The 115,343-nt window shown below is 67.0% G+C and carries 94 protein-coding genes and 1 riboswitch (2 of these 95 only partly in view); of the genes, 58 read left to right on the top strand and 36 right to left on the bottom strand.

Annotation, left to right across the window (positions count from 1 at the left end; genetic code table 11):
- On the bottom strand, positions 1–3,561 hold the 5' portion of the coding sequence (locus SMAL_RS00475; RefSeq protein ID WP_012509673.1) for an indolepyruvate ferredoxin oxidoreductase family protein. The gene continues 126 nt to the left of window position 1, outside the view; the window shows 3,561 of its 3,687 coding nt (coding positions 1–3,561); its start codon is at positions 3,559–3,561; the stop codon falls past the left edge of the window.
- 169 nt (positions 3,562–3,730) lie between these two features.
- On the opposite strand from SMAL_RS00475, the gene SMAL_RS00480 reads away from it, so the two are divergent.
- Positions 3,731–4,366 carry a tetratricopeptide repeat protein gene (locus tag SMAL_RS00480; protein WP_012509674.1) on the top strand — a complete coding sequence of 212 codons (636 nt, stop codon included), beginning with the start codon at positions 3,731–3,733 and terminating at the stop codon, positions 4,364–4,366.
- A gap of 592 nt (positions 4,367–4,958) precedes the next feature.
- Here the strand turns inward: SMAL_RS00480 and SMAL_RS00485 are convergent.
- On the bottom strand, positions 4,959–6,443 hold the full coding sequence (locus SMAL_RS00485) for an AAA family ATPase (RefSeq protein ID WP_012509675.1): 1,485 nt from the start codon (positions 6,441–6,443) through the stop codon (positions 4,959–4,961).
- Positions 6,444–6,566: 123 nt separating this feature from the next.
- Here SMAL_RS00485 and SMAL_RS00490 point away from each other — a divergent pair, with 123 nt between their 5' ends.
- The 9 genes from SMAL_RS00490 to SMAL_RS00530 all read left to right on the top strand — a co-directional run bounded on the left by SMAL_RS00490 (position 6,567) and on the right by SMAL_RS00530 (position 15,526).
- Positions 6,567–7,196 carry a ParA family protein gene (locus SMAL_RS00490; protein WP_012509676.1) on the top strand — a complete coding sequence of 210 codons (630 nt, stop codon included), beginning with the start codon at positions 6,567–6,569 and terminating at the stop codon, positions 7,194–7,196.
- Positions 7,197–7,233: 37 nt separating this feature from the next.
- Positions 7,234–7,710 carry a SixA phosphatase family protein gene (locus SMAL_RS00495; RefSeq protein ID WP_004134282.1) on the top strand — a complete coding sequence of 159 codons (477 nt, stop codon included), beginning with the start codon at positions 7,234–7,236 and terminating at the stop codon, positions 7,708–7,710.
- Positions 7,711–7,714: 4 nt separating this feature from the next.
- A complete protein-coding gene (locus SMAL_RS00500) occupies positions 7,715–8,332 on the top strand; it encodes a YceI family protein (protein WP_004134285.1) in 618 nt (205 codons plus the stop codon).
- A complete protein-coding gene (locus SMAL_RS00505) occupies positions 8,329–10,380 on the top strand; it encodes a phospholipase D family protein (RefSeq protein WP_012509677.1) in 2,052 nt (683 codons plus the stop codon). The genes SMAL_RS00500 and SMAL_RS00505 overlap by 4 nt, the downstream gene beginning before the upstream one ends.
- Positions 10,381–10,389: 9 nt before the next feature.
- Positions 10,390–10,824, top strand: a complete 435-nt coding sequence (locus SMAL_RS00510; RefSeq protein WP_012509678.1) for a hotdog fold thioesterase — start codon at positions 10,390–10,392, stop codon at positions 10,822–10,824.
- Between the two features lie 120 nt (positions 10,825–10,944).
- Positions 10,945–11,736, top strand: a complete 792-nt coding sequence (locus SMAL_RS00515) for a lysophospholipid acyltransferase family protein (protein WP_004134294.1) — start codon at positions 10,945–10,947, stop codon at positions 11,734–11,736.
- A 52-nt stretch (positions 11,737–11,788) separates the two neighbouring features.
- Positions 11,789–12,778: a YheT family hydrolase gene (locus SMAL_RS00520; protein ID WP_050559843.1), complete on the top strand. Its 990-nt coding sequence runs from the start codon at positions 11,789–11,791 to the stop codon at positions 12,776–12,778.
- A 56-nt stretch (positions 12,779–12,834) separates the two neighbouring features.
- Entirely contained in the window at positions 12,835–14,904 is a 2,070-nt protein-coding gene (locus SMAL_RS00525; RefSeq protein ID WP_012509679.1) for a tetratricopeptide repeat protein, read from the top strand.
- A gap of 10 nt (positions 14,905–14,914) precedes the next feature.
- Entirely contained in the window at positions 14,915–15,526 is a 612-nt protein-coding gene (locus tag SMAL_RS00530; RefSeq protein ID WP_012509680.1) for a YbhB/YbcL family Raf kinase inhibitor-like protein, read from the top strand.
- 132 nt (positions 15,527–15,658) lie between these two features.
- Here SMAL_RS00530 and SMAL_RS00535 read toward each other — a convergent pair whose 3' ends face one another.
- Positions 15,659–16,486 (bottom strand): META and DUF4377 domain-containing protein, encoded by an 828-nt coding sequence (locus SMAL_RS00535; RefSeq protein WP_012509681.1) that lies wholly within the window; start codon positions 16,484–16,486, stop codon positions 15,659–15,661.
- 73 nt (positions 16,487–16,559) lie between these two features.
- Positions 16,560–17,354: an undecaprenyl-diphosphate phosphatase gene (locus SMAL_RS00540; RefSeq protein ID WP_012509682.1), complete on the bottom strand. Its 795-nt coding sequence runs from the start codon at positions 17,352–17,354 to the stop codon at positions 16,560–16,562.
- A gap of 224 nt (positions 17,355–17,578) precedes the next feature.
- Here SMAL_RS00540 and glnA point away from each other — a divergent pair, with 224 nt between their 5' ends.
- The 7 genes from glnA to SMAL_RS00575 all read left to right on the top strand — a co-directional run bounded on the left by glnA (position 17,579) and on the right by SMAL_RS00575 (position 39,302).
- Positions 17,579–18,988 carry a type I glutamate--ammonia ligase gene (gene glnA / locus SMAL_RS00545; protein ID WP_004153533.1) on the top strand — a complete coding sequence of 470 codons (1,410 nt, stop codon included), beginning with the start codon at positions 17,579–17,581 and terminating at the stop codon, positions 18,986–18,988.
- Between the two features lie 269 nt (positions 18,989–19,257).
- A complete protein-coding gene (locus SMAL_RS00550; protein WP_004134334.1) occupies positions 19,258–19,596 on the top strand; it encodes a P-II family nitrogen regulator in 339 nt (112 codons plus the stop codon).
- Positions 19,597–19,617: 21 nt separating this feature from the next.
- On the top strand, positions 19,618–21,048 hold the full coding sequence (locus SMAL_RS00555) for an ammonium transporter (RefSeq protein ID WP_004134339.1): 1,431 nt from the start codon (positions 19,618–19,620) through the stop codon (positions 21,046–21,048).
- Positions 21,049–21,343: 295 nt separating this feature from the next.
- Positions 21,344–23,068 carry a ShlB/FhaC/HecB family hemolysin secretion/activation protein gene (locus SMAL_RS00560; RefSeq protein WP_012509683.1) on the top strand — a complete coding sequence of 575 codons (1,725 nt, stop codon included), beginning with the start codon at positions 21,344–21,346 and terminating at the stop codon, positions 23,066–23,068.
- A 106-nt stretch (positions 23,069–23,174) separates the two neighbouring features.
- Positions 23,175–38,075: a hemagglutinin repeat-containing protein gene (locus SMAL_RS20960; RefSeq protein ID WP_012509684.1), complete on the top strand. Its 14,901-nt coding sequence runs from the start codon at positions 23,175–23,177 to the stop codon at positions 38,073–38,075.
- 38 nt (positions 38,076–38,113) lie between these two features.
- Entirely contained in the window at positions 38,114–38,419 is a 306-nt protein-coding gene (locus SMAL_RS00570; protein ID WP_229298236.1) for a hypothetical protein, read from the top strand.
- Positions 38,420–38,561: 142 nt separating this feature from the next.
- A complete protein-coding gene (locus SMAL_RS00575; RefSeq protein WP_032968073.1) occupies positions 38,562–39,302 on the top strand; it encodes an N-acetylmuramoyl-L-alanine amidase in 741 nt (246 codons plus the stop codon).
- 130 nt (positions 39,303–39,432) lie between these two features.
- Here SMAL_RS00575 and SMAL_RS00580 read toward each other — a convergent pair whose 3' ends face one another.
- Both SMAL_RS00580 and SMAL_RS00585 read right to left on the bottom strand, forming a co-directional pair.
- A complete protein-coding gene (locus SMAL_RS00580; protein ID WP_012509685.1) occupies positions 39,433–40,134 on the bottom strand; it encodes a LytR/AlgR family response regulator transcription factor in 702 nt (233 codons plus the stop codon).
- Entirely contained in the window at positions 40,122–41,831 is a 1,710-nt protein-coding gene (locus SMAL_RS00585; protein ID WP_012509686.1) for a histidine kinase, read from the bottom strand. Before SMAL_RS00585 ends, SMAL_RS00580 begins: the two co-directional genes overlap by 13 nt.
- A 127-nt stretch (positions 41,832–41,958) precedes the next feature.
- On the opposite strand from SMAL_RS00585, the gene SMAL_RS00590 reads away from it, so the two are divergent.
- From SMAL_RS00590 to SMAL_RS00625, 8 genes are all read left to right on the top strand, one after another.
- Complete coding sequence (locus SMAL_RS00590) at positions 41,959–43,470, top strand: alpha/beta hydrolase (protein WP_004134498.1); 1,512 nt, start codon at positions 41,959–41,961, stop codon at positions 43,468–43,470.
- 65 nt (positions 43,471–43,535) lie between these two features.
- Positions 43,536–44,696, top strand: a complete 1,161-nt coding sequence (gene mltA / locus SMAL_RS00595) for a murein transglycosylase A (protein WP_004134500.1) — start codon at positions 43,536–43,538, stop codon at positions 44,694–44,696.
- A gap of 108 nt (positions 44,697–44,804) precedes the next feature.
- Positions 44,805–45,107 carry a hypothetical protein gene (locus tag SMAL_RS00600; protein ID WP_012509687.1) on the top strand — a complete coding sequence of 101 codons (303 nt, stop codon included), beginning with the start codon at positions 44,805–44,807 and terminating at the stop codon, positions 45,105–45,107.
- Between the two features lie 79 nt (positions 45,108–45,186).
- Positions 45,187–47,232 (top strand): TonB-dependent receptor, encoded by a 2,046-nt coding sequence (locus tag SMAL_RS00605; protein ID WP_012509688.1) that lies wholly within the window; start codon positions 45,187–45,189, stop codon positions 47,230–47,232.
- Between the two features lie 115 nt (positions 47,233–47,347).
- Positions 47,348–48,409 (top strand): two-component system sensor histidine kinase NtrB, encoded by a 1,062-nt coding sequence (locus tag SMAL_RS00610; RefSeq protein ID WP_012509689.1) that lies wholly within the window; start codon positions 47,348–47,350, stop codon positions 48,407–48,409.
- On the top strand, positions 48,402–49,850 hold the full coding sequence (ntrC, locus tag SMAL_RS00615) for a nitrogen regulation protein NR(I) (RefSeq protein WP_012509690.1): 1,449 nt from the start codon (positions 48,402–48,404) through the stop codon (positions 49,848–49,850). The genes SMAL_RS00610 and ntrC overlap by 8 nt, the downstream gene beginning before the upstream one ends.
- Positions 49,851–49,943: 93 nt before the next feature.
- A complete protein-coding gene (locus SMAL_RS00620; RefSeq protein ID WP_012509691.1) occupies positions 49,944–50,513 on the top strand; it encodes a superoxide dismutase family protein in 570 nt (189 codons plus the stop codon).
- A gap of 31 nt (positions 50,514–50,544) precedes the next feature.
- Complete coding sequence (locus SMAL_RS00625) at positions 50,545–51,165, top strand: superoxide dismutase family protein (protein WP_012509692.1); 621 nt, start codon at positions 50,545–50,547, stop codon at positions 51,163–51,165.
- Positions 51,166–51,249: 84 nt separating this feature from the next.
- On the opposite strand, the gene SMAL_RS00630 is transcribed toward SMAL_RS00625, so the two are convergent.
- Together SMAL_RS00630 and SMAL_RS00635 are read right to left on the bottom strand one after the other, a co-directional pair.
- Positions 51,250–52,317, bottom strand: a complete 1,068-nt coding sequence (locus SMAL_RS00630) for a TonB family protein (protein ID WP_012509693.1) — start codon at positions 52,315–52,317, stop codon at positions 51,250–51,252.
- A gap of 96 nt (positions 52,318–52,413) precedes the next feature.
- On the bottom strand, positions 52,414–53,301 hold the full coding sequence (locus tag SMAL_RS00635) for a hypothetical protein (RefSeq protein WP_012509694.1): 888 nt from the start codon (positions 53,299–53,301) through the stop codon (positions 52,414–52,416).
- A 93-nt stretch (positions 53,302–53,394) separates the two neighbouring features.
- On the opposite strand from SMAL_RS00635, the gene SMAL_RS00640 reads away from it, so the two are divergent.
- Positions 53,395–54,690 (top strand): acetyl-CoA C-acetyltransferase, encoded by a 1,296-nt coding sequence (locus tag SMAL_RS00640; protein ID WP_012509695.1) that lies wholly within the window; start codon positions 53,395–53,397, stop codon positions 54,688–54,690.
- Between the two features lie 128 nt (positions 54,691–54,818).
- Here the strand turns inward: SMAL_RS00640 and SMAL_RS00645 are convergent, their stop codons facing one another.
- The 3 genes from SMAL_RS00645 to SMAL_RS00655 all read right to left on the bottom strand — a co-directional run bounded on the left by SMAL_RS00645 (position 54,819) and on the right by SMAL_RS00655 (position 58,008).
- The gene (locus SMAL_RS00645) at positions 54,819–56,114 is read right to left on the bottom strand and encodes a heme biosynthesis protein HemY (protein WP_012509696.1); all 1,296 of its coding nucleotides are present in this window, start codon (positions 56,112–56,114) and stop codon (positions 54,819–54,821) included.
- Positions 56,115–56,120: 6 nt separating this feature from the next.
- Complete coding sequence (locus SMAL_RS00650; protein WP_012509697.1) at positions 56,121–57,095, bottom strand: uroporphyrinogen-III C-methyltransferase; 975 nt, start codon at positions 57,093–57,095, stop codon at positions 56,121–56,123.
- Between the two features lie 103 nt (positions 57,096–57,198).
- A complete protein-coding gene (locus tag SMAL_RS00655) occupies positions 57,199–58,008 on the bottom strand; it encodes a uroporphyrinogen-III synthase (RefSeq protein WP_012509698.1) in 810 nt (269 codons plus the stop codon).
- A gap of 35 nt (positions 58,009–58,043) precedes the next feature.
- Between SMAL_RS00655 and SMAL_RS00660 the strand changes: the two genes are divergently transcribed.
- From SMAL_RS00660 to SMAL_RS00680, 5 genes are all read left to right on the top strand, one after another.
- Positions 58,044–58,511: a YiiD C-terminal domain-containing protein gene (locus SMAL_RS00660; protein WP_004134669.1), complete on the top strand. Its 468-nt coding sequence runs from the start codon at positions 58,044–58,046 to the stop codon at positions 58,509–58,511.
- A 32-nt stretch (positions 58,512–58,543) separates the two neighbouring features.
- Positions 58,544–58,969, top strand: coding sequence for a hypothetical protein (locus tag SMAL_RS00665; protein WP_004134670.1), 426 nt, complete (start codon positions 58,544–58,546; stop codon positions 58,967–58,969).
- Positions 58,970–59,026: 57 nt separating this feature from the next.
- Positions 59,027–59,464, top strand: a complete 438-nt coding sequence (locus tag SMAL_RS00670) for a rhodanese-like domain-containing protein (RefSeq protein WP_004134671.1) — start codon at positions 59,027–59,029, stop codon at positions 59,462–59,464.
- A gap of 100 nt (positions 59,465–59,564) precedes the next feature.
- Complete coding sequence (gene secB, locus SMAL_RS00675) at positions 59,565–60,083, top strand: protein-export chaperone SecB (RefSeq protein WP_004134674.1); 519 nt, start codon at positions 59,565–59,567, stop codon at positions 60,081–60,083.
- A 20-nt stretch (positions 60,084–60,103) separates the two neighbouring features.
- Positions 60,104–61,129 carry an NAD(P)H-dependent glycerol-3-phosphate dehydrogenase gene (locus SMAL_RS00680; protein ID WP_004134677.1) on the top strand — a complete coding sequence of 342 codons (1,026 nt, stop codon included), beginning with the start codon at positions 60,104–60,106 and terminating at the stop codon, positions 61,127–61,129.
- A gap of 139 nt (positions 61,130–61,268) precedes the next feature.
- On the opposite strand, the gene SMAL_RS00685 is transcribed toward SMAL_RS00680, so the two are convergent.
- A complete protein-coding gene (locus SMAL_RS00685; RefSeq protein ID WP_012509699.1) occupies positions 61,269–61,745 on the bottom strand; it encodes a YybH family protein in 477 nt (158 codons plus the stop codon).
- A 116-nt stretch (positions 61,746–61,861) separates the two neighbouring features.
- Here SMAL_RS00685 and SMAL_RS00690 point away from each other — a divergent pair, with 116 nt between their 5' ends.
- The gene (locus SMAL_RS00690) at positions 61,862–62,530 is read left to right on the top strand and encodes an Ivy family c-type lysozyme inhibitor (protein WP_012509700.1); all 669 of its coding nucleotides are present in this window, start codon (positions 61,862–61,864) and stop codon (positions 62,528–62,530) included.
- A 36-nt stretch (positions 62,531–62,566) separates the two neighbouring features.
- On the opposite strand, the gene SMAL_RS00695 is transcribed toward SMAL_RS00690, so the two are convergent.
- The 5 genes from SMAL_RS00695 to SMAL_RS00715 all read right to left on the bottom strand — a co-directional run bounded on the left by SMAL_RS00695 (position 62,567) and on the right by SMAL_RS00715 (position 66,921).
- The gene (locus SMAL_RS00695) at positions 62,567–63,949 is read right to left on the bottom strand and encodes a HipA domain-containing protein (RefSeq protein WP_012509701.1); all 1,383 of its coding nucleotides are present in this window, start codon (positions 63,947–63,949) and stop codon (positions 62,567–62,569) included.
- Positions 63,946–64,209: a helix-turn-helix domain-containing protein gene (locus SMAL_RS00700; protein ID WP_012509702.1), complete on the bottom strand. Its 264-nt coding sequence runs from the start codon at positions 64,207–64,209 to the stop codon at positions 63,946–63,948. The genes SMAL_RS00695 and SMAL_RS00700 overlap by 4 nt, the downstream gene beginning before the upstream one ends.
- Positions 64,210–64,642: 433 nt before the next feature.
- Complete coding sequence (locus SMAL_RS00705) at positions 64,643–65,329, bottom strand: L,D-transpeptidase family protein (protein ID WP_004134734.1); 687 nt, start codon at positions 65,327–65,329, stop codon at positions 64,643–64,645.
- A 156-nt stretch (positions 65,330–65,485) separates the two neighbouring features.
- Positions 65,486–65,758: a hypothetical protein gene (locus SMAL_RS00710; protein ID WP_012509703.1), complete on the bottom strand. Its 273-nt coding sequence runs from the start codon at positions 65,756–65,758 to the stop codon at positions 65,486–65,488.
- A gap of 212 nt (positions 65,759–65,970) precedes the next feature.
- Positions 65,971–66,921, bottom strand: a complete 951-nt coding sequence (locus SMAL_RS00715; protein WP_041864453.1) for a DUF2268 domain-containing putative Zn-dependent protease — start codon at positions 66,919–66,921, stop codon at positions 65,971–65,973.
- 206 nt (positions 66,922–67,127) lie between these two features.
- Between SMAL_RS00715 and SMAL_RS00720 the strand changes: the two genes are divergently transcribed.
- The 5 genes from SMAL_RS00720 (at position 67,128) to SMAL_RS00740 (ending at position 70,629) form a co-directional block, all read left to right on the top strand.
- Positions 67,128–67,703, top strand: coding sequence for an OmpO family porin (locus SMAL_RS00720; protein ID WP_004134798.1), 576 nt, complete (start codon positions 67,128–67,130; stop codon positions 67,701–67,703).
- Positions 67,704–67,824: 121 nt separating this feature from the next.
- The gene (locus SMAL_RS00725) at positions 67,825–68,592 is read left to right on the top strand and encodes a helix-turn-helix transcriptional regulator (protein ID WP_012509705.1); all 768 of its coding nucleotides are present in this window, start codon (positions 67,825–67,827) and stop codon (positions 68,590–68,592) included.
- 68 nt (positions 68,593–68,660) lie between these two features.
- Positions 68,661–69,029 (top strand): VOC family protein, encoded by a 369-nt coding sequence (locus tag SMAL_RS00730; RefSeq protein ID WP_012509706.1) that lies wholly within the window; start codon positions 68,661–68,663, stop codon positions 69,027–69,029.
- Between the two features lie 123 nt (positions 69,030–69,152).
- On the top strand, positions 69,153–70,127 hold the full coding sequence (locus tag SMAL_RS00735; protein ID WP_012509707.1) for a Dyp-type peroxidase: 975 nt from the start codon (positions 69,153–69,155) through the stop codon (positions 70,125–70,127).
- Positions 70,128–70,212: 85 nt separating this feature from the next.
- Complete coding sequence (locus SMAL_RS00740) at positions 70,213–70,629, top strand: hypothetical protein (RefSeq protein WP_012509708.1); 417 nt, start codon at positions 70,213–70,215, stop codon at positions 70,627–70,629.
- Positions 70,630–70,737: 108 nt separating this feature from the next.
- Here SMAL_RS00740 and pnuC read toward each other — a convergent pair whose 3' ends face one another.
- From pnuC to SMAL_RS00780, 7 genes are all read right to left on the bottom strand, one after another.
- Entirely contained in the window at positions 70,738–71,307 is a 570-nt protein-coding gene (gene pnuC, locus SMAL_RS00745; protein ID WP_012509709.1) for a nicotinamide riboside transporter PnuC, read from the bottom strand.
- Between the two features lie 8 nt (positions 71,308–71,315).
- Complete coding sequence (locus tag SMAL_RS00750; protein WP_012509710.1) at positions 71,316–73,505, bottom strand: TonB-dependent siderophore receptor; 2,190 nt, start codon at positions 73,503–73,505, stop codon at positions 71,316–71,318.
- A gap of 70 nt (positions 73,506–73,575) precedes the next feature.
- A riboswitch (TPP riboswitch) is annotated at positions 73,576–73,671 on the bottom strand.
- Positions 73,672–73,780: 109 nt separating this feature from the next.
- On the bottom strand, positions 73,781–74,905 hold the full coding sequence (locus SMAL_RS00760; protein ID WP_012509711.1) for a phosphotransferase enzyme family protein: 1,125 nt from the start codon (positions 74,903–74,905) through the stop codon (positions 73,781–73,783).
- Positions 74,906–75,034: 129 nt separating this feature from the next.
- The gene (locus SMAL_RS00765) at positions 75,035–75,442 is read right to left on the bottom strand and encodes a glycine zipper 2TM domain-containing protein (protein WP_005411889.1); all 408 of its coding nucleotides are present in this window, start codon (positions 75,440–75,442) and stop codon (positions 75,035–75,037) included.
- 248 nt (positions 75,443–75,690) lie between these two features.
- Positions 75,691–77,688 carry a peptidoglycan-binding domain-containing protein gene (locus SMAL_RS00770; protein ID WP_012509712.1) on the bottom strand — a complete coding sequence of 666 codons (1,998 nt, stop codon included), beginning with the start codon at positions 77,686–77,688 and terminating at the stop codon, positions 75,691–75,693.
- Positions 77,689–77,799: 111 nt separating this feature from the next.
- Positions 77,800–78,570: a hypothetical protein gene (locus tag SMAL_RS00775; protein WP_041864454.1), complete on the bottom strand. Its 771-nt coding sequence runs from the start codon at positions 78,568–78,570 to the stop codon at positions 77,800–77,802.
- Positions 78,571–78,948: 378 nt separating this feature from the next.
- Complete coding sequence (locus SMAL_RS00780; RefSeq protein ID WP_004135047.1) at positions 78,949–79,587, bottom strand: response regulator; 639 nt, start codon at positions 79,585–79,587, stop codon at positions 78,949–78,951.
- 75 nt (positions 79,588–79,662) lie between these two features.
- Here SMAL_RS00780 and SMAL_RS00785 point away from each other — a divergent pair, with 75 nt between their 5' ends.
- On the top strand, positions 79,663–83,262 hold the full coding sequence (locus SMAL_RS00785; protein ID WP_012509714.1) for an ATP-binding protein: 3,600 nt from the start codon (positions 79,663–79,665) through the stop codon (positions 83,260–83,262).
- Here SMAL_RS00785 and SMAL_RS00790 read toward each other — a convergent pair.
- Positions 83,256–83,657: a c-type cytochrome gene (locus SMAL_RS00790; RefSeq protein ID WP_012509715.1), complete on the bottom strand. Its 402-nt coding sequence runs from the start codon at positions 83,655–83,657 to the stop codon at positions 83,256–83,258. The genes SMAL_RS00785 and SMAL_RS00790 overlap by 7 nt on opposite strands.
- A gap of 65 nt (positions 83,658–83,722) precedes the next feature.
- Positions 83,723–85,399 (bottom strand): electron transfer flavoprotein-ubiquinone oxidoreductase, encoded by a 1,677-nt coding sequence (locus SMAL_RS00795; RefSeq protein ID WP_012509716.1) that lies wholly within the window; start codon positions 85,397–85,399, stop codon positions 83,723–83,725.
- A 316-nt stretch (positions 85,400–85,715) separates the two neighbouring features.
- On the opposite strand from SMAL_RS00795, the gene SMAL_RS00800 reads away from it, so the two are divergent.
- A complete protein-coding gene (locus tag SMAL_RS00800) occupies positions 85,716–86,879 on the top strand; it encodes an acyl-CoA dehydrogenase family protein (protein ID WP_041864455.1) in 1,164 nt (387 codons plus the stop codon).
- A 132-nt stretch (positions 86,880–87,011) separates the two neighbouring features.
- Here the strand turns inward: SMAL_RS00800 and SMAL_RS00805 are convergent, their stop codons facing one another.
- Positions 87,012–87,923 carry a LysR substrate-binding domain-containing protein gene (locus SMAL_RS00805; protein WP_332250384.1) on the bottom strand — a complete coding sequence of 304 codons (912 nt, stop codon included), beginning with the start codon at positions 87,921–87,923 and terminating at the stop codon, positions 87,012–87,014.
- A 67-nt stretch (positions 87,924–87,990) separates the two neighbouring features.
- Here SMAL_RS00805 and SMAL_RS00810 point away from each other — a divergent pair, with 67 nt between their 5' ends.
- Complete coding sequence (locus SMAL_RS00810) at positions 87,991–88,308, top strand: carboxymuconolactone decarboxylase family protein (protein ID WP_004135210.1); 318 nt, start codon at positions 87,991–87,993, stop codon at positions 88,306–88,308.
- A gap of 11 nt (positions 88,309–88,319) precedes the next feature.
- Complete coding sequence (locus SMAL_RS00815; protein ID WP_012509718.1) at positions 88,320–88,712, top strand: tautomerase family protein; 393 nt, start codon at positions 88,320–88,322, stop codon at positions 88,710–88,712.
- 46 nt (positions 88,713–88,758) lie between these two features.
- On the opposite strand, the gene SMAL_RS00820 is transcribed toward SMAL_RS00815, so the two are convergent.
- Together SMAL_RS00820 and SMAL_RS00825 are read right to left on the bottom strand one after the other, a co-directional pair.
- Complete coding sequence (locus SMAL_RS00820; protein ID WP_012509719.1) at positions 88,759–89,238, bottom strand: tRNA (cytidine(34)-2'-O)-methyltransferase; 480 nt, start codon at positions 89,236–89,238, stop codon at positions 88,759–88,761.
- A gap of 69 nt (positions 89,239–89,307) precedes the next feature.
- Positions 89,308–89,784 carry an XAC0231 family protein gene (locus SMAL_RS00825; RefSeq protein ID WP_012509720.1) on the bottom strand — a complete coding sequence of 159 codons (477 nt, stop codon included), beginning with the start codon at positions 89,782–89,784 and terminating at the stop codon, positions 89,308–89,310.
- A gap of 415 nt (positions 89,785–90,199) precedes the next feature.
- On the opposite strand from SMAL_RS00825, the gene SMAL_RS00830 reads away from it, so the two are divergent.
- The 4 genes from SMAL_RS00830 (at position 90,200) to SMAL_RS00845 (ending at position 95,698) form a co-directional block, all read left to right on the top strand.
- Entirely contained in the window at positions 90,200–93,049 is a 2,850-nt protein-coding gene (locus SMAL_RS00830) for a M16 family metallopeptidase (protein ID WP_012509721.1), read from the top strand.
- A 204-nt stretch (positions 93,050–93,253) separates the two neighbouring features.
- Positions 93,254–93,571 carry a DUF4156 domain-containing protein gene (locus SMAL_RS00835; protein WP_012509722.1) on the top strand — a complete coding sequence of 106 codons (318 nt, stop codon included), beginning with the start codon at positions 93,254–93,256 and terminating at the stop codon, positions 93,569–93,571.
- Positions 93,572–93,674: 103 nt separating this feature from the next.
- Positions 93,675–94,691 carry a 3-oxoacyl-ACP synthase III gene (locus SMAL_RS00840; protein ID WP_004135358.1) on the top strand — a complete coding sequence of 339 codons (1,017 nt, stop codon included), beginning with the start codon at positions 93,675–93,677 and terminating at the stop codon, positions 94,689–94,691.
- Positions 94,692–94,807: 116 nt separating this feature from the next.
- Entirely contained in the window at positions 94,808–95,698 is an 891-nt protein-coding gene (locus SMAL_RS00845) for an alpha/beta fold hydrolase (protein WP_012509723.1), read from the top strand.
- A 115-nt stretch (positions 95,699–95,813) separates the two neighbouring features.
- On the opposite strand, the gene SMAL_RS00850 is transcribed toward SMAL_RS00845, so the two are convergent.
- A complete protein-coding gene (locus SMAL_RS00850; protein ID WP_004135417.1) occupies positions 95,814–96,239 on the bottom strand; it encodes a YkgJ family cysteine cluster protein in 426 nt (141 codons plus the stop codon).
- Between the two features lie 104 nt (positions 96,240–96,343).
- On the opposite strand from SMAL_RS00850, the gene oleC reads away from it, so the two are divergent.
- The 3 genes from oleC (at position 96,344) to SMAL_RS20690 (ending at position 99,229) form a co-directional block, all read left to right on the top strand.
- Positions 96,344–98,002, top strand: a complete 1,659-nt coding sequence (oleC, locus tag SMAL_RS00855; protein ID WP_012509724.1) for an olefin beta-lactone synthetase — start codon at positions 96,344–96,346, stop codon at positions 98,000–98,002.
- A complete protein-coding gene (gene oleD / locus SMAL_RS00860; RefSeq protein ID WP_012509725.1) occupies positions 97,999–98,991 on the top strand; it encodes a 2-alkyl-3-oxoalkanoate reductase in 993 nt (330 codons plus the stop codon). Before oleC ends, oleD begins: the two co-directional genes overlap by 4 nt.
- 82 nt (positions 98,992–99,073) lie before the next feature.
- Entirely contained in the window at positions 99,074–99,229 is a 156-nt protein-coding gene (locus SMAL_RS20690) for a DUF1328 domain-containing protein (protein WP_004153593.1), read from the top strand.
- A gap of 186 nt (positions 99,230–99,415) precedes the next feature.
- On the opposite strand, the gene ddlA is transcribed toward SMAL_RS20690, so the two are convergent.
- A complete protein-coding gene (ddlA, locus tag SMAL_RS00870; RefSeq protein ID WP_012509726.1) occupies positions 99,416–100,510 on the bottom strand; it encodes a D-alanine--D-alanine ligase in 1,095 nt (364 codons plus the stop codon).
- Positions 100,511–101,060: 550 nt separating this feature from the next.
- Between ddlA and SMAL_RS00875 the strand changes: the two genes are divergently transcribed.
- The 4 genes from SMAL_RS00875 (at position 101,061) to SMAL_RS00890 (ending at position 104,801) form a co-directional block, all read left to right on the top strand.
- Positions 101,061–101,696, top strand: a complete 636-nt coding sequence (locus tag SMAL_RS00875) for a ubiquinone biosynthesis accessory factor UbiJ (RefSeq protein ID WP_012509727.1) — start codon at positions 101,061–101,063, stop codon at positions 101,694–101,696.
- The gene (gene ubiB, locus SMAL_RS00880; RefSeq protein ID WP_012509728.1) at positions 101,693–103,348 is read left to right on the top strand and encodes a ubiquinone biosynthesis regulatory protein kinase UbiB; all 1,656 of its coding nucleotides are present in this window, start codon (positions 101,693–101,695) and stop codon (positions 103,346–103,348) included. The genes SMAL_RS00875 and ubiB overlap by 4 nt, the downstream gene beginning before the upstream one ends.
- Positions 103,349–103,353: 5 nt before the next feature.
- Positions 103,354–103,932, top strand: coding sequence for an O-methyltransferase (locus tag SMAL_RS00885; RefSeq protein ID WP_012509729.1), 579 nt, complete (start codon positions 103,354–103,356; stop codon positions 103,930–103,932).
- A 107-nt stretch (positions 103,933–104,039) separates the two neighbouring features.
- Positions 104,040–104,801: a pseudouridine synthase gene (locus SMAL_RS00890; RefSeq protein ID WP_012509730.1), complete on the top strand. Its 762-nt coding sequence runs from the start codon at positions 104,040–104,042 to the stop codon at positions 104,799–104,801.
- Positions 104,802–104,885: 84 nt separating this feature from the next.
- Here the strand turns inward: SMAL_RS00890 and SMAL_RS00895 are convergent, their stop codons facing one another.
- On the bottom strand, positions 104,886–105,413 hold the full coding sequence (locus SMAL_RS00895; protein WP_004135613.1) for a DUF2059 domain-containing protein: 528 nt from the start codon (positions 105,411–105,413) through the stop codon (positions 104,886–104,888).
- Positions 105,414–105,547: 134 nt separating this feature from the next.
- Between SMAL_RS00895 and arfB the strand changes: the two genes are divergently transcribed.
- From arfB to dcp, 3 genes are all read left to right on the top strand, one after another.
- Positions 105,548–105,979: an alternative ribosome rescue aminoacyl-tRNA hydrolase ArfB gene (gene arfB / locus SMAL_RS00900; protein ID WP_004135621.1), complete on the top strand. Its 432-nt coding sequence runs from the start codon at positions 105,548–105,550 to the stop codon at positions 105,977–105,979.
- A 4-nt stretch (positions 105,980–105,983) separates the two neighbouring features.
- Positions 105,984–106,586, top strand: a complete 603-nt coding sequence (locus tag SMAL_RS00905; protein ID WP_012509731.1) for a lysophospholipid acyltransferase family protein — start codon at positions 105,984–105,986, stop codon at positions 106,584–106,586.
- Positions 106,587–106,697: 111 nt separating this feature from the next.
- Entirely contained in the window at positions 106,698–108,854 is a 2,157-nt protein-coding gene (dcp, locus tag SMAL_RS00910; protein ID WP_012509732.1) for a peptidyl-dipeptidase Dcp, read from the top strand.
- Positions 108,855–109,002: 148 nt separating this feature from the next.
- On the opposite strand, the gene SMAL_RS00915 is transcribed toward dcp, so the two are convergent.
- Both SMAL_RS00915 and SMAL_RS00920 read right to left on the bottom strand, forming a co-directional pair.
- Positions 109,003–109,449: a 3-dehydroquinate dehydratase gene (locus tag SMAL_RS00915; RefSeq protein ID WP_004153636.1), complete on the bottom strand. Its 447-nt coding sequence runs from the start codon at positions 109,447–109,449 to the stop codon at positions 109,003–109,005.
- Positions 109,450–109,452: 3 nt separating this feature from the next.
- Positions 109,453–109,854: a hypothetical protein gene (locus SMAL_RS00920; protein WP_012509733.1), complete on the bottom strand. Its 402-nt coding sequence runs from the start codon at positions 109,852–109,854 to the stop codon at positions 109,453–109,455.
- A 250-nt stretch (positions 109,855–110,104) separates the two neighbouring features.
- Here SMAL_RS00920 and lepB point away from each other — a divergent pair, with 250 nt between their 5' ends.
- Complete coding sequence (gene lepB / locus SMAL_RS00925; RefSeq protein ID WP_012509734.1) at positions 110,105–110,731, top strand: signal peptidase I; 627 nt, start codon at positions 110,105–110,107, stop codon at positions 110,729–110,731.
- 123 nt (positions 110,732–110,854) lie between these two features.
- A complete protein-coding gene (locus SMAL_RS00930; protein WP_041864457.1) occupies positions 110,855–112,111 on the top strand; it encodes an MFS transporter in 1,257 nt (418 codons plus the stop codon).
- Between the two features lie 83 nt (positions 112,112–112,194).
- Here the strand turns inward: SMAL_RS00930 and SMAL_RS00935 are convergent, their stop codons facing one another.
- Both SMAL_RS00935 and SMAL_RS00940 read right to left on the bottom strand, forming a co-directional pair.
- A complete protein-coding gene (locus tag SMAL_RS00935; protein ID WP_012509736.1) occupies positions 112,195–113,103 on the bottom strand; it encodes a LysR family transcriptional regulator in 909 nt (302 codons plus the stop codon).
- 276 nt (positions 113,104–113,379) lie between these two features.
- Complete coding sequence (locus SMAL_RS00940) at positions 113,380–114,348, bottom strand: LysR family transcriptional regulator (RefSeq protein ID WP_012509737.1); 969 nt, start codon at positions 114,346–114,348, stop codon at positions 113,380–113,382.
- A gap of 110 nt (positions 114,349–114,458) precedes the next feature.
- On the opposite strand from SMAL_RS00940, the gene aceB reads away from it, so the two are divergent.
- Positions 114,459–115,343, top strand: the 5' portion of a protein-coding gene (gene aceB, locus SMAL_RS00945) for a malate synthase A (RefSeq protein WP_012509738.1). The gene runs 753 nt beyond the window's last position; the window shows 885 of its 1,638 coding nt (coding positions 1–885); it begins with the start codon at positions 114,459–114,461; the stop codon falls past the right edge of the window.

Here is a 115,343-nt window from a genome sequence, read left to right on the forward strand (position 1 = left end):
CACGCTGGCGATTTCCACCGCCAGTGCCAGGCGGCCGTCTTCCAGGCCGTCCAGCAGCAGCTGCACGGTGGCCTCGTAGTCACCGATCAGCTTGCGCTCCATGCGGCGTTCCTCGGTGCGGCCGAACACATCAAGTCGGCCGCCACGCAGGAACTTCAGCTTGGCCAGCAGGCCGAAGGCCTTGAACATCCAAGGGCCATATTCCTTCTTCAGCAACCGGCCCTGCTCGTCCTTCTTGGCGAACAGCGGCGGTGCCAGGTGGAAGCGCAGCTGGTAATCGCCCTCGAACTGCTGCTGCAGGCGGCGCTGGAAGTCACCGCTGGTGTACAGGCGGGCCACTTCGTACTCGTCCTTGTAGGCCATCAGCTTGAACAGGTAGCGGGCCACGGTCTCGGTCAGTGCAGTGGAACCGCCGATGCGGTCGGCTTCGGCGGCGCGCACGCGCTCGACCAGGCTGCGATAGCGGTTGGCGTAGGCGTCGTCCTGGTACTCGACCAGGAAGGCCGCGCGGCGCTCGATCATTTCGTCCAGCGAGCGCGACAGGCGGGCGTCGTCCAGCGGCAGGAACGCCACGTCGCCACCGTGCGAGGGCAGGCCACGCAGTTCGCGCTCGTCGCCGGTATTGCGCGGTGCCGCGGTGGCACCCCATTCGTTGCCTTCCCACTCACCCGGCGGCAGCGGATGCAGCGGCCCCGGGGTGGTTTCGGTATCGGTGTGGCGGTTGCGCACCAGGCCAGCAGCCTGCTGCACGGCCTGCGGATCGACCACGGCCAGGCGGCCCCAGGCGAAGGCCTGCTGGTTCATCGCTACGGCCGCGCCGTTGAGTTCGATGGCGCGCATCAGCGACTCGAACGACAGCGGCACCAGGCCCTGCTGCCACGCATAGCCGAGGATGAACAGGTTGGCGGCGATCGCATCGCCGAGCAGCGCGGTGGCCAGCTGGGTGGCATCCAGCAGCAGCGGTTCCTCGCCACCCAGCGCCACGCGCACACCGGCCACGATGTCGGCGGCGGGGAACTGCATGTCCGGGCGGGTGGTGAAGGTGCCGGGCATCGCTTCGTAGGTATTGAGCACCACCTGCGAACGGCCGGCGCGCACCTTCGACAGCGCCCAGTAATCGTTCACCACCACCATGTCACAGCCCACCACCAGGTCGGCTTCGCCGGCGGCGATGCGCACGGCGTGGATGTCTTCGGGACGACGGGCGATGCGGATGTGGGTGGTCACCGCGCCGCCCTTCTGTGCCAGGCCGGTCTGGTCGAGCACGGTCGCACCCTTGCCTTCCAGGTGGCCGGCCATGCCCAACAGCGCGCCGATGGTCACCACGCCGGTACCGCCGACGCCGGTGATCAGGATGTTCCAGGGTTGTTCCAGTGTGCTGCGGATGGTCGGTGCCGGCAGGTTGTCCAGCAGGGTGGAGGCATCGCGCTTGCTGCCCTTGCGCGGCTGGCCACCGTGCACGGTGACGAAGCTCGGGCAGAAACCATTCACGCAGGAATAGTCCTTGTTGCAGTTGGACTGATCGATCTCGCGCTTGCGCCCGAACTCGGTTTCCTTCGGCAGCACCGACACGCAGAAGCTCTTCTTGCCGCAGTCACCGCAGCCTTCGCAGACCAGCGAATTGATCAGCACGCGCTTCTGCGGATCTTCCAGCTTGCCGCGCTTGCGGCGACGGCGCTTTTCGGTGGCACAGGTCTGTTCGTAGATCAGGATCGAAACGCCCTTCACTTCGCGCAGGCGTTTCTGCACCGCATCCAGTTCGCTGCGATCATGGAACTCGACGTCGCTGGGGAAGTGCTCGCGCTGGCCGGTCCACTTGCCGATGTTGTCCGACAGCACCACGATGGTGTGGATGCCCTCGGCACGCATCTGCTTTGCGATGTCCGGCACGCTCAGCGGGCCGTCCACCGGCTGCCCGCCGGTCATCGCCACCGCATCGTTGTAGAGGATCTTGTAGGTGATGTTGACGCCGGCCGCGACCGCCTGGCGGATCGCCAGCGAGCCGCTGTGGAAATAGGTGCCGTCGCCCAGGTTCTGGAACACGTGGGGCGTATCGGTGAACGGCGCCTGCCCGGCCCAGGTCACACCTTCGCCGCCCATGTGGGTGAAGGTATCGGTGCTGCGGTCCATCCAGGTCACCATGTAATGGCAACCGATGCCGGCCAGCGCCCGCGAGCCTTCCGGCACCTGGGTGGAGGTGTTGTGCGGGCAGCCCGAGCAGTAGTGCGGTACGCGTGGGAAGCTGGCGCGAGGCAGCGCAAGCTCGGCTTCCTTTTCCTGCATCCACTGCAGGCGCTGCTCGATCGACTCGTTGTTGAAGAACTTCTGGATGCGGCGGCCGATCACGCCGGCGATGGTGGCCGGCGTCAGCTCACCGGTGGACGGCAGGATCCACTCACCGCTCTCGTCGTACTTGCCGACAATGGACGGGCGCTGGCCCCAGCTGGCCGGCCAGTTGAAGAACTGTTCCTTCATCTGGCGCTCGATGAAGGCACGCTTCTCCTCCACCACGATGATGTCTTCCAGGCCCTGCGCGAAGCGCGCGATGCCCTGCGGTTCCAGCGGCCAGGTCATGCCGACCTTGTACACGCGGATGCCGATGTCGGCGCACGCGGCTTCGTCCAGGCCCAGGTACTCCAGCGCCTGCAGCACGTCCAGGTAGCTCTTGCCGGTGGTGACGATGCCCAGCCGCGCGCGCGGCGCATCCATCACCACCTTGTCGATGCCGTTGGCGCGGGCAAAGGCCTGTGCGGCCTTCACCGCATAGCGGTGCAGGCGCATTTCCTGGTCCAGCGGCGGGTCTGGCCAGCGGATGTTGAGGCCACCCGACGGCATCTCGAAGTCTTCCGGCAGCACGATGCGGCGCGCCATCGGATCGACCTGCACCGACGCCGACGATTCCACCGTCTCGGCGATCGTCTTGAAGCCGACCCAGCGGCCGGTATAGCGGCTCATTGCCCAGCCGAGCAGGCCCATGTCGAGGATGTCCTGCACGCCGGCCGGGTTCAGCACCGGCATCATCGCGCTGACGAACTCGTCTTCGCTGCCGTGCGGCAGGGTCGAGCTGCGGCAGGCATGGTCGTCGGCCGCCAGTGCCAGCACGCCACCATAACGCGAGGTGCCGGCTGCATTGGCGTGCTTGAACACGTCGCCGCAACGGTCCACACCCGGGCCCTTGCCGTACCACATGCCGAACACGCCCTGCACGTTGGCACCGGGGAACAGGTTGGTCTGCTGCGTGCCCCACACCATGGTCGCGCCCAGGTCCTCGTTCAGGCCGGGGGTGAACTTCACCTTGGCTGCGTCCAGATGCTTGCGCGCGCGCCACAGTTCCAGGTCGAAACCACCCAGTGGGCTGCCGCGGTAGCCGCTGACGAAACCGGCGCTGTCGATGCCTTCGGCGGCATCGCGCAGGCGCTGCATCAACGGCAGCCGTACCAGCGCCTGCACGCCACTCAGGTAGATCCGCCCCTCGTTGCGTGTGTACTTGTGGTCGAGCGTGTAATCACGGTCGAGCAGGTCGGCGGAAGAGGGCGAAGTGAGTTGCGCGGTACTGGTCATGGCTGGCCCGGTGAGGATCGGCTGGCACCGGCCGCGTGCAGGCACGCGGCGGGAAAGGCGCGAATTGTAGCAGCGGGGCCGCGAGGCCCCGGCACTCGCGCCAGTGGCGGCGCCGGGGTTAGGATCGGGGGGAGAGAGGGAGGCTGCGCTTGCGGCCTGGGGAGAAGGGATGTCAGTTTCAGGAAAGATCCTGGCCAGCGTGCTGCTGGCTTCGGGAGCGGCCACTGCGTGGGCCGCGCCGGCCCTGCCGGCACCACAGGAGTTCTACTTCGACAGCGACCTGGCCGCCACGCCGATGGTGGCGATACAGGGCGAGGGCGATGAGCTGGTCACCCAGCTGGTCAAGCTGCGTGAACGCGGCCGGCGCGCGGTTGAGGCGACGGTGCAGCTGGCGTCAGTGGCTGGCGCCCAGGGCCGCAGCGAGCTGGCCGAGCAGCTGTATGGCGAAGCCTTGAAGGAGGCATCGGCACAGAGCAGCAGTGGCCGCAGCGTGCGCTGGAACTACGGATGGGATCTGTTGCGCCAGGGCAGGGTGGAGGCGGCACTGGAACAGTGGCTTTCATCGGCCGGCAACGCCCGTACCAAGCCCAGCTGGGTGCCACCGACCTACGCGCTGGCGCTGTGGCGGCTGGGGCAGAAGCAGGAGGCAGTGCAGTGGTACGCCGCTGCGGTGCGTACCGAGCCGTCGCAGTGGAATACCACGGCCAACTATGGGCAGCTGCTGCCGCAGTGGCGTGAGGATGAGCGCGCGACGCTGGCTGAGGTGCAGCAGGCCTGGGCGGCCGCACCACCTGTCTGGCCCTGAGGGAAGGGGTTCGGCCGGGTTGCACCCGGCACCCGCAGAGGCAACAGCCAAAGCAACAGCAACAGCAACAGCAACAGCGGGCAATCTGTGGGATGGCGGGGCGGTGTGGGTTGGCAGGACACGCCGTAAACCCGTCCATGGGGGCTCGATGGCGCCATCCATGGCGCCAACGGTCCTGCCAACCCACACCGCCCTGCCTCCGACAGTTCCCTGCTGCTGGTAGGTGTCGACCTTGGTCGACACGGTAGATCCACGCCATGCGTGGATGAATCTGTAACGGAATCGACTATTCGATATCTGATCGAAGAGCAGCCGAGCGTGGTCTCGGCTCTACAGAAGGCGGCCAACCAACCGGCTTTTGCTTTTGCTTCTGCTTTTCTTTTTTCTTTTACGTGGCGGACGCACTCGGAAATTGTCAGAGGCCGGGCGGGATGGGTTCGCGGGGGTGTCCGCGGCATGGATGCCGCGGCCAAGCCCCCATGGACGGGTTGACGGCGTCCCCCGCGAATCCATCCCGCCCGGCCAAGCGCGGCTTTTGATGTTCACAGTCAACCAACCGCCACGAGGGGCTGCGCCGTTCGCTGGAAACCCCTCAGTCGTCCGCGGAAACCGTCCGCCCCGACGCCCACGCCCGCAGTGCTTCCACCTGCTCGGCCATCAGCACCGACAGCGGGCGCGTGGCGCGGATCTCGTTCATCAGCAGCTCGGTGTCCAGCGGCCGGCCCTCGGCATGTGCCGCATACAGGCCGGCCACGATCGCCTGCTCGATCTCGGCGCCGGAAAAACCATTGGCGGCCGCCGCCAGCGCGGGCAGTGCGAAATCATCGGCGTTGAGCTGGCGCCGGCCCAGGTGCAGCCGCAGCAGTTCCACGCGGACCTCCGGCGAGGGCAGGTCGACGAAGAAGATCTCGTCGAAGCGCCCCTTGCGCAGCAGCTCGGCCGGCAGTTCGTGTACCTGGTTGGCGGTGGCGACGATGAACACCGGCGCTTTGCGTTCGGCCATCCAGGTCAGCAGGTAACCGAGCACGCGGCGTGACACGCCGCCGTCCTCGCCTCCGCTGGCCAGGCCCTTTTCGATCTCGTCCATCCACAGCACGCAGGGCGCCAGCTGCTCGGCTGAGGCCAGTGCCTGACGCAGGTTGGCTTCGGTCTCGCCGTGGTACTTGTTGTACAGCGCGCCTACGTCCAGGCGCAGCAACGGCACGCCGAAGCCGGCGGCGGTTGCCTTGGCCAGCATCGACTTGCCGCAGCCCTGCACGCCCAGCAACAGCATGCCGCGCGGCGGGTCCAGCCCGGCCGGCGCCGAGCCGGCGATGAATGCGACCCGGCGCTGGTTGATCCAGCGCTTGAGCCGGTTCGCTCCGGCCACGTCGCCGAAGCGCGCGCTGTCATGTTCGAAGAACAGGTGGCCGCTGCGGTTGAGCAGCTCGAACTTCAGCCGCGCCAGCTGCGGCAGGTCGTCGTCGCGCAGTGCGCCGTCGGCGTAGATCAGCTGGCGCGCGATGCGCCGGGCATCGACCAGGCTCAGGCCCTGCAGGTTCTTCAGGATCTTCTTGACCGCTTCGCTGTCGACTTCAACCCGACGACCACCATGCTCGCGTGCATAGGCATCGGCCTCCTCGCGCAGCATCTTCAACAGGGCGTTGGCATCGGGCAGGCGCGGGTTGAAGCGTACCGCCAGCGCTTCCAGCTCGGCCGGCAGTTCGACCTTGGCACCGATCAGCACCAGCACGTGCGGCTCGCTGTGGCGGCGCTGGATCAGGTCGCGCAGGGCGCGCTGGTGGCTGGCATAGCCCAGGTAGGGGTGGAAATCGAGCAGCAGGTAGACCCCGCGCTGGTCGGCCTGGCGGATCATCTGCAGGGCCGCACTGGCATCGGGCGGCCCGACCGCCGGGTCCTCGCTGTCCAGGTCGATGCGGCGCAGGCCCTCGGTGATCGACCAGCGGTGCAGGGCCCGCCAGACGTGCATCAGCGTCTGCCGGAACAGTTCGACGATGCGACCCTCATCCTGGGTCTCGATCACGATCAGGGGGGTATTGGCGCGGATCAGTGCGCTCAGGTCCTGCAGTTCGCTCATGCCGGTTCGATCCTTCGGGGGCGCCACGATAGCAAAGGCGATGGCCGCAGGTTCAGCGCGGTGCTACCTCCCGTCACCACCGCCGGTGTACGCTCGGGGCACGTACCCGGAAGCGAGGCTGGCATGAAGACGATCCTGGTGGCCGGTTCCAAGGGCGGGGTGGGCAAGACCACCGTCGCCACCCACCTGGCCGCGTACGCGGCATTGCAGGGCAAGGCCACGGTGATCGCCGATGCCGACCCGCAGGGCTCCAGCACCCGCTGGGCGCAACGGCGTGCCGGGCTGGAAAGCGCGGTGCTCCCCATCGACGTGTATCGGAAGAAGCAGTGGGCGCAGAAACTGCCCGACGGCACCGAAACCGTCATCATCGATGCCCCGGCCGGGGCGTTGGCCGACGATATCCCCCATTTCCTTGACGCTGCCGACGCGGTGGTGGTGCCGGTGCTGCCCTCGGCGCTGGACATCGAAGCCATCGTCGGCTTCCTCAACAGCCTGGCCCAGAACCCGCGCGTGCACAGCCGCAAGCTGCCGGTGGGGCTGGTGCTGAACCGCACCAAGCCCTGGACTCAGACCTCGCAGCAGGCGCTGCAGATGCTGTCCGAATGGCCGTACCCGGTGGTCGCGCAGCTGCGCGACAGCCAGAGCTACGTGGTCATGACCGGCCTGGGCCGCAGTCTGTTCGATTACCGCTCCGCCCAGGTGCGCGAGCACCAGGCCGACTGGGAACCCCTGTTGTCCTGGTTGAAGCTGTAAGAGTCGTAGGTACCCACCCCTTTATTGGAATCCCGCAATGCGCGAACTGATCCTGCTCCGTCACGCCCATGCCGAACCGGCCGTTTCCGGCCAGGCTGATCTCGACCGGCCGTTGTCGCCGGTGGGGCTCGCCGAAGCCGAAGCCGCCGGCAAGTGGCTGAAGGAGAACAAGCTGCTGCCGGACTGCGTGCTGTGTTCCCCTTCGCGACGGACCCGCGAGACCCTGGAAGCGGTGATGGCGGCCATCGGCTATGTCGAAAAGCGCCTGGAAGACCGTATCTACGAAGCGACCCCGGGCACCCTGGCCGCGCTGGTGGATGAGCGGCGTGACCTGGACAGGGTGCTGATCGTCGGCCACAACCCGGGCCTGGAGCAGCTGGTGGCGCTGATGACCGACGGCACCAGCAGTGACTACCGTGGCATGCCGCCGGGTGGCGTGGCTGTGCTCGGTTTCCCACGCGAGGCCTCGATCGAGCCGGGCGTGGCCAGCCTGAATGCGTTCTGGTGGCCGTGATCCGATGAGCCTGGCGCGGCGCAGCCGCTTCCTGCTGCCCGTGCTGCTGGTATCCGGCCCGGCCTGGGCTGCCGCACCACCGCCCACGACATTGCCACCGGTGGTCGCCGAGGCGCACCGCGTGTTGCGCCTGGACACGCAGCGTTCGCAGATCGGTTTCGAGGTGCGCACCCGCTTCGGGCAGCGCATCGAGGGCGTGTTTCCGCACTTCGAGGGACGCATCGAGATCCTCTCCGACGGCCGCCACCAGGTGCACCTGAAGATGTTCACGCGCTCGGTCGAGATTCCCGGCAAGCCGCGCTACACCGGTTGGATGCGCGGTGAGGAGTTCTTCGATGCCGGCCGCCATCCGGTGGTCGAATTCGACTCCCTGCCGTACTGGCCGGAGACCGTGGAGGACGGGGGCGACATCAACGGCAGGTTGACCCTGCGTGGGATCAGCCACCCGGAGTCGCTCAAGGTCGAGAAGGCGGACTGCGCCCGACCCGGCTATGATTGCGACGTCGTCAGCCGCGGTACCGTGCAACGAGGCCGGTATGGCATGGAAAGCTGGCAGCTTGCCTTGAGTGACCGAGTGACTTTCGTATTGCGTGCGCGCCTGAGCGAGGCGCCTAAACCGTGAACCACCTGCTGCGTGTACTGGCGCTGGCAACCGTGTTGCTGGGCAGTGGTTGTGCATCGCTGTCGCATGCCGAGCGCGACCGGGCCGAGGCCATCGCCGTGCAGGCGCGCTCGACCCAGGTCGATTGCCAGCGTGCCGACCGTTGTGCGCTGGATTCGCCACTGCGGGCCCTGGCCGGCCGGGCGTTCACCGAATCCACCCCGGAACGGCCGCAGCATTACGCCACCCTGCTGGATGAGGGCGAGGGCGCCCTGGTCGCGCGGCTCAACCTGCTGCGCAGCGCCACCCGCAGCATCGACCTGCAGACCTACATCTTCGACAAGGACGACAGCGCCCGCCTGGTCATCGACGAGCTGCTGGCCGCATCCCGGCGCGGGGTCAAGGTGCGGGTGCTGATCGACCAGCTCTCGGCGATCTCCGACCTGGAGATCCTCGGCGCGCTGTCCGGTGCCCACCAGAATTTCCAGCTGAGGGTCTACAACCCGACCTTCGGCAAGGCGCGCCTGAACTATTTCGACTACGCCGGCAGCGTGCTGTGCTGCTTCCGTCGCTTCAACCAGCGCATGCACAACAAGCTGCTGGTGATCGACGATGCGATCGGCGTGGTCGGTGGCCGCAACTACCAGGATGACTATTACGACTGGGACCGCGAGTACAACTTCCGCGACCGCGATGTGCTGATCGCCGGGCCGGAAGCGCGGACGATGGCGGCCAACTTCGATGCGTTCTGGCGCGCGCAGCGCAGCGTGCCGGCCGAACGCCTGAACGACGTGGGCCGTACCCTGCTGCGCCAGGGGGTGCCCACATTGCCCCCGGCCACCTTCCGCCGTCCCGAGCGGGTGCAGCGGGTCAGCGCCGAAGCCAATGACATGGACTTCGTCACCCGTTCCTTCGTGGATACCGCGCTGCCGGTGGCCTCGGTGCGCTACGTCGCCGACCTGCCGCGCAAGCACCGCCGGGAGAAGGCCGATGCCCCGCTGGCAGGCCAGCACGTGACCGAGCCGCAGCTGGACGCACTCATTGCCGGTGCGCAGAAGGAAGTGATCCTGCAGACGCCGTACCTGGTGCTGTCCAAGCCGGCGCAGAAGCTGTTCCGCGAGCTGCGCAAGCGCCCGCAGCCGCCGCGCGTGGTGGTGTCCAGCAACAGCCTGGCCGCCACTGACAATCCGATCGTTTATGCGCTGTCGTACAAGTACAAGCGGCGCAACATGCGCGAACTGGGCTTCAACATCTTCGAATACAAGCCGTTCCCGCTGGACGCACCGGTCGACTACCGCAATCTGCTGCCCGACCCGATCGCCGCGCCTGATGGCGTGGATGACAGTGGCCGCAATCCGTTGATCGGTGGCAGCGCGGCGGGCAGCAATGCGGGTGGTGGCCGCGATGGCGGCTCCAGCGGGACCGGCAAGCAGGGTCCGGTGAACCACCGCCACAGCGACGGTGCCTATGACAACGCGCGCGCGCGCCGCCGTGCCGCGGGCAGCGAGGTCGAAACGCGGCTGTTGCGCACCGAGACGCGGCCGTCATTCCTTGGCAGCAAGGCAGTCAACAAGCCACTGCCGGTCACCCGCAAGGGCGCGCGCATGGGGTTGCACGCCAAGTCGCTGGTGGTCGATCGCCGCATCGGCGTGGTCGGCACCCATAACTTCGATCCGCGCAGCGAGAACTACAACACCGAAGGCGCGGTGATCATCGACGACCCGGCCTTTGCCGAGGAACTCGCCCAGAGCATCCTGCGCGACATCCACCCGCAGAACTCGTGGACGGTGGCGCCGCGGGCGAAGCCGCCAGTGCTGTCGGGGCTGAACTACAGCGTCGGCAAGGCCTCCGAAGCGCTGCCGATCCTCGACTTCTGGCCGTGGCGTTACGCCACCGACTATGAATTCAAGCCCGGCCCGGACTGCCCACGGCCGCTGCCGAGGCAGGACCCGGATTTCCATCGCTGCTACAGCGCCGTCGGTGACTTCCCCGAAGTCAACGTGGGGCCGAAGTGGCTGCTGGTGCGCATGCTGACCGCATTCGGTGCCGGCCTCGTTCCCATTCTCTGAAGGTGCCGCATGACCCAGGTATTCCGCGAAGCCGTTTCCATCGAGCAGCTCAACGCGCTCAGTCGCAACACGGCCATTGAATCGCTGGGCATCGTCTTCAGTGCGGTCGGCGACGACTGGCTGCAGGCCACCATGCCGGTGGACGAGCGCACCCGCCAGCCCTACGGCATCCTGCATGGCGGTGCCTCGGTGGTGCTGGCCGAAACCCTGGGCAGCAGCGCCGGCAACCTGTGCGTGGATACCGCAAAGCAGATCTGCGTGGGCCTGGAGATCAATGCCAACCACGTGCGTGCCGTGCGTTCGGGTACGGTCACCGGCACCGCCCGCGCGCTGCACGTGGGCCGCAGCACCCAGCTGTGGGAGATCCGCATCGAGGATGAGCAGGGGCGGCTGGTGTGCATCTCGCGGTTGACCCTGGCAGTGGTGGCCGCCGGTCACGGTTGAGCCCCCGGAGGGCGCGTTGACGGCAGCGGAACCCAGCGTTCCCCGCCGATTGCCCCGGTCAATGGCGGTTATGGCCTAAATCGGCTGGCAGCTGCTGCGGCGCTCCGGTATCGTGCGCGGATGACTTCCCCCACTCCGGCCCCCCGTGGCGGCGTGGCGCGTGTGTGCCGTTACCTGTACCGCGTACCGCTGCTGTTGGTCCACATCACCGTGTTCCTGCCGCTGATCCTGATCGGCATGCTGCCGCCGTGGGGCGAGCTGCGCGTGGGCGAGGATACGTTCGGGGCCAAAGTGGTGAACTGGTGGCAGGGCGGGTTGATGTGGATCTTCGGCTTCCGCCTGTCGCAGGTCGGCAGGCCGCTGCCGGGCGCGGTGCTGTTCGTCGCCAACCACGTCAGCTGGGTCGACATCTCCATCCTGCACAGCCAGCGCATGATGGGCTTCGTTGCCAAGCGCGAGATCGCCAGCTGGCCGCTGGTCGGTTGGCTGGCCGCGCGCGGGCAGACCATCTTCCACCAGCGGGGCAACACCGAATCGCTCGGTGGGGTGATGCAGGTGATGGCCGACCGGTTGCGTGCCGGCAAGGCGGTGGGCGTGTTCCCGGAAGGGCGCACCCGTGGCGGCCACGAAGTGGGTCCGTTCCATGCCCGCATCTTCCAGGCCGCAGTTGAAACCGGCGTGCCGGTGCAGCCGGTTGCGCTGGTGTACGGGGCGAAGGGCGACGCACAGACCATCGTCGCGTTTGGTCCAGGCGAGAGTTTCGCCGCCAATTTCCTGCGCCTGCTCGGTGAGCCGGCGCGGCATACCGAAGTGCATTTCCTGGAGCCGATCGGTACCCAGGACCTGGAAGGCCGTCGGCGCATCGCGGAAACCTCGCGCGCGCGCATCGTGGCGGCCATGAGCACGCAGTGAGGATGCGGTGGCCCTGATCCCGCCACCCGTCCTGGACGCCGGTACGCCGACGCTGCATGCGTCCGACTACCAGCCGCCACGCTGGCTGCGCAATCCGCACCTGCAGTCGATGCTCAGCTCCAGCCGCATGCGCCTGCAGCGCGGCCTGCTGCTGCTGGCGGCCACCGGCGCGGTCAGCGAAGAGCTGATCCTGGATGGCGGCGACGGCGTGCGCCTGCAGGGCTGGCACAGCCATGTCGAAGGTCGCGAGCCCAAGGGCATCGCCCTGCTGCTGCACGGCTGGGAGGGCAGTGCCGAATCCAGCTACATGCGCATGGCGGCCGCGCGCATGATCGAACAGGGCTTCGATGTGGTGCGCCTGAACTTCCGCGACCACGGCAACACCCATCATCTGAACCCCGGCATCTTCCACTCCAACCTGATCGACGAAGTGGTACATGCCGCGGGTGACATCGCCCAGCGCTGGCCGCAGCTGCCGCTGGTGGCCGCCGGGTACTCGCTGGGTGGCAACTTCGTGCTGCGCCTGGCCCTGCGTGCGCCGGCGGCCGGCGTGCCGCTGCTGCGCGTGGCCTCGGTGTGCCCGGTGCTGGACCCTGCGCTGACCATGGACAGCATCGAGAACGGCCCGGCAATGTACGACTGGTACTTCCGGCGCAAATGGGCCGGTTCGCTGCGGCGCAAGCGTGACCTGTTCCCCGAGCTGAGCGACTGCGACGACCGCGTGCTGAAGCTGGACATCCGCGCGCTGACCGCATGGCTGGTCGAACGGCACACCAGCTTCGGCTCGCTGCAGGCCTATTTCGACGGCTACTCGATTGCCGGTGACCGCTTGTCCACCCTGCAGGTGCCGGCCGACATCCTGATGGCCCAGGATGACCCGGTGATCCCGTATGTGACCTTCAGCGACTGGCAGCTGCCGCGCCAGGCACACCTGGAAACGGCCTGCTGGGGAGGCCACTGCGGCTTCCTCGAAAACTGGCGGGGTGATGGCTTCTCCGAGCGCTGGGTGGCACAGCGCCTGCAGCGGGTGCTGCAGGGCTGAACCGGCACCGGCGTGCGGGCCGCTACAATGCGGGTTTGCACTTGAAGCGGACTGCCATGCAAGACCAGATCATCCAAGCGCTGCGCCAGAACCAGGCCGACCAGGCCGTGCAGCTGGCCCAGGCGTGGACCCGTGATGAACCCGGCCTGGCCGAAGCCCACCGCTGGCTGGCGCTTGCGCTGCAGCAGCAGGGCAACGCCGAGCACGCGATGGACGCCCTGCAGGAGGCGCTGCGCCTGGCCCCGGACGATGCCCAGCTGCACCTGCAGCAGGCCGGCCTGCTGCTGGCCCTGCGCCAGTTCGAAGGTGCTGACGAGGCGTTGGCGCGCACCACCGGCCTCGATCCGAATTCCTTCTCCGCCTACCTGATGCAGGCGCACCTGGCGATCGGCCGCAACGACTTCGACGAAGCGGCGCGCGTGTCGACGTTGGCGTCGCGCGTCGAGCCGGATCACCCGGAGCTGCTGACCATCGACGGCATGGTTGCCCTGCGCCGCGGCGATGCGGATCGCGCGCTGTCGCTGCTGTCGGCCGCCAGCAAGGCGTTGCCGGACGATCCCCGCGTGTTGTATGCACTGGGTTTTGCCTATCTGGGCAAGGACATGCTGGCGTTCGCCGAGCAGTCGTTCCGTCGCGTGCTGGAACTGAACCCGTCGCTTTCCTCGTTGCACGGCCTGGTGGTGCAGCTGGCGCTGCGCCAGGGCAATGTGCCGGCTGCGGCCGAAGCGATGCAGGTGGCCCTGCAGCAGCCGCAGATGGACGTGCCGGCGATGCGTCGCCTGGCCGGCGAGCTGTCGCTGCGCAGCGGCCAGCCGCTGCAGGCGCTGGAGTACCTGCTGCCGCTGCTGGAAACGCAGCCGGATGACCGCCAGATGCTGCAGCTGCTGCTGATGTCATGGCAGCGCCTGGGGCGTGAGGATGAAGCACGTGCTCGACTGGACGCGGTGCTGGAAAACAATGACCAGCTGCACGACGTGTGGCTGGCGCGGCTGGCGATCGAGCAGGTGGGCAGCGAAAGTGCGGTGACCGCTGTCGAGCGCTGGATGGCAGCGATGCCCGAGCATCTGCCGGCACTTGAGGCACGCCTGCGCCTGCACGACATGGCCGGTGAACATGCGCAGGCCGAAGCGATTGCCGAGCGTATCGTCAGCCAGGAGCCGGGTCGTGTCAGTGGCGAAACCCGCCTGGTTGAAGGCCTGCTGCAACGGGATCCGGCCGCTGCCGTGGCTCGCGTGCAGGCACTGATCGACCTGGCGCCGGAAGGCCATCGCGCCGATCTGCGGACGTGGATGGGCGAGATCCAGGACCGTGCCGCGCAGCCGCAGGAAGCGCTGCGTACGTGGATGGCGCTGCAGGCCGACCAGGCGCCGCAGCGCCTGCCGCTGCCGCCGCAGGCCAAGGCCCCGCCGAGCTGGCCGGACAAGGGCGATATCGACGGTGATGCCACCTCCGCGCCGATCTTCCTGTGGGGCGCACCGGGTTCGGGCGTGGAGCGCGTGGCGACCGGCCTGGCCGCCGCCAGCCCGGTGCTGCGCAGTGACCGCTACACCAACACGCCGCCCGATGATGCGTTCCAGAACTACCACACGCTGCAGGATCTGGCCTCGGGCGTGCTGACCCCGGAGCGGCTGGTGGAACGCTGGCGCGAACAGCTGCCGGCACGTGGCCTGCAGAACGACACCGTGATCGACTGGTTGCTGTGGTGGGACAACGCCCTGCTGTGGGCGCTGCGCCCGCAGCTGCCGCAGGGCCGCCTGCTGCTGGTGCTGCGTGACCCGCGCGACATGCTGCTGGACTGGGTGGCCTACGGCGCCGCCGCGCCGCTGGCGATGACCTCGCTGGCCGAAGCCGGTGAGTGGCTGGCGCGTGCGTTGACCCAGGTCGCCACGTTGCATGAGGAAGACCTGTACCCACATGTACTGCTGCGCATCGACCATATCGGCAACGATCCGCAGGCAATGGCTGAACTGCTCGGCCGCCTGTTCGAGCGGCCGATGCCGCCGGCGGCGCAGCTGGGTGCACCGCGCCTGCCGCCTGGCCATTGGCGCAACTACCGCGACGTGATGAGCGCCGCTTTCGCCCTGCTCACCCCGATTGCGGTGCGCCTGGGTTACCCGGAAGAGTGAGGAGCGTCCGATGCAATTGAGCAGTCACAGCCTGACCAACGGTGCACCGATCGACCGCGAGTTCGCCGCCGGCGATGCCGCCGGCTTCGCCCCGGACCGCAATCCGCACCTGGCCTGGAACGGCGCGCCGGAAGGCACGCGTTCGTTCCTGCTGGTGTGCGTGGACCCGGACGTGCCGACCGTGCCTGAAACGGTCGGCCGTACGGACATGACCGTGCCGCGCGATCAGCCGCGCTGCGATTTCGTGCATTGGGTGATGGCTGATATCCCGGCCTCGGTGCAGGAGATCGCAGCAGGCAGCTGCAGCGACGGCTTCGTGGTCAAGGGCAGGACCGCACCGGCTGGCCCGGCGGGCAGCCGCCAGGGCCTGAACGACTTCACCGGCTGGTTCGCCGGCAACCCGGACATGGCCGGCGATTACCTGGGCTATGACGGCCCGTATCCGCCGTTCAACGACGAACGCGTGCACCGCTATTTCTTCCGCGTATTTGCGCTGGACGTGGCCTCGCTCGATCTGCCGGCGCGCTTCACCGCCGCCGATGCCTACCGCGCCATGCACGGCCACGTGCTGGCCGAAGCCGCACTGCATGGCACCTACACGTTGAACCCGGCGCTGGGCTGAGGCTGTATATCGGGTAGTGCCGGCCGCTGGCCGGCATGTCCCATGTCCGCCGGAGGTGCCTGTGGCAGCCGGCCAGCGGCCGGCTCTACCGCCAACGAAGAAGGGCGGCCTTTCGGCCGCCCTTCCATCGTTTTACTTCTTCTCGATGGCCGACTCGACCACCATGTCCAGCACGTACGCCTGCGACGGCGCATCGGCCGGCGGGTTCTTCACTTCGTAGCGCTTCACGCGCACCACGTTGCGCACGCCGTCCTCGTGGGTGTAACCCTCGATGTTGCCGTAGAAGTTCTCGAACTTGCCCGGCTCACCCTGCTTCAGGCCCTTGTCGTCGAACTTCACTTCACGCACCTGCAGGCACTGGTAGTCCGGGATCAGCGGGTGCGAGCACTTCTCGGTCTTGGCGGCCACTTCCAGGAACACGGTTTCGCCGGCGCCGCCGTAGCGGGTTTCAGCGGTCGGTTCCGGGTTGAACACCAGCACGTCGCCCTTCGCGTTGGTCAGGGTCAGCTTGCCATCGGCATCCTGCTCGGCCTTCAGCTCGCCCTGCAGGCGGCTCGACACGGCCTCGTCCAGCGCCATCAGCGCCTTGTCGGTGCAGGCCATCATGGTCGAGGCCATCGCACTGACCGTCAGCTTGCCGTCGGCCAGGGTGTAGCCGCCACCCATGTGGTTGCAGGCGTTGCTGACCGACAGGCGGCCATCAGCGAAGTCCAGGGTGACCGGCTTGTCTTCGCGGGCGAACAGCGCGTCGATGCGCTTGCCGTCGGCGGCGGTGGCCTGCTGCAGCAGCCAGTGCTGGCTCTGCAGGCGCTGCGCGTCCAGGTGCGCCAGCGTCTGCTGGTCTGCTGCCTTGGCCGCGGCTGGGGCCACGTCGTCGCCGCCGGTGCCGGCCGGGGCCGGGGTCTGGCTGCAGGCGGCCAGCAGGGCCAGCGGGAGGAGCAGGGTGAGCTTGCGGTTCATGGTGATTCTCCTTGGGGAACCGTGTGGGAAACGGGGTGGGGCCGGCAACGGGGTTTCCGTGCCCCGGCGCTGTTCAGCTGCCGGACGGCAACCACAGCAGCAGCGCGGCGCCCAGCGCGATGCGGTAAAGCGCGAACGCGGTGAATTTGTGCGATTTGATGTAGCCCATCAGCCACTTCACTACGACGAAGCCGGTGACGGCCGCGGCAAGGAAGGCCACGCCCACCTCGGTCCAGTTCTCGCTGCCCAGCTGTCCGGCCTTGGCCATTTCCAGGAAGGTGTAGGCGCTGGCGGCGAACATGGTGGGAATGCCGACCAGGAACACGAACTCGGCGGCGGCCGCGCGGCGGCTCAGGCCCAGCAGCATGGCCAGGAAGATCGCCGAGGCCGAACGCGAGGTGCCGGGGAACACGCCGGCCACCACCTGTGCCAGGCCGACGCCGATCGCCACGGTCCAGGTCACCTGGTCGCGGTCGGGCAGGCGCGCGGTGTAGGCCTCCACCAGCAGCATCCAGATGCCACCGATGATCAGTGCCCAGGCCACCGGGCTGACCGTCTCGGGCAGCGACCAGCCGGCTTTGCGCACCACCAGGCCGACCACGGCGGTGACCAGGAAGGCCGCGCCCAGCTTGAATACGTACTCGCGGTTCTCGCGCTGCCCGAAGCCGGTGGCCAGCTGCAGCAGGCGCTGGCGGAACACCAGTACCACCGCCACGATCGCGCCGGCCTGGATGACGATGTTGAAGAAGTCCGAACGGGCACCCAGCCAGTGCTGGGCGATGAGCAGGTGGCCGGTGCTGGAGATCGGCAGGAACTCGGTCAAGCCTTCGAGGATGCCCAGCAGCAGGGCGGAGAGCAGGTCGGACATGGACGGTGCGGGCACGCGCGGCAGGAAGGAAGAAGGTCGAGAGGATAGACGATCACTGCCGCACCAAACGGGTGCGTCCGCTGTCGGCTGCACCCATTTGGTGCGCACGGTTCTGCACCGCTGCGGGGCGGCCTTTTTGAAATCAATGACTTGCAGCCTGCGAAAAGTTGGCACGGTCGTTGCTGTACCTCAGCAGGCATTCATCCCCATCCGAGGTCGTACCGATGTCCGTGGAAAACGTTGAGAAGCTGATCAAGGACAACCAGATCGAGTTCGTCGACCTGCGCTTTGTCGACATGCGTGGTGTCGAGCAGCACGTGACCTTCCCGGTCAGCATCGTCGAGCCGTCGCTGTTCGAAGAAGGCAAGATGTTCGATGGCAGCTCGATCGCCGGCTGGAAGGGCATCGCCGAATCGGACATGGTGCTGCTGCCGGATACCGCCAGCGCCTACGTCGACCCGTTCTACGCCGATCCGACCATCGTGATCAGCTGCGACATCCTCGATCCGGCCACCATGCAGCCGTATGGCCGTTGCCCGCGCGGCATCGCCAAGCGGGCCGAGGCCTACCTGAAGTCCTCCGGCATCGCCGAAACCGCGTTCTTCGGCCCGGAGCCGGAATTCTTCATCTTCGATTCGGTCCGCTTCGCCAATGAAATGGGCCACACCTTCTTCCAGGTCGATTCGGAAGAAGCGGCGTGGAACAGCGGCGCCAAGTACGACGGCGCCAACAGCGGCTACCGTCCGGGCGTGAAGGGCGGTTACTTCCCGGTGCCGCCGACCGACACCCTGCACGACCTGCGCGCCGAGATGTGCAAGACCCTGGAACAGGTCGGCATCGAAGTGGAAGTGCAGCACCACGAAGTGGCCACCGCCGGCCAGTGCGAGATTGGCACCAAGTTCAGCACCCTGGTGCAGAAGGCCGACGAACTGCTGCGCATGAAGTACGTGATCAAGAACGTCGCGCACCGCAACGGCAAGACCGTCACCTTCATGCCCAAGCCGATCGTCGGCGACAACGGCAGCGGCATGCACGTGCACCAGTCGCTGTCCAAGGGCGGCACCAACCTGTTCTCCGGCGACGGCTACGGCGGCCTGAGCCAGCTGGCGCTGTGGTACATCGGCGGCATCTTCAAGCATGCCAAGGCCATCAATGCCTTCGCCAACTCGGGCACCAACAGCTACAAGCGCCTGGTGCCGGGCTACGAAGCACCGGTGATGCTGGCCTACTCGGCCCGCAACCGTTCGGCTTCGTGCCGCATTCCGTGGGTGTCCAACCCGAAGGCACGCCGCATCGAAATGCGCTTCCCGGATCCGATCCAGTCCGGCTACCTCACCTTCACCGCGCTGATGATGGCCGGCCTGGACGGCATCAAGAACCAGATCGACCCGGGCGCACCGAGCGACAAGGACCTGTACGACCTGCCGCCGGAAGAAGAGAAGCTGATCCCGCAGGTCTGCTCCTCGCTGGACCAGGCGCTGGAAGCGCTGGACAAGGACCGTGAGTTCCTGAAGGCCGGCGGCGTGATGAGCGATGACTTCATCGACGGCTACATCGCGCTGAAGATGCAGGAAGTGACCAAGTTCCGCGCGGCCACCCACCCGCTGGAATATCAGCTGTACTACGCCAGCTGATCGGGCGGCTGGGGAGCCGTCGTTGCACGGGGTCGGATCCTTTTCGCACCGCGAAAGGGTTCTGACCCCAACCCAGGGGCAAGAGAGAGACCGGATACGCGACCAGGGCCGCCCTCCCTCCCGCGTCGGTCGTGCAAGGAGAGAGGCACGGCCGTCCCGGCCCAGTACGTGTCCGGTGCAACAGCCACGGCCGTCGCCACGATGGCCCGTGGTTGCCTGATGCCATCGCGCGCTGGCGCGCTGGCCCCATCCACCATCGGGACATGCGCATGAAACTGATCTCCGCCATCATCCGACCGTTCAAGCTCGACGAGGTCCGCGAGGCCTTGTCCGATGCCGGCGTGTCGGGCATCACCGTGACCGAAGTGAAAGGCTTCGGTCGCCAGAAGGGCCACACCGAGCTGTATCGCGGTGCCGAGTACGTGGTCGATTTCCTGCCCAAGATCAAGATCGAAACCGTGGTCACCGACGAGCGTGCCGATGCGGTGATCGAAGCGATCCAGTCGTCGGCAGGCACCGGCAAGATCGGTGACGGCAAGATTTTCGTCACCGCCGTCGAACAGGTCATCCGCATCCGCACCGGCGAAATCGGTGCCGACGCGCTGTAACCCCCTTCCGGAGACTCCCCCATGAAGATGCGCCTTCTCACCGGGTGGCAAGCCCGGTTCCATCTGGTGTGCCTGTTGATGCTGCTCAGTGCGCTGGCTGCTGGCGCCTGGCCGGGAACTGCCCATGCGCAGGCCCAGGTGTCGCCGCTGCCGAGCGAAAGCGTGGCGGTTGAACCGCTGCAGGAACCGGTCGCCGCGGCGGCCGCACCTGCCGTCGCCGAAGCCGCCGCTGCCTACGACCATGGCGACGTGGCCTGGATGCTGACCTCTACCCTGCTGGTACTGCTGATGGTGGTGCCGGGCCTGGCGTTGTTCTATGGCGGCCTGGTGCGTTCGAAGAACGTGCTGTCGGTGCTCAGCCAGATCCTGGTGGTGTTCTCGCTGGTACTGCTGCTGTGGGTGGCCTATGGCTACAGCGCGGTGTTCAGCGCCGGCAATCCGTTCTTCGGTTCGTTCACCGAGTTCGCCTTCCTCAAGGGGTTCACGCCGGAATCGGTGGGCAACACCCCGATCAAGGGCCTGCCGGACTACCTGTTCGTCGCCTTCCAGTCGACCTTCGCCGGCATCACTACCGCACTGATCGTCGGCGCCTTTGCCGAACGCATCAAGTTCCGCGCGGTGCTGCTGTTCTCGGCGCTGTGGTTCACCCTCAGCTACATCCCGATGGCGCACATCGTGTGGGGTGGCGGTTACCTCGGTGAAATGGGCGCGATCGACTTCGCCGGCGGCACCGTGGTCCACATCAATGCCGGTGTTGCCGGCCTGGTCGCCGCGTGGTTCGTCGGCAAGCGGCTGGGCTACGGGCAGACCGCGCTGAAGCCGCACAACGTGCCGTTCACCTACATCGGCGCGATGTTGCTGTGGGTCGGCTGGTTCGGCTTCAATGCCGGCTCCGCTGCTGCGGCCGATACCGTCGCCTCGCTGGCCTTCCTCAACACCGTGCTGGCCACCGCCGCTGCGGTGCTTGGCTGGACGCTGGTGGAAGCGATCAGCAAGGGCAAGCCGTCGGCACTGGGCGCCGCCTCGGGTGCGGTGGCCGGTCTGGTCGGCATCACCCCGGCCTGCGGCACCGTCGGCCCGCTCGGCGCGATCATCATCGGCTTCGTCGCCGGCGTGGTCTGCGTGTGGGGCGTGACCGGTTTGAAGCGCCTGCTGAAGGTGGACGACACCGCCGACGTGTTCGGTGTGCATGGTGTCGGCGGCATCGTCGGCGCGATTCTCACCGGCGTGTTCAGTGCACAGTCGCTGGGCGGCACCAAAGCCGATCTGGATATCGCGCATCAGGTGTGGGTGCAGGTGGTCAGTGTTGGCCTGACGGTGGTCTGGTCGGCAGTGGTGACCACGCTGATCCTGCTGGTGGTGCGCAGCGTGGTCGGCCTGCGCGTGACCGAGGAAGCCGAGCGCACCGGCCTGGATGTGACTTCGCACGGCGAGTCCGCGTACGAGGCCTGATCGGGTTCACGGTTTCGCGGACGTCCCGCCACTGCTGCGCCGCACGCAGTGGCGGGCGGCCACCACCGGCGGCCCCAGTGCTGCCAGCGTTGGCCGGCACGCTGGCAGACCCGGGACAGATTCCGGGCGCTGCCAGCCAGCGGAAGGCTCTCCGTCGGACATCACACTTTGCCTGGGAAGCCCTGGCCCGCGCGGCGTGCCGGCCCTGTCGCCTGCCATGCGATTCCCTTAAAGTGCTGCCTCTTCCAGCCGAATATTGGTCGGACTGGCAGCCATCCGCAGGGAAGAAAGCATCGTGGAACAGGGACGTAATGTACGCAGCCGCGCGTTGCAGTGGCGGTTGTCCGTGGCTGTGGCACTGGCCATGGCCGGTTTCCAGGCACCGGCCTGGGCGCAGGTGGTGTCACCGGAGCAGGAGTTGCTGCGGCAGCAGGAGCGCGAGCGCGCGCTGCGGGAACAACAGGAATCCACGCCGGATGTCCGGCTGCAGCCGGCCACCGAAGACCTCGGCCATCTGCCGGCTGACGAATCACCCTGCTTCACCATCAACAGCATCGTGCTGCAGGGCGATCTGGCCGAACGCTTCCGTTGGGCACTGGCGGCAGCCGATCCGCGCAGCGACCCCGCAACCGGGCGCTGTCTGGGTACTGCCGGCGTGGACATCGTGATGAAGCGCGTGCAGAACGCGATCATCGAACGCGGTTACGTCACCACGCGCATTCTCGCCGCGCCCCAGGACCTGAAGACCGGCATCCTGACGCTCACGGTCGTGCCGGGACGCGTCAATGCCATCCGTTTCGCCGACGGCGAAGGCCGTACCCCCGCCCTCTGGAACGCGGTGCGGGTGGCACGCGGCGAAGTACTGAACCTGCGTGACATCGAGCAGGCGCTGGAAAACCTGCAGCGCGTGCCGACCGCGACAGTGGACATCCAGATCGCGCCCCCGGCCGACGGCGCGGCAGCCAAGCCGGGCGAGAGCGACCTGGTGATCAGCTGGCAGCAGGCGCGCCTGGTACGGGTCAACCTGACACTGGACGATGCCGGGAGCCAGTCCACCGGCAAGATGCAGGCGGGTACCACAGTGTCGGTGGACAACGCGGCCGGTCTCAGCGATCTGTTCTACATCAACGTGGGCAAATCGGTACTCAACGGCAGTGAGCGTGGCACCGACAGCTGGGCGGTGCATTACAGCGTGCCGCTGGGCGGATGGTTGCTGGGCGCCAACGCCAGCAACTTCGACTATGAGCAGACCGTTGCCGGCGCATTCGAGAACTACGTCTACAGTGGCTCCAGCCGCAACGCCGAGCTGCGCCTGACGCGCATGCTGTTCCGCAACGCGCGCGCCAAGACCAGCATGTACGCGCGCGGCTGGTACCGCGAATCGGACAACTTCATCAACGATACCGAGATCGAAGTGCAGCGCCGCCGCATGGCGGGCTGGGAGCTGGGCCTGGGCCACCGTCACTTCATCGGCAAGGCGACCCTGGATGTGAACCTGGCGTACCGCAAGGGTACCGGCGCCTTCAACGCGCTGCGTGCGCCGGAAGAGGCCTTTGGCGAAGGTACGGCGCATGGCCGCATCTATACCGCGGACGCGCAGTTGCTGCTGCCCTTGCAGTGGGGCAAGCAGAGCCTGCGCTACGTCGGCAGCTGGCGCGCGCAGTGGAACCGCTCGCCGCTGGTGCCGCAGGATCGGTTCTCGATTGGTGGCCGCTACACCGTGCGGGGCTTTGATGGCGAAATGTCGCTGACCGGTGAACGTGGCTGGTTGCTGCGCAATGAAGTGGGCGTGCCCCTGGGCAGTGGCGTGGAAGCCTACGTCGCCGTTGATCACGGGCGTGTCGCCGGCCCGTCCACGGCCCGGCTGCTGGGCGACCGGCTTACCGGTACCGCACTCGGACTTCGCGGCGGCACCCGCCATGTCAACTGGGACGCCTTTGTCGGCAGCCCGTTGTCCAGGCCGCGCGGTTTCCAGACCGCCTACACCACGTTTGGAATGAACCTGGGCATCTCGTTCTGACGCCTGCATACAGCTGGCCCGCGCTGTTCCCGGCGCGGCCAGCACGATGCGGTAACGCGCAGACCGCTGCGCGCACAACCCAACAGCACCGAAAGGAATCAGCGCCGTGAACAAAGTCTACCGTCTGGTCTTCAACCGTACGCTCGGGGTCATGCAGGTGGCGTCCGAGCTGGTCAACGCCGCCCGCGGTGGTGCCGACAGTCGAGAGGGCCATGCGGTCGGCACCCTGCGTCCGATCAGTTTCGCGCTGTGGCTGGTGCTGGGATGGGTGGGGCTGGTGCAGCCGTTGTCGGCGCAGCAGGCGCCGGCCGACCCGGGCCGTATTGCCGCCGATCCCGGCGCACCGGCAAACCAGCGCCCGACGGTGATCACCTCGGCCAATGGCACGCCGCAGGTGAATATCACCACGCCCAGCGCTGGCGGCGTGTCGCGCAATTCCTACCAGCAGTTCGATGTCGGCCAGCAGGGCGTCATCCTCAACAACTCGCGCGGCGACGTGCAGACCCAGCTGGGCGGCTGGGTACAGGGCAATCCGTGGCTGGCCACCGGCACCGCCCGGGTCATCCTCAACGAGGTCAACAGCAGCAATCCCAGCCATCTCAATGGCTACGTGGAAGTTGCCGGTACCCGCGCGCAGGTGGTCATCGCCAACCCGGCCGGGATCCAGGTCAATGGCGCGGGCTTCCTCAACGCCAGCCGGGTGACCCTGACCACCGGCACGCCGATCGTCAGCAATGGCGTGCTGGAAGGCTATCGCGTGGAAGGCGGCAGCATCGGCGTCGGTGGCACGGGCCTGGATACCAGCCGCGCCGACTACACCGACATCATCACCCGCTCGCTGCAGGTCAATGCCGGCATCTGGGCCAACCAGCTGCAGGCCAGCCTGGGCAGCAACGTGGTCAGTGCCGACCACAGCAGCGTGCAGCAGCAGAAGCCCACGTCCGCCGCGCCCACCTTCGCGCTGGATGTGGGCGCGCTGGGCGGCATGTATGCCAACCGCATCTGGCTGGTCGGCAACGAACATGGCGTGGGCGTAAGCAATGCCGGCAAGATCGGTGCCCAGGCCGGCGAGCTGGTGGTCACCGCCGACGGCCGGCTGCAGAACACCGGCGCGATGCATGCGCAGCAGGACCTGCGTATCGACGCCAGCGCGGGCATCGCCAATGCCGGCACGCTCAGTGCCGAGCGCGAGCTGCGCGTGCAGACCCCGGCAGATGTCGACAATAGTGGCGGCACGCTCAATGCGCGACGCATCGAAGTGAATGCCGATGCGCTGCGCAACCGCGGCGGCAGCATCGAACAGCTTGGAACGCAGGCGCTGCAGCTGCAGGCCGCCGACCTCAGCAACCTGCAGGGCCGTATCGGCACCGTGTCCAGTGTTTCGCCAGGCACCGGCACCGGCGGCACCGGCACCCCGCCGGGTACGGGTACGCCAGGCACGGGTACGCCAGGTACCGGCACTCCGGGCACGGGTACCCCGGGCACTGGCACTCCCGGCACCGGCGGCGGCACCCTGCCGGTCACACCACTTCCGCCGCTGGCGGCCGGCGTGCTCAACATCGTAGGAACGCTGGGCAACGATGGCGGCCGCATCGAAGCCAGTGGCGACCTGCAGCTCAGCGCCCGCAACAGCCTGGACAACAGCGACGGCACGCTGGGGGTAAGCACCCTGCTGGTGCAGGGACAGGCGCTGCGCAACATGCGCGGCACCTTGCAGGTCCAGGGCGCGGCCAGCGCACAGGTGCAGCAGCTGGACAACAGTGGCGGCCGCATGACCTTCGCCCGTGGCTTCGAGCTGCAGGCGCAATCGGCAATCAATCGTGGCGGCAGCCTCGCCCACGGTGGCAGTGCCGGCACGATCTGGACGATCGGCCAGCTCGACAACAGCGAGGGCAGCATCTCCAGCAATGCCACGCGGCTCGGCCTCGACATCGGCACCCTGGTCAACACCCGGGGCAGCATCAACCACGCCGGCAGCGAGGGCCTGCTGCTGCGTGCGGAGGTACTGGATGGCGTGCAGGGCAGCATTGCCACCGCCGGCGCGGCAGACCTGCTGCTGGGCCGCGCCGACCACCGCGGTGCGCAGCTGATCGCCCGCCAGCTCGGCCTGAGCGCACAGGACTTCGACAACCGCGGCGGCCGCGTGCTGTCCACGGGGCTGCAGGCCAGCACGCTCAACGTCCGCAATCACCTGGACAACAGCGACGGTGGCCTGCTGGCCAGCAATGCCGACCTGCAGATCGATGCAGCGTCCTTCGGCAATGCCGGCGGCACCGTGCAGCAGGCGGGCACCGGCAACCTGCGCGTCACCACCGCCAACCTGCAGGGCCAGGGCGGCACCGTTCTCAGCAACGGCACGCTGCAGCTGCACGGCGACACCCTGAATCTGCGCAATGGCACCACCGCCGCGCAGCGCATCGATGTGCGCGCCGGAGACCTGACCACCGCCGGCGGCACGCTGACCTCGACCGGCGGCGATGCGCTGCAGCTGCAGGTATCGCGCACCCTGGACAACAGCGGCGGCACCGTGGGCGCCAATGGTGCGCTGGACATCAACAGCGGCATCCTCATCAACGACGGCGGCAAGCTGATCGCCGCAGGCACCGGCACCAGCCGCATCCACGCCAGCCAGCGGCTGCAGAACCAGCGCGGCCTGCTGTCCGGCAATGGCGATCTGGATATCAAGACCGATGGCCTGCTGAACGAGAGCGGCAGCATCGACCATGCCGGCACCGGCACGCTGCAGATCGACGCGACCACCGTGCAGGGAGCTGCTGGCAGCATCGCCAGCAATGGCCTGCTGCAGTTGAGCGGGCAGCAGCTGGACCTGCAGAAGGGCACCACCCGCGCCCGCGAGGTGCAGATCACGGCCACCGGCCTGGACACCAGCGGCGGCAGCCTGTTGTCACTGGGCAACAACGCGATGCAGCTGCAGGTGCAGGGCCGGCTGCGCAACGACGGCGGCAGCATCAGCGCCAATGGCGCGCAGCAGATCCAGGCGGGTGCGCTGTCCAACCGCGGCGGTGCGCTCAATTCGGCGGGAACGGCGGCTTCGCAGATCCGGGTCGACGGCACGCTCGACAACAGTGGCGGCAGCATCGCCAGCAATGCCGCCCACCTGCAGCTGAAGAGCGGCGCGCTGGTCAATGCCGGCGGTACGCTCAGCCATGCGGGCAGCGACGGCCTGATCATCGACAGCGGGCGTCTGGACGGAGCAAAGGGGCAGATCGCCACTGCCGGCGCCCTGCAGCTCACTGCGGCCGAGGTCGATCACCAGGGAGCGTCGCTGGCTGCCGCGCAGCTGGACATCACGGCGACCGGGTTCGACAACCGCGGCGGGCGCATCATCGCCACCGGTACCGGCGGCAATACGCTGCGCGTGCAGGGCACGCTGGACAACGGCAATGGCGGCACCCTCGCCAGCAATGGCAACCTGGATATCCACGCGCGTACCTTCGGCAATGCCGGCGGAACCGTGCAGCAGGCCGGGTCCGGCAGCCTGGTCATCACCACGCAGGACCTGACCGGCGCCGGTGGCACCCTGCTCAGCAACGGTTCGCTGGAGCTGCAGGGCGACACCCTCGATCTGCGCAACGGCACCACCACCGCGCAGCGCATCAGCATTGACGGCGACACCGTGACCACCGCCGGTGGCCAGCTGAGTGCGCTTGGCACCCAAGCGCTCCAGCTGCAGGCCCGCAGCCTGCTCGACAATACCGGCGGAACGCTGGGCAGCAATGGGGCCGTCGATGTGCACGCAGGCCGCTTCGTCAACGACCATGGCAAGTTGATTGCCGCCGGTGATGCTGCATCCGCAATCCGCGCCGCGCAGCTGGAGAACCACAGCGGCTCGATCTCCGCCAACGGCAACCTGCGCATCGAGGCGCAAACGCTGTCGGGCCAGAGCGGCAGCATCGGTGCCGCCCGCGCGCTGTCACTGCAGGGCGGGTCATTGGATCTCCGCGGCGGCAGCGTGGCGGCCGAGCAGCTCGATATCGTGGCCGACAGCCTGGACAACAGCGCAGGCGCGCTGCGCGCAACCGGCAGCGGGACGCTGGCACTGCAGGTGAGCGGCCGCTTGGCCAATGACGCGGGCACCATCGCCAGCAACGGTGCGCAGCGCATCGAAGCCGGCGAACTCTCCAACCGTGGTGGCACGCTCAGTTCGGCGGGCAGCGCCACGACCGAACTGCACGTAGCGGGCCTGTTCGACAACAGCAACGGCGTGCTCGCCAGCAACGGCGCCGCGCTGAAGATCGATGCCGGCCACATGGCCAACGTGAAGGGCACGCTCAGCCACGCCGGCACTCAGGGCCTGCTGCTGCGCACCGGGCAACTGGACGGCCAGGGCGGCAGCATCGCCAGCGCAGGCGGCATCACCCTGCAGGCGGGCAGCGTGGACCATCGCGGTGCCACCCTGCAGGCCGAGCGCATCGCGCTGGACGCACAGTCCTTCGACAACCGCGCCGGCAAGGTCATCGCGACCGGTGCCGAGAGCAGCACGATCAACGTGGTCGGCACGCTGGACAACGGCGAGGGCGGCCTGCTGGCCAGCAATGGCGACCTCAGCATCCAGGCGGCGGTGTTCGGCAATGCCGGTGGCACCGTGCAGCACGCCGGTGAAGGCGTGCTGTCGATCGACGCCGGAACGCTCAACGGCACCGGCGGCACTCTGGTCAGCAATGGCAGCCTGTTGCTCAAGGGCACCACCACCGACCTGCGCGCGGGTATCACCTCCGCCAAGCGGATCGAGATAGACACCGGCTCCCTGATCACCGCCGGCGGCACGCTCACCGCGACCGGCAATGACATGCTGCGGCTGAGCGCGCGCGAACGGATCGACAACAGCGGCGGTACCGTGTCCAGCAATGGCGCGCTGGACCTGCGCAGTGCCACGCTGGTCAACGCGGGCGGCACGCTGCAGTCGGCGGGTACAGCGGCGAGCCAGCTGATCATCGGCCAGGACATCAACAACCGCGGCGGCCGCATCCTGGCCAACGGTGGGCTTGGCATCAGCTCCGGCAGCATCGACAACCAGGGCGGCACGCTGCACAGCGCCGCACGGCTGGTGGTAAAGGCCGACGGCCTGCTCGACAACAGCAACAAGGGCGTCATCGCCAGCGGCGCGGGCATGCAGGTGGCGGCAACTTCGCTGGACAACCGCAGCGGCAGCATCGAGCAGGCCGGTGACGACCTGCTGCAGATCGATGCCACCACGCTGCAGGGCCACGCCGGCCGCATCGTCAGCAACGGCGAGCTGCAGCTGAAGGGCGAGACCCTGGATCTCAGCGCAGGCACCACCGCCGCGCAGCAGGTCAGCATCGAGGCCGGCCAGCTGGACAACACGGCCGGTACGCTGAACGCCACCGGCAGCCAGGCGATGTCGCTGCAGGTGCGTGGTGCGCTCGGCAATGACGGCGGCACCATCGCCGCCAACGGCGCACAGCAGATCAACGCCGGTTCGCTGTCGAACGCAGGCGGCACCTTGAGTTCGGCAGGGACCTCCGACAGCCGGATCACGGTCACGGGCCGCTTCAACAACGGCGGTGGCACCCTCGCCAGCAATGCCGGCAACCTGCGCCTGGACGCCGGGCAGCTGGTCAATGCCGCAGGCAGCATCGTCCATGCCGGGAAGGGCATGCTGACCGTGAAGGCCACCCAGCTGGACGGGGCCGGCGGCAGCATCGCCACGGCAGGCGCACTGCAGCTGGATGCGGTGAGCGTGGACCACCGCGGTGCCACGCTCAATGCCGATCACTTCACCGTCAACGCCGACCGCTTCGACAATCAGAACGGCAAGCTGCTGGCGACGGGCACGCAGGCCAGCACCGTGCAGGCCACCACCTCGCTGGACAACGGCGGCAACGGCCTGATCGCCAGCAATGGCGACCTGACCCTGACCAGCGCATTGTTCGGCAATGCCGGCGGTACCGTGCAGCAGGCCGGTACCGGCACGCTGGCGATCAACGCGCACACCTTGAATGGCCAGGGCGGCAAGCTGCTCAGCAATGGCGCCCTGCAGTTGACCGGTGAAACCACCGACCTGCGTGATGGCACGCTGTCCGCTGCCCGCATCGCTGTGGATACCGGCACGCTGCTCAACGCGGGCGGTTCGATCATCGCCTCCGGCACTGATGCGTTGAAGGTGTCTGCGCGCGACCGGCTGGACAACAGCGGTGGCACGCTTGCCGGCAATGGCGCGCTGGATCTGCGCAGCGCGCAACTGCTCAACAACCTGGGTACGATCCAGGCCGCCGGCAGCGGCAGCAGCACCTTGGCGATCACCCATGCGCTGGAGAATCGCGGTGGTCGCATCCTGACCACGGGCGATGCAGGCATCAGCGCGGGCACGCTCGACAATCGCGGCGGCACCGTGCACAGCGATGGCAACAGCGCGCTGACCGTGCGCGTTGACGGCCTGCTCGACAACAGCGACAAGGGCACCCTGTCTGCGGGGGGCGCGTTGCTGGCCGAGGCACAGGCCATCAACAACAGCAGCGGTACCGTGGCGGCAGGGCAGAACCTGCAGCTGACCAGTGCCGATCTGCTGCGCAACGAAGGCGGCCTGGTCCAGGCCGGCAAGCACCTGCAGGTCTCGGCCAGCGGCGTGAACAACAACAGTGGCCGGATCATCGCCAACGACCTGCAGCTGGATACCCGCGGGCAGGCGCTGGACAACCGCAGCGGCATCATTGCCAGCCTTTCCGGAAATGCAGCGCTGCGCAGTGGTGCGCTGGACAACACCGGTGGCCTGCTGCAGTCGGCGGCAGCGCTCAGCATCGACACCTCCGGACAGCGGCTGACCAATGCCGCTTCCAATGGCAACGGCATCGTCAGCAGTGGCACGCTGCAGATCCGCAGTGGCGATCTGGACAATCGAGGCGGCTCGGTGTTCGCCAAGGCCGGCGTCGACGTGCAGGCCGTCAACATCGACAACAGTGGCGGCGGCTCGCTGGTGAGTGCAGCCGACCTGCTGCTGCGCGCGCAGCAGCTGGCCAACAGCGGTGGCAGCGTGACCGCCGGTGGCAATGCCGACATCGGTTTGCAGGGCGCCCTGCTCAACAGTGGCGGGCTGGTGGCGGCGACCGGCCGCCTCGACCTGCAGGCCGGTTACATCGACAACCGCAATACGCTCAGCCAGGCCAATGGCCCTGCGCTGGGCTTGCAGGGCAAGAACCTGCAGGTGACCACCGGCAACCTGGACAACCAGAACGGCCAGGTGATTGCCGACAACCTGCTGCTGCAGGTGAACCAGCGCCTGGACAACAGCGGTGGCCAGGTGTCGGCGGCGCTGACCTCCGATGTCCGCGCCGATACCTTGGTCAACAGCGGCGGCACCCTGGTGGCCGGCAGGCAGCAGACCCTCCGCACCCGCGAAATCATCGGTGATGGCCGGCTGATGTCGCAGGGTGACATGACCCTGGAGCTGGGCCAGAGCCACACCAACCGTGGCGAGATGGTGGCCAACGGCACGCTGAGCCTGTCCATCCACGGCAACCTGGACAACAGCGGCAAGCTGGCGGGTGCCAACGTCAACATCAATGCCGGCAACATCACCAACGCCTCCACCGGCGAGATCAGCAGCATCGGCCTGACCCGCCTGGCAGCGGGCGGCGCACTGGTCAACTACGGCCTGCTGGACGGCAACGTCACCCACATCACCGCCGCGAGCGTCGACAACATCGGCAGCGGCCGCATCTACGGTGACCGTGTCGCCATCCAGGCGGGCTCGCTCAACAACCTCGCCGCCAACATCGGCGGCGTGGACCGTGCAGGCACCATCGCCGCGCGCCAGCGTCTGGACCTGGGCGTCGGCACGCTGACCAACAGCGGCAAGAGCCTGATCTTCAGTGATGGCGACGCCGCGATCGGCGGCGCCCTGAACGGCCTGGGCGCGGTAGGCAGTGCCCAGAAGGTGGACAACATCGGTTCCACCATCGAGGTCAGCGGCAATCTGGACCTGTCCGCGCTGGCGGTGAACAACATCCGCGAGAACGTGGTCGTGGAGAAGGTCACCACCGTGCATGCACCGGTCCGGCTGGAGCAGCCCGGCTGGTTCAAGAACGCCACCAACAACAACCGTGATTTCCGCGCGACGTCGAACTACCAGCCGTACGAGATCTACTACCTCGATCCGTCGGACATCCTTGAAGACACCCCCTATGTCACCCCGGATGGCCAGCAGATCCGCAAGGCGGTTATCCGGCTGACCAGCAACACCAGTGCCTACGCCTTCGCCCGCGGTGGCGCGTACGGTGCGCGCGCGTCGCGCGAGCGCCTGAACGTGCAGGACGGCACCGTCACGGTCTACTACGTCGGCCGTGCAGACAACCGCAGCAACCCCGATCAGCTCGGCGCTGGTGCGGAAGATCCCTTCCGCGACCTGTCCACCCGCGGTCCCGGTTCGCCGCCGATCGAGTACGTGACCGATACCCTCAGGTACAACAACGCCTACGGTACCTGCACCACCACCTGCGTGCAGATCATCACCTATCCGGACTATGACAATCCGGAATCGATGCTGATCAACATGCAGCGTCATACCCAGGACACCAGCGGCAACGAGAAGACCCGCGTTGCCACCCGCACCACCGTGGAAGATGTGGTGGTTTCGGCAGGCAACAACGCGGTGATCAATGCAGGCGGCAACATGCGGATCAGCACCGATCGGCTGGAGAACCGGTTCGCCAACATCGCCGCGGGTCGCGACCTGGCCATTGTCGGCCTGAACCGTGACCAGTCCGAGGTGATCAACGCAGCCGAGCAGCTGACCCGCACCAGCACGTTCGACAACGTGTCCATCACCTACGGTGGCTCCTCCAGCCGCTGGAAGGCGGCCCCCATCACCGAGAAGACCGGTGCGCTGGGTTCGTCGATAACGGCGGGCGGCAAGCTCACCATTGATGTCGGCAACCTGCGCAACGACAACACCGGTGGCAGTAACCCCAACGCCGGTGGTGGCAAGGGCACGGCACAGCTGGATACCGGCGGCCGCGGTGCGGGTGCGGTCGGTCCGGGCGCGGGCAGCGTGCAGGGGCCTGGCCAGAGCACCGGCCAGGGTGCGGGCAGCGTGGACGCGCAGGGGCCGGGCACGGCCGGCGCGGCGCAGGGCGCCAATGGCGGCCACCAGCAGGCGGTAGCCCAGGCCGACGGTGTCCGCGCGGATGCAGCCGGTGCACAGGGCCCCGGCCAGGCCGGCAATGCCGGCAGCGGTGCCGGCACGGCGCAGGACATCAGTGCGGCACAGGCCGGGCAGGCCAATGCCAATGGCCCGGCGGCGGTCCGCGCCGGGGAGCATGCCGGCAGTGGTGGCAACACCGCCGTGGAGGGCAAGCAGGCTACAACGACAACCGGGACCGACCCGCGCGTGGTGGTGACCACCAGCCCGAATGCCAGTGCACCCACCGCCAGCCTGTTCAACGTGGACGCCAACCGTGGCAATCACATCGTGGAAACCGATCCGCGCTTTGCCAGCTACCGTGATTGGCTCAGCTCGGATTACCTGCTGCAGCGCGCAGGCTTTGATCCCGCGCAGACGCAGAAGCGCCTGGGTGACGGCTTTTATGAGCAGAAGCTGGTACGCGAGCAGATCGGCGAGCTCACCGGCCGCCGCTTCCTTACCGGCCACGGCAGCGACGAAGAGCAGTACCGCGCGTTGCTGGAGGCAGGTGCCACTGTCGCGAGCGAATGGGGCCTGCGACCCGGCGTGGCGCTCACGGCCGAGCAGATGGCACGCCTGACCAGCGACATCGTCTGGCTGGTGGAGAAGGACGTCACCCTGGCTGATGGCTCGGTGGTCCGCGCGCTGGTCCCGCAGGTCTACCTGCGGGTGATGCCGGGCGACCTTGGCAACGACGGCGCACTGCTGGCCGGTGCCGAAGTGGACATCAAGCTGCGCGGCGACCTGGTCAACAGCGGCACGATTGCCGGCCGCCAGCTGGTCAGCATCGATGCCGGCAACATCCGCAACCTGTCCGGTGGCCAGATCAGCGGTGCCCAGGTGGGCCTGTCGGCGCGGCAGGACATCGACATCATCGGCAGTACCGTCAAGGCCACCGATGCCCTCGCATTGAAGGCCGGCGGCAACATCACCGTGGCCTCGACCACTACGGAATGGAAGGACCAGGGCGATCGCCTGTCGCAGCAGAAGACCACGCTCGATCGGGTGGCTGGCCTGTATGTCACCAATCCCGGTGGCGATGGCGTGCTGTCGGTGGTGGCTGGCGGCGACATCGGCCTCAAGGCAGCGGAGATCCGCAATGCCGGCACCCATGGCATCACCCAGCTGGCTGCCGGTGGCAATCTGGACCTGGGCGCGCAGACGCTGGGCCAGAGCAGCGCGCTGAACCACGACAGCCGCAACTACACCAGCAACAGCCAGACCACGCACGCGGTGTCTTCGATTGAAGGCGCTGGCGATGTGCTGCTGGTCGCAGGCAAGGACATCAACCTGGCCGCAACCCGTATCAAGACCGGCGGTGGCATGGCTCTGCAGGCTGGCGGCGACATCAACAGCCAGGTACTGGTGGACAGCAGCAGCAGCGATTTCAATGCCGGTGGCAAGCGCAGTTCACTGCAGATCAGCCAGAGTGATGAGATCGTACGTGGCAGCCAGTTGTCTGCTGGTGACAATGTTGTGCTGAAAGCGACTCGCGATATCAATCTGACCGCGACCCAGGTCGCCAGTTCGGATGGCACGCTGAGCGTGGTGGCCGGTCGCGACGTCAACCTGCTCTCGGCCAGCGAGACGCATGACTTCAGCCTGGACAGCTACGACAAGAAAAAGAAGACCCTGTCGAGTACCACCACCACCCGCCACGCCGAGAGCAGCGACAGCTACGCCATTGGCACCGCTTTGCAGGGCAAGGCGGTCAATGTCAACGCGGGCCATGACCTGACCGCAGTCGGCACGGTGATCGACGCCACCGGCAACGTCACCCTGGGTGCTGGCAACAACGTGCTGATCGCCTCCGCGGAAGACCATCACAGCAGCGAGTCCAGCCAGAGCAAGAAGAAGTCCGGCTTCACCGGTGGCTTCGCCAATGGCACTGCATCGATCGGCTATGGCAGCTCGAAGAACAGCAGCAGCACCGCCGAACAGTCGACCACCCAGGTTGGTTCGGCCATCGCCTCGCGCGAAGGCAACGTGCTGATCAATGCGGGCAACCAGCTGACGATCGCGGCGTCCGACGTGGCCGCCGGCAGGGACCTGACTCTGGTTGGCAGGGACATCAACCTGATTGCCCGCCAGGACACGGTGGATACCCAGGCCAGCCAGTCGAGCAAGTCCAGCGGGTTCTCGGTGGGCGTCACCTACGACCCGGCCAAGGCGTACCGCACCGCACGCGACAACGCTACCGAAGGCATGGCCGACAGCGGCACGATGATGGGCCGGATTACGCGTACCGCCGAAGGCGTGGCGGCCGGCGTGTCGGCGGCCGTGCTACCGGCGATCACGGCCGGCAGCCAGAGGTCCAACAGCAACCAGAGCCACTCCAGCAGTGATGCACGGGTCAGTAACCTCAACGCGGGAGGCAATCTCACATTGATCGCCAATGGCGGCTCGATCACCAGCCAGGGCGCGCAGATGTCGGCCGAGGGTGATGCCGCGCTGCTGGCCACCAAGGACATCGTGTTCGACGTGGCGCACAACACGGAGCGCAGCAGCAGTGACAGCCGTGGCAAGGGCTGGGGTATTTCCACCAACTCGGCCGGCCTGCCATTTGGCACCAACAACTCGCGCAGCGATGGTGCCGGACAGAGCGACACCATCACCGGTACCCAGCTGTCGGTGGGCGGTGGCGTGCGCATGGCCACCACCGAGGGTGATATCCGCCTGACCGCCGCCAACATCGCGGCCGAGAAGGACGTCAACATCCGTGCCGCAGGCGATCTCACGATCCGTAGTGGCCAGGATACGGTCGGCAATGCCAACCGTTCGGATAGCAAGGCGATCGGCACTGTCCAGATTTCCGACACCGAGAAATTCTCCGGTTGGCATCGCGAGCAGCACCGTGACGACAGCGCGCAGGTCTCGCAGGTGGCCAGCACCGTCGGCAGCCTCGGCGGCAGCGTCAACCTTACCGCGGGCGGAAAATACACGCAGACAGCGAGCAATGTGGTCGCGGCCCAGGACGTGAACATCACCGCCGCCCAGATCGAACTGCTGACCGCCGATGAAAGCGGGCACTACTCGCAGAGCGACAAGGACCTGAAGATCGGTGCGTTCGCACGAGTGAAATCGCCGTTGATCGATCTGCTCAACAACGTCGATGCCGCACGCAAATCCGACGGTCGCCTGCAGGCGATGCAGGGCCTGGCGGCTAGCGCAAACGCCTACCAGTCGGCGAGTGCGATCGCAGACATGGCCAAGGGCGCTGGCGGCGGCTCCCTGCTCAGTGCGGAAGCGGGAGTGGGCTTCAAGACCTCAAGCCGCAGCGCTGATGGCAGCAGCCAGGTCTCGCGCGGTTCGACCATCCAGGGCGGCGGCAACGTCAACCTGACCAGCACCCAAGGCGACATCCACGTGGTGCAGGGCAGCCTGAGCGCGGGCAGTACGCTGGCGCTGGACTCGGCGCGCGACATCCTTCTTGAAGCGGGGCAGGCCAACCTGCAGAGCAAGAGCAAAGGCAGCAACGCCGGGGCCGAAGTGGGTGTCGGCGTGTCGGTCGGCGCGCAGACCGGCGTCTATGTCTACGCCGAGGCCAGCGTGGGCAGCAGCAAGTCGAATGCGGAAAGCAGCACCTGGCAGAACACCACGCTGGCCGGTAGCACCATCTCGCTGAAGGCGGAAGGAGATACCACCCTGCGTGGTGCCACCGCCACCGCGGACCGCATCGACGTCAAGACCGGTGGCACGCTGACCATCGAATCGCTGCAGGACATCGCCGAAAGCATGTCCAAGGACAACCAGGTAGGGGGTCGCGTGCAGGTATCTTTCGGCACTGCCTGGAACGTGAACGGCTATGCCAGTGCCGGCAAAGCCAACGGCAGCTACCAGGGCGTCGGTCAGCAGAGTGGCCTGTTTGCCGGTGATGGTGGCTACCACGTGGATGCCGGCCATGTGAATCTGATTGGCGGCGCCATTGCCAGCACCCAGACGGGCAACAGTGAGTTGACTGCACAGACGTTGACCTTCACCGATCTGAAGAACGAGATGGATTACCGCGCAAGTTCGGTTGGCATCAGCGGAGGTTTCGGGTCGACCGGCAAGGTGGCCACCGATGCGGACGGCAATCCGATAGCGGCACCGAATGCCGCAGGCCAGTTGAAGGACATCGGCAACACCATCACCACCGGCGGGTACGGCAAAGCCAACACGACGACCTTCAGCCCGGGCATCCCGATGACCGAGAGCGGCCATGACAGTTCCACCACTTACGCCACCCTGACCGGCGGCAACATCACCATCGGTGGCAAGAAGGTCGATGCGGCCGATCTTGGGATCAACACCGACGCCAGTACCGCACACAAAGCGCTCGATACGCTGCCGGACCTGCAGCAGATGCTGCAGCAGCAGCGCGCGATGGCTCAGGCGACCGGCACCGTGGTGAGTGTAGGGATGCAGATCCGCTCCGATATCAATGCGTCGATCGACGCAGCAACGGACCGCCGGGAAGCCGTCAAGGCCATTCTGAACGACCCGGAACAGCGCGCCGCATTGACGCCGGAACGCGAGGCCCAGCTAATTGCAGTTGGCGTGGCGGCCAGCGGTGAGATTGATCGCCTGCAGAGGGCCGGTGTGCTGGTTGGGGCGATCACCGGGGGTCTCGCGGCTTCGTCGGGCAGTGCGGGAAGCATTGTGGCGGGCACGTTGGCACCTGCGATTTCCTATCAGATCGGTCAGTACTTCAAAGAGAACGCCGACAGGAACATGGCTGATGGAGGAAGCCGCAGTGAAGAGGGAAGCGCCACGCATCTGCTGGCCCACGCCTTGCTCGGTGCTGCGGTGGCGTCAGCCGGCGGAGACAATGCGCTGATAGGTGCGTTGGCGGCCGGGAGTGCCGAAGCGGCAGCCCCTTCCATCGCCAGGTTCATGTTCGGCAAGGACAGCAAGGACCTGACCGCCAGCGAGAAAGAAGCGGTCAGCACCGTTGCCGGAATCGGCGGGGCAATGCTTGGCACGTTCCAGGACGGCATGCTGGGCGCTGCTGCCGGCAACAACGCCGCAAAGAACGCGGTCGAAAACAACTGGGGAGAGGTGGGGCACTACTCCACAACGGCGACGATTCTTTACCTGAGTGGTTTCACGGAAAGCGACGCAAAGGGCATCGCGGCTGCAACGTGGGCGCCTGACACGGATCGACGAAACGCCATCACGCCTTTCAACGTTGCCTGGGCAAAATTCAAGGGCACGCCACAGCAACACAACCATGCCTTGGGTGGCGAAATGGACCCGGAAGCAGTCAGGGCCATCCAGGCGGAACTGGGGGAAAAGGTTGCTGTGATCCTGGCCGATATCAAGAGGAACGAGAACAATCCCGAGGCCAAGAGGGCCATTCTCGACAATGTTGAGACGCAACGGGTGTTGCACCTCTTTGGCGATTCGTTTGCCCACGTTCAACGCGATGGCACGCAGTTCAAGCCGGTCCTGGGGCATGCCAAAGCATCGACACAGGATGAAGGCATCAACGATCCGGACAACCCGTACACGCATCGGGATGCCTATCTGGCCTATAGTCTCGCCCTTTACAAGGCAGCGACGGGAGCGTCCAAGGGCAAGGCGCTGGGCGATGCCAACTACATCGCCGACCTGGCTTCCCGGGTTTCTGCAGTCAATGGGGAGGCGGCGCAGAAGGGTGTGCTGGATGCTGCGGCGTCGTTCTTCATGCCAACCAGGACATCAGGGTTGGTCGATGCTCCGATGTCAGATTGCGGGTGGTACTGCACATACGTGCCTGCAGGGTGGATGGCGAGGCCAGAGCTTGAAAAAATCTATCGAAAGCCAGTCGAGGTTCCGCAGACTCCGGTGATCGACTGGACGAAGTTCTCCCAAGGGCGATGGTGAGCGTGATGATGAGAACATGGGGGAGCCGATTGTTGCGTGTGGTCGCCAAGGCCGGCGACTGGCTGCACCTGCTTCTGTGGGCCGCTTCAATCACCTATCTAATGCTTTCGTTCCTGAGTTGGACGGTGTTCCACGACTACACTTTTATGGGGCTGACCGCCAACAGCTTCTATGTACGCTATCGCGATTTCATCTTCTGGTATTCGTATGCTGCGGTGCCTGTGCTCACCGCTGTGGTGATAGCCCTGATCTGGATCAGGCGCCGGGTGGCCCCAGCGGAGATGCTGATAGCCTTCGTTGGCTGGGGCCTGCTACTTTTCCATCTGTCTCTCGTACGCTCCTAGCGGACGGCGGCTGAAGGCCGCTGCGTTGACCTGCAGGTGTGCCTTCAGGCCCTGATGAAGGCGGGACAGCAGTCCACAGGCTGGACGTGCCTGTAGCCTGGTGCCTGAAGCAGGCGAGTGCGGAATGGCGCACAATCACCGCATGGGCCCATTTCGCATTCCGCTCCTGCTGCTTGCCGCCGTCCTGTTTGCCGGCTGCGCGAGCACCGATGTGCACAACCCGCTCGCCACTTGGGTGCCGTCACCCAACCAGAACGCGCGCACGCCGGTCATCATCGTCATCCACCACACCGAGCAGAAGTCGGTGCAGCAGAGCCTGCATACGCTGCGTACCGCCAACAGCGGCGGACGGGTCAGCGCGCACTACCTGATCGGCGCCGATGGCCATCGCTACCAGCTGGTGGCCGATGAACGCCGCGCCTGGCATGCCGGCGCCGGGCGCTGGGGCACCATCACCGATCTCAATTCAGCCTCGATCGGCATCGAGCTCGACAACGATGGTCGCAGTCCCTTCAGCCCGGTGCAGATCGAGTCATTGATCGTGCTGCTGCGCGATCTCGCTGAACGCCTGAACATCCCGCCGCGTCAGGTGATCGGCCATGCCGACCTCGCGCCGACGCGTAAGCAGGATCCGAGCCGCTTCTTCCCCTGGCAGCAGCTGGCCGAGGCCGGTTTCGGCGTCTGGCCGCGCGCGGCCGACGGTGCTGCGCCGGAGGGTTTCGACGCGTGGAATGCGCTAGCCCGTTTCGGCTATCCGCTGGACAACCGCGAAGCCACCATCGCCGCCTTCCACCGCCGTTTCCGTGGCCGCGACGACCTGCCGAAGACGCTGGATGCCGAAGACGCCCGTATCCTGCATTCTTTGCTGCTGCAGACCCCGTAGACGCTCGCGTGGGGCTGAAGACCCCACCGAAGCGGGTAGCGCCGGGCCATGCCCGGCGAGCGTGCAGCGCGGCCACCCCGCGTGGTTCCCGCCCCCAGCAGTGCCAGGTCATGCCGGGTAACCCCGGCAATCACCCCGATCCCAGCGCATCGCGCAGTGCCGCCACATGCGCGCGGCCCACGGCCAGCTCGCTGCCATCGCTTAACACCAGCCAGTAACGGCTGCCCGATCCTGCATGCAGCATGCGCACATGCTGCAGATTGACCAGATAGGAACGATGGCAGCGCACGAAGTCGCCAGGCAGTACGCTGCCCAACCCGGCCAGGGACTTGTCGTGCAGCTCGCTACGGCCATCGCGCATGCGCACCTGGCTGTAGTCGCCGTCGGCGCGGATCCAGAGCACGTCAGCAAGTTCTACGGTCGCCGTGCCCTGCGCCCGCCAGACACCCAGATAACGCGCGCGGCCAGGGCGGGAACCGCTGGTGTCGAGCAGGCGTTCCAGTGCCTGGCCAAGGCGCTCACGCGAGAACGGCTTGGGTACGAAGTCGAGCACGCCATGCTCGAATGCCTGCAGCGCGCGGTCGCGATGGGCCGACACCACCACGCACTGGTAGCGGCCAGCTACCGCACGCCGAAGCAGCTCGAAACCATCGTCGCCGCCCAGGTTGAGGTCCAGCAGCAGGCCATCGTAGACGCTGCATTGCAGTCGATCTCCGGCCGACTCCAGATCAGCAACGGCGTCGAAGCGCGCGCGCGTGCCTGCCTGTTCACTGCACAGGCGCAGCAAGCGCTGGCGTACCAGCGGCTCGTCTTCGACGATCAGGATGCGCATGTCAGTTCGATCCGGCTGCGCCAGTGGTCGCCTTCGGCGCCCTGCACGAAGGTCCATCCGCCAGGACAGGCGGCGGCCAGGCTGGCCTCGATATAGCGCGTGCCGGTGCCGCGACCACGGTGTGGGGCGGAACCCCGTGCACTGCGCAGCTCCAGAATCCAGCGCGCGTTGGTGCGTTGCACGCGCAGGTGGAACGGATGCTTTGCGCAGGCCAGCGCACCTGCGTGGGTCAATGCATTCTCCACCTGGGCATGCAGGATGCCGGGTGGCAACGACAGCATCGCGTCTTCGCCATCGACCTCCAGCCGCATGCGCTGGTCCAGTGCCATGCCAACGATATCCAGATGGCTGCGACAGAGCGCCAGTTCGTCCTGCAGGGAAACGCTGCGCCGGTCGCTGCTGTCGCGCAGGCGATCGAACTGGTCGGCCAGTGATTCCACCAGGCGGCTGGCACGCGCTGGTGCCTGTTCGATCAGTTCCTGCAGGCAGGTCAGGGTATTCATCAGCCAATGTGGCTGGATGCCTCGCTGCAGCAGCTGCAGCGAAAGCCGCGCGCGTTCTTCGCTCAGCCAGGCGTTGTGCCGGTCCAATGCCTGCAACTGGGCAGCGTGGCGCAGCAGCAGGAACACCATCAGCACCGCCAGCAGCAGGAAATAGGGCCCATCGAGGAAGGCGCCGCCTGCGACCAGCAGCGCCAGCAGCCCGGCCAACAGCAAGGCCAGGATCGGCCAGCGGTCCTCGGACTCGCAATGCGCGCGTAACAGTGCCCCCGCCGAGGCGAGCAGGCTCGACAGCAGCACTGCCGCTGATCGTGTATCGAAGCCGGGCAGCGCGACAGCGGCGGCAATGATCACGGCCAGATAGCCAAGGTAAACGGCCCGCGGCATCGCTACCGCGAAGCGGCGCGCAAGATAGGCCGGCAGCAACGCCGCTGCCGCCACATGCAGGCACAACAGTGCCACCAGGCGTGGGCCATGCCATGGATAGGGATACCCAAGCAGGGAGCGCCACGCCTCGACCACCGGCAGTGCCAGCCCCACTGCGCCCAGTGCCAGCAGCAGGCGGGCCCCGGGTGCCTGCGTCTGGCCGCGCAGTACGGTGAGGAAGTACAGGCAGGCCGCCGCCAGTGCACCGGTGGCGAAGGCGGCGATCAACCACGGCAGGATGATCTGGCCGTACAGCACGGTCGCGGGTGCGATCAGCACCATCGCATCGGCACCATGCAGATGGAAGTGCTGCCGCTGGCTCGACGCAAGCACGATCAGTTCGTCGCTGCGGTTGCCCGAAGCAGGAGGCAGCACACGCACAAGGTCGATGCGTCCTGGACGCTCTTCTGCAGCGCTGCGGCCGACCACGCCATTGCTGACCCACGGGTTGCCGTTCCAGTACAGCTGGCTGGCGGCACGCAGCGACAGCCGCATCGTGCGGCCATGCACGTCCGCGGTGGTCGGCGCCGGCACCTGCCAGCGCAGCCAGTAGGGGCCGCGCCAAGCTGCCAGCTCGCGCTGGTCCAGTGGCCGCCAGTGCAGATCCTGCGGCGGTCGCGCGGGCACGGCGCCGGCGGTCCCGATGTTCGCAAGCGCCATCTGCGCGCCCGGCACCTGCACCAGCCCAGGTGGCGGCGTCGACACGAGCAGCCAGACAGCCACGGCCGCAAGCAGCACAGCAAGGACAGCCAGGGTTCGTGGGATCTGCATGGAGGCCATCCTATCGGTTGCGTGGAGACAGTGGACGGCCGCCTGGAGACGTTCGGCAGGCGCGCACGCCCCGTGAGCTGCGGAAGGGCAGACGCTGGTGGCGCACGTCCTTCCATCGGAGCCCGACATGACCCGCAGCGCCCGCACGCTTCCCTGCAGTTCCCATCGTTGCCGCACTACCATCGCCACCGCGCTGGCTGCAATCGGCCTGGCGCTGGCCGTGGCCGCCCCCGCACAGGCCAGCCCGGCCGCACTGGCGTTCGAGCCCTACACGCTGCAGACCAAAGCACATGGCAGCATCCCTGCCGAAATCGCCGTGCTTGCGGTGCCACGCCGGCACAGCGAGCCGGATGGGCCACGGATGCAGTTGAAAGTGGTACGCCTGCGTGCAACCGGCGGTAATGGCCGCAGCGCTCCCGTGGTCTACCTGGCCGGTGGCCCGGGTGGCTCCGGCATCGACACCGCGCGTGGCCCACGCTGGCCGGTGTTCGACCAGGTCCGCCGCGAGGCGGATGTGCTGCTGCTCGACCAGCGTGGCGCCGGCCTGTCCGAACCACCACCGGAATGCCCGCACCAGACCCGATTCGATGATGCGCAGCCACTGCAGCGCGATACGGCGCTGGTCGCGCTGCAGGCAACGGCAGCGAAGTGCGTTGCGTTCTGGCGGCAGGCTGGCGTCGACCTGGGTGCCTACACCACGGCCGAGAGCGCCGCCGATCTCGACGACCTGCGACGCGCACTGGGCGTGCCGAAGATCAGCCTGTGGGGCATGAGCTACGGCACGCATCTGGCCCTGGCTGCGGTGCGCCTGCACGGTGAAGGTCTCGAGCGCGTGGTGTTGATGGGCACCGAAGGTCCTGATGACACACTGAAGCTGCCATTGAGCAGCGATGCCGTGCTGCAGGCGCTGGCACAACTGGCGCGCAAGGATGGCTTTGACGATCTCGCAGGATCGGCCACCCGCGTGCTGCAGGCGCTGCGCGAGCAACCCCGGCAGGGCCGCAGCGGCATGCATGAGAGCCGCCAGGTGACCATCGGCCTGTACGACGCACAGATCGTCATCGCCAACATGCTGGGGCAACGCATCACCCAGCAATGGCTGCCGCTGGTGCTGCGCGAGGCCGAGCGCGGCAACTACGATCCGCTGGCCGACCTGGTGCTGATCGGGCGGGCCCAGTTCGCGCAGTTCCCGGCGATGGGGCTGGCGATGGACATCGCCTCAGGACAGAGCCCGCAGCGCCGGGTGCTGGCCGAAGCACAGGCGCGCGAGAGTCTGTTCGGTGATGGATTGAACTTCCCGTTCCCCGCCATCGGCAACGGCCTGGGCCTGGCCGATCTGGGCGACTCCTTCCGTGGCCCGTTGCGCAGCGAGGTGCCTGTGCTGTTCATCAGCGGCACGCTGGATGGACGCACGCCACCAGCCAACGCCGATGCACTTCGTCCAGGCTTCCGCAACGGCCGCTCGCTGCTGGTACGCAACGCCAGCCATCACCACGAGCTGTGGACCGGCAATCCTGCCATCGCCCGCAGCATCGTCGAGTTCCTGGCCGGTCGCACCGTGAGCGATGCCGTGCTGGACGTGCCGCCGCCGGTGTTCGCCACCAGCAACAGTGGCCTGCTCGGTAGCGGCGGACGCTGAAGGGAGAGCGCGGCGCGGGGCACCCGACGGGTCCGGTGCCGTGCTATTTCCTCTACATTGGGGCAATGAAAGACATCATCGCCCCCCTGAGCCGCACGAGCTTGAGCCTTCTTGCGCTGGCCGTGCTTGCGGCCTGCAGCACCACCGGCACCCGTCCCGAAGCACCGCCAGCACCAATCAAGCCTGCCGCCACCTACGCCAAGGTTGAATGGAGTGCGCTGCCGCCGGTTTCCGATACCGATCTGCAGGCCGGCTTCGTCGCCTGGCGCAGCAGTTGTGCCAGGTTGAAGAACGACGCGGTCTGGGCCAAGCCCTGCACCACGGCTGCAGCAGTGAACGACAAGGACCCTGCCGCGATCCGCCAGTTCCTGCAGCGCGACCTCGATGTCTACGCGCTGCGTGCCGGGGGGCACCAGGCTGATGGGCTGATCACCGGCTACTACGAGCCGATCTACCCCGGCAGCCTGACCCGAACCGACAAGGCCACCGTGCCGGTGTACGGCACGCCAGATGACCTGATCGTGGTGCAGCTGGACAGCGTCTACCCGGAACTGAAGGGCAAGCGCCTGCGCGGGCGCGTCGAAGGCAAGGTGCTCAAGCCCTATGACGACGCCGGTACCATCGCGGCCAAGGGCGCCAAGGCCCCGGTGCTGGCCTGGCTGACCGATCCGATGGACCTGCAGTTGCTGCAGATCCAGGGCTCGGGCCGGGTGCGCCTGGCCGATGGCAAGCAGGTGCGGCTGGCCTATGCCGAACAGAACGGCCACCCGTACCGCGCGATCGGCCGCTGGCTGGTGGACCAGGGCCAGCTGAAGAAGGAAGACGTGACCATGGATGCGATCCGCGCATGGGCCAGGGCCAACCCTTCCCGCGTGCCGGAACTGCTGCGCAGCAATCCCAGCTACGTGTTCTTCGTGCGCAACCCGGACAGCCCGGAAGGCCCCCGCGGTTCACTGAACGTGCCGCTCACCGCCGGCTACAGCGTGGCGGTGGACCGTACCGTGGTACCGCTGGGCAGCCTGTTGTGGCTGTCCACCACGCGTCCGGATGGCAGCCCGGTGGTACGCCCGGTGGCCGCGCAGGACACCGGCGGTGCCATTGCCGGCGAAGTACGCGCGGACCTGTACTGGGGCAGCGGCGACGCCGCAGGCAAGCTGGCCGGTGACATGAAGCAGAAGGGCAACATCTGGATGCTGTGGCCGAAGGGCTCCCCCTTGCCGAAGTAGGTTGGCAGGGGTCAGACCCCTTCCAGCAGGAAAGGGATCTGACCCCGAATGCCTGATAATGGCGCCATTCCGAACTTTCCGGTCGCACCTGCGGCCAGGACCAATGCAATGAAATACGCAAAACCCAACGCAAAGACCAACAGCAAGAAGTACTACAAGCACTGGGCCGAATCGAGCCTGGGCAAGGGCAACGTGCTGATGGAAGCCCGTGGTGAAAAGATCGTGCGCCAGGTGGAGATCTACGGGGCCAAGGTGGTCTGGGCCGATGAAACCGGGCAGAGCGATGACCGCTTCGTGCTGGCGGACCAGCCGGTGTCGTTCATGGATTTTGATGAAGACGACGAAATCAGCGCGCGCGAATTCGAAAGCGCCTGGAAGAAGGCCCGCGAGGCGACCGGCTACCCGGTGTAACGAAGGGCGGGTCCCGCTGGATGGCTGGCAGATTTGAAATGTTATAAAGTTTCATTTTCTGCCTCCTGCCGTCCTCCCCATGAAGACCTCCACGCTGGTGGCCGCCCTCGCGGCCGCGCCGTTCGCCCCTGAAGCACTCGCACAGTCGGCGGATGCCGCGCTCACCCTGGGCAAGGTCGATGTGCACCAGCACGGCGAAGGCCAGCTGAGCGCGCACCAGGTACTGACTTCGGTGGACGTGCTGGGCGCAGACCAGATCGAAGACCGCAACGTCTCCCACAGCTGGGAGCTGCTGGGGCAGATGCCGGGCATCCAGCTGACCGAAACCCGGCAGGGTGCCGAATCGGGCAAGGTCAGCTTCCGGGCTTTCAACGGCGAGGGCTACCTCAATGCCATCAAGACGCTGATCGATGGCATCCCCAGCAACGTCAACAGCGGCAACCAGCGCTACATCGACATGCTGTTCCCGCTGGAAATCAGCTACATCGAAGTGGTACGTGGTACCAACGACCCGCGCTACGGCCTGCACAACATCGGCGGCAACGTGAACTTCGGTACGCGCCAGGGTGGCAACTACACCGATGCACGGCTGGCCTACGGCAGCTACAACACCCGTGATGCGCAGCTGGCGGTGGGCCGCGAAGCCAATGGCGTCGCGCAGAACTACTTCGTTGGTACCCAGGCCAGCGATGGCTATCGCGACCATGACACCTCCAGGAAGTACTCGCTGGGCGGCAAATGGTTCCTCGGCACGCTGGACGATGGGCTGCGCGTGGGCCTGACCGCGCGCGCCTACCACCACGAAGCCGACGAGCCCGGCTTCATGACCGTCGAGGAAATGCGTACGCATCGACGTGGCAGCGACCTGCGCAACGGCAACGATGGTGATGACCGCGACATGCGCCAGATTGCCGCGCACCTGGATATGAAACTGTCCGAGAGGCTCACCTTCGGCACGCGGCTCTATTACAACCGCTACGAAGACGACCGCCGCGTGACCTTCAGCGACCTGCCCACCGGCAACCTGCCGCGCCAGCGCCGCGTGTGGGATGAGCGGCAGAATGGCCTGCTCAGCACGGTCACCTGGCAGGCCAGCCCCGCGCTTACTGTCGAGGGCGGCCTGAACTACGAGCAGCAGGACAACAGCTACATCCGCGAGCGCTACGCCTACGCCGAACCCACCGACTTCAGCCGTGCCCCGGCACGGGTGCAGAACAACGACCGCCACAGCTTCGACAATTGGGGCGCCTACGTGCAGGCCATCTACCAGCCCGTCGAGGCGTGGAAGATCGTGCCGGCCTACCGTGTGGACCGCTTCAGTGGCCGTACCCACCTGATGAACGGCCTCAGCGCTCGGCTGCAGGATTACGGCAGCATCGGCCAGCCCAAACTGAGCGTCATCCACAGCCTGGGCGAGAACACCCACGTATACGCAAACTGGGGCCGCACCTTCCAGGTGCTCACTGGATCCACCGCGCCGGCTTACCTCGCCCCGGGCCAGGCGCGGATGCGTCCGTCCACCAACACCGGCATGGAGCTGGGCCTGAAGTTCCAGCCGTTCGCGGGCAGCCAGGCGCGCCTGGCGGTGTGGCAGCAGGACGCGGAAAACGAGGTATCCAACATGCCGGCCACCGGTACGACGGTCACCTTGGGCAAGACCCGTCGACGCGGCGTGGATGCGCAGTTGAGCCTGCAGCTGGGCGACGACTGGACGGTCTGGGCGTCGCACGCCTACCAGGAAGCGAAGATCACCCGCGACGACCGCGATGCCAGCATGTCCCTGCGGGGCCGCGAAGTGGCCGCCACCCCGCGCCACATCAGCAACCTGGGTGTGGACTACCACGCCAGCGATGCCTTGCGCCTGGGCCTGCAGGCGCGTGCACAGGGCGATTACTACCTGGAAGAGCGCAACGTGGCCGGCAAGTTCGGTGGTTTCGCCGTGCTCGACCTGAGCGCCGCCTACCAGATCACCCCGCGCTGGAGCGTGGACCTGCAGCTGAAGAACGTTACCGGACGCCAGTACGCCTACGCCTGGTACGACAGCTTCTTCTGGGACAGCGCCCGCCCGATGTTTTCGCCGGCCCCGGGCCGTAGCGTGTTCGTCGGCCTCAACATGAAGCTGTGACCCGCCTACGTATCTGGTAGTGGGCGAACTTGCTCGCCCTGCGGCAGGGGTCAGGCCCCTTTCCTGATAGAAAGAGCCGCGACCCCAAACCCGCGTTTTGCACTACATTGGTGCAATGTCCGACCCCGCACCGCCGCCATCCCTCGACGCCCTGGGCACGCCGCTGGCCTGGGCCGGGGCTGATGGCCGCATCATCGGCTGCAACCCGGCCTTCGCGCGTTGGCTGGGTGTCAGCATCCGCCGCCTGCTTGGCCAGCCGCTGGCCGCGCTGGAAGTGCAGGGCGAGGCGCTGGCCCATTTCCTGGCCCGCGATGAGCGCGACAGTCTGCGCCTGAACCGGCTGGCCCTGGCGGTGCCGGGCGAGGCACCACGCTTCGCCGAGGGCTGGATGAGCCGCCGCGACGATGGTGGCTGGTTGCTGGAGGCGCACCCGGTCGATGAGTTCCCCGGGCTCGACCCGACCCAGGCCCTGCCCAGCGCGCTCAGTGCAGCGCTGAAGGGGCTGGCCCATGAGCTGCGCAATCCGCTGGCCGGGCTGAAGGGCGCGGCCCAGCTGCTGGCCCGGCGCGCGGCCCAGCGCGACGCCAGCGAACGCGAGCTGATCGAGCTGATCGGTTCGGAGATCGAGCGCCTCAACGGCCTGCTCGACCAGCTGCTGTCACCGGCCCCGGCCGCGCCGCACGCCGAACTGAACATCCACGCCGCGCTGGAACGCGTGCTGCGCCTGGCCGAGAACGAGGCCGGCTGGGCGGTACGCCTGCAGCGCGACTACGACCCCAGTATTCCCGAATTCCATGGCGACGCCGACCGCCTCACCCAGGCAGTGTGGAACCTGGTGCGCAACGCGATCCAGGCCGGCGCCGGCAACATCACCCTGCGTACCCGCGTAGAACACGGCGTACGCATCGCCGAGCAGTTGCATACGCTGGCGCTTCGCCTCGAAATCGCCGACGACGGCCGTGGTGTGCCAGAGGAACTGGCCGAGCATCTGTTTCTGCCGCTGGTCAGTGGTCGCGCCGAAGGTACTGGCCTGGGCCTGGCGCTGGCGCAGCAGGTCGCGCGCGAACATCGCGGCACACTGACCTACCGCTCGCGCCCGGGCCATACCGTGTTCACCCTGCTGCTGCCGATCGGCAACGGTGCCGCCCCGGCCGAGGAGGCCCCGCGCGATGTCTGACGCCTCCACTCCCGCACAACGCATCTGGGTGGTCGACGACGACCGTGCCGTGCGCTTCGTGCTGTGCACCGCGCTGCGCGAAGCCGGCTACCAGGTCGTCGATTTCGACAGCGCCGCACCCGCCCTGCAGGCGTTGAGCGAAGGCCCGCCGCCGGCCCTGCTGTTCACCGATGTGCGCATGCCGGGTGACGATGGCCTGGTGCTGTTGGACAAGCTCAAGGCCGTGCTGCCGCAGCTGCCGGTGGTGGTGATGTCGGCCTATACCGATGTCGCCAGTACCGCCGGTGCGTTCCGCGGCGGCGCGCATGAATTCCTGTCCAAACCGTTTGATCTGGACGATGCGGTGGCACTGGCACAGCGCGTGCTGCCGGCGGTGGCACCGGCCATGGCCGCAGCGGCGCCGACCACCGCAACCTCCAGCGACCAGCCGCCGCAACTGGTGGGTGATACACCGCCGATGCGCGCGCTGTTCCGCGCCATCGGCCGCCTGGCGCAGGCACCACTGGCGGTGCTGATCACCGGCGAGACCGGCACCGGCAAGGAGCTGGTGGCGCATGCCCTGCACCGCGAATCGCCGCGCGCACAGGCGCCCTTCGTTGCGCTCAATACCGCCGCCATCCCGGCCGAGCTGCTGGAGAGCGAACTGTTCGGCCACGAAGCCGGCGCATTCACCGGTGCGCAGCGCCGCCATATCGGTCGCTTCGAGCAGGCCAACGGCGGCACCCTGTTCCTGGATGAGATCGGCGACATGCCGTTGCCGCTGCAGACCCGGCTGCTGCGCGTGCTGGCACAAGGTGAGTTCTTCCGTGTCGGGGGACGCGAGTTGATCCGCGTCGATGTGCGTGTGGTGGCCGCCACCCACCAGGATCTGGAAGGCCTGGTCGCGCAGGGGAAGTTCCGCGCCGATCTGCTGCACCGGCTGGACGTGGTGCGCCTGCAGCTGCCGCCGCTGCGCGAGCGCCGCGAGGACATCGCACAACTGGCCAACACCTTCCTGGCCGCCGCCGCACGCAAGCTGGACACGCCACCGAAGCGCCTCACCGCCGCGGCGCTGCAGGCGCTGCGCGAGCACGACTGGCCGGGCAACGTGCGCGAGCTGGAGAACGTGTGCTGGCGGATGGCGGCGCTGGCCGCTGCCGACACCATTGGCGTGGCCGACGTCGATACCGCGCTCAACCGTACGCGCGGTCGTCGCAGCAGCACCACCAGCGCCGATCCGGGGCAGTGGGAGGCGCTGCTGGCCGAATGGGCACGCCGGCAGCTGGCCGAAGGCGTGGAAGGGCTGCACGCGCAGGTGCGTGAGCGGGTCGACCATGCCCTGCTGGAGGCCGCGCTGCAGATCACCCATGGCCGCCGTGCCGAAGCCGCGGCCCGCCTGGGCCTTGGCCGCAATACCCTTACCCGCAAGCTGGGCGCCGGGCGCCGCCGCGGGGGCCATTGAACGGTTCCTGCACGCGATCCTCGCGCCCGCTTGCCGAACCGTTGATCGTTCATGGACGATGCCGTCCGTAGTGTCACCTGCAAGGAGTCTTCGATGCGTCTGTCCTTTGCCATCCTGCCGTTGTCCGCCGCCGTGCTGCTGTCTGCCTGTGGCAGTGCGCCGAAGAAGCCGCAGCCCACACCGCCGCCGCCGACCGTAGTCGGCACCGCCAAACAGGCCGAGGCCAATCTCTCGCCGGCCTCGGCCAGCATCGTCAGTGGCCGCATCGCGCTGGTGGTGGAGCCCGGTGGCATCCACATCACCGGCCTGATCGGTGGCCTGCAGCCGATGCAGCAGGCCGGCTTCCACATCCACGAGCGCGGTGACTGCAGCGCGGTGGATGCCAGCAGCGCCGGCAACCACTTCAACCCCGGTGGCACCGCGCATGGCCGCGCAGGCACCGGCAAGCACCACTTGGGCGACATGGACAATCTGCGTGCCGACGCCCAGGGCCGCGCCAACGTCGATATCCACCTCAAGGGGGTTACCCTTGGCGGAGGCGCCGCCACCGATATCGCCGGACGTGCACTGGTCGTGCATGCAAATGCCGACGACTATCGCAGCCAGCCCGCCGGCAATGCCGGCGTTCGCATCGCCTGTGGCGTGATCCGGGTTGTCCGTTGATCGTTGCCGGCATCATCCAGGGAGAGATTCCATGCGTCTGATCCACACTTCGCTGTTCGCGGCCATTGCCGCACTGGGCCTGGCGGCCTGCAACCAGCAGCCCGCCGCGCCGCAGACTGAAACCCCGCCGGCCGCCCCGGCCGAGGGCGCTACCACCGAACCGGCCGCAGCGCCGGCAGCAGCTCCGGCTGCCGATGCCTCGGCCACTGCCGAACTGGCACCGACGCAGGGCAATGAGACCAAGGGCAGCGTCACCTTCAAGGTGGTCGACGGCAAGGTCCACGTGACTGGCCAGATCAGCGGCCTGAAGCCGGGCAGCGAGCACGGTTTCCACATCCACGAGAAGGGCGACTGCAGCGCGCCGGACGGCATGAGCGCCGGTGGCCACTTCAACCCGGGCAAGCAGGACCACGGCAGCATGGCCGTCGATCCGCACCACGGCGGCGACATGCCCAACATCAAGGCCGACGACAAGGGCGTGGCCACCATCGATGGCCCGGTGTCGAGCAATGTCAACATCGGCAAGGGCGATGACTTCGACATCATCGGCCGCGGCCTGATCGTCCACGCCGACGCGGACGACTACAAGACCCAGCCGACCGGCAATGCCGGTGCACGCCTGGCGTGTGCGGTGATCCAGAAGGCCCCGTAAGAAGCAGAAAACGCCGGCGCAAGCCGGCGTTTTTCTTTGCACTGCTTCCTGTAGCCGAGCCATGCTCGGCTGCCATTGCTGGGGTCAGGGGGATCGCAGCAATGTGTCGCGTCGCTGCCGCAGTTCAGCGCATTCGGCGGGGCCGCTTTCACACAGGATCGAGATATCGGTCTGCATGTGTGCCTTGCCCGTCTTGGCATCGATCACTTCGCGCTTGAATGTGCGCACCACGGCCGGTGCCGTGCGGTGGGGCGGCACCATCACCAGCCAGTGGGTCATGGTCACCGGCTTCAACCGTCCCTCGGTCATCTCGATTTCCCGCATGATCGCGCCAAGACTGGTGTTGTAGAGCGTCACTCCGGGTTGACTGGACTGATCCGGCGCAAGATCTACGCCCTTCATCTTCGGCAGCGCTTCAACGAAGCCGGCGACGGTGCCGAACTCCAGCAGGGCATCATTTGCGATCACCACATCATCCGGCTCCGGCTCTGATGCCTCCGTGGCCGCCGGCTGGTTCCGCGGTTCGAAGTTGAATGACTGGGTGAAGCTGATCCAGGGGTGCTTCACGGGCGTGTCCGGCGGGCAGATCAGCCGCCAGTTCCGCGCGGCGGTGAGCAGCGTGTCATCAATGCGCGCATCCCCGCTGCTCCGGCCGATCTTCACCTCCGTTCTTGCCGGATCGTCGGCCACCGGGCGCAACCAGACCTCCGCCGAGCCGCGCAAACCACTGGACCGCAGTGCGCTGGAAAACCTGGGTTCGTTATCCGCCCAGCTCAGGCGGTCCAGCCGGCAGGCCGGCTCCGGAACAGGCACGACCGGTTGCGCGATGCCGCCCTGGCCCTGGCACTGATACTTCCAGCTGAGGGCCGCCTGCCGGGCTGCATCATCCAGCACCCGGTTGCGGGAGCCGTTCAGCACGCGCGCATCGTGGGCGCGGCCCTGCGCATCCACGTTGACCTGCACCTTGACCGTGTTGCTGAAGCTGATATGGCTGTCATAGACCTCGGGCTCCGCCACGGCAGCTGCGAAGGCCGGTGCAATGGAGCAGGTGGGTGTCGCGGCGACCGGTGCCGCTGCCTGGGCCATGATCGGAAGGCCACAGACGGCTGTGGCAAGCAGGGTCAGCCCTGCGCATTGAAGCGTATGCAGCATGCAGTTCGTCCTTGACCACGCATGAGTGATCAATGCACAAGCCAGCAATGGTGCCACATCGCGCCGCCGAACCGGTTGGCGGCGCGCATCCGCAGATCAGCGCGCCAGCAGCTCGCGCGCGTCCTGCCCGGCTTCGCAGTGCACGAACAGCACCGGCACGCCGTGCGCTTCCAGCACCGCCGCCATCTGCCGCTGGCGCATCAGGAACTGCTCGTAGATGCCCTTCAGGCGGTCGCAGTCGTTGTTGCCGTGGTCGTAATGCGCACACCAGCCGGCCGGATCGAACAGCGCCATGCGTGCCTCGCCATGGGTGTAGCGCAGCAGCGGCTCGGGTGCGGCGTTGAGCCACTCGTCTTCGCCGGGCGCCATGATCGCGGTCTCGATCAGCGGCCACAGTGCGGCCAGGCCCTGATTGTCGTACTGCATCGACATCATCGCGGCCAGGTCGTTCACGGTGAAGTAGCGCGCGTGCTCGATGCGCGCACCAAAAGTGTTCTGCGCCATCAGCGCGGTGTCGGCATGGGCCATGCCATTGGCCAGCAGCGTGTCTTCCAGCGCTTCGGCCACCGCATTGGTGGTGGCCACGTCGCTGCCGGTCAGCAGGAACGGCACCACGCGCAGGCCACCGCCCACCAGGCTGGCATCGGCCTGGAACGGCAGCGGCACATCACCAGTGGCGTCGGTACCGAAGGCCAGCAGGCGCGGCCCCTGGTTGCGGCCCGGTGCGCGCATCTGCAATTCTTCCAGGCGGCGGTGGATCGGCCAGCCCGGGCGCAGCACTTCGGCCGGGTCGAAATGGGCGGCGGCGAACACCAGGTCCAGCTCGGCCACCTGCGGCACTTGCTTGGCCAGGTCACGGCCGACGCGTTCGGCCAGTTCACCGGCCTGTTCGGCGCTGAGCACCGCCTGGCGGGGGATTTCGCCGCCGGCCAGTTCCAGGGCCAGCACGCCAAGGGCATTCATCGCGGGGTCGGGTTTGCTCATGGTTCCACGGTTGGCCCATCACAGGGCGGCAGCTACACTTGGCTCCATTATGCCTGCTCCGTCGTGCAGGCCATGTTGCAGACACCCTCATCCATGCCAGGTATCTCCATGCCCAACGCTCGTCCCGTCGCCATCCTCGGTGGCGTCCGCATTCCGTTCTGCCGCCAGAACACCGCGTATTCGGATGTCGGCAACCTCGGCATGTCGGTCCGTACGCTGGGCGCGCTGGTCGAACGTTTCGGCCTGCATGGCCAGCAGCTGGGCGAAGTGGCGATGGGTGCGGTGATCAAGCACTCCAGCGACTGGAACCTCGGCCGCGAAGCCACGCTTTCCTCCGGCCTGTCGCCCTTGACCCCCGGCATCACCCTGCAGCGTGCCTGCGGCACCTCGCTGGACAGCATCATCACGGTCGCCAACAAGATCGCGCTGGGCCAGATTGAATCGGGCATCGGCGGCGGCTCGGACACCACCTCCGACGTGCCGATCGTGTACGGCAAGAAGCTGCGCGCGCGCCTGCTGGCTGCCAACCGTGCCAAGAGCACCGGCGACAAGATCCGCGCGCTCACCGCCGGCTTCAAGTTCTCCGAGCTCAAGCCCGAGTTCCCGGGCGTGGCCGAGCCACGCACCGGCAAGAGCATGGGCGACCACTGCGAGGACATGGCCAAGGAATGGAACATCTCGCGTGACTCGCAGGACGAGTGGGCGGTGTCGTCGCACAAGAAGCTGGCCGCGGCCTATGAGCGCGGTTTCTTCAGCGACCTGATCGCACCGTTCCGCGGCGTCGAGCGCGACAACATCCTGCGCGCCGACACCTCGCTGGAAAAGCTGGCGACGTTGAAGCCAGCCTTCGACAAGGTCTCCGGCCGTGGCACGCTGACCGCCGCCAATTCCACTCCGCTCACCGATGGTGCCGCCGCGGTGCTGCTGGCCAGCGAGGAATGGGCCCGCGCCCACGGCCACGAACCGCAGGCCTACCTGCGTGATGCCCACGTGTCGGCGGTGGATTTCGTGCACGGCGAAGGCCTGCTGATGGCACCGACCGTGGCCGTGCCGGAGATGCTCAAGCGCAACGGCCTGACCCTGCAGGACTTCGACATCTACGAGATCCACGAGGCCTTCGCTGCACAGGTGCTGTGCACCCTGCGTGCGTGGGAGAGCGAGGATTACTGCCGCAACCGCCTGGGCCTGGATGCACCGATGGGCCGCATCGACCCGGACAAGATCAACCTGCTGGGCTCGTCGCTGGCCACCGGCCACCCGTTCGCCGCTACCGGCGCACGCGTGATCGCCACGGCCGCCAAGCAGCTGGCCGAACGCGGCGGTGGCCGCGCGCTGGTGTCGATCTGCACCGCCGGCGGCATGGGCGTGGTCGCGATCGTCGAGCGCTGATTGCTGCGACCGCGCGCCAACCAAGGTTGGCGACTACCGGGTTCCACAGATGAAAACGCCGCCCGATGGGCGGCGTTTTCTCTTGCTCCGGTGGGTGCCGACCGTTGGTCGGCACACTTCAGCAGGGATCACGGCAACCGCGGGTTGCCGAATTCGTCGCGCTCTTCGTTGGCGTCATACACCGGCGGCTGCACCGTAACCGGCTGCTCCTCCACCGTGGCACGCAGCGGCGCCTCGGTGCCGCGCACCAGTTCCACGCTGTCTTCGCCACGCTGCAGGCGCAGCGCATTGGCCAGGCACTGCGCGGCCAGCGCGTGGTCGCCACGCTGTGCGAACAGTTCACCCAGTGCTTCCCAGGCCGGGGCACCGGCACCGGCGGCGATCGCCTCGTGCAGGAACGCATCAGCGGCATCCCACTGCTGCTGGCCCAGCGCCACGCGACCCTGCGCCAGGCGCAGCGCGGCCGAGCTGTCATGCACGTTGCGCCAGCGCGCCAGATTGGCCTGGCGGGTGGCCAGGCGCTCGGCCGGCAGGCGGCCGTACAGCGCCACCAGCTCATCGTCCCAGCGCTGGTCCAGGGCGTGTTCCAACGCCAGCAGCGCCGGTTCGTCCCAGCTCAACGCAACCGCACGGCTGGCATACGCTCCGACCACGTCCGGGGTCGGTCGCAGGGCCTTCGGCGTGGCTTCCCACTGCGCGGCCAATGCATTGACGTCGGCCGCTTCCAGCAGCGCTTGTGCGGCCAGGCGTGCTTCCAGTTCGCTGTTCGCGTCGGCCGGCAGCACCTTGCTCTGGCGCAGTGCACCCAGCTGGCCATATGCCTCGTGCGCGCGACCGGCCTGTGCCAGCGCTTCGGTACGCAGCCACAGACCACGCGGCGGCAGCGGCTGGATCGCCGCCACATCCAACGCGTTGATCGCATCCACCGGCAGGTCGCGCGCCAGCAGCTGCTCGGCGCGCAGCAGCGCCTGCAGGGTGGCATCGCTTTCGCCCAGGCGCTGCAGCAGCGCTTCACCGGCAGCACCATCGGCACGCGCCTGCGCACTGCGCACGGCATTGGCCAGCGCCACCGCGCTCACTTCCGGATCCTTCGCCGCGCCATCCAGCAGCTTCTCCGCGCGCTGCCACTGGCCATGCTCATAGGCCTGCAGGCCGTCGATCAGGCGCACCCGGCCCTGCTTGCGGCGGTAGCGGCCCCAGGCACGGAACGGTGCGGCGATCAGGCTCCACAGCAGCCACAGCACCAGCACGGCGACCACGGACAGCAGGGCCACCTTCGGCAGGTTGCTGTGATAGTCGTAGCCGCCATAGCGCAGGGTCACTTCGCCGAAGCGGTTGAGGTCATCGGCGCCGAGCCATTGCGCGGCGACCACGCCGATGGCCACGGCCAGCAACAGCACGACCAGGGATTGCAGGGGTTTCATGCGGGATTACCTCCGGTCGGTCTGGGTGCGCAGTTGCTGCAGGGTGCTGCCAAGAACGGTGTTGCTGGCCTGCAGCGGAAGCTCGCGCAAGGCCTTCAGTTCAGCACGTTGCGCGCGCAGGGCCGGTGAATCCGGCCAACGCCGCTGTGCCCAGTGCTCCACGCGCTGCAGCGCGGTATCGCGTCCGCTGCGGTCGCCACGTTCAATGGCTGCACGCGCCAGGGTCAGTTCCAGCTGCAGCGCATCGTCGGCGTTGTGGCGCTCGGCGGCGGTCAGGGGGCCGTTCTGGCGGCTCGGGGTGATATCCACGAACGGCGCCAGCGTGGCCTGCCACCAGGGCCTGGCGTTAGCGGTGGCGCTGCCCGTCACCTGCGAAGGCAGGCCCTGCAATGCCTTGGCCAATGCATCCAGGCGCTGCAGCGACTGCACGCGCGGGCCAGCACCGAGCGCGTCCAGCGCCTCGCGCTCCTGCACCAGTGCCTGGCGCAGGTTCAGGCCATCACTGTCGGGCAGATCGGCCAGCGCGGTGGCAGCCTGCGCGTACAGACGACGCGCACCTTCCACATCGTCAGAGTAGTTCAGGCGCTGCGCAGCCTGGGTCAGCAGCAGCTCGGCCTCGTCGCGCTGCACTGCCTGCCGGCCCTGGTTGGCGCTGTCGGCCAGCTTGGCCAGGTTTTCTTCCAGCAGCGCACTACGCTGCGAAAGGCCCAGCATCTCGTCGCGCAGCACGCGGTTGGTGGCGGCGGCATCCTGCAGGCGTTGGCTGGTCGCGCGCTGGTCGCGGCGCAGGGCATCCAGTGTGGCTTCCAGGCCCTGCAGCTGCACGGCGGTGGTCTGTGCCTGTGCGTCCTGTGCGTCCTGTTGCTCATGCCAGAAGCGCCAGCCGGCATAGCCACCCACGCCAAGCACGACCACGCCGGCCAGCGGCAGCAGCCAGCGCACCGGTCGGCGGGGCGGGGAAACGGGCGGGGTCTCGTTCATCGGGCTTCCTTGTCGGCAAGTCGCCGGTGGGGTTCCGGCAGGCCGCGTTGTGCACAGCATCACTGTTGCCGACGACAGCGGCAAGCGTGACCCACGTCCCTGTTCAGGTCGCTGCCGGGACGGTGAGCGTGGCGTGTGCAGCGCTCACCAGCTGTGCACCGGCAGGGCCGGCGCTACGGCTGATGCGCTGCAGGCCCAGTGCCTGCGCCTGCTCGCGAAGCCGATCACTGGCGACCACCACGCTGGCATGCGCCTGCAGGCGTTGTTGCAAGGCATGTGGAAGCTGGCGCCAGAAATGCTGCAGCGCTTCGCCACTGCTGACTGCCAGCACCCACGGATACGCTGAATGCGCCAATCGAGCCAGCGTGCGTGGCGACAGGCGCAGCGGGCGACGCTGGTAGACGTCGGCACGTTCGATGCTGGCGCCGGCCGCCTGCAACTGCGCAGCGATCAGGCCGCGCCCGCCGGGGGCCGTCACCAGCCCGATGCGCCGGCCGCGTACGTCCGCCAGCACCGGCAGTGCCAGCAGGCCCTCGCTGTCCATCCGCTGCGGCGCATGTACCTCGTGGACCCCCTGCGCCCGCAGCGCGCGCGCGGTGCCTTCGCCCACGGTCAGCCACGGGCTGCGCTGCGCGTCGGCCAGCGGCAGCAGGGACGCGGCCGCTGCTACAGCGGCCGGGCTGGTGAACACCACCCGATCGCAGTTCAGCGCGCGTTGCAGCTGGCGCACCACTGGCGTGCCATGCAGGCGCTGCAGCCGCCAGGGCGACAGCGCCAGCAGATGCCCGTCCAGCCCAGCAACGGCGCGGCGCAGCGCCGCATGCTGGCCCTGCGGCCGCAGCGAAATGAAGGTCCAGTCCGCGTCGGAACCGGCGGCGCCAGTGGGTATCGTATGGTCGGCCATTGCCTGCATTATGCGGGCCCTTCGTTGTCGTGGTCTCTGCTCCGATGTCCGTTGATGCTCTGACTTCCTCGTTGGCTGCCCTGCAGGACGTGCTGGACTGCATGCCGGCGGTCCGCGCCATGCAGATCCAGCTCGACGGCTATGCCGATGGCGTGCTGCGCATCACCGCACCGCTGGCCGCCAACGTCAACGACAAGGGCAATGCCTTCGGCGGCAGCCTGGCCTCGGTGCTGACCCTGTCCGGCTGGGCGCTGGTCAGCCTGCGCCTGCGCCTGGCCGGCCACGACGCCGAGGTCTACGTGGCCGACAGCAACCTGCGCTACCTGGCGCCGGTCTACGAAGACCTGCACGCCCATGCCGAAGCGGCCGAGGCCACCGGCTGGGACGCCTTCCTGAACACCTTCCGCCAGCGCCGCAAGGCCCGTATCAGCATCGTCGCCACCCAGCCCGGTGCTGATGGCAAGCCCGCCGCCGAGTTCAGCGGCCGCTTCGTGGCCTTCGCCAAAGGGTAGGATGGCAGGCTGACGTTCTGGGGAAACCACCGATGCGCCGCCTCATCCAGTTCCTGATGTTCTCCCTGCTGCTGGTCAGCGCCGTGGCCTCGGCCGATGACCTGACCCGCAAGCAGCGCAAGCTGCTGGAAGAGACCCAGATCGCCTACGGTGCGACCATCCGCTGGGGCAGCATGGACGATGCCATCGGCTATCTGGACCCCAAGCTGCGCAAGGAAAAGCCGCCCACCGAGTTCGAGCTCAACCGCTACGCGCAGCTGCGCGTGTCGTCCTACCGCGAGCGCAGCAGCGCCGCGCTGGAAGGGGGCCTGGTCGAGCGCCGGGTCGAAATCGGGGTGATCAACCAGAACACCCAGGCCGAGCGCACCGTGGTGGTGGTCGAACGCTGGCGCTGGGACGCCGAGGCCAAGCGCTGGTGGCAGACCGCCGGCCTGCCGGACCTGTGGAAGGGGCAGTGACGGGCCGCGTCCGGCTTGTGCGACAATCGGCGCCCGCTTAATCGACCCGTGACCTGAGTGAATTACGAAGAGTTGCTGGCCTTTGCAGGCCGAAACCCGATGCTGTCCGCGGCCCTGGTCGGCCTGACCGTGGCCATCATCGTCACCGAGATCCGCCGCCTGTTCCGGGGCTTCAAGGGCATCAAGCCCGCCGAACTGACCCAGCTGATCAATGCAGGTGGCACGGTGGTGGTCGACCTGTCGGCCAGCGGTGACTTCGAGAAGGGCCACATCGCCGGCAGCCGCAATGCCCAGGCCAGTGCCTTCGGCCCGGACAACAAGCTGGTGGCCAACGCCAAGCAGTCGCCGGTGGTGCTGGTGTGCCGCAGTGGCAACGCCTCGGAAACCGCCGCCAAGGCGCTGAAGAAGGCCGGCTTCGAGAAGGTCTACGTGCTCGACGGCGGCATTCCTGCCTGGCAGCAGGCCGAGCTGCCGCTGGTCAAGGGCCGCAACTGATTGTCGCAGGCGGCGGATCCGGCCTTGTATGGGCCTGGAACCGCCCCCATCGCAGTAGTTCGACCATCGTTTTCATTGCATTCACCTGGAGTTACTGGAAATGTCCGAAGAGACCACCAACGGCGCGGTTGCGCCGGCCGATGCCGCCACCGGCCCCGCTTTCACCGTCGAGAAGATCTACGTCAAGGACGTTTCCTTCGAGTCGCCGAATGCTCCGACCATCTTCAATGACCAGGTGCAGCCGGAACTGCAGCTCAACCTGAACCAGCAGGTGCAGCGCCTGGGCGAGAACGCCTTCGAAGTGGTGCTGGCCGTGACCCTGACCTGCCAGGCCGGTGAGCGCACCGCCTACGTGGCTGAAGTGAAGCAGGCCGGCGTGTTCGGCCTGGTCGGCTTGGACCCGCAGTCGATCGACGTGCTGCTCGGGACCCAGTGCCCGAACATCCTGTTCCCGTACGTGCGCCAGCTGATCAGCGACCTGATCCAGGCCGGTGGCTTCCCGCCGTTCTTCCTGCAGCCGATCAACTTCGAAGGCCTGTACGCAGAAACCCTGCGCCAGCGCCAGGAGCAGGGCGACGCACCGTCGCTGGCTGACTCCGAGCCGGCTGGCAACGCCTGATTCCTGCCGCGACGTCACGGATGAGCACTACCGCTGACAAGATCGCCGTGCTGGGCGCCGGTTCCTGGGGAACCGCGCTGGCCAGCCTGCTCGCACGGCACGGTCACCCGACCGTGCTGTGGGGGCGCGACGCTGCCATGGTCGAGGCCATCGACCAGCGCCACGAGAACCCGCGCTACCTGCCGGGCATCCCGCTGCCGGACAGTCTGCGTGCCACCACCGACCTGGCGTCGGCGGTGGAAGGCGCGGCCTGGATCCTGGTGGTGACCCCTTCGCACGCGTTCGGCGAAACCGTGCGTGCGCTGGCGCCGCTGCGTCCGGCCGGTGCCGGCGTGGCCTGGGCCACCAAGGGCTTCGAACCCGGTTCGGGCCGCTTCCTGCATGAAGTGGCGCGCGAAGTGCTGGGCGAGGACGTGCCGCTGGCCGTCGTCACCGGCCCGTCGTTCGCCAAGGAAGTGACCCAGGGCCTGCCGACTGCGATCACCGTGCATGGCGACGTGCCCGAGTTCGCGCAGACGGTGGCCGAGGCGATGCATGGCCCGGCGTTCCGCGCTTACACCGGCGACGACATGGTCGGTGCCGAGCTGGGTGGTGCGATGAAGAACGTGCTGGCCGTGGCCACCGGCGTGGCCGATGGCATGCAGCTGGGCCTCAACGCCCGTGCCGGCCTGATCACCCGCGGCCTCAACGAGATGCTGCGCCTGGCCGCGGCGATCGGCGCCAAGCCGGAAACGCTGATGGGCCTGGCCGGCCTGGGCGATCTGGTGCTGACCTGCACCGGCGACCTGTCGCGCAACCGCCGCCTGGGCCTGGCCCTGGGCCGTGGCCAGACGCTGCAGGATGCCGTGCGCGAAATCGGCCAGGTGGTCGAGTCGGTGCAGACCGCCGACGAAGTGATGCGACAGGCACGTCGTCATGGCATCGACCTGCCGATCTCCGACCGCGTGCGTGCCGTGCTGCACGGCGAGCAGACGCCTGAGGAAGGCCTGCGCGCGCTGCTGGCGCGGGAACAGAAACCGGAATATCCGGACACGCTGTTCAAGTGAATCGAAAAATCCCGGCCACGCGCCGGGTTTTTTTTTCGCGCCGTCCAGGCATGGCGTAGATCTACTCCGGAACCCGCTTCCGGTAGCCGCCAACCTTGGTTGGCGCCCGGTAGCGCCGGGCCATGCCCGGCGGAATCCATCACCGCGCCCGTGGCGGCGCGTTGCCGTTGTCCATGTCCGAGAAGATCAACCACGGTCCATCGCCCACGCGCTTCAGCGTCAGCGTGAATTTGCCGGTGTCCCCCATGTTGTTGCCGTAGCGGTAGGCACCAATGATGTAGCCCGTGTTCCCGTCCACCGAGTACGCCAACGCACGCAGCCGCAACGGGCTGCCACCCTGGCCGGAATACGCGGCTTCGATTGCACTGCGCCCACGCACGGGTAGCTGGCTGCTCTGCAGCACAAAGCCATCCTCGGCGAACAGCGCAGCCAGTGCCTTGGCATCACCGCTGCGCCAGGCCTGCTCGTAGTCGCGCAGTACGCGATCCAGTGTCGCGGGCAGGGCCGCATCGGGAAGCGGCTGTGCCGCCTTCGTGCTTTCGGCATCGTGGGCGATTGCTGGAATTGCCAGCAGCAGGGCACTGCAGAAAATCACGGCGAGTCGTGTGCGGCGCATGCGTCCAGGCCCTTGGGATGACAGGAAGTCGACGAACGCATCCTAGCGCGCGGCTGGTTAGAATCACGGAGGCGCCCGCGCGGCTGCATGCACCGCAGATCAGACAAGGACACGGAATGAAGATTCGAATCACAGGGATGGTACTGACGGTCGCACTGCTGGCCGCCTGCGGGCAGGAACCGGCACCCGATGCAGCAGCACCAGCCGCACCGGCACCGGCCACCGAAGCACCGGCCGCCACGGCAACAGTGGTCGAGAAGGAACCGCCCATCGAAGACGGCGTGGACCCTTCGGTGTGGGACAACGAAGGCGAACCGGAAGACCCGAGCGCCGGCGGCGAACTCACCTGCGCGGACAACCCGCTGGCGACGCATTTCTTCACCCTGGTGGGCGGCAATACCGTGGACGACTGCGGCCGCAAGGACCCGAAAGTGCTGGCCGCGTTCAACGCCCTGATGAAGAACACGGCGGCGGCCGAATCCGCCGACAAGGAGATTCCGTCGCTGCGCGAACGCCTGTTGAGCGGACCCAGCGGGCCTGGCGAACTGGTGGTGCTGCAGGGCGAGCCATGGTGGTTCTACACCGCCTGCCAGGCCCACGACTGCCCCGGCACCGCGCTGGCGATGCTGTACTCGCCTGATCAGTCGAAGATGGTCGGCCGTCTTACCGCGCGCTGCAGAATCTGGTGGCTGGGTGAACCCAGCGACGAGCAGCGCGCGCTGATCGAGCGCGAGCAGCCGGTGGACAAAGAGATGCTGAAGGAAGAAGGCGAGTCCTGCGAGTAATCGGTGGTGACGCCGGATGATGTTCCGGCGGCCGCATCATGCCGGTGAAAGCTGCCTCACCATGTCGGCGATGATCACGTGGACCAGCGTTCTCAGGAAATGCACCTCGCCTTCCAGGCTTGGGCCGATGTCGAAACGGGTCAACCATTGCTGGTTTTCCTGCAGCACCTCCGCGTAAAGCGCCTGGGCTTCGCCTGCGATGCGGTCGATCTGATGGCGCAGCTGCCGGGTGGCGGCTGGTCTTCCCAGGCCCAGCGCTTCACCGGCAGAAACCAGATGCTCGAAACGAAGGTCGTGGAAGCGCGCGACACCGAGAATGGGCCACGACAGTTCCGAGCGTTCTGGCCAACGTGCGCCCTCGTCGGCATACGCGCGGGTCTCGTAACATGCGGTGGACAGCAGGTCGTAGTGGGGGGCCAGTTCGATGCCCCTGCTGTCGACCAGGAAGCTCAGGTTCTTCAGGTGCGCATCGTTGTTGCCGGTGAGTACATTGAAGATCATCCAGTCGAACAGGCGGACGCGCGTCTTGAGCTTGCTTCTGCATTGCTCGACGATGACCTTCAGGGTGTCGATGCTGCCGAGCGTGTACTTGAACTGCCGGTCGAGGTTGAGCAGCTGGCAGGCGTCGATGGCATGACGGCGATGGATGGCATCGGCGGTGATTTCGCGATCAAAGCGCTCGATGATGAAGACCGGCTCCGGTACGTAGCGGCGCTCGATCTTCGGCACCTGCAGCCCCATGCGCTGTGCAAGGCGCATCACGAACCACTCGTTGGCCACGCTGTGGGGATAACTGCTGCTGGTGCTGTCAGGCTTGAGGATGTGGGTCGAGGGCTCGGCGCCCAGAGGTTGGTAGAGTTCTCCCCCTGTCTCGATGATTGCCAGCTTGTGCTGGGCACCTGCCAGTGACATGCGCTTGGCGGCACCCGCCGCAAGCGACGTGCGTGGCAGGCCTTGGATACGCGTGGAGAGTTCCGCATCGGGCAGTGGTTTTCTGCCGCCGGGTGGCAGGCGCTGGCCTGGAGGCAGCAGCGTCAACGAGCCAGCCGATTCCGCGCCATAGGCGGCCAGCAATGCGAACGCGTCCGCGCCATCCACCCTGGCATCGGTTGCCATCAGCGTGCGTTGCTGCTCTTCCGGCAGCAGATTGTCGAAGTACCACTGCACGGGGCGTTGGCTGGAGCCATCGAGGATGGCGGTGTCTTGCAGTGGTAACGCAGGCGCCAGTGGAAACCGATGTGCGCTGCCGAGCCACTCCGGCGCATAGGTGAAGCGCCACAGGTTTGCTGCTTCGGTCAGGCGGCCCACCGGCGCTTCGTCGATGCTGACCTGCAGTTCGCGTGGTGGAAGCGGATAGTGCAGTCCAGACAGGACGGTCGTTGTAATGACGTCCTTGAGGTCGATACGGGGGGCGCTCATGGCGCCTTCCCGTTGGCACGTTTGGCCAGCAGGGCCATCGCTTCGTCCGGCACGTCGATTTCGACATGCAGCCCCAGCTCGTCAAGCACGGTGAACAACTTGCCCCATTGCACCGTGGTACCGCCGCGTTCGACCTTGGCCAGGAAATTCTCGCTGACCCCGATGCCTTCGGCGGTTGCATCCTGGCGCAGTCCCTGATGCTTGCGGGCGGCTCTCACCAGTGGTCCCAAGGCCTCAGCCTTCTCAAGCCTGATCTTCAATGGGAACTCCCCCAGCAGAGCCTGACGCTCTGGATTCGACCCATCGTCTATACCATATAATCCTCACTGCAGTGAGGATTATTCGCGCAAAACCCAGGATTCCTTAGAATCCTTTCGATCTTGAGGATTTCTTGGCAAAAGAAGCTGGATGCAAGAAAATCCTCATTGAAATAAGGATTTATTTGCAAAGGTGTCCAGCCCCCCCCCAAAAATCCTCATGAACTCAAGGATTCTTTGACGTCGTGGGAGCGCGATGCCTCATCCGGTCCATATGGGCAGCGCCACGGGGGTGGGACGTCCGCGATGAGTGGGGTCCAGGTGGGGCCTGCCAGGAGCGTGCCCGGGAACCTCTGCCTGCAGCGCAGGCTCGCAACCTCAACAGGCCTGGCCGCACCCCGGCCACAACCAGCGATGGCCGCAGGCAAAGCGTCTGTTACTTGCTCGCGCGCCGCGCGCCCTTCTCGTCTTCGTCCTTTGCATCGCCCCGGCTCTGCGCGAACTCCGGGAACGTCTTCGCGATCGAATCCTTGTCCGGAAGGATGTAGAACACACCGCCCTTCTCGAACGTGGATTGCACGATCTGCTCGTAGAACGCAGGCGTGACGTTGATGCAGCCGTGCGTAACGCGGTTGTCGTCCGGCGAAGGTGATGCCAGCCGTTGGGCGCGCTTCTCTTTCGGGGTGCCTGGCGGCAGCGGGTGCATCGAAACGGCGGAATCGTAGTCCACCCACAGCACGCGACCGGCATCGTCGGAGGGGCCATAGCCACCAATGAAACGGCCCGCCGGGGTAGTGCGGTCATGGCCTGGAATCGCACTCAGCGCGAGCTTGGCAACGCCGGGTGCGGAGTGATCGCCGATGGCCGAACCGAACAGCGCCGGTGCGGCACCGCGCAGCTTGCCGTCGCCGCTGAAGACCAGCACCTGCGCCGCGGCCTTGTCCATGATCGCGAACGGATAGCCCTGGTTGTCCTTGCTGGCGACCACCCAGCCGGCCAGTTCGATCACCGTCTCGGAGACGCTCTGGTCAGCGGGAAGTTCATCGACTGTGGCCACCGGGGGTGCAGGTGCGTCCTTGTCCCTGGCGTTGGCTACGCCGCTGCACGCAACGGCCAGTGCCATGGCCAATGCGGCATGGAGGGCGCGGCGTGCAGGGGAGGAGGAGGTACGAATGGGACGGCTCCTTGCAATGAAATCTTGGTGGAAGGATGCCAGTGGCCGGCGAAGGCCACTGGTTCCCAATACAGAGGTGGATCAATTCAAACGGTGAGGGAGCGATCAGCCGCGCGGCTTGCGGCCGGCAGGTGCCCTTTCAAGCTGCTGCACGCGACCTTCGATCTGGTCCAGACGCTGGTTGGCCTGCTGCGCCGACTGGTTGGCGGACTCGGCACTCTGGGCGGCGCCCTGCACCTTTACATCGAGCTGGTCGAGACGCGAGTTGATCGTTGCAAACTCGTTCTTGTAAGAGGCGCAAGCGCCAAGGCTCACGGTGGCGATGAGCGCCACGCTGAGTGCACGGGCCATCTTCATGTGTTGCGAGGTCAGTTTCATTCCACTCCCTCCTTCGTCTGGGGAAGCTGGAATATAGCGGCGTTTGTTCCCGGCGCTACCAAGCGCTTTCAGCTGGAATTTGAGTACGTGGATGGGCTGTGAAGGCCTGTAAATCAACGAACCTTAACAAGCGGGATCAAGCGAGCTGATCTGCACCGGCGTATCGCCTTGTGCCTGTTCAATATCACCCATTCACCTGCATGAAGCCTGCATCACAGCATGTGCGTCTGCGTGCTTTCGCCTGCTCCGCACGCAGGTTGCCATCCACTTGCTTCCAGCAGCGCTGCAGCGTTTCCAGGCTGGACAGCCAGCAGTTCGGCGATGGCGTTGGGCATGTCGGGCGCGCGCGCAACATAGGCATGGGCGATGCGGTAGCCGATCCAGTAGCCCAGATCTCCGCGGCGCGTATCGTCGCCGGGGCCGTTGTACAGCCACCTCGAAAGATCGGTACCCATGCTGTCCTGCAGGAACGCGCGCTCCAGCGCACACTCGCGACCCTGCGCCCAATGCTGCAGATGCGCGTTGGCCGGTTGCCCGGAGATCCGTTCGGCCACGTATTCGGCGCCGCCTTCCAGCAGCGTCTGATAGAGCAGGGTGGGCTGCTCGACATCAACGCGCGCGCCGGGCTGTTGCACGTGCACGTACTCATGGGCGATCAGGTGCACGAAGCGGTCGCTTGCATCGGCCTGCATCCAGTCAGCGTTGCACAGCGCTTCCAGTCCAATGACCACACCTGCTTCGGTGGTAACGCCACCACTGTTGCCGCGGCCCACCAGTACGGTGACCGGGGGAAAGCGCGCAGATGGCAACAAGGCGCCGAGCTGATCGACGGCAGCGGCGACGCGCGTGCGGATCGATGGCAATGCGGTCGCGCAGGATCTCGCTTTCGCAAACAATGCCGGCTTGTCCTGGATGGCCCTGGCCAGCCGCTCCATCGAGCCGATACGGCTGTCGGTGAAGCTGCGCAGGGCATCCGTACCCGCATCCAGATAGCCGTGCTGCAGATCATTGGCGCTTGGGCGCCCATGGTTGGCGTCCAGCACCTTGAAGAAGCGCGTGACATCGTCTGTCTGTACGACGATGTGCCCGGCAGGACCGACATGCTCAGCCGCCTGTGCCTGCAGCAGCGCGATCGGTGAGGCGATCAGGATCAGTGCCCGCATCAAGCATCGAGCGTGATGCGCGTAAGAAGCCGACAGCAATGCCATGCGGAGTTCCCTGAACGCCAGCCTTATTTATACACCAGTCAGTTCAATATTCAGGGTTGATTAGACCCCCTAACGGATAATTCACACCTGTCGACCGCCTCCTCTCTCTCCCCCTCCCGGGAGGCGGTCGACGAAACCAAAATAATTAAAGGTGTGTCCCGATGAACAAGAATTCGCTGCTTGCCCTGGGTCTTCTGGCTGCTCTGCCGTTCGCTGCATCGGCAACCGATGGCCTGTCGTACAACTACGTTGAAGGCGGCTACGTGAACACCGATGCCAAGGGCGGCGACGCCGATGGCTGGAAGGTGAAGGGTTCCGTTGCGGTGCACCCGAACTTCCACGTCTTTGGCGACTACAGCGCCCAGGAGACCGACAAGTTCAAGAATGACGTCGACCAGTGGCGCCTGGGTGTCGGCTACAACTACGGCATCGCACCGAACACCGACCTGGTGGCTCGCGTTGCCTACCAGAAGTACGACGAGAAGCGCGGCCTGGACTTCAACGGCTACTCCACCGAAGTGGGCGTGCGCACCGCGTTCAACCCGTACGTGGAAGGCTACGTGATGGCCGGCTACGAAGATTTCAGCAAGAAGCACGGCTACAACCCGGACGGCGAGTTCTACGGCCGCGTCGGCGCCACCGCCAAGTTCAACCAGAACTGGGGCCTGAGTGGCGAAGTGAAGCTGGCCAAGGCCGGCGACCGCGAGTGGTTCGTGGGCCCGCGCTTCACCTGGTAACAAACGCCTGTCGTTAGTGCGTGTTGTGCTGGCGTGTGACTCTCTCTCTCCCACACGCCAACCGAAGCCCGGCCTCGCGCCGGGCTTCACTTTTATGGGACCTGTGGCGCCACAATGCGGCATGGGCGACCCTTCCTCCCTCGAAGGTACTGGCACGGCCTACCAGGAGCATCTGGCGCCTGCGCCGCTGCGTGGCCACTTCGGCCAGCTGTGGCAGAGCCAGCTTCCTGCCGGTGCCGATCGGCACATCACCGTATTGCCCGATGGCTGCGTGGACATTCTCTGGCGCGACGGCGCGCTGTTCGTGGTCGGCCCGGATCGGGTGGCTGCACATCCGGCACTGGCACCCGGTGCACAGGTACTGGGGGCACGCTTCCGACCTGGCCAGGCATTGGCCGCGCTTGGCCTGCCCTTGGCCGAGATCATCGGCCAGGCGGTGCCACTGGCCGATCTGAAGGGCGCGTGGGCGAAGAAGGCTGCAGCCTCCATCGGCGATACCGCGCCAGCGCAGCGCCTGCAGCGGATGGCGTACTGCCTGCAGCGGCATATGGGCGCTGCCGCACTCGACACCCCGGCGCAGCGTGCACATGTCCTGTTCCAGGCGCTCGCCGCGGGTCACGCCACGCTGGATACGCTGGCGGCGCACTTGAGTCTGAGCCCGCGCAGCCTGCGGCGTTTCAGCCAGTCGCAGTTCGGCTACGGCGCCAAGACGCTGGAGCGGATCCTGCGCCTGCAACGCTTTCTTCGCCATAGCCGCGCGCTGCCGCAGCACTCGTTGGCGATGCTGGCCGCTGATGCCGGCTATGCCGACCAGGCCCACCTCAGCCGCGAGGCGCGCGAGCTTGCCAGCATGACCGCACGGCAGCTGCGCCTGGAATGGGGCCGATGATGGCCGTTTTCTTCAAGACCGCCGTGCCGCGCTGACCGAAGCTGGGGCTCCCACCCAGGAGTCACGCCATGAGCCACGCCGCACCCCCCGATGCCGAACGCCGCATCGACAACATCGAATTCAACGTCGCCGACATCGCCCGCAGCAAACGCTTCTACGGCGAGGTGTTCGGCTGGAATTTCACGGACTACGGCCCGGCCTACACCGAGTTCGACGACGGCCGCCTGAAAGGCGGCTTGGTGTCCGACACACCGGTACGTGCGCAGGGCAGCCCACTGGTGATTCTCTACTGCGCGGACCTTGCCGACGCCCAGCAGCGCGTGATCGCCGCCGGTGGCGAGGTGGTGCAGGCGGTGTTCGCCTTCCCCGGTGGCCGTCGCTTCCACTTCCGCGATCTGGATGGCTACGAGCTGGCGGTCTGGAGTGATGTGGATTGAGGTCTTCGTGCCTTCGCCAGTGGACGGAACGAGAACCGCTCCGTCCCCGGTCAGGCGGTTCCGCTATGATCGCCCGCACATCGCTACATGCGATGCGCCCGCCTCAAGCCAGCAGGAACCGCCGTGAACTCCCAGCCCGCACCGATCACCGCCCTCAACCACACGCTCGAAAACGAGCCGCAGCAGATCACCGCGCCGCTCACCCATTCGGCGGCGTTCCTGGTGCTGAAGGTGAAGGATGACGAGGCGTCGATCGCCAAGGCACGCGAGGTGCTGGCCAGCACCGATGACCTGATCAAGAACACCGCCATCCGCGAGATCGAGCGCACCTTCACCTGCAACGTGGCCATTGGTCACCGCGTGTGGCAGCCGCTGGTGGGCACCACGCCGCCGCGTGAGCTGCAGCCGTTCCGCGAGATCAAAGGCGCTACCCACACGGCAGTGTCCACACCCGGAGACCTGCTGTATCACATCCGCGCACGCACCATGGATCTGATCGTGGCGTTCGAGCGCAACCTGTTGATGGCGTTCGGTGATGCGGTGGAAACGGTCGATGACGTGGCCGGTTTCCGCTACTTCGATGGCCGCGACCTGCTCGACTTCGTCGATGGCACCGCCAACCCGGAAGGGCTGTCGCTTCCGGAAGCCACCATCGTGGGCGATGAAGACCCGGCGCATGCCGGTGGCAGCTATGTGGTGGTGCAGAAGTACCTGCACAACCTCGATGCCTGGCGCGCGCAGAAGACCGAGGCGCAGGAAGCGATCATCGGCCGCACCAAGCACGACAACATCGAACTGGACGATGCGCCGGCCGATGCGCAGAAATCGCACAAGACCCTGTGCACCATCGAAGACGCCGACGGCGAGCATGAGATCCTGCGCGACAACATGCCGTTCGCCAACCCGGGCCGTGGCGAGTACGGCACCTACTTCATCGGCTACACGCGCCGCCTGTGGGTGATCGAGAAGATGCTCGAGCGCATGTTCATCGGCAATCCCGCGCCGCTGCACGACCGCATCCTCGACTTCTCCACCGCCACCACCGGCGTGACCTTCTTCGCGCCCTCGCGCAAGGTGCTGGCCGACCTGGGCGACTGATCGCGCCGGGCAGTGCCGCCCGCCATCTGCCTGTCATCTACCGCGCCGACCATCAGACGTTGGATGGAAGTGCAGGAGGCTGGCGATGGCCATGGCAGGAAACAGGACCGGCGTACGCCGCTGGTGGCGGCCATTGGCCGCGCTGTTCGGTGCGCTCGCACTTGGAAGTGCCAGCGTTTCCGCGCAGGAGGCTCCCGCACACTGGATGGCCTATGCCGCCGCCGTGGGCGGCCAGTTGCAGCAGCGCCTGCAGCAGGAGCAGGACCCGCAGGCGCAGCGCGTGCTGGAATGGATGCAGGCACATCCGGACGCACCGACGCCGCTGCCGGTGAGCGTGTGGATCGCGGCGGACGGCCGCATTTCGAAACTCGAATTCGGCAGCTTGGGCGACGCCCAGATCGACGCCGACCTGCGCGCGACATTGCAGTCCGCGCCGTTGCAGGCCGCCCCACCGGCTGACATGCGCCAGCCGCTGCGGCTGGGCCTGCTGCTTACCCAGTAGATCCACGCCATGCGTGGATGCGCCTGGTAGATGCCGACCTTGATCGGCAGGCGTGCGCCAACCAAGGTTGGCGACAACCGGTAAACCCCGGCCACGCACGGCGTGGCTTTACTGCGTTGCCACCTGCGGTTCACGCGCAGCTGCGCTCCATGCGCGCAGCCCGAACACGGCCAGGCCGAGGAAGAACACGTACAGCGCGGCGGTCACATGCAGCGACTTGAACAGGTACGCACCCACGTACACCACGTCCACCGCGATCCACACCCACCAGCAGGCCACGTGGCGGCGTGCCTGCCACCACTGGCCGACCAGGCTCAGCGCGGTCAGCATCGCGTCCAGCCACGGCAGCGCGGCATCGGTGAAGGTGTGCATGGCCGCACCCAGCGCCACGCCACCGCAGAGACCGATGGCCAGGTCGCGCAGCAGCTTGCCGCGCGCCAGTGGCACGATGCGGACGCTGCCCTCGTCGGCGGCGTGCTGCCGCCAGTTGAGCCAGCCATAGACCAGGAAACCACCGAAGGCGACCTGCAGCAGCGTGTCCGAATACAGCTTGGCCTCGGCGAAGACCAGCCCGTACAGCGTCACCGACAGCAGGCCCACCGGCCAAGCCACCAGCCGGCGCTTGGCCATCAGCCATACACCAAGGATGCTGCACAGCGCGGCGGTCCACTCGAGCATGACGCCGCTCACAGTGCGAACGTCACCGACAGGCGGGCCTGTCGCGGTGCGCCGGGGAACAGGTAGTAGTCACCACCACTGCTGCCGGTATCGCGCCAGTAGAAGCGGTTGAACACGTTATCCACCGACAGGTTCCAGGTCACCGCACGTTCGTGCAGGCGGTGCTGGAAGCGCAGGCCGGCATCGAACACCGAGTAGTCCGGTGCGCGTACACCACCGTCGGCGCGTGCCACGTTGGCACCGGCATAGCGCCAGCCGCCGGTCACATCCAGGCCCTGCACGAACGGGAGCGCATAGGCCACGTGCACGCTGGCGCGCACCTTTGGCACATTCACCAACTGATGGCCTTCATAGGCCGGGGTGCCGGTGTCGCGCGCGCGCGCCTGCAGCACGCTGGCGCTGGCCACGATCTGCAGCGCGTCTGTCAGCTGCCCGTTGGCAGTCAGCTCCAGGCCGGTGTGGGTCTGCGTGCCTTCCTCGACGAAGGTGTAGCCGACGTCGCTGCTGTCCGGCTTGGCGTACTGGTACGGCTGCGAGATGCGGAACACGGCTGCGCCCAGCGTCAGCGCCTCGACCGGCACGTACTTCACGCCCACTTCCAGCTGGCGCGACTGCACCGATGGCAGGAAGGTGTCGGCATTGCTGGTCCAGAACGGCGCTTCCTGGCCCAGCGAGATGCCGCGCACATAGCTGGCATAGGCATTGAGCTGATCGGTGGCCTTCCACACCACGGCGGTCTGCGGCAGGAAACGCGACAGGCGGCTGTGCCGCTGCGGGGTACCACGCTTGTCGTAGGCACGCTCGTCCAGGCGCACGAAGCGGCCGCCGGCCAGCCACTGCCAGTCATCACCGAAGCTCATCCGGTCCAGCGCGAAGAACGCGGTCTGGCGGCTGTCCAGGCGTCGTGCGGAGGGGCCGGGCATCTTCGGCGACGGTTCGAACACCGGTACCTGCGCATCGTGGATGTTGCTGGTGCCGACGTACTCGTTGACGCTCGGGCGCTTGTCCACGGTGCGGCGGAAGTAATCGGCACCGAGGGTCAGCTGGTGGCCGACGCTGCCGGTCTCGAAGCGGCCACGCAGCTCGGCACGGGCCTGCTGGTTGCGGCGGGTGTCGTCCGGGCTGCGGTAGTCGTAGACGTCGTAGTCGCCATTGGGCGCGAAGTAGTTGCCCGGCACGCTGCCATCGGCGCACTGCGTGGCGTAGTAGCAGCCATAGGCGAAGGCGACGTTGTCATCGATCACCGAGCGGCTGTGGCCGACCGAGACGCGCGACTGCCAGGCATCGTTGAAGTCGTAGGTGTGCAACGCGGTGATGTTGGTGCTGGCGATATCCACCGGGCGCTGCCACGGCTGGTAGCCGAGCAGGAATTCGCGATCCACGCCGTGCGGCAGCTCGCGCGCGCCCAGCAGCTGGTAGCCCGACACCGAGCGCTGCGAACTGGTCTGGTAGTTGGCATCCACTTCCAGCTTGCCGCGTTCGCCGATCAGCCAGTCGGCGGCCAGCGAATAGAAGTTGCGACGGCCATCGGCGTGCTCGACATAGGAATTGCTGGCATCCCATGCGGCATTCAGGCGCAGGCCGAAACGCGGGGTGATCCAGTGGCCGACATCGACGGCGGCGTAGCGCGAGCCTTCCGAATCGGTGCCGAGGGTGACCGTGCGCACTTCGGCCGGTCGCTTGCCGATGTAGTTGATGATGCCGCCGGGTGCCATCACGCCTGCAGCCAGGCCAGCTTCACCCTTGAGGATCTCAACCGACTGCACGTTCTCCAGCGCCAGGCGCTGTTCGCCGGCGATGGACAGGCCGTTGAAGCGGTAGCCGGTGGCGGCGTCCAGCGCGAAGCCACGGATGGCGATGTTCTGGTAGTAGCCGACCGGCGCGTACGCATCGCCCAGCGAGGCATCGTTGCTGGCCAGCTCGGACAGCGAACGCACCTGGCGGCGGTCGAGGTAGTCGCGCTCAAGCACGTTCACCGACGCCGGCGTCTCCTTCCAGGAACCACCACCGAAGGCGTTCACGCGCGAGGTATCGGCCTTCGGCTTGCCGGCCTGCACGCGCACTGCCGCCAGTTCGGTCGGCGAGCGTTCGGCACCAGTGGCAGCCGCATCGGGAGATGCATCGGCCTCGCTGGCATGCAGCGGCAGCGCGGCGCAGAGGGCGAGGGAGAGCAGGTTGGGGCGCAGGCAGCGGTTCATTCGGTTCGTCTTCGGACAACAAGGGAGACGAAGCGACGGCGCGCAGGTGCACCGGCCCATGACGGGCGTGTGGCTGCGGCTCAAAGCTCCCTACGCCGGTGCAAACCGGATCAGGTTCCAAGGGACTCTCTCAGCCTGGCAGATCCAGGCACCCCCGCTTCAGGTGACCATTTCACTACAAATGGTACGGATTTGCGAGTGGGTGCTCTTCAGGCTGCGGGGTCAGATCCCTGTCCGCAGGAAAGGGATCTGACCCCGACGGTGCGCCAACCGGGTCACGCGGCTGCGCGCAACGCCTGCAGCAGTGCCTGTCCCGGCGCGCTGTGGAACCACGCCGGGTGCCCCAGCATGAACGGCTGCCAGGCCACATCCGCGTTTGCGGTGGAGCCGGTGATGCCTTCGAAATACTCCACTTCGGATAGTGCGAAGTCGAAATGCACCATCGGCAGCAGGTCGGCCAGCAGCTGCACGCGTGCTGCCGACAATGGCAGCACCTTGCGGTAGCCGTCGATCAGGGCCAGCGCGATATCGATGCGCACCGCCTCCATGCCGCGCTCCAGTTCCAGCCACGCCACTGCGTTGCGCTCGATCGCGGTGGCGAGGTCGAACAGGGCGCTGGTGGGCGAGGCCAGGCCGAAATCCAGCACGGTGCTGACCTGTCCATCGCGCCACAGCAGGTTGGAGACATGCCAGTCGTTGTGCGCCCATAGTCGCGGTTCGTCGCGCAGGCGCTCGGCCAGGCCGGCATGCCACGGCAGCACGTCGCGCTGCAGCTGCGCCTCCCACGGAATGCGCGCGAGGTAGCGGGCCAGCCCGGAGCGCTCGTGCAGCCCCGCCTTGATGGCCGCGATCGGATCGTCGGCGCGGATCAGGTCGTCGCGTGCAACCAGCAGATGGGTACTGCGCTGTGGCGCGTGATAGCTGGCGGCGGCACGGTGCAGCTCGGCCAGCATGCGGCCGGCTTCGCGGGCCTGCGCGACATCGGTCAGCAACGACCACGACGCGGCATCGCGGTACAGGTCCTCGCCCACGCCCACGGCATGCAGCTCGAAGGTCCATTCGCCGTGCTCGACCGCGGTGTGGCCATCGGCTGCCGCCAGCACCTGCACAACCGGTACGCCGGCGGCAGCGAGATGGGCGATGAAGTGGTGTTCTTCTTCCAGGCAGGCGGCGCTGCGCACGCTGTGGTGGTGGCGCTTGATGAACACCGGTCCGCGCGTGCCATTGACGATGGCAGCGGCCGACAGTGGCCGAGGACTGTGCCAGTGCGGGTGGCTGTCCGCATCCAGCTGCGGAAAGCGCTGGCGCAGCCACGCGAGGTCTGCGGCGCTGATCGGCGGCCAGTCGGCAGCAACCTCGTCGTTGTTGAGGCCCTGCACGCGGTGGGAGGAAGAAGTCATGCCGCAGCCCCAGTGGGGAAAGTCACATCCAAGGCTGCGCATTCAACGCCATGGCCGCCCGCAACGCAAACGGGCGGGTCATCGACCCGCCCGTCGTGGCATCGTCATCGGCGGTACCGCCGCGCCGGGTTACCAGCCGCGATGGCGACCGCGGTCGTGGTAGTAGCGGTTGTCGTAGTAGCGCTCGCGCTGCCAGCGACGGTCGTCGCCACGGTCGTAGTAGCCGCTGCGGTAGTAACCACGGTCGTAACGGCGATCGTAGCGGTCGTCGTAACGGCGATTGTCGTAGTAGCGACGGTCGCGGCGGTCGGAGGTGGTCAGGTTGCCGATCGCGCCGCCGGCCACGGCACCGCCGACAGTGGCAGCGGGATCACCGTTGGAGAGCAGGTTGCCGGCCACGCCACCGACCACGGCGCCGACCAGGGTGCGCTTGTCCTTCCTCGACATCGCGCTGGCATCGCTGACCACGGCGACACCGGCCACCAGTGCCAGGGCCATCGCCAGACCACGGAAGCTGAGTGCGGAAGTACTGAGCATGTTCGTTCTCCTGTGAGGTGCATGCCACGCTGGGCAGGGAGGGCGCGGGGGCGCCCCGGCTGCCGTGGAGACCACGCTGGCGTTCCAACATTGCCGGAACATTGCCTGGTCCACCGTGCGGCTTGCGCATTCATCTAGCGGCAGGCGGCATGAAGCAAGGCTGAAAGCGGCCTCGGCCGCTCAGCTGGCAGATAAGGAAAGGGCCACGCATGGCGTGGCCCTTTCCCGGTCTGCAAGGCGCTGCGGGCCTAGACGCCCATCGCCTTCTGGGCCTGCCGGGCCTGCTCCTGCTGGGCGTCCTGCTGCTGATGCAGCACGTTCGGCGCGCCCTGCACGGCACCGCTGCTGAGCGCCAGGCTCTGCTCGCTGGCGGCACGGGTCTCCACCGCCACGCGGCTGGCGGCGGGGTCGCCGATGGTGCCCTGCACGGCGAACAGGCGCTCACCGTTCGGGCTGGGCACCACCGAGTCGATGCGCTGCAGGCCGGCGGCATGCGCCTCCTTGGTCAAAGCCGCAGCAGCGCTTTCCAGCGTGTGGCGGTCCTTGAAGGTCCCGGCCGGCAGCAGTTCCAGACCCTTGCTGGCCTGGATGAACAACGGATTGCGCGGGTGCCGCTCGTCGTTCAGCAACGGCCGTTCGCGTGCGTCCTTGATTGCCTCCAGGGTCTTCGCTCCGACAATGCCGTCGACCACCAGGCCGTTGTCCTTCTGCAGCTGGCGCACTGCCGCGTCGGTGTTGCGGCCGAAGCGGCCATCTTCGACCAGCGGCTTGCCGTCGGCGCCGACGTAGCCCAGGTGGCCCAGCTGCTCCTGCACCTTGCGCACGCCCTCGCTGTGCGCGCCCTGCTTGTACAGTTCGGCGTGCGGCGTGGCAGCGGCCTTGTGCTCGGCCGCAGGCTTGCCCTGGGTCTGCTCGTGCGACGGGGTGCGGTTTTCCAGCAGGTCGCGCGCCTTGGACAGCGGATCGGAGGCGTACAGCTTCCAGTTCGGGTGGTCCTTCACCTGCTTGAGGTAGTCCTCGACCGGCATGGTGTGCACGCCCTTGCTGCCGGTGGACTGGCTGATCAGCAGCTTGTCGGTGTTGGGGTCGCGCACCACCATCACGATGTGGTCGATGCCGTTCCAGTGCTCATGGCGGGTCCTGGCCGTATCCAGGCCGATGATCATGCCTTCCTTCAGCGCATCGGGCTTCAGGATCGCGTCGCGGTCCAGCAGCACGCCGGACTGGTCGAACGCCTTGCGCACGATCCCACCGGAACCGAGGTTGCCCAGGTCGATGCGATCAGCCTTGCTGAACACCGCGTGCCCGGCCTTCTGGTTGATCTCGTCCATGGTCCGGTTCTGCAGCGTGCCGACCCAGCCGGAACAGTCGATGTAACCCTGCTCCACGTTCTTGCCGGTCTTGCCCGGTACGTACAGCGCGTGGCCCGGGATGTTGATGGCGTACTTGACGTCGTCGTACTTCACGCCGGCCTCGTAGGCGGCCTGCAGTTCAATGCCTGGCTTCGGTGTGGCAGCTGCCGTTGCGGTTGCCGCCAGCGTGGCTGCACCCGCCGCCACGGCTGCGCTGGCCTGTGCAGGCGCTGCCGGGGTCTGGGTCTGGCCCTGGCCCTGCGCCACCGCCTGCGGTTCGATGTTCTTTTCCGGAATGCTGATCGCCGCGTACTTGTGGATGTAGTAGCTGGAGAATGTCCGCGCCAGGTCGCCATCGTTCATGCCGCGCATCTCGGCCAGGGTGTGGCCGGTCAGCGCCTTGGCATCCGAGCCGATCTGGTTCAGTACGTTGCGGCGCATGTTGATTTCTTCGCCATCGCCGTTGCGCACCACGCCGAAGGTGCCGGTGGCGATCGCAGTCTGCACCGAGCCATAGCCGGCGCTGCCCTGCTGGTGGGCCAGGTACAGGTCCAGGCCGGTGGGCGTGTTGCCCCCGGACAGGTACGGATTGCCGGTGCGCTCGTTGCGGCGCGCCATCGACTCCAGGTTGTCCTGGTACATCTGCGCGGCTGCTTCGGTGTTGCGGGTCGGATCGAACTCGTGGCCGGTCAGGTGGTACTGGCGCGCGGAACCGGGCACGAACTGGAACAGGCCCTTGGCACCGGACGAGGTGTTGTGCGCGCGCTCGTTGAAGCTGCCGCCGGTCTCGATGTGCGCGAAGCGCATGAAGTCATCCACGGGGATGCCCTTCTGCCTGGCGACCTGCTCGACGATGTCCAGGACTTCCTTTCTGCTGTAGTCATGCTGTGCCATGACGTTTTCCTCGGGGTTGATGGAGCGGCGGATGCCGCGAATCGCCAACCGGACTCATCCGTGAGTCAAGAACATGTCGGTCAACAGGTAACCCGCGTGTGCGGGTGGGAATCAGCGCGCCAGGTACTGCTGGGTCGCGCTGTCGAAGCGGTAGTGCACGGCGTCGCCGGCACCCAGTGCGCGGGTCTTGCCCGGGCTTTCGATGGTGGTGCCCTTGAAGCTCACGGTCAGCTGCGGCAGGCCGTTGCCGTCGGCAATGAAGGCCAGGTCGCCATCGCTGTCGGTGCACGGCATCACGTTGCCGTCGTCGCAGGCGGCGCTGTTGTCTTCGCCGGTGCGCACCGAACCCACATAGCGCCAGACCTTGCTGTCCACGTCGTCTTCGCTGCGCTTCGGGTTGAACAGCAGCAGGGCGTAGCCGCTGCCGCTGATGCCGCGGTCGAAGCTGCTGGTCGGCACTGCCAGCAGCAGGCGGCCATCGGCCGTGCGATGTTCGAGCGGCTTGCGCCGGGTATCGATGTCGTCGGCCTTGTCGTAGGCGCCGAGCGCGCCGATGGTCCATTCCTGGCCACGGAACTTCCACGGCTTCTTCGCATCGCCGCCGGCCAGCACGAAGGTGGCCTCGGCGAGGTTGGCGCGGTCATCCGGGCCGGCCGGCTGCTGCTCGCCGGGCTTGCCGTAGTGCTCGCGGGTATCCCAGGAGAACCCGGTGTAGTAGGTGGTGCCGTCGAGCGTGAACTGATGGCCGAACCAGAAGGTCGCCACGCTGCCGTTCTGGACCTCATAGGAGGTCGCGCCATCGCCGTCCTGCTGGTAGGTGAAATACATCACGGTCGGCGCGTCGGGCGGGGTGACGGCGGTATCGGGGGAAGTGTTCTGCATCGGGGCAACATCCTGTCGGGGCGCATTGGCAGCCTGCGCGTGCGCGCCGGGCTGGGAGGACGAGGGAGCCGGGTCGGCGGCGCTGCAGGCGGCAGCGGAAAGAGAGACGAGCAGGCACGCCGCGAATGCGCGCAGGGGCGGCAACGGCAGGGTCCAACGTAGTTTTGGGGGGTGATGCATGCGCCTCTCCATGGTCAGCGTTGCCGGGCCAGACGGCCGGCAGGAAACCGCACCCCATCCACCGGGGGACAGGAGCGAGGACATGAGCCGGTCGATTCCTTCGACCTCGCATTGAGAACTCATGCCCGGCAATCTTTGCACAGAATCGCGACGCATCAAAGAGGGCAGCGCACTGCGCCCTCTTATGTGAACGGCATCTCAGATCTTGCCGTCGCGCAGGTAGTCGAACAGCTCGGCGTCGCCCTTCAGGCCCAGTTTGAGCATGGCGTCACCCTTCTGCCGGCTGATGGTGCTGACGCTCTTGTGCAGCTGCAGCGAGATTTCCTTCACGGTCATGCCGGTGCCCAGCAGCCGCAGCACCTCCACCTCGCGCGGCGACAGTGGCTTGCCGTCGCCCTCGCGCATGCGCCAGCTGCCGGCGGCCTCGACCCGCTCGCGCAGGCTGCGGCTGATATAGGGCTGGCCGCGATAGACCGCCTGGATGGCCTGCGGCAGTTCGTCCATCGACGAGCTCTTGTCGACCAGGCCGAGCACGCCGCTGTCGAGCACCATGCGCAGGATCGCCAGGTTGTTGGAGACGCTGAGCATGAGTACCGGCAGGTCGGGATGGCGGCGGCGGATCATGCCGATCATGGCGAAGCCGTCGGCCTGGGGACTGCCCGGCATCGAGTAGTCGGTGACCAGCAGGTCGCAGGGTTGGCTGCCGAGCAGGGTCATCAGCGCCTGCGCGCTGTCGGCTTCGCCGACCACGCGGCCCACCCCGCTCGATTCGATGACGGCACGGGTACCGATACGGACCACCGGGTGGTCGTCTGCGATGATGATGCGCAAGCTCATGCTCTAGTATGGCCACCGGGCACGCCGGACCGCGACCATCGCGGTTCCTGGCAGGATTCTAGGAGATCGACGCCGATGCGTAGCTGGGCTGTTCGCGGGCTGGTCCTGCTGCTGGCCGTGCTGGTGCTGCCTGCCGCACCGGTACAGGCCGTGCCAGGACTGCTGCCGCTCACTCCCCTGCAGCGCGAGTACCTGGCCGCGCATCCAAGCATCGTCGTGGGCCAGTATGACAGCGGCTGGCCGCCGTTCGAGTCCCTCCGTGATGGCCAGCAGGTCGGCCTGGGGCCGGATTATCTGTCGCTTCTCGCCCGTCAGCTGGGCGTGAAGGTCGAGGCACGGCGCTATCCAGACTGGACATCCGTGCTGGATGCGGCATGTCGTGGCGAGATCGATGTAGTGATGAATGTCGGTCTCAGTGCCGACCGCACCCGCTGCATGGTCTACACCGCCGCCTATGGCGAGGCACCGCTGGCCCTGGTGGGACGCCCGGATGACCTGCGTGCCTCCGACATCCCCGACCTGGATGGGCTGCGGGTGGTGATCGAGCAGGACTTCCTGACCGGCCCGCAGGTGCGGGCGCGCTTTCCCCGGGCACGACAGCTTGTCGCAAACAGCTCGCTTACGGCGCTGCAGATGGTCAGAGACGACAAAGCTGACGTTTACATCGGCAATGCCTATGTCGCCACCGAGCTGATCGCCAGCCAGCGCCTGCAGGGCGTGGTGCTGCTGCGCCCCAGTGACCTGCCGCCCGAGCAACTGCACTTCGGCATACCCAACAGCAAGCAGCCACTGGCCGAAGCACTGGATCTGGCTCTGGCTGCGACCAGCCAGGCGCAGTGTGATGCGCTGGTGCAACGCTGGCTGCCGTTGCCACAGTGGTCGGCATCGGCACGGCTGGCGCTGAGTCAGGCCGAGAAGCGGGTGCTGGAGCAGCCGCTGAAGATCGGCTTCGCGCCGAACGCGGCGCCGTTGTCGTTCGCCGACAAGGAAGGCAAGCCCAGTGGCCTGGCCAGCGAGTATCTGCGACGGCTGCTGCAGGCCGGTGCCAATCTTCAGCCGGAGAACAGCCACGACTGGTATGAGGTGCGCGAGAAGGCGCGCCGCGGCGAGCTGCAGGCGGTGATGGGCATTCCTGCCGATTCGCGCTATCTGGGGCCGGACTGGGTGTTCAGCCAGCCCTTCATCAGCGTGCCGAACGTGATCGTCAGCCGCGTCGACAGCCCGGCGCTGCTGGGCCTGTCGGACCTGCAGGGCAAGCGCGTGCTGCTGTCCGATCCCGAGCGCATACGCGGCTACGTGCTGCAGCAGGCCCCCAGCGCACGGATCATCGCCGCGCGCAGTGCCGAGCAGGCGCTGCAGCGTCTTGCCGCTGGTGAAGCCGATGCCTACGTGGGCAACCTGGCACTGGTCGATCACCTGCTGCGCAGCAGCTTCCCGGGGCGCCTGCAGGTGGCCGCCCCGGCCGGCTTCAACGACCAGCTGGTGCTGGCCGTGGAACGCCGCCATGCGGCCCTGGCCACCACCTTCGACCGCCTGCTGCTGCAGATGACGCCGCGCAAGCGTGAAGCGTTGCGTGGCGACTGGCTGGCGGTGGAGTACCGCAATGGCATCGACTGGAGGCACGCGCTGCGCTGGGGCCTGCCACTACTGCTGGTATTGCTGACTGCCCTGCTGGTGCACGGCATCGGGTACTGGCGCCTGCGTCGCGAGGTGGCCGGGCGGCGTCATCTGGAGCAGCGCCTGGCCGAGGTCACCGACAACCTTCCCGCCGTGGTCTACCAGGCACGGCGCGATGCCGATGGCACTCTCGGTTTTCCGTTCATTGCCGGCGACCTGCAGGCGCTGTTCGGCATCACCCGGCAGCAGGCCGAGCAGGACGCGAAACTGCTGCTGGAACGCATCGAGGAGGAGGATCGCGAACGCATCCTGCAGGCGGTCGAGCAGGCCGCACGCCAGTTCGCGCCGCTGATCCTCGAGTTCCGCCTGCGTGCCGATGCGGGCGGTGCGCGCTGGGTGCGCAGCCAGGCCCATCCCTATGCGGCAGAGGCAGGGGCGGTGACCTGGAGTGGCTACTGGGTGGACGTCAGCGAGGCACGTGCGCAGGCCGAGGCCCTGACCGCGGCCAAAGCCGAGGCCGAGCAGGCGGCGGAAGCGAAGTCACGCTTCCTGGCCACGATGAGCCATGAGATCCGTACACCGATGAGTGGCGTGCTGGGCATGCTGGAAGTACTGGCGCATTCGCCGCTGGATGCCGAGCAGCAGCGCATCCTCGGCGTGATCGAGGATTCGGCGCAGATGCTGCGGCAGATCCTGGATGACATTCTTGATTACTCGCGACTGGAGGCCGGTGCGCTGCGCCTGGAGCCGGTACCGCAACCGCTGCGGCCGCTGCTGGAAAGCGTATGCCGGTTGTTGTCGGCGCAGGCCAGTGCACGCGGGCTGGCGTTGCTGGTGGAGATCGATCCACAGCTGGCACCGGCACACGAAGTGGATGGCGTGCGCCTGCGCCAGATCGTGTTCAACCTGCTCAGCAACGCCATCAAGTTCACGGCGCGCGGCGAAGTGCGGCTGCAGCTGGAGGTGCTGGGGCCTACCGCCGAGGATGGCAGCCAGCCGCTGTGCCTGAGCGTGACCGACACCGGCATGGGCATCGCACCGGAGCAGCTGCAGCATCTGTTCGCGCCGTTCACCCAGGCCGGTGCCTACATCCAGCGCGACCATGGTGGCACCGGCCTTGGCCTGAGCATCAGCCAGCGCCTGGTGCAGATGATGGACGGCGAACTGACCCTGCACAGCACGCTGGGCGAAGGCACCCGCGCCGAAGTGCGGTTGTCGCTGGTGGAGGCCGGCAGCGGTGATGTTGAAGCGCTGGTGGCCGAGCAGGAACAGGCCTCGCTGCTGCCCCCGGCGCTGCGCCAGGCGCGGGTGCTGGTGATCGAGGACCACCCGACCAACCAGGCGATGATGGCCTGGCGCCTGCAGCAGCTGGGCGTGCCGCACGTGATGGTCGGTGATGGCCAGCAGGGGCTGGATCGGCTGTTGTCGGAAAGCTTCGACCTGGTGATCACCGATTGCCGGATGCCGGTGCTCGATGGCTTCGGCTTCACCCGGCTGCTGCGCGAGCGCGAGGGCCGCAATGGCCAGCCGCGGCTGACCGTGCTGGCGCTGACCGCCAGTGTGCTGGACGACGATGCGCGCCGTTGCCGCGAGGCCGGCATGGACGAGGTACTGGCCAAGCCGCTGTCACTGGCCACGTTGCGCGCGGCGCTGCTGCGTTGGTTGCCGCAGGCACAGGGCCAGTCGTTCGCCGAACCGGTGACGGAGGTGGTTGCCGACGACGGCATGGCGCTGCCGGATCTGTCCACGTTGCAGCAGCGCTTCGGCTCACGCGCGGTGGCGATCCAGCTGCGCGACAGCCTGCTGCAGGCCAGCGAAGGCGATCTTGCCGCCGTGCAGCGCGCGCTGCAGGCCGGAGATCGAGAGGCGGCCGCGCTGCACCTGCACCGGCAGGCCGGTGGCCTGGGTGCAATAGGCGCGACGGTGCTGGCCGGGCAGGCCAATGCGCTGGTGGAGCGCCTGCAGGATGCGGCCGAGACCGATCCGGCGCCGGTGTTCGCAAGCGTGGCCGAATTCGTGGCGCGGCTGCAGCAGCAACTGCAGCGCCTTGCTCACTGAGGCGACTGCTGCTGCAGGTAGGCGATCACCAGCGCACGGCGTTCGGCACTGGGGAAGGCGTTGTACATGCGTGTACCCGGCACCACGTGGGTGGGCGACTGCAGGAAGGCATCCAGGGTCTGCGCGCTCCAGGTGATGTCGGCGCGGCGCATGCCGTCGGAGTAGCCGTAATCGGGCAGGCTGCCGGCACGGCGACCGATCACTCCATGCAGGTTCGGTCCGAAGCGATGGATGCCGCCGGGTTGTACGGTGTGGCAACCCGCACACAGTTCAAACGCGCGCTGCATGGCCTGCTGGCGCGCCTGTTCGGGCGTGGCGGGGGCTGGCGGCGGGCGCTGGCAGGCCGTGGCCGCAAGGGCCACGACGACGGCGATGAGCAGGCAGGCAGCGCGCATGGGCGGGGAGGATAGCGATGCAACGGGGCAGGTGGGCTGCGACACGCAGTCGCAGCCCGTGGCGATCACATGCCTGAGTAGTTCGGGCCGCCGCCCCCCTGCGGGGTCACCCAGACGATGTTCTGGGTGGGGTCCTTGATGTCGCAGGTCTTGCAGTGCACGCAGTTCTGCGCGTTGATCTGCAGGCGCGCGTCGTTGCCCTCGCCGACGAACTCATACACGCCTGCCGGGCAGTAACGCGCTTCCGGGCCGGCGTACTCGGCCAGGTTCACCTTCACCGGGATGCTCGCATCCTTCAGTGTCAGGTGGCTGGGCTGGTCTTCGGCATGGTTGGTGCTGCTCAGGAACACCGAGCTGAGGCGATCGAAGGTCAGCACGCCATCCGGCTTCGGGTAGGCGATGCGGGTGTGCCTGGATGCCGGCTCCAGGCAGGCGTGGTCCGGGATGCTGTGGCGCAGGGTCCACGGCGGGTTGCGCACGCCCAACTTCGGCAGCAGCCACTGCTCGATGCCGGTCATCAGCGTGGCCACGGTCTGGCCCTTCTTGAACCACTGCTTGAAGTTCTTCGACAGCTTCAGCTCGTCATGCAGCCAGCTGGCTTCGAAGGCCTGTGGGTAGGCGCTCAGTTCGTCGTGCTGGCGATCGGCGGCCAGCGCGTCGAAGGCGGCATCGGCGCACAGCATGCCGGTCTTGATCGCGGCGTGGCTGCCCTTGATGCGGCTGACGTTGAGGAAGCCTGCCTCGCAGCCGACCAGCGCGCCACCCGGGAACACCGTCTTCGGCAGCGACATCAGGCCGCCGGCGGTGATCGCGCGCGCGCCGTAGCCGATGCGGGTGCCGCCTTCCAGATGCTTGCGGATGGACGGGTGGGTCTTGAAGCGCTGGAACTCTTCGAACGGGCTCAGCCACGGGTTCTTGTAGTCCAGGCCGACCACGTAGCCGATGGCGACCTTGCCGCCGTCGGCGTGGTACAGGAAGGCACCGCCGTAGGTGTCGCTGTCCAGTGGCCAGCCGGCGGCGTGCACGACCAGGCCCGGCTCATGCTTGGCTGGGTCGATCTGCCACAGCTCCTTGATGCCGATGCCGTAGGCCTGCGGGTCCTTGCCGTCATCCAGCTTGAAACGGCTGATCAGCTGGCGGCCGAGATGACCGCGCGCGCCTTCGGCGAACACGGTGTACTTCGCTTGCAGGGCCATGCCGCGTTCGAAGGCGGGGCCGCGCGTGCCGTCCTTCTCGATGCCCATGTCGCCGGTGGCCACGCCGATGACTGCGCCGTCGTCGCCGTACAGTACCTCGGCGGCAGCGAAGCCGGGGAAGATCGCTACTTCCAGCGCCTCGGCCTGCTGCGCCAGCCAGCGGGTCACTTCACCCAGGCTGATGATGTAGTTGCCTTCGTTGTGGAAGCACTCCGGCAGCAGCGCATTGGGCGTGCTGCGTGCGCCGGTTTCGCTGAGGAACAGGAATTCGTCGCGGGTGACCTTCTGCTTCAGGGGTGCGCCGCGCTCGGCCCAGTCCGGGAACAGTTCGGTCAGCGCGCGCGGGTCCATCACCGCGCCGGACAGCACGTGAGCACCCGGCTCGGAGCCCTTTTCCAGTACGCACACCGACAGCTCGCGACCGGCTTCGATCGCGCGCTGGCGCAGGCGGATCGCGGTGGCCAGGCCGGCGGGGCCGGCGCCGACGATCACCACGTCGAACTCCATTACTTCACGCGGGGGCAGGGCGTTGGCTTCAGCGCTCATCGATTGCATGACTCGTGGGTAGTGCCGGCATCGGGGCCACCGGCGGTTGCCTGGGAATCGCGCGTGCAGCCACGAGCGAAACGGTTGTTTGAATGTGTCAGGGTACCGGGCCGCGCGTGATCGAGCTAGATCGCCGATGTTCACGCCATGATTGTTGCAGTGCAGCGTAATGCGCGTGTCCGGGTAGGTGCCAACCTTGGTTGGCACAGTGTTTCACCGCCCGGACCCGCTTCCGTGTGGACCAAGGTCCACACCTGCCAGACGTGATGCTTGCGGATGACCGACAATGTCCGGGTCCCGACTGCGTGTGAGTGCCATGGCTTTGGATCCGTACGACCTGTTCGATGTCCGTTCCCTGCTCAGCGAGGAAGAGCGCGCGGTGCAGGAGAGCGTGGCCCGCTTCACCGACGAGCGCGTGCTGCCGATCATCGGCGATGCCTTCGACCAGGCGCGCTTCCCGTCGGAACTGGTGCCTGAGATCGCCTCCTTGGGCCTGCTCGGTGCGACCCTGCCCGGCGAATACGGCGGTGGCGACCTCGGCGCGGTCAGTTACGGCCTGATCTGCCAGGAGCTGGAACGCGGCGACTCAGGCCTGCGTAGTTTCGTGTCGGTGCAGAGCTCACTGTGCATGTACCCGATCTACGCCTACGGCAGTGAAGAACAGCGCCGGCAGTGGCTGCCGGCGATGGCGCGCGGTGAGCTGATCGGCTGCTTCGGCCTGACCGAGGCGCATGGCGGTTCCGATCCGGCCAGCATGAAGACCCGCGCGGTGCGCGATGGCGACGACTGGCGCATCAACGGCAGCAAGATGTGGATCACCAGCGGCCCGGTGGCCGACCTGGCCATCGTCTGGGCGCAGACCGAGGACGGCATCCAGGGCTTCGTGCTGGAAAAGGGCATGCCGGGGTTCACCACGCAGGAGATCAAGCACAAGATGAGCCTGCGTGCGTCGCTGACCGGTGCGCTGTTCTTCGACGACGTGCGCGTGCCCGACAGCCATCGCCTGCCCAACGTGAAGGGCCTGAAGGGACCGCTGGGTTGCCTGACCCAGGCGCGTTTCGGCATCAGCTGGGGGCCGATCGGTTCGGCCATTGCCTGCCTGGACGAAGCGCTGGGCTATGCCAAGGAGCGCGTGTTGTTCGGCCGCCCGCTGGCCGCCACGCAGAGCGCACAGATCAAGCTGGCCGAGATGGCACGCCGCATCACCATGGCGCAGCTGCTGGCGTTGCAGCTCGGACGCCTGAAGGAAGCCGGCCAGCTGCAGCCACAGCAGGTGAGCCTGGCCAAGTGGAACAACTGCCGCATGGCGATCGACATCGCCCGCGAATGTCGCGATCTGCTGGGCGGCGCCGGCATCACCACCGAGCATGTAGCGATCCGGCATGCGCTGAACCTGGAATCGGTGATCACCTATGAAGGCACCGAGACCGTGCACCAGCTGGTGATCGGCCGCGAGCTGACCGGCATCAACGCGTTCTGACAGCTATCCACGCATGGCGGTAGTCGCCAACCCTGGTTGGCGCTCCCGTGCCGACCAAGGTCGGCATCTGCCAGGCGATCATCGACGCGTGGCGTGGATCCACGGGCACAGGGTGCGTAGATCCACCTGTGGTCAGGCGGATCGAGCCATCCCCGGCACCGAGGTGTGCACGGCGTTTTCGATGATCGCGGCCAGCTGCTGCACGGCGGTGCCGGGGCGTGCCTGGTTCCAGCACAGCAACAGATTGATCGCCGGCAATGTCGGCAGGTCATGGCGGATCCGCAGGTGGTCCGGCATTCCGGCAGCGGTGCGTACCGTGACCCCAAGCCCGGCAGCCACCGCTGCCCAGATCGCCGCCAGGCTGCTGCTCGAGAAGCTTTCCCGCCATTCCAGACCGGCATGGTCGAGGGCGTCGCAGGCGCGTTGGCGCATCAGGCACGGGGCTTCAAGCGTGGCCAGGCACACCGGCCCGCCAGCGGGGGCCGGGTCGGCGCTGCCGATCCAGTGCAGCGGCAGGCGGCACAGATGCTGGGAATAGGGCCAGTCATGGTCATCGCCCCAGACCAGTGCCAGATCCAGCGTGTCGCGGGCCAATGCCTCCATCAAGGTCGCCGTGCGACAGACCCTCGCATCGATGCGCAGCTGCGGGTGCGCCTGTGCGAAGCGCGACAGGATGCCGGGCAGCAGCGATGCTCCGAAATCCTCGGCGAGTCCGACCCGGATGGCGCCCTGCAACGGAGCGCCGCGTACGGCCTGGATGGCTTCGTCGTTCAATTCCAGCAGTCGACGCGCATAGCTGAGCAGGGCTTCGCCCTGCGCGGTGGGCGTCAGGCCGCGGCCGGTTTTCTCCAGCAGTGGCGTGCCGATCTGCGCCTGCAATCGCTTGAGCTGGGCGCTGATGGCCGACGTGGAGAGATGCAACTGCTGTGCGGCCAGAGCGAAGCTGCCCAGCTCCACGCCGGTCACGAAGCTGCGCAGGACTTCCAGATCCAGATGTAATCGCGACATGCCGGGAATGTCCACATATATGGGATCGACACTCAATAATATTCCAATTTATTGGAATGATAGCGGCTGCTAGGGTGGCCCTTCCTCCTCTTCGGCCGGCCCCATGCAAGACACACCCACTACGCTCCGGTCCCTGTCCGGCGTGGTTCCCAAGCTGGTCGATCTGACCGAACAGGTGCTGTTTGCCGACGTCTGGCAACGACCGGGCCTGTCCCCGCGCGAACGCAGCCTGGTGACCGTCGCTGCACTGGTGGCGCTGTACCGCCCCGAACAGCTGCCGGGGCATCTGCAGCGTGCCGTTGGCAATGGACTCGACCGCGACGCTCTGGCCGAGGTCATCACCCATCTCGCGTTCTATGTGGGCTGGCCGGCGGCATTCTCGGCCGCGACCGTGCTCGCCGCGCTCGACCCTTCCCCCTGAGGAGCACCTCAATGCCGTACGCACGCATCAGCCTGCACAAGGGCCGTTCCCGTGATTGGCTGGCCGCGTTCTCGCGCAGCCTGCAGCAGTCCCTGGAAGAGGCATTCGATGTTCCGCCGCACGATTGCTTCCAGGTGTTCCATCAATGCGATCCAGGCGAACTGGTGTTCGACCCTGATTACGCGGGCGGACCGCGCAGCGAGGGATTCGTGCTGATCCACCTCACCGCCGGGCGCGTTCGCAGTGCGGCGCGCAAGCAGTCGTTCTACGCACGGCTGGTGCAGCGATTGGCAGCCAGTCCCGGCATACGCCCGGAGGACGTGATGATCGTCATCGGAACCACCAGCGAGGAGGACTGGTCGTTCTCGCAGGGGCGCGCGCAGCTGCTGGAGGCGGTGGACTGAGCGGCTTCGACGCTGCGCGCGAAGAACATCCGCGCGGGGCGTGGATCTACTGGCCGCCGGCAAACCCATGCTGCCGCCAGGCCTCGTACATCACCACTGCAACGGTGTTGGAAAGATTGAGGCTGCGGTTGTCCGGCCGCATCGGCAGGCGCAGGCGGTGGCCATCCGGCAATGCATCGAGCACGTCCTGCGGCAGGCCGCGGCTTTCCGGGCCGAACAGGAACGCATCTCCGTCGTCGAAGGCCACGCTGTCATAGCGGACGCTGGCCCGGGTACTGAGTGCGAACAATCGTTTGGGTGCGATACGCGCCAGCGCCGTGTCCAGGTCAGGATGCACCTGCAGGCGTGAGTACTCGTGGTAGTCCAGGCCGGCGCGCTTGAGCTGCTTGTCTTCCAGTGCGAAGCCGAGTGGCTCGACCAGGTGCAGCTGCGCGCCGGTGTTGGCGCAGAGCCGGATCACATTGCCCGTGTTGGGCGGGATTTCCGGTTGGAACAGGATCACATGGAACTGGGGCGCGGCATTCATCGGCGCAGTGTACCTGCGACGACCGCCGCCTTTACGGCGCACGCCCTGCACGGGGCAGGGCGGCACCGGTTACGGGCGCAGCAGGACCTGGGCGGTTTCGGTGGCCAGGGCCTGCAGGTCGGCGGCGCTCGGGCGAACCTGCATTGCCGGCAGGTTGGTGATGACCTGGTTGGCGACGCTGGTGGCAGCAGCAGCCAGGGTGGCGGCATAGCGCTGGGCTTCCTGCTCGGCGACCAGGGCGACACGCTGCTCCAGGCTCGGGCGAACTTCCACCGAGGCCAGGGTGGTGATCGGCATCGCGGCAGCAACCGGGGTGGCGACGTAGCCGTTGCGCTCGGCCAGCTGGTCGCTGCTCGGGCGAACTTCCACCGTGGCCAGGGTCGGGATGCCGCTGGCCTGTTCCCAGGCCTGCTGGGCCAGCTGGTCGGCGGCCGGGCGAACCTGCACGGTGGACAGGGTCTTGATGGATTCGGAGGCCTGCACCGACGAAACAACCGCGGTGCCGGCGATCAGGGCGATGGCGATGGCAATGGTCTTGGCGTTCATGACGGGGCCTGTTTGGTGTTGGTGAGCAGTGGTGTGGTAGTAAGGTAGTACACCGATTCTGGGCTTGCAAGGAAAATTTTCGCTTTCCTTCTTTTGTTCAGCCTTCAGTCAGCTTTCGTCTGAAGCCCTTCCTGGCGCAGGGAATACCAAGCAATCCCCGTGCCAACTTTTAATCATTGATTTGAAAGGGTTTTTGCCGGTCAGAAAGTGTCCGCTGGGCGGACACCTGTCCATTCGACGCGCTGCGGACACTGTCCGGACGATGGCTGCCGGTGCATGTGACCGCCCAGAACACGGCCGTGAGGGGCCGCGGATGGCGCACAGGGGCAAACACCCCCAGTGACTGGCGACCGATTCCTGCCGCTGCGTGCGCAGGCTAGGATCGGGGTTCACCTATGTGACCAAGGATCTGGATATGTCTCTCGCCCTTCGCCCGCGCGCTGCACTGCTGGCCGTCGCCCTCAGCACCGCCCTGGGCACGCTTGCGCCCACCTCCGCGCTTGCCGCCAAGCCGGCGGCACCGGCCAAGGTCGATATCCCGTTTGAGCAGTTCACCCTGCCCAATGGCCTGCGCGTGATCGTGCATACCGATCGCAAGGCGCCGATCGTCGCGGTCAACGTCTGGTACCACGTCGGCAGCAAGGACGAGCCGGCCGGCCGCACCGGCTTCGCGCACCTGTTCGAACATTTGATGTTCCAGAGCAGCGAAAACCACGACGGCGAGTACTTCGAGCCCTTCAAGCAGGTGGGTGCCACCGGCCAGAACGGCACCACCAACACCGACCGCACCAACTACTTCGAGAACGTGCCGACCACCGCGCTGGACATGGCGCTGTGGATGGAGTCGGACCGCATGGGCCACCTGGTCGGTGCGATCGACCAGGCCGCGCTGGACGAGCAGCGTGGCGTGGTGCAGAACGAGAAGCGCCAGGGCGAGAACCAGCCCTATGGCCAGGCCTGGGATCAGCTCAACAAGGCGCTGTACCCGGTCGGCCACCCGTACCACCACGGTGTGATCGGTTCGATGAACGATCTCAACGCCGCTTCGCTGGACGACGTGAAGACCTGGTTCCGCACCTGGTACGGCCCGAACAACGCGGTGCTGGTGCTGGCCGGTGACATCGACCTGGCCACCGCCAAGGAAAAGGCCGCCAGGTACTTCGGCAGCATCCCGGCCGGCCCGAGCATGGCGCAGCCGGCGGTGAACGTGGCCAAGCGCAGCGCCGATACCCGCGAGACGATGACCGACAAGGTGCCGCAGGCGCGCATCTACCGTGCCTGGAACGTGCCGCAGGTCGGCACCACCGACATCGATCAGCTGCAGCTGTTCGCCGAAGTGCTGGGCGGTGCCAAGTCCTCGCGCCTGAGCCAGCGCCTGCAGCACCAGGACAAGCTGGTGGACAGCATCGGCTCGGGCCTGTCGGCCTCGCAGCTGGGCTCCAACTTCGTGATCGTGGCGACCGTGAAGCAGGGCCAGGACCCGGCCAAGGTCGAGAAGATCATCGACGAGGAACTGGATCGCCTGATCAAGCAGGGCCCGACCGCGGCCGAGCTGGAGCGCGCCAAGACCGGTGCCCGCGCCGGCTTCATCCGTGGCATCGAGCGCATTGGTGGCTTCGGCGGCAAGGCCGATGCGCTGGCCGAGTGCGCGGTGTTCACCGGCGACCCGGGCTGCTTCCGTACCTCGCTGGCCAACATCGACAAAGCCAGTGCCGCCGACCTCAGCCGCCTGGGCGCACAGTGGCTGGACAAGGGCAGCCACACCCTGGTGATCGCACCGGGTGAGCGCGTGGCGCTGAAGGAAGATCCCAGCCAGGCACCGAAGCCGTTCAACGTACCGGCGGTGGACCCGAAGTACAGCACCCTGCCCGAACAGGTGGACCGCAAGGCCGGTGTGCCGCAGACCCGCGAATTCCCGCAGCTGAAGTTCCCGGCGTTGCAGCGCGCCACGCTGAAGAATGGCACCCAGGTGATCCTGGCCGAACGCCATGAGATTCCGGTGGTGCAGTTCAGCTACCAGTTCCCGGGCGGCTTCAGCGCCGACCAGGGCCGCAAGCCGGGTACCGCCAACTTCACCATGAGCCTGATGACCGAAGGTGCCGGCAGGCTCGGCTCGCTGGCCTTCGCCGATGCTGCCGATGCGCTGGGCGCCAGCCTGGATGCCTCGGCCGGCCTGGACTCGATGAGCGTGGACCTGTCGGCACTGAAGGAAAACCTGGCACCGTCGCTGGCGCTGTACCGCGACCTGCTGCGTGAGCCGCGCTTCGAGCAGGGCGAGATCGACCGGGTCAAGGCGACCTGGATCGCCGGCATCCAGCAGGAGAAGGTCAACCCGGGTGCGGTGGCGATGCGCGTGCTGCCGCCGCTGCTGTACGGCAAGGGCCACCCGTATGCCATTCCGTTTACCGGCAGCGGTGACGAGGCGGCGATCAATGGCCTGACCCGCGAAGACCTGGTCGACTTCCACCAGGATTGGCTGCGCCCGCAGAACGGCACCCTGATCGTGGTCGGTGACACCACCCTGGCCGAGATCGTGCCGCTGCTGGACAAGCAGCTGGCCGACTGGAAGGCGACCGGCGAAGCGCCGCAGGTGAAGGCGGCCACGGATGTGGCGCTGCCGAAGGGCCCGCGCGTGTTCCTGATCGACCAGCCGGGTGCAGTGCAGGCCAATCTGTTCGCCGGCCAAGTGGTGCCGCCGTCCAGCGCCGCCAGCTCGACCCGCTTCGATATCGCCAACGGCGTGATCGGTGGCGACTTCACCTCGCGCCTGAACATGAACCTGCGCGAGGACAAGCACTGGTCATACGGTGCGCGCAGCAGTGCGAGCAACTCGGTGGGCCAGCGGCCGTGGATGGCCAGCGCACCGGTGCAGATCGACAAGACCGGCCCGGCGCTGGCGGAAATGCGCAAGGAAATCGCCGCGTTCGCCGATGGCAGCAAGCCGGCCACCGCCGGCGAGGTCAACCGCATCCGCAACATCCAGACCCTGAGCCTGCCTGGTGCCTACGAGACCGCCAGCGCGGTGGCCGCAAGCATCGGCTCGATCGTGCAGTTCAAGCGTCCGGATGACTACGTGCTGCGTCGCAAGGCCGAGATCGAGGCAATGACTCCGGCGCAGGTGCAGCAGGCCGCCGCCGAGATCAAGCCGCAGGCACTGACCTGGGTGGTGGTGGGTGACCTCAAGCAGACTGAAGCGGCGGTGCGTGCGCTGAATCTGGGTGAGGTGACGGTGATCGACGCCGAAGGCAACCCGGTCAAGAAATAAGGGATGCGCCTGCCCGCCTCGGCGGGCAGGCCTCCGGTGATAGCGCCGGGCCATGCCCGGCGGTTTTTTTGGCGGCCAGCAATGCCGCGCTGTGCGCTCGCCGGGCATGGCCCGGCGCTACCGGGGGATCTGACCCCACCCCCGGGCTACCCCCGATTCAGACGGTTCAGGCAGAATCCCCCCATACCCTTCCAGGATCTGCCCATGCGCGTTCTGCTGCTTTCCTCCCTGCTGCTCACCGTTACCGCCTGTACCTGGGTGCCGATCGAACCGGCGGGCAAGACGACCCGCGTGCTGCCGGCAGGCCCGGTTCCGGCCGGTTGCATCGCCAAGGGCGAGGTGGTGGTGACCGTGAAGAGCAAGGTTGGTTTCTACAACCGCAACCCGCTGCGCGTGCAGGAAGAGCTGGAAACCCTGGCCCGCAACGAGGCTCCGAGCGCCGGTGCCAATGCCGTGCAGGCCGCTGCCGCACCGGCCGATGGCAGCCAGCGCTTTGCCGCATTCCAGTGCCCGCCGCGCTGAATGCTTCACCATACGGCCAAGCCTGAATTCGTAAAGATGCGGTGAAGGCCCCGGGAGTTATAGAATAGCGCCCCCTTTTGCCTGAGCCTTGGCGCTAACCTCGATGCTCTTCAAGAATGTCTCGATCGCCGGCCTGGCACACGTTGATGCGCCGCATACGCTGACGACCAAGGAAATCAACGAGCGGCTGCAGCCGACGCTCGATCGCCTTGGTATCCGCACCGACGTGCTCGGCGATATCGCCGGCATCCATGCCCGCCGCCTGTGGGACAACGGCGTGCTGGCCTCCGACGCCGCCACCATGGCCGGCCGCAAGGCGCTGGAAGACGCAGGCATCAATGCGACGCAGGTCGGCCTGCTGGTCAACACCTCGGTCAGCCGCGACTACCTGGAGCCGTCCACCGCGTCGATCGTCTCCGGCAACCTCGGCGTCAGCGACGAGTGCATGACCTTCGACGTCGCCAATGCCTGCCTGGCCTTCATCAACGGCATGGATATCGCGGCGCGCATGATCGAGCGCGGCGATATCGACTACGCGCTGGTGGTGGACGGCGAGACCGCCAACCTGGTGTACGAGAAGACCCTGGAGCGGATGACCGCGCCGGACGTCACCGCCGACGACTTCCGCAACGAACTGGCGGCGCTGACCACCGGTTCGGGTGCCGCTGCCATGGTCATGGCGCGCTCGGAGCTGGTGCCGGACGCCCCGCGCTACAAGGGCGGCGTGACCCGCTCGGCCACCGAGTGGAACCAGCTGTGCCTGGGCAACCTGGACCGCATGGTCACCGACACCCGCCTGCTGCTGATCGAAGGCATCAAGCTGGCGCAGAAGACCTTCACTGCCGCCAAGATCGCACTCGGCTGGGCCGTGGAAGAGCTGGACCAGTTCGTGATCCACCAGGTCAGCCAGCCGCACACCGCTGCGTTCATCAAGAACTTCGGCATCGACCCGAAGAAGGTCATGACCATCTTCGGCGAGCACGGCAACATCGGCCCGGCCTCGGTGCCGATCGTGCTGAGCAAGCTCAAGCAGCTGGGCAAGCTGAAGAAGGGCGATCGCATCGCGCTTCTGGGCATCGGCTCGGGCCTGAACTGCTCGATGGCTGAAGTGGTCTGGTAAAAAAGTCACCGCTGACCTGCTGCGCGATTGCCTCGCCAATCGCTCGCGACGGACAGCGATGATCTTCCAAGTGTCCAAGGGCCGGTTCTACCGGCCCTTTCTACAGGTGCGATCCGATGTCCCAGCTTCCCGGTTACCCCGCCCACCCGCAGCGCTTCGAGGTCCGCCCCGGCCTGTCGATGAACTATCTCGACGAAGGCCCGCGCGACGGCGAGGTGGTGGTGATGGTGCACGGCAACCCGTCGTGGAGCTATTACTGGCGCACGCTGGTGGCCGGCCTGTCGGACACGTACCGCTGCATCGTGCCGGACCACATCGGCATGGGCCTGTCGGACAAGCCCGATGACAGCCGCTACGAGTACACGCTGCAGTCGCGCGTGGACGATCTCGACGCGCTGCTGAAGCACCTGGGCATCACCGGTCCGGTGACCCTGGCCGTGCATGACTGGGGCGGCATGATCGGTTTCGGCTGGGCGCTGTCGCACCACGACCAGGTGAAGCGCCTGGTGGTGCTCAACACCGCTGCGTTCCCGATGCCGGCGGCGAAGAAGATGCCGTGGCAGATCGCGCTGGGCCGCCACTGGAAGATCGGCGAGTGGATCATCCGCACATTCAACGCCTTCTCGTCCGGTGCCTCGTGGCTGGGCGTGGAGCGGAAGATGCCGGCCGACGTGCGCCGCGCGTACGTGTCGCCGTACAACAGCTACGCCAACCGCATCAGCACCATCCGCTTCATGCAGGACATTCCGCTGTCGCCGGCCGACAAGGCCTGGTCGCTGCTGGAGCGTGCCGGCAAGGCGCTGCCGTCGTTCGCCGACCGCCCGGCCTTCCTCGGCTGGGGCCTGCGCGACTTCGTGTTCGACCATCACTTCCTGAAGGGCTTCCAGGCCGCGCTGCCGCAGGCCCAGGTGCATGCCTTCGAGGACGCCGGGCATTACGTGCTGGAAGACAGGCACGAAGTGCTAGTGCCGGAAATCCGCGCGTTCCTGGACAAGAACCCGATCTGAGAGGTGTGCCGACCAACGGTCGGCACCCACCGGAAGAGGAAATGGGTAGGTGCCGACCGTTGGTCGGCACACCCGAAGGGTTCATGAGGTTGCCGGCCAGCGGCCGGCACTATCACTACGCCGCGATCGGCGCCTGCGGTGACGGGCTGTTGCCGTTGTCGTCCGGGTGGTCGTCGTCGTTGCCCGCTTCGTCGCGCCAGCGCCAGTCGGCCAGGGTCAACGGATCCAGGCCATAGGCGATGCGCGCCTTGTCGCACTGCGGGCTGGCCTTGCCGTACTCCCACGATGCATCCACTTCGCGGCACACGCTGGGCCGGTTGGGGTGGATGGTGCAGCGTGAATACACGCCGATCTGCGCATCCAGCGCCACGCAGCGCACCGGCTTGGAGTGGGTGCCGCGCATGCACAGGCGATGCGGATCGAGCACCTCGGTCAGCTGGTGGGGGACGCCGCCGGGCGTGACCTCGTCCGATTCCATCCAGTGGAAGGCCACGCGGTATTGAGTGCAGCAGGCGCCGCAGGTCATGCAGGGATGTTGCATGGGCAAGCCGCCTCGGGCGGCAGTCGGAATCAGGAACGAGGGTGCGGATTTTCCACGAAGTGGGCCGCCGCGCAAGAAATTCCGTAAGCGGCGACAATGAACGGATGAACCGACCCTGCAATATTGCGGCCCGTTTGCCTGAACTGGCGCGTGAACGGCCCGACCAGATCGCCATCCGCTGCCCGGGCCGCCGTGGTGCCGGCAACGGCATGGCCGCCTACGACGTGACCCTGGATTACCGCCAGCTGGACGCCCGCAGCGACGCCATGGCGGCTGGCCTGGCCGGCTACGGGATCGGCCGCGGGGTGCGCACGGTGGTGATGGTGCGGCCGTCGCCGGAGTTCTTCCTGTTGATGTTTGCCCTGTTCAAACTGGGCGCGGTGCCGGTGCTGGTCGACCCGGGCATCGACAAGCGCGCGCTGAAGCAGTGCCTGGACGAGGCGCAGCCGGAAGCCTTCATCGGCATTCCGCTGGCCCATGTGGCGCGGCTGGTGCTGCGCTGGGCACCGTCGGCAACCCGTCTGGTCACCGTCGGTCGGCGCCTGGGCTGGGGCGGAACCACTCTGGCCGCGCTGGAACGCGCTGGCGCCAACGGGGGGCCGATGCTGGCCGCTACCGATGGCGAGGACATGGCCGCGATCCTGTTCACCAGCGGCTCGACCGGCGTGCCCAAGGGCGTGGTTTACCGCCACCGCCACTTTGTCGGCCAGATCCAGCTGCTGGGCAGCGCCTTCGGCATGGAAGCGGGCGGCGTGGACCTGCCGACCTTCCCGCCGTTTGCCTTGTTCGACCCGGCGCTGGGCCTGACCTCGGTGATTCCGGACATGGACCCGACCCGGCCGGCGCAGGCCGACCCTGCGCGGCTGCATGACGCGATCCAGCGCTTCGGGGTGACCCAGCTGTTCGGCTCGCCGGCGCTGATGCGGGTGTTGGCCCGCCACGGCCGGCCCCTGCCAACGGTGACCCGGGTGACCTCGGCCGGTGCGCCGGTGCCGCCGGATGTGGTCGCTACCATCCGCAGTCTGCTGCCCGCCGATGCGCAGTTCTGGACCCCGTATGGCGCCACCGAATGCTTGCCGGTGGCGGTGGTGGAGGGCCGCGAGCTGGAGCGCACCCGTGCTGCTACCGAGGCCGGCGCCGGTACCTGCGTGGGCAGCGTGGTCGAGCCGAACGAGGTGCGCATCATCGCCATCGATGACGCACCGCTGCCGGACTGGTCGCAGGCGCGTGTGCTGTTCACCGGCGAGGTGGGCGAGATCACCGTGGCCGGACCGACCGCCACCGACAGCTACTTCAACCGCCCGCAGGCCACCGCGGCGGCGAAGATCAGCGAGACCTTGGCTGATGGCAGCGTGCGCGTCGTGCATCGCATGGGCGACGTCGGCTACTTCGATGCGCAGGGTCGTCTGTGGTTCTGCGGGCGCAAGACCCATCGGGTGGAAACCGCGCATGGGCCGCTGTACACCGAGCAGGTCGAGCCGGTGTTCAATACCGTGCCCGGGGTTGCGCGCACGGCGCTGGTCGGTGTTGGTCCGGCCGGTGCGCAGGTGCCGGTGCTGTGCGTGGAGCTGCAACGTGGTCAGTCAGACAGCCCGGCGCTGCAGGAAGCGCTGCGTGCGCACGCAGCAGCCCGCGCGCCAGAAGCCGGCCTGCAGCACTTCCTGGTGCATCCGGCGTTCCCCGTTGATATCCGTCACAACGCCAAGATCGGCCGCGAGAAGCTCGCCGTCTGGGCCAGCACCGAACTGGAGAAGCGCGCATGAAGATCCTGGTCACCGGTGGTGGTGGTTTCCTTGGCCAGGCGCTGTGCCGCGGTCTGGTCGAACGTGGCCACCAGGTGCTGGCGTTCAACCGCAGCCACTACCCGGAACTGCAGGCCATGGGCGTGGGCCAGATCCGCGGCGATCTGGCCGATGCGCAGGCGGTGCTGCACGCGGTGGCCGGCGTCGATGCGGTATTCCACAACGGTGCGAAGGCCGGCGCCTGGGGCAGCTATGACAGCTACCACCAGGCCAACGTGGTCGGCACCGACAACGTCATCGCGGCCTGTCGTGCACATGACATCAGCCGCTTGGTCTACACCTCCACGCCCAGCGTGACCCACCGCGCCACCCATCCGGTGGAAGGCCTTGGTGCCGACGACGTGCCATACGGCGAGGACTTCCAGGCGCCGTATGCGGCGACCAAGGCGATCGCCGAACAGCGCGTGCTGGCCGCCAACGATGCAACGCTGGCCACGGTGGCGCTGCGCCCGCGCCTGATCTGGGGCCCGGGCGACCAGCAGCTGGTGCCCCGCCTGGCCGAACGCGCACGGCAGGGGCGCCTGCGCCTGGTCGGCGATGGCAACAACAAGGTCGATACCACCTACATCGACAACGCCGCGCTCGCGCATTTCCTCGCCTTGGATGCACTGGCACCGGGTGCGGCCTGTGCGGGCAGGGCGTACTTCATTTCCAACGGCGAGCCGCTGCCGATGCGCGAGCTGGTCAACAAGCTGCTGGCCGCTGTGGGTGCGCCGACGGTGGACAAGGCGATCAGCTTCAAGACCGCTTATCGCATTGGTGCGGTCTGCGAACGGCTGTGGCCGCTGCTGCGCCTGCGCGGCGAGCCGCCGTTGACCCGCTTCCTGGCCGAGCAGCTGTGCACGCCGCACTGGTACAGCATGGAGCCGGCACGCCGGGACTTCGGTTACGTGCCGCAGGTCAGCATTGAAGAAGGGCTGCGCAGGCTGAAGGCTTCATCTGCCGCATAGATCGCCGTCACTGGCTGCACACCGCCAGATCGGGAGTATGGACCCACGCCATCCAACGGCCCGGACATCTGCGAGGAGCGCCATGCTGCATTACGCCGTCATCTTTTTCGTCATCGCCATCATCGCCGCCGTGCTCGGCTTCTCCGGCATCGCCGGTGCTGCCAGCAACATTGCCTGGATCCTGTTCGTTGTGTTCCTGGTACTGGCAGTGATTTCGATGTTCCGCAAGCGCGGCTAGAAGACCGCAGGGTAGTGCCGGCCGCTGGCCGGCACTGCTCTTTCCGGTGGGTGCCGACCGTTGGTCGGCACGCCATCGTCTGGTAGGTGCCCACCTTGGTCGGCACGCCATTTGTAGAGTCGAGCCCTGCTCGACTGCTCTTCATGAGTCGAACATGGCTCGACTCTACAGAGACACAGAGCGCCCCTACACAGCGCTGTGCAATCCGCGATCGGCTGCATGGCGCTCCAGCGCCAGTTCGATCAGGCGGGTAATCAACGTCGTGTAATCCACACCGCTGGCGCCCCACAGCTTCGGGTACATGCTGATGCGGGTGAAGCCCGGCAGCGTGTTGACCTCGTTGATGACGATCTCACCGTCTGCGGTGAGGAACACATCCACGCGCGCCATGCCTGCGCACTCCAGCGCCTGGTAGGCCTGCAGCGCGATCTGCTGGATACGCGCCTGCGTATCGGCATCGATATCCGCTGGCACCACCACCTCGGCGCCATCCTCGTTGATGTACTTGGTGTCGTAGGCGTAGAACTCGTCGTGCACCACCACCTCGCCGCACAGGCTGGCCTGCGGAAGCGTGTTGCCCAGCACCGCGCACTCGATCTCGCGACCGACCACCGCCGATTCGACCAGCACCTTGTGGTCGTAGCGCAGCGCCAGTTCCAGTGCCCCGGCGAAACCCGCCGCGTCCTTCACCTTGCTCACGCCCACCGACGAACCCTGGTTGGCCGGCTTCACGAACAACGGCAGGCCGAGCTGCGCAATCACCGCATCGACATCGACTGCCGCCGCCTGATGGCGACGGATGCACAGCCACGGTGCAACCTTCAGCCCGGCGTCGCGCAGCAGACGCTTGGTCACGTCCTTGTCCATCGCCACCGCCGAGCCCAGCACCGGCGAACCGACGAAGGGCAGGTTGGCCATGCGCAGCAGGCCCTGCAACGCACCGTCCTCGCCCAGCGGCCCATGCACGATCGGCAGCACCACATCGATCTGTCCCAGCGCACTGGCTGCATCGGACGGCTGCAGTTGTGACTGCTCGGCACCCGGGCGTACCGCCAGCGACGTGCCGGACCGATGCAGCGCGATGCGCGACGGATCATCGGCATTGATCAGGAAGGTATCCGGCTGGCTCAGATGCCACTGGCCCTGCTTGTCGATGCCGACCAGCACCGGCTCGAAGCGCTCGCGATTAAGCGCATCGAGGATGTTCTTCGCCGACTGCAGTGAAACTTCGTGCTCGGAAGACTTGCCACCGAAGATGATGCCGACCCGGGTCCGTGCCATGGTGTTGCGATGTCCTGTGCGTTGCGTGGCCGTACAGCATGAACCTTCCATTGCCGCACAGGTGAGGCACAGATGAACCGCCTGGCAGCCGGCTCGAGTAGCGGCCAACCTTGGTTGGCACCCCCGGAAATCCAGCGCCGACCAAGGTCGACATCTACCAACGCGAGATGCCATCAGCATTGGGGTCAGAGCCCGTTGCGCAGCAACGGGATCCGACCCCGGATAGTCCGACAGATCGCAGGAACCTGTCGAAGGCGGGGTGGGTCCGGTTGCGGGAGTGTCCGCGGCATGGGCCCGAGGCATGCCTCGGGCGGGTTGGGCAGGACGCCCAACCCCGGTCTTGCCGTGTGCGCAGGACAGCGCACATGAGCAAGCCGCGGCCAAGCCCCCAGGGACGGGTTTACGGCGTCCCCCGTAACCGGACCCACCCCGCCATCCCACGGAATGCACGCTGTTGCTTCGGCTGTTGCTGTTGCTGTTGCCGTTGCCTCTGCGGGTGCCGGGCGGCAGCCCGGCCCAAGCCCCCCACCCACGCAGGTAGAATGCGCACATGGCTCTCTCCCTGCTCAAGTCCCTCAAGCCGGTCGCTGGCCGCGCCCTGCAGATCGCCCTGAACCGCGCGCTGGCGCTGGATCCGGATACCCGCCATGCACTGGCCAGCCTCGACGGCCGGCACATCGACCTGACCCTGGAAGCGCCCTCGCTGGCGATGCGCATCAGCGTCGATGGCGACCAGCTGCGGGTTGGCCCGGTGGACGCACAGGAAGCCGACCTGGCCGTGCGCAGCAGCCTGGCCGGCGTGCTGGCGCAGCTGCCGCTGCTGGCCAACGCACGGCGCGGCGACAACAACGGCAAGGGTCGCGTGCGCGTGGCCGGTGATGCCGAACTGGCGCGTCGCCTGCAGCAGCTGGCCAAGGGCTTCGACCCGGACTGGCAGCAGCCCTTCGTCAGCGTGTTCGGCGAGGTGCTGGGCGTGCAGGTGGCCAACACCCTGCGCGGTGCCCTTCAGCACGCGCGCCAGGGCGCGATCGACCTGGCCCACAGCGCCGCCGAATTCATCACCGAGGAATCGCGCGACGTGGTGCCGCGCGCCGAGCTCGATGCCTTCCACGATGACGTGGACGTGTTGCGCGATGACGTCGAGCGACTGGGTGCACGCGTACAGCGCCTGCGGGGTGCCGCATGAAGGCCGTGCTGCGCGCCAGCCGCATCGGCCGGGTGATCCTGCGTTACCGCCTTGACGACCTGTTGCAGGGCACCCCCGCCGAGCGCTGGCTGCGCCTGGCCAAGCCGTTCGTGCCGCGCGCCTCGGCCGACATCGCCGCACAGTCGCGCGGTGCGCGCCTGCGCCTGGCGCTGCAGGATCTGGGCCCGATCTTCGTCAAGTTCGGCCAGATCCTGTCCACCCGCCGCGACCTGGTGCCGCCGGATGTGGCCAATGAACTGACCCTGCTGCAGGACCGGGTCAAGCCGTTCGATGGCGAGACCGCGCGCCGCATCGTCGAGGAAGCGCTGGGCCTGCCGGTCAGCGAAGCCTTCGCCAGCTTCGACACCGAACCGCTGGCCTCGGCGTCGATCGCACAGGTGCACGCGGCCACGCTGGCCGATGGCCGCCAGGTGGTGGTCAAGGTGCTGCGCCCGGGCATCGAGAAGCAGATCGACGCCGATATCGCGTTGCTCAATTCGCTGGCTGCCCTGGTCGAGCGCACCCATCCGCGCGCCGACAAGATTCGCCCGCGCGAAGTGGTGGCCGAGGTCGAGAACACCCTGGCCGCCGAACTGGACCTGCAGCGCGAAGGCGCCAATGCCAGCGTGTTGCGCCGCTTCTGGGAAAACAGCGACGACCTATACGTGCCGGAAGTGATCTGGAGCCACACCGCCGAGCGCGCCCTGACCCTGGAGCGTGTGTGGGGCATCCCCTCCGATGACATCGCTGCACTGGACAAGGCCGGCATCGACCGCAAGGCGCTGGCCGCCAAGGGCGTGCGGGTGTTCTACACCCAGGTGTTCCGCGACAACTTCTTCCATGCCGATGCGCACGCCGGCAACATCTGGGTCGACACCGATCCGGCGCGCCGCGCCAACCCGCGCTTCATCGCGCTGGACTTCGGCATCATGGGCCAGCTCTCGCAGGAAGATCAGTACTACCTGGCCGAGAACTTCATGGCCATCTTCAACCGGGATTACCGCCGCATCGCCGAACTGCACGTGCAGGCGCGCTGGATGCCCGACAACGTGCGCATCGACGATCTCGAAGCCGCCGTGCGCTCGGTGTGCGAGCCGTACTTCACCCGGCCGCTGTCGCAGATCTCGCTGGCCGAAGTGCTGATGAAGCTGTTCCGCGTGGCCCAGCGTTACCAGCTGACCCTGCAGCCGCAGCTGATCCTGCTGCAGAAGACTCTGCTGAACATCGAAGGTGTCGGCCGCCAGCTTGACCCGCAGATCGACATCTGGGCGGTGGCCAAGCCGGTGCTGGCGAAGATCCTGCGCGAACGCTACAGCCCGCGCAGGGTGGTACGCGAGATCGGCAAGCGGCTGCCGGAAATCATGACCCATGCGCCGGACATGCCGCGCCTGGTACATGCCTGGCTGACCCAGCAGGTGGAAGGCCGGCATGAGCTGGCGATGCGTTCGCGCGACCTGGCCGCACTGGATGCCAGCGTGCAGCGCCTGCAGAAGCATGCGGTCGGCGCGATCACCGGTGTCGGCCTGCTGGCCATCGCCGCACTGATGTATGTGCTGCAGCCGCCAGGCTGGTACTGGGGCGACGTGCCGGCGTGGAGCTGGCTGTCCGGTGCGGTCGGCGTAGTGGCGCTGCTGCGTGCTTGGTGGAAGTAGGCCCCATGCTGCAGGCACTCAAGGACGAACTGGTCCGCTTCGGCGCGGACAACGACGCACGCGAAAGCGAGCGCGGCCGGCGCATGCTCAACATCACGCCCGACACCGGCGAATTCCTGTCGGTGCTGGTACGTTTCGGCACTGCGCGCCGGGTACTGGAAATCGGCACCTCCAATGGCTATTCCACGCTGTGGCTGGCCGAAGCGGCAGCCGCCATCGACGGCCACGTGACCACGCTGGAGTACGCCGAGGACAAGGTGGCGATGGCGCGTGACACCTTCGCGCGCAGTGGCCTGGCCGATCGCATCACGCTGGTCCATGGCGATGCCGGGCTCTGGCTGGCGCAGGCTGCCGATGCCTGCATCGACCTGCTGTTCCTCGATTCGGACCGCGGGCAGTACGCCGGCTGGTGGCCGCAGCTGCGCCGCGTGCTGCGTCCCGGTGGCCTGCTGGTGGTGGACAACGCCACTTCGCATGCAGGACAGATGGAGCCGCTGCGTGCGCTGCTGGACGCTGACGAAGACTTCAGCACCAGCCTGGTGCCGGTGGGCAATGGCGAGTTGCTGGCCGTGCGCAACGCCTGACTGCCGCGTTGGCCGCGCCTGATCCGGTAGTGCCGGCCGCTGGCCGGCAACCGCAGCAATCCGACTGCCCGGAGGCCGCCGCCCAGCGGCCGGCTCTACCCCATTCAATGCCCAGCCCCGATAATCCCGCAGTGAGCACCGAACCCGATACCCTCGCCGCGGTCGAGACCGACACCGCGCCCCTGCAGCTGCTGCACCTGGACGAGCGCCTGGCCGTGGTCAACAAGCCTGCCGGGCTGATGGTCCACGACAGCAAGCTGGCCCGCGGCGAAGACGATTTCCTGGCCGACCGCCTTCGCGAGCAGCTGGGTCGCCCGATCTTCCTCGTGCATCGCCTGGACCGGGCCACCAGTGGCTGCCTGCTGCTGGCTTTCGACCGTGACACCGCCAGCCTGCTGGGCAAGGCGCTGATGGGCGGCGAAGTGCTGAAGGACTACCTGACGGTCTGCCGTGGCTGGCCGGCCGAGTTGTCCTGGCGGGTCGACCACGACCTGGACGGTGGCCCGGGCAAGCCGGTGAAGAAGCCGGCAGTGACCGACTTCCAGCGCCTGGCCACCGGCGAGCTGTCAGTGCCGATTGGTGAGTTCACCAGTTCGCGCTATGCGTTGCTGCGCTGCCAGCCGCAGACTGGGCGTTTCCGGCAGATCCGCCGGCACCTCAAGCACCTGTCGCACCACATGATCGGCGACACCAGCCACGGTGATGGCCGGCACAACCGCATCTTCCGCATGCAGGGCGTACACCGCATGCTGCTGCACGCCGAGCGCCTGCGCTTCCCGCACCCGGACGGTGGCACGGTGGACGTGCGTGCGCCGCTGGACGGTGGGTTCCAGAAGGCGCTGGACCTGTTCGGTTGGCAGGTGGACTGAAGGTGGCGCCGGACCATGTCCGGCGGCTTCTGCGATGCAACGACCGCGCTTTGCGCTCGCCGGGCATGGCCCGGCGCTACCGCCTCATTTCTTTTCCGGCTCGTTGACGATCGCTTCCAGGTCCTTCTGCAGGTCCGCGAACAGCGGCTGCATGCGGGCCTGGATCGCCACCATCACGTTCTGCATCAGCGCCGGGGTCTTGTCCAGCAGGCTCTGGCCGGCGGCGCTCTCGTAGAACTCGGCCATCGCCAGCACGTCTTCCTTGCTGAACGTCTTCTTGTACAGGTCCACGTACATCGGGCGCAGCTGCTGCCACGACAGGGCCTGGCGCAGGGTCTGGCTGGTCCGCGCCTGGATCCGCTTCAGCTGCTCCTGCTGCTGGGCGTTGAGCTGGCGCTGCGCGGCCACCTGCTGGAACTGCTGCTGCTGCATCGCCTCGATCTGCGGCAGCATGGTGTCGATCATGCTCTGCGCGCGCGAGGCTGACAGCAGGCGGTTGATGTCGCCATCGGTCGGCGGGGCGGCCAGCGCGGGGGTGCTGGCCACGGCCAGTGCCAGCAGCAGCGCCAGGCGGCGCAGCAGGGACGGCAGGGCGGGTGCGGTGCGGGTCATGCGGGGCTTCCTGCAGTACATGGGACGGCCAGCATACCGGCAGCCAAGGCGAAGGCGGCGTGTTCGGTACCTGATCGGCGGCATACGGTGCGCAATGACGTACTCCATCGCGTGGCTGCCGCTACAATGCGCGGATGGGCAGTGGACCGGTCACCATCAGCGCGCAGCTTGAAATCCCCGACGGCGAGATCGTCGAGCGGTTCGTGCGTGCCAGTGGTGCCGGTGGCCAGAACGTCAACAAGGTCTCCACCGCGGTGGAACTGCGTTTCGATGTGGCCGGCTCGCCCTCGTTGCCCGAACCGTTGCGCGAACGCCTGCTGGCGCGGCGCGACCGGCGCATGACCGGCGAAGGCGTGCTGGTCATCGACGCGCAACGATTCCGTACCCAGGATCGCAATCGCGAGGATGCGCGCGATCGGCTGGCGGCCTTCATCCAGGCCGGGCTGCACGTGCCCAAGCCACGCAAGGCCACCAAGCCGACCCTCGGGTCGAAACTGCGTCGTCTGGACGCCAAACGCGGGCGCGCGCAGGTCAAGCGCGGGCGCTCATCACGTGACTGGGAGTGATTGCTTGAACAACCCGACGCCGTTGCTGCCGGCCATTCCGCCGAACATGCCGCAGGTCAAACCCAACCGCTTCCTGCGCTGGCTGGCGCGCTGCACGCTGCGCATGGGCGGCTGGAAAGTGACCGGCACCCTGCCGGACATCCCGAAGCTGGTCTTCATCATCGCCCCGCATTCGTCCAACTGGGACGGCCTGTGGGGCATGGCGGCCAAGATCGCGCTGGGCATGAAAGTGAAGGTGCTGGGCAAGGCCTCGCTGTTCTGGTGGCCACTGGGCCCCCTGCTGCACAAGCTGGGCGTGATCCCGCTGGACCGCAGTTCGCCGCAGGGCACGGTGGGTCAGGCCGTGGACCTGCTGCGCAACAACGAGAAGATGTGGTTCGCCATCACCCCGGAAGGCACGCGCAAGGCGGTGAAGGACTGGAAGGCCGGTTTCCTGAAGATCGCGCGGATGGCTGACGTGCCGGTTCTGGCCGCGTATTTCCATTATCCGGAAAAGATCATCGGCATCGGCCCGGTGTTCCATCCCAGCGGTGACGACGCGGCCGACATGGCGGCGATCCGCGAGTTCTACCGGCCCTGGATCGGCAAGACCCGCGGCACGGTCTGAGCCGGCCGCGCGCCGCTGCCTAGACGCCACGTCCGGCACATGCCGGGCGTGCGCGACAGGAGTAGGGTGGACGGCTGGTGTCCCATACCGTCTGCCCAAGGAGCGTTTTACATGTCGCGTACCGTAGTCCTGGCCGCCGCCATCAGCCTGGCGCTGGCGGCCTGTTCCGGCAAGGAGTCCACCCCCGTGTCCGATGCCCAGAAAGCCCCTGCCCAGCAGCCGGCCGAAGCCTCCACCAACCCGCTGCTGAGCGCCAGCACGCTGCCGTTCCAGGCGCCGCAGTTCGACAAGATCAAGGACAGCGACTACCTGCCGGCCTTCGAAGAAGGCATGCGCCAGCACCTGGCCGATGTCCGCAAGATCGCTGACAACCCTGAGCCGGCCACCTTCGACAACACGCTGGTGGCGATGGAGCGCAGCGGCGAGACCCTGAACCGCGTGTCGCGCATCTTCTTCGGCCTGGTCCAGGCCGACGGCACCGAAGCGCGCCAGAAGATCCAGGAAGACATCGCACCGAAGCTGGCCGCGCACCAGGACGAGATCAACCTCGACCCGAAGCTGTTCGCGCGCGTGAAGTCGCTGTACGACCAGCGTGACACGCTGGAGCTGGACCCGGTGCAGAAGCGCCTGGTCGAGCATTACTACGACGGCCTGGTGCGCGCCGGCGCGCAGCTGTCCGACGCCGACAAGGCGAGCCTGCGCAAGCTCAACGTGGAAGAGACCACCCTCTCCACCCAGTTCCACACCCGCCTGGTGGCCGCTACCGCCGCTGCCGCCGTGGTCGTCGACGATAAGGCCAAGCTGGCCGGCCTGGACGACAATGCGATCAACAACGCTGCGTCTGCCGCCAAGGATCGCAAGCTGGATGGCAAGTTCCTGCTGCCGCTGCAGAACACCACCCAGCAGCCGGTGCTCGGTTCGCTGACCGACCGTGACCAGCGCGCCGCTGTGCTGAAGGCTTCGGAAACCCGCGCCGAGCGTGGCGATGCCAACGACACCCGGCAGACCGTGCAGCGCCTGGCCCAGCTGCGTGCGCAGAAGGCCAAGCTGCTCGGCTTCGACACCTTCGCCGACTACCAGCTGGGCGACCAGATGGCCAAGACCCCGGCCGCTGCGCTCAAGCTGCTGACCGACACCGTGCCGGCCGCCACTGTCAAGGCGCGTGCCGAAGCCGGCGAGATCCAGAAGGTGATCGACGCGCAGAAGGGTGGTTTCCAGGTCGCCGCTTCGGACTGGGACTTCTACGCCGAGCAGGTGCGCAAGGCCAAGTACGATCTGGACGAGTCGCAGATCAAGCCGTACTTCGAACTGGACAACGTGCTGCAGAACGGCGTCTTCTACGCCGCTACCCAGCTGTACGGCATCACCTTCAAGCCGCGTACCGACATTCCGACCTACAACCCGGACATGAAGGTGTACGAAGTGTTCGACAAGGATGGCACCTCGCTGGCCCTGTTCTACACCGACTACTTCAAGCGTGACACCAAGTCCGGCGGCGCGTGGATGGATGTGTTCGTCGAACAGGACGGTCTGACCGGTGCCAAGCCGGTGGTCTACAACGTCTGCAACTTCACCAAGCCGGCCGACGGCCAGCCTGCGCTGATCAGCTTCGACGACGTCACCACGATGTTCCATGAGTTCGGCCATGCGCTGCACGGCATGTTCTCGAACGTGAAGTACCCGTCGATCGCCGGTACCGCCACCTCGCGCGATTTCGTCGAGTTCCCCTCGCAGTTCAACGAGCACTGGGCGCTGGATCCGAAGGTGTTCGCCAACTACGCCAAGCACTACAAGACCGGCGAGGCGATGCCGCAGGAACTGGTCGACAAGATCCTCAAGGCACGCAGCTTCAACCAGGGCTACGCGACCACCGAGTACCTGTCGGCCGCACTGCTCGACCTGGCTTGGCACACGCAGAAGGCTGACGCCCCGCTGCAGGATGTTGGCGCTTTTGAGGCCAGCGCGCTGAAGAAGTTCAAGGTCGACCTGCCGCAGGTGCCGCCGCGTTACCGCACCACCTACTTCGACCACATCTGGGGTGGCGGCTACTCGGCCGGTTACTACGCCTACTTCTGGGCCGAGGTGCTGGACCATGACGCCTACCAGTGGTTCACCGAACACGGTGGCCTGACCGCGGCCAACGGCCAGGAGTTCCGCGACAAGATCCTCTCGCGCGGCAACAGCGTGGAACTGTCGACCCTGTACCGCGATTTCCGCGGCAAGGACCCGTCGGTGGAGCCACTGCTGAAGTTCCGCGGGCTGAAATAACAAAACGAAAACGGCGGGGCAAACCCCGCCGTTTTTTATTATGTAGCGTCGAGCTTGCTCGACTTTCTTCTGTAGAGCCGAGCCCATGCTCGGCTGATGTTTCCTGGAAAGGCAGCCGAGCATGGGCTCGGCTCTACAAAAAACAGCGTTACGTCCCCACATGTACCCGGTTCGCCTGCTCGGCCAGGCCCAGGTGGTCCAGCGCGATATCCAGCGCCAGCACATAGCTCTGCGCACCGTAACCAGCGGCGATGCCCAGGCGCTGGCCGACACCCGCCGGCAGGCACGGCTCGGCCACCGCGCCGTCGTCATGCACTTCCACGTAGGCGTTGTGCAGGTACGGCAGCAGCCGCTGCAGGCGCAGGCTGTTGGCACACGCACCCGGATCCAGCAGCGTCACTTCGCCGCGACTGTGGTCGGCCACGCGCAGCGCGTCCAGCAGCTCCTGTTCCGAACCGCAGGCACGGATCGCGACGCTGGTACCGGCGTCGATCGCGCGATGCACCAGTGACTTGAGTACCGGTGCCGGCAACGGCATTGCCGTGCGGATCAGCGCACCGGCCGCTTCCGGGCCACGGATGATGAAGATCGACATGGCTCAGCCCTCCTGTGCCAGGCGGCGGCTGACAATGGCCAGCGACAACGGGTAACCGGCCTGCTGGCTGCGCTGGTCGACCACCACGGCGGCGGGGCCGTGCTGCAGGCGCAGGCGCGCCTCCAGGCCGGGTTCGGTGGGGGCCTGCAGCTCGATGTACTGCGCCGGCAGCCGTTCCAGCGCCGCCTGCAGCGCGCCACCTTCGGCCTGCCATTGCGCCTCGTCGGCGGCGCCGACATCCAGCAGTACCCAGTCGGCCGAGCGCGCCTGCGGCTGGCACAGGCACTGGCGCACTTCGGACAGGCTGGCGCAGTCGCTGCACAGCACGCGATGGCCGCTCAGTTGCGCCGGCAGCTGCGGACGCGGCGCCGACGAAGATGCGTGGCGGATCACCAGGAGGGTCATACAACACCTTGCGGAATGCGCCCTGTGGCGCGGTGGGCACACGATGCGCGTGGTGGCCGTAAAGGTGCGATGCCCGCTGCCGGGGCGCAGCGTAAAACCTGCGTAACCCGTGCATCGGTAGCGCCGGGCCATGCCCGGTGGCGTGTTGGAACGGCCACGCTGCGCGCTCGCCGGGCATGGCCCGGCGCTACCGGGAACCTCCTGCGCCCGGATGTGGTCTGATAGCGCTACCACTTGCTCGGAGCCTGTCATGGATGCTGTTGCCCGCCCCCCGTTTTCCGAACGCGCGCTGGTCTGGCTGAAGAAGGAGGCGCTGCCGTTGCTGGTGATGCTTGGCCTGCTCGCCGCCGCCCGCGATACCCTCGCCAACCACTACGTGGTGCCCAGCGGCTCGATGCAGCCGACCCTGCAGCCCGGCGACCGGGTGGTGGTGGACATGCGCGCCTATGGCCTGCGCCTGCCGTTTACCGGCAAGGAACTGATGGCGACCGGCACCCCGCAGCGCGGCGAAGTGGCGGTATTCGACTCGCCGGCCGACGGCACCCGCCTGATCAAGCGCGTGGCTGCAGTGGCCGGTGATCATGTGCAGCTGCGCGAAGGCCATCTGAGCATCAACGGCCAGCCGCTGCAGATCGCCGACCTGCAGGACGTGGAAGCCTTCGGCGACCGCCATGCCAGCCTCGACCTGGACATGGGCGGCGGCCCGGACATCGCTGACCTGGTGGTGCCGGACGGCAAGGTACTGGTGCTGGGTGACCACCGTGGCAACAGCTTCGATGGCCGCTTCTTCGGCTTCGTCGACGCCGACAAGGTCTATGGGCGCGCCGTGGCGGTGTACTACCGCCGGGGTGCCGGCTTCGAATGGCAGCGTCTGTAAGCTGAATTGATACTTTTAATGTATCAATCCTGACCTATCAGGTTATGGATCGACTGGATGGACGGGCCTAGTCTGGGGCCCGTTCCCTCCCACGCCCGGCCGCCCCACCGGCCCATCGATCCCATGACTGGCGAAACCGTGGTGGCCGTCGAAGGCCGCCCCTCCACCGTCGATTCCATCGCCGAGACCCGCATCCAGCAGGGCACACCGGCCTTCCGCCGCACCGCGCTCGCGTTGTTCCTGGCCGGTTTCTCCACCTTCGGCCTGCTCTACACGGTGCAGCCGCTGCTGCCGGAGTTCAGCCGTCATTTCGGCGTGTCCGCCGCCGGCAGCGCGATGTCGCTGTCGTTGACCACCGGCACGCTGGCAGTGGCGATGCTGCTGGCCGGCCTGCTCTCCGATGCGGTCGGCCGCCGCCCGATGATGATCGTCGCGCTGCTGGCCTCGGCCACGCTGTCGCTGTGCACGGCACTGGTGGATGACTGGACCACGCTGCTGGTACTGCGCACCCTGCTCGGCCTGGCGTTGAGCGGCGTGCCGGCAGTGGCGATGACCTACCTGGTCGAGGAAATGGACAGCCGCGCGCTGGGCCTGGCGATGGGCCTGTACATCGGCGGCAATGCCATTGGTGGCATGAGCGGGCGCCTGCTGGCCGGCATCATCGCCGACCACTGGGGCTGGCGCTGGGGCATCGGCGTCGTCTCAATCATCGCCATCGCCAGTACCGTCCTGCTCTGGCTGCAGCTGCCGCCGTCGCGCCACTTCCACCCGCGCCGCGATGGCCTGCGCCAATTGCCGTCGCGCTGGCGCACGCTGTTCGCCGACCCGGGCCTGCCGTGGCTGTTCGCTACCTCGTTCGTGCTGATGGGCGTGTTCGTCACCCTCTACAACTATCTCGGCTATCACCTGCTGGCGCCGCCGTACCACCTCAGCCAGACCGTGGTCGGGCTGATCTTCAGCGTGTACCTGGTGGGTACCTTCAGTTCGGCGTGGATGGGCCAGCAGGCCACGCGCTACGGTCGCGGCCGCATCCTGTCGATCTCGTTCGCGTTGATCGGTGCCGGCATCGTGCTGCTGGCGATGCCGTGGCTGAGCGCGATGGCACTCGGTATCGCGCTGGTCACGTTTGGGTTCTTCGGCGGCCATTCGGTGGCCAGCAGCTGGGTCGGCAGCCGCGCAGGTGCAATGCGCGCGGAAGCCTCGGCGCTGTATCTGTTTGCCTACTATCTGGGTTCCAGCGTGCTCGGTGCTGTCGGCGGCCTGGCCTATGCGGCGTGGGACTGGCTGGGCGTGTGCGTGTTCGCTGCCGTGTTGACCCTGATCGGCGGAGGTATTGTGTGGGCGCTGCAGCAGCGCGCCCAGCAGCCGCTGACGGCGTGATCCTGCTCTGGTAGATGCCGACCTTGGTCGGCGCTGTGGCCGTGGGCCAACCAAGGTTGGCCACTACCGGGTGGGTTGCACCCTCACCCCTCCGCGAACGCCTCGCGCAGCAGCCCAGCAAAATTGCGGATCAGCGGTGTCACCCCTTCGCGGTGCCATGCCAGCTGCACTTCCGAATGCGCACCGGCATCGGCCAGTGCCACGAAGCGCGCGCCTTCCACGCGGATGTGGTCGCACGACGACGGCAGGATCGCTGCGCCCAGGCCTGCGGCGGCCAGACTGATCAGCGTCGACGCCTCACCGGCCTCCTGCACGATGCGCGGGGTGAAGCCCGCCGCCGCACACAACGCGATCATGTGGTCATGGATGCCCGCACCGGCACTGCGGCGGAATGCCACGAACGGCTCCTGGGCGAAGTCGCGCAGCGACAGCGTGCCCTGTTTCGACAGTCTGCGCAGGGCAGGGTGATCGGCATGCACGATCAACGCCAGCGGATCGACGAACAGGCTGTGCGCCACCAGTTCCGGCGGCAACGCGCGCTTGCGGATGATGCCCACGTCCAGGCTGCCATCGAGCAGCGCATCGATCTGCTGCAGGGTGTTCATCTCGCTCAGCTGCAGCCGCACCTGCGGATAACGCTGGCGGTACTGCAGGATTGAACGCGGAATCTGCGGTGACAGTGGCGTGGCGCGGGTCAACCCGATGCGCAGCTCACCCTGCTCGCCGCGCTGCGCACGCTGCACTTCGTCCACCGCAGACTCGACCTGCAGCACGATGGCGCGTGCACGTTCCTGCAGCAGCTCACCTGCGGCAGTGAGCTGCACACGGCGATGACTGCGCACGAACAGCCGCGCACCGATCAGATCTTCCAGCTGGCGGATCTGCTGGCTGAGCGGCGGCTGCGACATGCCCAACCGCTCCGCCGCCTGTCCGAAGTGCAGGGTATCGGCAACGGCGAGGAAGTAGCGCAGGTGGCGCAGTTCGATGGACATGCGGCCAGTTTATTCATCGCCAGCCAGAAATGGGGTCAGAGCCCGTTGCGCAGCAACGGGATCCGACCCCGACAGATTGCGGGGATCTGTCAGAGGCGGGGCGGTGTGGGTGGGCAGGACCGTTGGCGCCATGGATGGCGCCATCGAGCTCCCATGGACGGGTTTACAGCGTGTCCTGCCCACCCACACCGCCCCGCCATCTACGGAATGCCCGCTTTTGACGTTGCCGTTGCCGTTGATTCGGCAGGTGCAGGGCGCAGCCCTGCCGAACACCCCTCATCGTTCCGAATGCCCGCTCTGGTCATAATCGCGCGGACTGAACAACTCCGGCTGGATCAGCTCGATGAAAGCCCGCGCCTGCGCCGACAACGCCTTGCCACGCCGCACGATCACCCCGTAGCTGCGCTCGGGGAACCAGCGCTTCATCGACCGCGCCGCCAACCGCTCGCGGTCAGCCTCGTTCAGGCACAGCGCCGGCACGATGGAAATGCCCATGCCCATCGCCACGTACTGCTTGATCACCTCCCAGCCGCCCACCTCCAGCGCCACGGTGTAGGCGATGCGGTGGCGCTGGAACACCTGGTCGACCAGCCGGTAGGTGATCTGCCGCTTCGGCGGCAGCACCAGCGGATAGCGTGCGATGTCGGCCAGCTCCAGCTCGCCGCCACTGGCCAGCGGATGGTCGTGCGGGGCGATCAGTACCTGCTCGAAGCGGTAGGCGGGGGCATAGCTGAGGTCGGCAGGCACATCAGTCATCGAACCGATCGCCAGGTCAGCGGCGTCCTCGCGCAGCAGGTCGGTGCCGTCGGCGCTGATTGCGTTGTGCAGGGTCAGCCGCACATCCGGATGATGCAGGCGGAAGCGTTCGACGATCTTCGGCAGCAGGTACAGGATGGTCGAGCTGTTGGCGGCGATGTTCAGTTCGCCGGCGTCCAGGCCGCGCACCTTGTCGCGGAACCGCGCCTCCAGCCCGTCCAGGTTCTCCACCAGTGGCTGCGCCATTTCGTACAGCAGCTGACCCTCGCGGCTGGGCACCAGGCGGCGCCCGCTGCGCTCGAACAACGGCACCCCCAGCTCACGCTCCAGGGCCTGCAACTGCAGGCTGATGGCCGGCTGGCTGACGAAAAGTGCCTCAGCTGCCCGTGAGACCGAGCCCAGGCGCACGGTCTGGCAGAACGCGCGCAACGGCTTCAGCCGGTCGGATTTGTAGGAAAAACGCGGACTTGGCGGGGGGCGTGTGGTCATCGCGTCACAAGTATTAGCACAATTTATGTATAACATTGCAAAAACTGTTTTGCCAAATACTTCGCTCCAGCGGCACCGTGGAGGCGTTCCCCCACCGCTGGAGTCGCCCCATGCCCGCTGTCGCTTCCGCTGTTCCCACCCCCGCCGCCAAGGCCACTCCCGGTATCGCCCTGGCGACCCGCGTGGCCGGCCAGGACACCCTGCTGCCGGCGCCGCTGCTGGCCCTGCTGGTGTCGCTGCACCGCGCGGTGGAACCGGGCCGGCAGGCACGGCTGCAGGCGCGCCGCGTGCGCCAGGCGTTCTTCGACCAGGGCGGCCTGCCGGACTTCCGCGAAGACACCACCGCGATCCGCAGCGGCGACTGGCGTGTTGCCCCGCTGCCGGCCGCGCTGCAGGACCGCCGCGTCGAGATCACCGGCCCGACCGACCCGAAGATGGTCATCAACGCGCTGAACTCCGGCGCCAAGGTGTTCATGGCCGACTTCGAGGATTCGACCTCGCCGACCTGGCGCAACCTGCTGGCCGGGCAGCAGTCGCTGGCCGCCGCGGTGCGTGGCGATCTCGAGTACACCGCACCGGCATCCAACGGGAAGGCCGGCAAGCACTACACCTTGCGCCCGTTCGACGAACAGGCGGTGCTGATCGTACGCCCGCGCGGCTGGCACCTGGACGAGAAGCACGTGCGCATCGATGGCCAGTTCATCGCTGGTGGCCTGTTCGACGCGGCGGTGTTCGCCTTCCACAACGCCCGCACCCTGCAGGCCAAGGATCGCGGCCCGTACTTCTACCTGCCCAAGCTGCAGAGCATGGAAGAGGCGGCGCTGTGGGAGACCGCGCTGTCGCACATCGAAGGCATGCTCGGCCTGCCGCACGGCCAGATCAAGGTGACCGTGCTGATCGAAACGCTGCCGGCGGTGTTCGAGATGGACGAGATCCTGCACGCGCTGCGTGACCGCATCGTCGGCCTGAACTGCGGGCGCTGGGACTACATTTTT

Origin of the sequence: Stenotrophomonas maltophilia R551-3 (assembly GCF_000020665.1) — a bacterium.
Lineage (GTDB): Bacteria > Pseudomonadota > Gammaproteobacteria > Xanthomonadales > Xanthomonadaceae > Stenotrophomonas > Stenotrophomonas maltophilia_L.

Bases quoted from the DNA above. Each gene is read 5' to 3' on its own strand.
- SMAL_RS00480 (WP_012509674.1), top strand. From the start codon at position 3,731: ATGTCAGTTTCAGGAAAGATCCTGGCCAGCGTGCTGCTGGCTTCGGGA.
- SMAL_RS00485 (WP_012509675.1), bottom strand. From the start codon at position 6,443: ATGAGCGAACTGCAGGACCTGAGCGCACTGATCCGCGCCAATACCCCC.
- SMAL_RS00490 (WP_012509676.1), top strand. From the start codon at position 6,567: ATGAAGACGATCCTGGTGGCCGGTTCCAAGGGCGGGGTGGGCAAGACC.
- SMAL_RS00495 (WP_004134282.1), top strand. From the start codon at position 7,234: ATGCGCGAACTGATCCTGCTCCGTCACGCCCATGCCGAACCGGCCGTT.
- SMAL_RS00500 (WP_004134285.1), top strand. From the start codon at position 7,715: ATGAGCCTGGCGCGGCGCAGCCGCTTCCTGCTGCCCGTGCTGCTGGTA.
- SMAL_RS00510 (WP_012509678.1), top strand. From the start codon at position 10,390: ATGACCCAGGTATTCCGCGAAGCCGTTTCCATCGAGCAGCTCAACGCG.
- SMAL_RS00515 (WP_004134294.1), top strand. From the start codon at position 10,945: ATGACTTCCCCCACTCCGGCCCCCCGTGGCGGCGTGGCGCGTGTGTGC.
- SMAL_RS00525 (WP_012509679.1), top strand. From the start codon at position 12,835: ATGCAAGACCAGATCATCCAAGCGCTGCGCCAGAACCAGGCCGACCAG.
- SMAL_RS00530 (WP_012509680.1), top strand. From the start codon at position 14,915: ATGCAATTGAGCAGTCACAGCCTGACCAACGGTGCACCGATCGACCGC.
- SMAL_RS00535 (WP_012509681.1), bottom strand. From the start codon at position 16,486: ATGAACCGCAAGCTCACCCTGCTCCTCCCGCTGGCCCTGCTGGCCGCC.
- SMAL_RS00540 (WP_012509682.1), bottom strand. From the start codon at position 17,354: ATGTCCGACCTGCTCTCCGCCCTGCTGCTGGGCATCCTCGAAGGCTTG.
- glnA (WP_004153533.1), top strand. From the start codon at position 17,579: ATGTCCGTGGAAAACGTTGAGAAGCTGATCAAGGACAACCAGATCGAG.
- SMAL_RS00550 (WP_004134334.1), top strand. From the start codon at position 19,258: ATGAAACTGATCTCCGCCATCATCCGACCGTTCAAGCTCGACGAGGTC.
- SMAL_RS00555 (WP_004134339.1), top strand. From the start codon at position 19,618: ATGAAGATGCGCCTTCTCACCGGGTGGCAAGCCCGGTTCCATCTGGTG.
- SMAL_RS00575 (WP_032968073.1), top strand. From the start codon at position 38,562: ATGGGCCCATTTCGCATTCCGCTCCTGCTGCTTGCCGCCGTCCTGTTT.
- SMAL_RS00580 (WP_012509685.1), bottom strand. From the start codon at position 40,134: ATGCGCATCCTGATCGTCGAAGACGAGCCGCTGGTACGCCAGCGCTTG.
- SMAL_RS00585 (WP_012509686.1), bottom strand. From the start codon at position 41,831: ATGCAGATCCCACGAACCCTGGCTGTCCTTGCTGTGCTGCTTGCGGCC.
- SMAL_RS00590 (WP_004134498.1), top strand. From the start codon at position 41,959: ATGACCCGCAGCGCCCGCACGCTTCCCTGCAGTTCCCATCGTTGCCGC.
- mltA (WP_004134500.1), top strand. From the start codon at position 43,536: ATGAAAGACATCATCGCCCCCCTGAGCCGCACGAGCTTGAGCCTTCTT.
- SMAL_RS00600 (WP_012509687.1), top strand. From the start codon at position 44,805: ATGAAATACGCAAAACCCAACGCAAAGACCAACAGCAAGAAGTACTAC.
- SMAL_RS00605 (WP_012509688.1), top strand. From the start codon at position 45,187: ATGAAGACCTCCACGCTGGTGGCCGCCCTCGCGGCCGCGCCGTTCGCC.
- SMAL_RS00610 (WP_012509689.1), top strand. From the start codon at position 47,348: ATGTCCGACCCCGCACCGCCGCCATCCCTCGACGCCCTGGGCACGCCG.
- ntrC (WP_012509690.1), top strand. From the start codon at position 48,402: ATGTCTGACGCCTCCACTCCCGCACAACGCATCTGGGTGGTCGACGAC.
- SMAL_RS00620 (WP_012509691.1), top strand. From the start codon at position 49,944: ATGCGTCTGTCCTTTGCCATCCTGCCGTTGTCCGCCGCCGTGCTGCTG.
- SMAL_RS00625 (WP_012509692.1), top strand. From the start codon at position 50,545: ATGCGTCTGATCCACACTTCGCTGTTCGCGGCCATTGCCGCACTGGGC.
- SMAL_RS00630 (WP_012509693.1), bottom strand. From the start codon at position 52,317: ATGCTGCATACGCTTCAATGCGCAGGGCTGACCCTGCTTGCCACAGCC.
- SMAL_RS00635 (WP_012509694.1), bottom strand. From the start codon at position 53,301: ATGAGCAAACCCGACCCCGCGATGAATGCCCTTGGCGTGCTGGCCCTG.
- SMAL_RS00640 (WP_012509695.1), top strand. From the start codon at position 53,395: ATGCCAGGTATCTCCATGCCCAACGCTCGTCCCGTCGCCATCCTCGGT.
- SMAL_RS00645 (WP_012509696.1), bottom strand. From the start codon at position 56,114: ATGAAACCCCTGCAATCCCTGGTCGTGCTGTTGCTGGCCGTGGCCATC.
- SMAL_RS00650 (WP_012509697.1), bottom strand. From the start codon at position 57,095: ATGAACGAGACCCCGCCCGTTTCCCCGCCCCGCCGACCGGTGCGCTGG.
- SMAL_RS00655 (WP_012509698.1), bottom strand. From the start codon at position 58,008: ATGCAGGCAATGGCCGACCATACGATACCCACTGGCGCCGCCGGTTCC.
- SMAL_RS00660 (WP_004134669.1), top strand. From the start codon at position 58,044: ATGTCCGTTGATGCTCTGACTTCCTCGTTGGCTGCCCTGCAGGACGTG.
- SMAL_RS00665 (WP_004134670.1), top strand. From the start codon at position 58,544: ATGCGCCGCCTCATCCAGTTCCTGATGTTCTCCCTGCTGCTGGTCAGC.
- secB (WP_004134674.1), top strand. From the start codon at position 59,565: ATGTCCGAAGAGACCACCAACGGCGCGGTTGCGCCGGCCGATGCCGCC.
- SMAL_RS00680 (WP_004134677.1), top strand. From the start codon at position 60,104: ATGAGCACTACCGCTGACAAGATCGCCGTGCTGGGCGCCGGTTCCTGG.
- SMAL_RS00685 (WP_012509699.1), bottom strand. From the start codon at position 61,745: ATGCGCCGCACACGACTCGCCGTGATTTTCTGCAGTGCCCTGCTGCTG.
- SMAL_RS00690 (WP_012509700.1), top strand. From the start codon at position 61,862: ATGAAGATTCGAATCACAGGGATGGTACTGACGGTCGCACTGCTGGCC.
- SMAL_RS00695 (WP_012509701.1), bottom strand. From the start codon at position 63,949: ATGAGCGCCCCCCGTATCGACCTCAAGGACGTCATTACAACGACCGTC.
- SMAL_RS00705 (WP_004134734.1), bottom strand. From the start codon at position 65,329: ATGGCACTGGCCGTTGCGTGCAGCGGCGTAGCCAACGCCAGGGACAAG.
- SMAL_RS00710 (WP_012509703.1), bottom strand. From the start codon at position 65,758: ATGAAACTGACCTCGCAACACATGAAGATGGCCCGTGCACTCAGCGTG.
- SMAL_RS00715 (WP_041864453.1), bottom strand. From the start codon at position 66,921: ATGCGGGCACTGATCCTGATCGCCTCACCGATCGCGCTGCTGCAGGCA.
- SMAL_RS00720 (WP_004134798.1), top strand. From the start codon at position 67,128: ATGAACAAGAATTCGCTGCTTGCCCTGGGTCTTCTGGCTGCTCTGCCG.
- SMAL_RS00725 (WP_012509705.1), top strand. From the start codon at position 67,825: ATGGGCGACCCTTCCTCCCTCGAAGGTACTGGCACGGCCTACCAGGAG.
- SMAL_RS00730 (WP_012509706.1), top strand. From the start codon at position 68,661: ATGAGCCACGCCGCACCCCCCGATGCCGAACGCCGCATCGACAACATC.
- SMAL_RS00740 (WP_012509708.1), top strand. From the start codon at position 70,213: ATGGCCATGGCAGGAAACAGGACCGGCGTACGCCGCTGGTGGCGGCCA.
- pnuC (WP_012509709.1), bottom strand. From the start codon at position 71,307: ATGCTCGAGTGGACCGCCGCGCTGTGCAGCATCCTTGGTGTATGGCTG.
- SMAL_RS00750 (WP_012509710.1), bottom strand. From the start codon at position 73,505: ATGAACCGCTGCCTGCGCCCCAACCTGCTCTCCCTCGCCCTCTGCGCC.
- SMAL_RS00760 (WP_012509711.1), bottom strand. From the start codon at position 74,905: ATGACTTCTTCCTCCCACCGCGTGCAGGGCCTCAACAACGACGAGGTT.
- SMAL_RS00765 (WP_005411889.1), bottom strand. From the start codon at position 75,442: ATGCTCAGTACTTCCGCACTCAGCTTCCGTGGTCTGGCGATGGCCCTG.
- SMAL_RS00770 (WP_012509712.1), bottom strand. From the start codon at position 77,688: ATGGCACAGCATGACTACAGCAGAAAGGAAGTCCTGGACATCGTCGAG.
- SMAL_RS00775 (WP_041864454.1), bottom strand. From the start codon at position 78,570: ATGCAGAACACTTCCCCCGATACCGCCGTCACCCCGCCCGACGCGCCG.
- SMAL_RS00780 (WP_004135047.1), bottom strand. From the start codon at position 79,587: ATGAGCTTGCGCATCATCATCGCAGACGACCACCCGGTGGTCCGTATC.
- SMAL_RS00785 (WP_012509714.1), top strand. From the start codon at position 79,663: ATGCGTAGCTGGGCTGTTCGCGGGCTGGTCCTGCTGCTGGCCGTGCTG.
- SMAL_RS00790 (WP_012509715.1), bottom strand. From the start codon at position 83,657: ATGCGCGCTGCCTGCCTGCTCATCGCCGTCGTCGTGGCCCTTGCGGCC.
- SMAL_RS00795 (WP_012509716.1), bottom strand. From the start codon at position 85,399: ATGAGCGCTGAAGCCAACGCCCTGCCCCCGCGTGAAGTAATGGAGTTC.
- SMAL_RS00800 (WP_041864455.1), top strand. From the start codon at position 85,716: ATGGCTTTGGATCCGTACGACCTGTTCGATGTCCGTTCCCTGCTCAGC.
- SMAL_RS00810 (WP_004135210.1), top strand. From the start codon at position 87,991: ATGCAAGACACACCCACTACGCTCCGGTCCCTGTCCGGCGTGGTTCCC.
- SMAL_RS00815 (WP_012509718.1), top strand. From the start codon at position 88,320: ATGCCGTACGCACGCATCAGCCTGCACAAGGGCCGTTCCCGTGATTGG.
- SMAL_RS00820 (WP_012509719.1), bottom strand. From the start codon at position 89,238: ATGAATGCCGCGCCCCAGTTCCATGTGATCCTGTTCCAACCGGAAATC.
- SMAL_RS00825 (WP_012509720.1), bottom strand. From the start codon at position 89,784: ATGAACGCCAAGACCATTGCCATCGCCATCGCCCTGATCGCCGGCACC.
- SMAL_RS00830 (WP_012509721.1), top strand. From the start codon at position 90,200: ATGTCTCTCGCCCTTCGCCCGCGCGCTGCACTGCTGGCCGTCGCCCTC.
- SMAL_RS00835 (WP_012509722.1), top strand. From the start codon at position 93,254: ATGCGCGTTCTGCTGCTTTCCTCCCTGCTGCTCACCGTTACCGCCTGT.
- SMAL_RS00840 (WP_004135358.1), top strand. From the start codon at position 93,675: ATGCTCTTCAAGAATGTCTCGATCGCCGGCCTGGCACACGTTGATGCG.
- SMAL_RS00845 (WP_012509723.1), top strand. From the start codon at position 94,808: ATGTCCCAGCTTCCCGGTTACCCCGCCCACCCGCAGCGCTTCGAGGTC.
- SMAL_RS00850 (WP_004135417.1), bottom strand. From the start codon at position 96,239: ATGCAACATCCCTGCATGACCTGCGGCGCCTGCTGCACTCAATACCGC.
- oleC (WP_012509724.1), top strand. From the start codon at position 96,344: ATGAACCGACCCTGCAATATTGCGGCCCGTTTGCCTGAACTGGCGCGT.
- oleD (WP_012509725.1), top strand. From the start codon at position 97,999: ATGAAGATCCTGGTCACCGGTGGTGGTGGTTTCCTTGGCCAGGCGCTG.
- SMAL_RS20690 (WP_004153593.1), top strand. From the start codon at position 99,074: ATGCTGCATTACGCCGTCATCTTTTTCGTCATCGCCATCATCGCCGCC.
- ddlA (WP_012509726.1), bottom strand. From the start codon at position 100,510: ATGGCACGGACCCGGGTCGGCATCATCTTCGGTGGCAAGTCTTCCGAG.
- SMAL_RS00875 (WP_012509727.1), top strand. From the start codon at position 101,061: ATGGCTCTCTCCCTGCTCAAGTCCCTCAAGCCGGTCGCTGGCCGCGCC.
- ubiB (WP_012509728.1), top strand. From the start codon at position 101,693: ATGAAGGCCGTGCTGCGCGCCAGCCGCATCGGCCGGGTGATCCTGCGT.
- SMAL_RS00885 (WP_012509729.1), top strand. From the start codon at position 103,354: ATGCTGCAGGCACTCAAGGACGAACTGGTCCGCTTCGGCGCGGACAAC.
- SMAL_RS00890 (WP_012509730.1), top strand. From the start codon at position 104,040: ATGCCCAGCCCCGATAATCCCGCAGTGAGCACCGAACCCGATACCCTC.
- SMAL_RS00895 (WP_004135613.1), bottom strand. From the start codon at position 105,413: ATGACCCGCACCGCACCCGCCCTGCCGTCCCTGCTGCGCCGCCTGGCG.
- arfB (WP_004135621.1), top strand. From the start codon at position 105,548: ATGGGCAGTGGACCGGTCACCATCAGCGCGCAGCTTGAAATCCCCGAC.
- dcp (WP_012509732.1), top strand. From the start codon at position 106,698: ATGTCGCGTACCGTAGTCCTGGCCGCCGCCATCAGCCTGGCGCTGGCG.
- SMAL_RS00915 (WP_004153636.1), bottom strand. From the start codon at position 109,449: ATGTCGATCTTCATCATCCGTGGCCCGGAAGCGGCCGGTGCGCTGATC.
- SMAL_RS00920 (WP_012509733.1), bottom strand. From the start codon at position 109,854: ATGACCCTCCTGGTGATCCGCCACGCATCTTCGTCGGCGCCGCGTCCG.
- lepB (WP_012509734.1), top strand. From the start codon at position 110,105: ATGGATGCTGTTGCCCGCCCCCCGTTTTCCGAACGCGCGCTGGTCTGG.
- SMAL_RS00930 (WP_041864457.1), top strand. From the start codon at position 110,855: ATGACTGGCGAAACCGTGGTGGCCGTCGAAGGCCGCCCCTCCACCGTC.
- SMAL_RS00935 (WP_012509736.1), bottom strand. From the start codon at position 113,103: ATGTCCATCGAACTGCGCCACCTGCGCTACTTCCTCGCCGTTGCCGAT.
- SMAL_RS00940 (WP_012509737.1), bottom strand. From the start codon at position 114,348: ATGACCACACGCCCCCCGCCAAGTCCGCGTTTTTCCTACAAATCCGAC.